Annotated in this window: 122 protein-coding genes (1 of these 122 running past the window's edge); 70 read left to right on the top strand and 52 right to left on the bottom strand. The window is 40.2% G+C overall.

Annotated features, from left to right (window positions below):
- The 4 genes from sstT to plsB form a co-directional block, all read right to left on the bottom strand.
- Positions 1-492: the beginning of a serine/threonine transporter SstT gene (gene sstT, locus HYG89_RS06655; protein WP_167846027.1), read on the bottom strand. 705 nt of this gene lie to the left of the window's left edge; only the first 492 of its 1,197 coding nucleotides appear in the window; its start codon is at positions 490-492; its stop codon lies beyond the left edge, outside the window.
- 212 nt (positions 493-704) lie between these two features.
- On the bottom strand, positions 705-2,429 hold the full coding sequence (locus tag HYG89_RS06650) for a SulP family inorganic anion transporter (protein ID WP_178866767.1): 1,725 nt from the start codon (positions 2,427-2,429) through the stop codon (positions 705-707).
- A gap of 118 nt (positions 2,430-2,547) precedes the next feature.
- The gene (locus HYG89_RS06645; RefSeq protein WP_004973501.1) at positions 2,548-2,859 is read right to left on the bottom strand and encodes a metalloregulator ArsR/SmtB family transcription factor; all 312 of its coding nucleotides are present in this window, start codon (positions 2,857-2,859) and stop codon (positions 2,548-2,550) included.
- Between the two features lie 191 nt (positions 2,860-3,050).
- Positions 3,051-5,555: a glycerol-3-phosphate 1-O-acyltransferase PlsB gene (gene plsB / locus HYG89_RS06640; protein WP_178866765.1), complete on the bottom strand. Its 2,505-nt coding sequence runs from the start codon at positions 5,553-5,555 to the stop codon at positions 3,051-3,053.
- 242 nt (positions 5,556-5,797) lie between these two features.
- Here plsB and cysK point away from each other — a divergent pair, with 242 nt between their 5' ends.
- Positions 5,798-6,796 (top strand): cysteine synthase A, encoded by a 999-nt coding sequence (cysK, locus tag HYG89_RS06635; RefSeq protein ID WP_178866763.1) that lies wholly within the window; start codon positions 5,798-5,800, stop codon positions 6,794-6,796.
- A 180-nt stretch (positions 6,797-6,976) separates the two neighbouring features.
- Here the strand turns inward: cysK and HYG89_RS06630 are convergent, their stop codons facing one another.
- Positions 6,977-7,585: a TetR/AcrR family transcriptional regulator gene (locus HYG89_RS06630; protein ID WP_004973506.1), complete on the bottom strand. Its 609-nt coding sequence runs from the start codon at positions 7,583-7,585 to the stop codon at positions 6,977-6,979.
- A gap of 438 nt (positions 7,586-8,023) precedes the next feature.
- Here HYG89_RS06630 and HYG89_RS06625 point away from each other — a divergent pair, with 438 nt between their 5' ends.
- The gene (locus tag HYG89_RS06625) at positions 8,024-9,193 is read left to right on the top strand and encodes a thiolase family protein (protein WP_178866761.1); all 1,170 of its coding nucleotides are present in this window, start codon (positions 8,024-8,026) and stop codon (positions 9,191-9,193) included.
- A 105-nt stretch (positions 9,194-9,298) separates the two neighbouring features.
- On the opposite strand, the gene pcaD is transcribed toward HYG89_RS06625, so the two are convergent.
- From pcaD to HYG89_RS06565, 12 genes are all read right to left on the bottom strand, one after another.
- Positions 9,299-10,078, bottom strand: coding sequence for a 3-oxoadipate enol-lactonase (gene pcaD, locus HYG89_RS06620; RefSeq protein WP_096901607.1), 780 nt, complete (start codon positions 10,076-10,078; stop codon positions 9,299-9,301).
- A 71-nt stretch (positions 10,079-10,149) separates the two neighbouring features.
- A complete protein-coding gene (pcaF, locus tag HYG89_RS06615; RefSeq protein ID WP_178866759.1) occupies positions 10,150-11,355 on the bottom strand; it encodes a 3-oxoadipyl-CoA thiolase in 1,206 nt (401 codons plus the stop codon).
- A 138-nt stretch (positions 11,356-11,493) separates the two neighbouring features.
- Positions 11,494-12,147, bottom strand: a complete 654-nt coding sequence (locus HYG89_RS06610; protein WP_104851987.1) for a 3-oxoacid CoA-transferase subunit B — start codon at positions 12,145-12,147, stop codon at positions 11,494-11,496.
- A 22-nt stretch (positions 12,148-12,169) separates the two neighbouring features.
- Positions 12,170-12,856, bottom strand: coding sequence for a 3-oxoacid CoA-transferase subunit A (locus HYG89_RS06605; protein WP_104851986.1), 687 nt, complete (start codon positions 12,854-12,856; stop codon positions 12,170-12,172).
- Between the two features lie 27 nt (positions 12,857-12,883).
- Positions 12,884-14,104, bottom strand: a complete 1,221-nt coding sequence (gene benE / locus HYG89_RS06600; RefSeq protein WP_178866757.1) for a benzoate/H(+) symporter BenE — start codon at positions 14,102-14,104, stop codon at positions 12,884-12,886.
- Positions 14,105-14,163: 59 nt separating this feature from the next.
- Positions 14,164-14,949, bottom strand: coding sequence for a benzoate diol dehydrogenase BenD (benD, locus tag HYG89_RS06595; protein WP_178866755.1), 786 nt, complete (start codon positions 14,947-14,949; stop codon positions 14,164-14,166).
- 38 nt (positions 14,950-14,987) lie between these two features.
- Positions 14,988-16,004, bottom strand: a complete 1,017-nt coding sequence (gene benC / locus HYG89_RS06590; RefSeq protein WP_178866754.1) for a benzoate 1,2-dioxygenase electron transfer component BenC — start codon at positions 16,002-16,004, stop codon at positions 14,988-14,990.
- Positions 16,005-16,097: 93 nt separating this feature from the next.
- Complete coding sequence (gene benB, locus HYG89_RS06585) at positions 16,098-16,589, bottom strand: benzoate 1,2-dioxygenase small subunit (RefSeq protein ID WP_096901612.1); 492 nt, start codon at positions 16,587-16,589, stop codon at positions 16,098-16,100.
- On the bottom strand, positions 16,586-17,974 hold the full coding sequence (gene benA / locus HYG89_RS06580) for a benzoate 1,2-dioxygenase large subunit (protein ID WP_096901613.1): 1,389 nt from the start codon (positions 17,972-17,974) through the stop codon (positions 16,586-16,588). The genes benB and benA overlap by 4 nt, the downstream gene beginning before the upstream one ends.
- 73 nt (positions 17,975-18,047) lie before the next feature.
- Positions 18,048-18,968 carry a catechol 1,2-dioxygenase gene (gene catA / locus HYG89_RS06575; protein ID WP_004973528.1) on the bottom strand — a complete coding sequence of 307 codons (921 nt, stop codon included), beginning with the start codon at positions 18,966-18,968 and terminating at the stop codon, positions 18,048-18,050.
- A gap of 147 nt (positions 18,969-19,115) precedes the next feature.
- A complete protein-coding gene (gene catC / locus HYG89_RS06570) occupies positions 19,116-19,406 on the bottom strand; it encodes a muconolactone Delta-isomerase (RefSeq protein ID WP_096901615.1) in 291 nt (96 codons plus the stop codon).
- Between the two features lie 13 nt (positions 19,407-19,419).
- Positions 19,420-20,529, bottom strand: coding sequence for a muconate/chloromuconate family cycloisomerase (locus HYG89_RS06565; protein ID WP_004973532.1), 1,110 nt, complete (start codon positions 20,527-20,529; stop codon positions 19,420-19,422).
- A gap of 116 nt (positions 20,530-20,645) precedes the next feature.
- Between HYG89_RS06565 and HYG89_RS06560 the strand changes: the two genes are divergently transcribed.
- The 3 genes from HYG89_RS06560 (at position 20,646) to HYG89_RS06550 (ending at position 24,655) form a co-directional block, all read left to right on the top strand.
- The gene (locus HYG89_RS06560) at positions 20,646-21,560 is read left to right on the top strand and encodes a LysR family transcriptional regulator (protein ID WP_096901617.1); all 915 of its coding nucleotides are present in this window, start codon (positions 20,646-20,648) and stop codon (positions 21,558-21,560) included.
- Between the two features lie 290 nt (positions 21,561-21,850).
- Positions 21,851-23,224, top strand: a complete 1,374-nt coding sequence (locus HYG89_RS06555) for an MFS transporter (RefSeq protein ID WP_104851979.1) — start codon at positions 21,851-21,853, stop codon at positions 23,222-23,224.
- 108 nt (positions 23,225-23,332) lie between these two features.
- Positions 23,333-24,655 carry a DcaP family trimeric outer membrane transporter gene (locus HYG89_RS06550; protein ID WP_256733950.1) on the top strand — a complete coding sequence of 441 codons (1,323 nt, stop codon included), beginning with the start codon at positions 23,333-23,335 and terminating at the stop codon, positions 24,653-24,655.
- Positions 24,656-24,730: 75 nt separating this feature from the next.
- Here HYG89_RS06550 and HYG89_RS06545 read toward each other — a convergent pair whose 3' ends face one another.
- On the bottom strand, positions 24,731-26,155 hold the full coding sequence (locus HYG89_RS06545) for a PLP-dependent aminotransferase family protein (protein ID WP_178866753.1): 1,425 nt from the start codon (positions 26,153-26,155) through the stop codon (positions 24,731-24,733).
- A 207-nt stretch (positions 26,156-26,362) separates the two neighbouring features.
- On the opposite strand from HYG89_RS06545, the gene HYG89_RS06540 reads away from it, so the two are divergent.
- The 5 genes from HYG89_RS06540 (at position 26,363) to HYG89_RS06520 (ending at position 29,241) form a co-directional block, all read left to right on the top strand.
- Positions 26,363-26,512, top strand: a complete 150-nt coding sequence (locus HYG89_RS06540; protein WP_004973540.1) for a hypothetical protein — start codon at positions 26,363-26,365, stop codon at positions 26,510-26,512.
- 187 nt (positions 26,513-26,699) lie between these two features.
- The gene (locus tag HYG89_RS06535) at positions 26,700-27,587 is read left to right on the top strand and encodes a DMT family transporter (RefSeq protein ID WP_096901623.1); all 888 of its coding nucleotides are present in this window, start codon (positions 26,700-26,702) and stop codon (positions 27,585-27,587) included.
- A 141-nt stretch (positions 27,588-27,728) separates the two neighbouring features.
- Complete coding sequence (locus tag HYG89_RS06530; RefSeq protein WP_096902818.1) at positions 27,729-28,106, top strand: hypothetical protein; 378 nt, start codon at positions 27,729-27,731, stop codon at positions 28,104-28,106.
- On the top strand, positions 28,096-28,554 hold the full coding sequence (locus HYG89_RS06525) for a hypothetical protein (protein WP_026438387.1): 459 nt from the start codon (positions 28,096-28,098) through the stop codon (positions 28,552-28,554). Before HYG89_RS06530 ends, HYG89_RS06525 begins: the two co-directional genes overlap by 11 nt.
- A 198-nt stretch (positions 28,555-28,752) precedes the next feature.
- Positions 28,753-29,241, top strand: a complete 489-nt coding sequence (locus HYG89_RS06520) for a helix-turn-helix domain-containing protein (RefSeq protein WP_004973550.1) — start codon at positions 28,753-28,755, stop codon at positions 29,239-29,241.
- Between the two features lie 31 nt (positions 29,242-29,272).
- On the opposite strand, the gene HYG89_RS06515 is transcribed toward HYG89_RS06520, so the two are convergent.
- The 4 genes from HYG89_RS06515 to tusD all read right to left on the bottom strand — a co-directional run bounded on the left by HYG89_RS06515 (position 29,273) and on the right by tusD (position 30,755).
- Positions 29,273-29,584, bottom strand: coding sequence for a TusE/DsrC/DsvC family sulfur relay protein (locus HYG89_RS06515; RefSeq protein WP_026438386.1), 312 nt, complete (start codon positions 29,582-29,584; stop codon positions 29,273-29,275).
- 58 nt (positions 29,585-29,642) lie between these two features.
- Complete coding sequence (locus HYG89_RS06510) at positions 29,643-29,927, bottom strand: DsrH/TusB family sulfur metabolism protein (protein WP_004973553.1); 285 nt, start codon at positions 29,925-29,927, stop codon at positions 29,643-29,645.
- Positions 29,928-29,992: 65 nt separating this feature from the next.
- Positions 29,993-30,343, bottom strand: coding sequence for a hypothetical protein (locus tag HYG89_RS06505; protein WP_004973555.1), 351 nt, complete (start codon positions 30,341-30,343; stop codon positions 29,993-29,995).
- Positions 30,344-30,386: 43 nt separating this feature from the next.
- Positions 30,387-30,755 carry a sulfurtransferase complex subunit TusD gene (gene tusD / locus HYG89_RS06500; RefSeq protein ID WP_154320742.1) on the bottom strand — a complete coding sequence of 123 codons (369 nt, stop codon included), beginning with the start codon at positions 30,753-30,755 and terminating at the stop codon, positions 30,387-30,389.
- A 60-nt stretch (positions 30,756-30,815) separates the two neighbouring features.
- Here tusD and HYG89_RS06495 point away from each other — a divergent pair, with 60 nt between their 5' ends.
- The 4 genes from HYG89_RS06495 to HYG89_RS06480 all read left to right on the top strand — a co-directional run bounded on the left by HYG89_RS06495 (position 30,816) and on the right by HYG89_RS06480 (position 34,096).
- Positions 30,816-31,820 carry an SDR family NAD(P)-dependent oxidoreductase gene (locus HYG89_RS06495; protein WP_178866752.1) on the top strand — a complete coding sequence of 335 codons (1,005 nt, stop codon included), beginning with the start codon at positions 30,816-30,818 and terminating at the stop codon, positions 31,818-31,820.
- A 174-nt stretch (positions 31,821-31,994) separates the two neighbouring features.
- A complete protein-coding gene (fumC, locus tag HYG89_RS06490) occupies positions 31,995-33,389 on the top strand; it encodes a class II fumarate hydratase (protein ID WP_167846017.1) in 1,395 nt (464 codons plus the stop codon).
- Between the two features lie 132 nt (positions 33,390-33,521).
- Positions 33,522-33,710 (top strand): type II toxin-antitoxin system HicA family toxin, encoded by a 189-nt coding sequence (locus tag HYG89_RS06485; protein ID WP_004973562.1) that lies wholly within the window; start codon positions 33,522-33,524, stop codon positions 33,708-33,710.
- Between the two features lie 2 nt (positions 33,711-33,712).
- Positions 33,713-34,096 carry a type II toxin-antitoxin system HicB family antitoxin gene (locus tag HYG89_RS06480; protein ID WP_178866751.1) on the top strand — a complete coding sequence of 128 codons (384 nt, stop codon included), beginning with the start codon at positions 33,713-33,715 and terminating at the stop codon, positions 34,094-34,096.
- A gap of 569 nt (positions 34,097-34,665) precedes the next feature.
- Here the strand turns inward: HYG89_RS06480 and HYG89_RS06475 are convergent.
- From HYG89_RS06475 to HYG89_RS06415, 13 genes are all read right to left on the bottom strand, one after another.
- On the bottom strand, positions 34,666-35,787 hold the full coding sequence (locus tag HYG89_RS06475; protein WP_178866750.1) for a phage integrase Arm DNA-binding domain-containing protein: 1,122 nt from the start codon (positions 35,785-35,787) through the stop codon (positions 34,666-34,668).
- Between the two features lie 3 nt (positions 35,788-35,790).
- A complete protein-coding gene (locus HYG89_RS06470) occupies positions 35,791-35,994 on the bottom strand; it encodes a hypothetical protein (protein WP_178866749.1) in 204 nt (67 codons plus the stop codon).
- The gene (locus HYG89_RS06465) at positions 35,991-36,209 is read right to left on the bottom strand and encodes a hypothetical protein (RefSeq protein WP_178866748.1); all 219 of its coding nucleotides are present in this window, start codon (positions 36,207-36,209) and stop codon (positions 35,991-35,993) included. Before HYG89_RS06465 ends, HYG89_RS06470 begins: the two co-directional genes overlap by 4 nt.
- Positions 36,209-36,556, bottom strand: coding sequence for a hypothetical protein (locus HYG89_RS06460; protein ID WP_178866747.1), 348 nt, complete (start codon positions 36,554-36,556; stop codon positions 36,209-36,211). The genes HYG89_RS06465 and HYG89_RS06460 overlap by 1 nt, the downstream gene beginning before the upstream one ends.
- The gene (locus tag HYG89_RS06455) at positions 36,556-36,861 is read right to left on the bottom strand and encodes a hypothetical protein (RefSeq protein ID WP_178866746.1); all 306 of its coding nucleotides are present in this window, start codon (positions 36,859-36,861) and stop codon (positions 36,556-36,558) included. Before HYG89_RS06455 ends, HYG89_RS06460 begins: the two co-directional genes overlap by 1 nt.
- Positions 36,858-38,351, bottom strand: a complete 1,494-nt coding sequence (locus HYG89_RS06450; RefSeq protein ID WP_178866744.1) for a UvrD-helicase domain-containing protein — start codon at positions 38,349-38,351, stop codon at positions 36,858-36,860. The genes HYG89_RS06455 and HYG89_RS06450 overlap by 4 nt, the downstream gene beginning before the upstream one ends.
- A 49-nt stretch (positions 38,352-38,400) precedes the next feature.
- Complete coding sequence (locus HYG89_RS06445) at positions 38,401-39,414, bottom strand: RecT family recombinase (RefSeq protein WP_218644925.1); 1,014 nt, start codon at positions 39,412-39,414, stop codon at positions 38,401-38,403.
- A gap of 12 nt (positions 39,415-39,426) precedes the next feature.
- Entirely contained in the window at positions 39,427-40,428 is a 1,002-nt protein-coding gene (locus tag HYG89_RS06440) for a YqaJ viral recombinase family protein (protein ID WP_178866743.1), read from the bottom strand.
- Positions 40,425-40,691 (bottom strand): hypothetical protein, encoded by a 267-nt coding sequence (locus HYG89_RS06435; RefSeq protein ID WP_178866742.1) that lies wholly within the window; start codon positions 40,689-40,691, stop codon positions 40,425-40,427. The genes HYG89_RS06440 and HYG89_RS06435 overlap by 4 nt, the downstream gene beginning before the upstream one ends.
- A 2-nt stretch (positions 40,692-40,693) precedes the next feature.
- A complete protein-coding gene (locus HYG89_RS06430; protein WP_178866741.1) occupies positions 40,694-40,942 on the bottom strand; it encodes a hypothetical protein in 249 nt (82 codons plus the stop codon).
- A complete protein-coding gene (locus tag HYG89_RS06425; protein ID WP_178866740.1) occupies positions 40,939-41,193 on the bottom strand; it encodes a hypothetical protein in 255 nt (84 codons plus the stop codon). The genes HYG89_RS06430 and HYG89_RS06425 overlap by 4 nt, the downstream gene beginning before the upstream one ends.
- Before the next feature lie 67 nt (positions 41,194-41,260).
- The gene (locus tag HYG89_RS06420) at positions 41,261-42,133 is read right to left on the bottom strand and encodes a DUF2303 family protein (RefSeq protein ID WP_178866739.1); all 873 of its coding nucleotides are present in this window, start codon (positions 42,131-42,133) and stop codon (positions 41,261-41,263) included.
- A 46-nt stretch (positions 42,134-42,179) separates the two neighbouring features.
- Positions 42,180-42,554: a hypothetical protein gene (locus tag HYG89_RS06415; protein WP_178866738.1), complete on the bottom strand. Its 375-nt coding sequence runs from the start codon at positions 42,552-42,554 to the stop codon at positions 42,180-42,182.
- Positions 42,555-42,928: 374 nt separating this feature from the next.
- Here HYG89_RS06415 and HYG89_RS16090 point away from each other — a divergent pair, with 374 nt between their 5' ends.
- Positions 42,929-43,060 carry an IS3 family transposase gene (locus tag HYG89_RS16090; protein WP_372595704.1) on the top strand — a complete coding sequence of 44 codons (132 nt, stop codon included), beginning with the start codon at positions 42,929-42,931 and terminating at the stop codon, positions 43,058-43,060.
- On the opposite strand, the gene HYG89_RS06410 is transcribed toward HYG89_RS16090, so the two are convergent.
- Genes HYG89_RS06410 through HYG89_RS06400 form a run of 3 tightly spaced genes read right to left on the bottom strand, consistent with a single transcriptional unit; the run spans position 43,057 to position 45,693 of the window.
- Positions 43,057-43,965: a hypothetical protein gene (locus HYG89_RS06410; RefSeq protein WP_178866737.1), complete on the bottom strand. Its 909-nt coding sequence runs from the start codon at positions 43,963-43,965 to the stop codon at positions 43,057-43,059. The genes HYG89_RS16090 and HYG89_RS06410 overlap by 4 nt on opposite strands.
- A gap of 4 nt (positions 43,966-43,969) precedes the next feature.
- Complete coding sequence (locus HYG89_RS06405; protein ID WP_178866736.1) at positions 43,970-44,908, bottom strand: hypothetical protein; 939 nt, start codon at positions 44,906-44,908, stop codon at positions 43,970-43,972.
- Positions 44,909-44,952: 44 nt separating this feature from the next.
- The gene (locus tag HYG89_RS06400) at positions 44,953-45,693 is read right to left on the bottom strand and encodes a LexA family transcriptional regulator (protein WP_178866735.1); all 741 of its coding nucleotides are present in this window, start codon (positions 45,691-45,693) and stop codon (positions 44,953-44,955) included.
- A gap of 107 nt (positions 45,694-45,800) precedes the next feature.
- Here HYG89_RS06400 and HYG89_RS06395 point away from each other — a divergent pair, with 107 nt between their 5' ends.
- The 34 genes from HYG89_RS06395 to HYG89_RS06230 all read left to right on the top strand — a co-directional run bounded on the left by HYG89_RS06395 (position 45,801) and on the right by HYG89_RS06230 (position 78,818).
- Positions 45,801-46,025 (top strand): Cro/CI family transcriptional regulator, encoded by a 225-nt coding sequence (locus HYG89_RS06395; RefSeq protein ID WP_178866734.1) that lies wholly within the window; start codon positions 45,801-45,803, stop codon positions 46,023-46,025.
- Positions 46,026-46,036: 11 nt separating this feature from the next.
- Positions 46,037-46,321, top strand: coding sequence for a hypothetical protein (locus HYG89_RS06390; protein WP_178866732.1), 285 nt, complete (start codon positions 46,037-46,039; stop codon positions 46,319-46,321).
- A 49-nt stretch (positions 46,322-46,370) separates the two neighbouring features.
- On the top strand, positions 46,371-46,760 hold the full coding sequence (locus HYG89_RS06385; protein ID WP_178866625.1) for a hypothetical protein: 390 nt from the start codon (positions 46,371-46,373) through the stop codon (positions 46,758-46,760).
- A complete protein-coding gene (locus HYG89_RS06380) occupies positions 46,757-47,302 on the top strand; it encodes a hypothetical protein (RefSeq protein WP_178866730.1) in 546 nt (181 codons plus the stop codon). Before HYG89_RS06385 ends, HYG89_RS06380 begins: the two co-directional genes overlap by 4 nt.
- 73 nt (positions 47,303-47,375) lie before the next feature.
- Positions 47,376-48,101: a hypothetical protein gene (locus HYG89_RS06375; RefSeq protein ID WP_178866728.1), complete on the top strand. Its 726-nt coding sequence runs from the start codon at positions 47,376-47,378 to the stop codon at positions 48,099-48,101.
- The gene (locus HYG89_RS06370; RefSeq protein ID WP_178866726.1) at positions 48,098-48,859 is read left to right on the top strand and encodes a site-specific DNA-methyltransferase; all 762 of its coding nucleotides are present in this window, start codon (positions 48,098-48,100) and stop codon (positions 48,857-48,859) included. Before HYG89_RS06375 ends, HYG89_RS06370 begins: the two co-directional genes overlap by 4 nt.
- Positions 48,856-49,764 (top strand): DUF1376 domain-containing protein, encoded by a 909-nt coding sequence (locus tag HYG89_RS06365; RefSeq protein WP_178866724.1) that lies wholly within the window; start codon positions 48,856-48,858, stop codon positions 49,762-49,764. Before HYG89_RS06370 ends, HYG89_RS06365 begins: the two co-directional genes overlap by 4 nt.
- Complete coding sequence (locus tag HYG89_RS06360; RefSeq protein ID WP_178866722.1) at positions 49,761-50,501, top strand: ATP-binding protein; 741 nt, start codon at positions 49,761-49,763, stop codon at positions 50,499-50,501. Before HYG89_RS06365 ends, HYG89_RS06360 begins: the two co-directional genes overlap by 4 nt.
- The gene (locus HYG89_RS06355; protein WP_004761387.1) at positions 50,501-50,686 is read left to right on the top strand and encodes a hypothetical protein; all 186 of its coding nucleotides are present in this window, start codon (positions 50,501-50,503) and stop codon (positions 50,684-50,686) included. The genes HYG89_RS06360 and HYG89_RS06355 overlap by 1 nt, the downstream gene beginning before the upstream one ends.
- The gene (locus HYG89_RS06350) at positions 50,683-51,078 is read left to right on the top strand and encodes a DUF1064 domain-containing protein (protein ID WP_178866720.1); all 396 of its coding nucleotides are present in this window, start codon (positions 50,683-50,685) and stop codon (positions 51,076-51,078) included. Before HYG89_RS06355 ends, HYG89_RS06350 begins: the two co-directional genes overlap by 4 nt.
- A gap of 19 nt (positions 51,079-51,097) precedes the next feature.
- On the top strand, positions 51,098-51,556 hold the full coding sequence (locus HYG89_RS06345; RefSeq protein WP_178866718.1) for a type IV toxin-antitoxin system AbiEi family antitoxin domain-containing protein: 459 nt from the start codon (positions 51,098-51,100) through the stop codon (positions 51,554-51,556).
- Between the two features lie 49 nt (positions 51,557-51,605).
- The gene (locus HYG89_RS06340) at positions 51,606-52,535 is read left to right on the top strand and encodes a DUF2971 domain-containing protein (RefSeq protein WP_178866716.1); all 930 of its coding nucleotides are present in this window, start codon (positions 51,606-51,608) and stop codon (positions 52,533-52,535) included.
- 68 nt (positions 52,536-52,603) lie between these two features.
- The gene (locus HYG89_RS06335) at positions 52,604-53,269 is read left to right on the top strand and encodes a hypothetical protein (RefSeq protein ID WP_178866714.1); all 666 of its coding nucleotides are present in this window, start codon (positions 52,604-52,606) and stop codon (positions 53,267-53,269) included.
- Positions 53,270-53,357: 88 nt separating this feature from the next.
- Positions 53,358-55,025, top strand: a complete 1,668-nt coding sequence (locus HYG89_RS06330) for a terminase (protein WP_178866712.1) — start codon at positions 53,358-53,360, stop codon at positions 55,023-55,025.
- A gap of 11 nt (positions 55,026-55,036) precedes the next feature.
- Positions 55,037-57,322: a hypothetical protein gene (locus HYG89_RS06325; protein ID WP_178866710.1), complete on the top strand. Its 2,286-nt coding sequence runs from the start codon at positions 55,037-55,039 to the stop codon at positions 57,320-57,322.
- 60 nt (positions 57,323-57,382) lie between these two features.
- Positions 57,383-57,955: a hypothetical protein gene (locus HYG89_RS06320; protein ID WP_178866709.1), complete on the top strand. Its 573-nt coding sequence runs from the start codon at positions 57,383-57,385 to the stop codon at positions 57,953-57,955.
- 227 nt (positions 57,956-58,182) lie between these two features.
- Positions 58,183-58,797 carry a hypothetical protein gene (locus HYG89_RS06315; RefSeq protein WP_178866707.1) on the top strand — a complete coding sequence of 205 codons (615 nt, stop codon included), beginning with the start codon at positions 58,183-58,185 and terminating at the stop codon, positions 58,795-58,797.
- Positions 58,798-58,874: 77 nt separating this feature from the next.
- Positions 58,875-59,312, top strand: a complete 438-nt coding sequence (locus tag HYG89_RS06310) for a hypothetical protein (protein ID WP_178866705.1) — start codon at positions 58,875-58,877, stop codon at positions 59,310-59,312.
- Positions 59,313-59,405: 93 nt separating this feature from the next.
- On the top strand, positions 59,406-60,431 hold the full coding sequence (locus HYG89_RS06305; RefSeq protein ID WP_178866703.1) for a hypothetical protein: 1,026 nt from the start codon (positions 59,406-59,408) through the stop codon (positions 60,429-60,431).
- Positions 60,432-60,451: 20 nt separating this feature from the next.
- Positions 60,452-61,741, top strand: a complete 1,290-nt coding sequence (locus HYG89_RS06300; RefSeq protein WP_178866701.1) for a DUF4043 family protein — start codon at positions 60,452-60,454, stop codon at positions 61,739-61,741.
- 63 nt (positions 61,742-61,804) lie between these two features.
- Complete coding sequence (locus tag HYG89_RS06295) at positions 61,805-62,281, top strand: hypothetical protein (protein WP_178866699.1); 477 nt, start codon at positions 61,805-61,807, stop codon at positions 62,279-62,281.
- An 82-nt stretch (positions 62,282-62,363) separates the two neighbouring features.
- A complete protein-coding gene (locus HYG89_RS06290) occupies positions 62,364-63,242 on the top strand; it encodes a RyR domain-containing protein (RefSeq protein ID WP_178866697.1) in 879 nt (292 codons plus the stop codon).
- Entirely contained in the window at positions 63,242-63,913 is a 672-nt protein-coding gene (locus tag HYG89_RS06285; RefSeq protein ID WP_178866695.1) for a hypothetical protein, read from the top strand. The genes HYG89_RS06290 and HYG89_RS06285 overlap by 1 nt, the downstream gene beginning before the upstream one ends.
- 96 nt (positions 63,914-64,009) lie before the next feature.
- Positions 64,010-64,195 (top strand): hypothetical protein, encoded by a 186-nt coding sequence (locus HYG89_RS06280; RefSeq protein ID WP_178866693.1) that lies wholly within the window; start codon positions 64,010-64,012, stop codon positions 64,193-64,195.
- A complete protein-coding gene (locus tag HYG89_RS06275) occupies positions 64,188-64,595 on the top strand; it encodes a hypothetical protein (protein ID WP_178866691.1) in 408 nt (135 codons plus the stop codon). Before HYG89_RS06280 ends, HYG89_RS06275 begins: the two co-directional genes overlap by 8 nt.
- Positions 64,596-64,646: 51 nt before the next feature.
- A complete protein-coding gene (locus HYG89_RS06270) occupies positions 64,647-64,958 on the top strand; it encodes a hypothetical protein (protein WP_178866689.1) in 312 nt (103 codons plus the stop codon).
- Positions 64,955-66,208 (top strand): hypothetical protein, encoded by a 1,254-nt coding sequence (locus HYG89_RS06265; RefSeq protein ID WP_178866687.1) that lies wholly within the window; start codon positions 64,955-64,957, stop codon positions 66,206-66,208. The genes HYG89_RS06270 and HYG89_RS06265 overlap by 4 nt, the downstream gene beginning before the upstream one ends.
- A 263-nt stretch (positions 66,209-66,471) precedes the next feature.
- Entirely contained in the window at positions 66,472-69,369 is a 2,898-nt protein-coding gene (locus HYG89_RS06260) for a hypothetical protein (protein ID WP_178866685.1), read from the top strand.
- Between the two features lie 3 nt (positions 69,370-69,372).
- Positions 69,373-71,940 carry a hypothetical protein gene (locus HYG89_RS06255; protein WP_178866683.1) on the top strand — a complete coding sequence of 856 codons (2,568 nt, stop codon included), beginning with the start codon at positions 69,373-69,375 and terminating at the stop codon, positions 71,938-71,940.
- Positions 71,941-71,948: 8 nt separating this feature from the next.
- Entirely contained in the window at positions 71,949-73,139 is a 1,191-nt protein-coding gene (locus HYG89_RS06250; RefSeq protein WP_178866681.1) for a hypothetical protein, read from the top strand.
- A 27-nt stretch (positions 73,140-73,166) separates the two neighbouring features.
- Positions 73,167-73,751 carry a hypothetical protein gene (locus tag HYG89_RS06245; protein WP_178866679.1) on the top strand — a complete coding sequence of 195 codons (585 nt, stop codon included), beginning with the start codon at positions 73,167-73,169 and terminating at the stop codon, positions 73,749-73,751.
- A 49-nt stretch (positions 73,752-73,800) separates the two neighbouring features.
- A complete protein-coding gene (locus HYG89_RS06240; protein WP_178866677.1) occupies positions 73,801-74,961 on the top strand; it encodes a hypothetical protein in 1,161 nt (386 codons plus the stop codon).
- The gene (locus tag HYG89_RS06235; RefSeq protein ID WP_178866675.1) at positions 74,961-76,871 is read left to right on the top strand and encodes a hypothetical protein; all 1,911 of its coding nucleotides are present in this window, start codon (positions 74,961-74,963) and stop codon (positions 76,869-76,871) included. The genes HYG89_RS06240 and HYG89_RS06235 overlap by 1 nt, the downstream gene beginning before the upstream one ends.
- A 69-nt stretch (positions 76,872-76,940) precedes the next feature.
- Positions 76,941-78,818 (top strand): hypothetical protein, encoded by a 1,878-nt coding sequence (locus HYG89_RS06230; protein WP_178866673.1) that lies wholly within the window; start codon positions 76,941-76,943, stop codon positions 78,816-78,818.
- 60 nt (positions 78,819-78,878) lie between these two features.
- Here the strand turns inward: HYG89_RS06230 and HYG89_RS06225 are convergent, their stop codons facing one another.
- The 4 genes from HYG89_RS06225 to HYG89_RS06210 form a co-directional block, all read right to left on the bottom strand.
- Positions 78,879-79,127, bottom strand: coding sequence for a hypothetical protein (locus HYG89_RS06225; RefSeq protein WP_178866671.1), 249 nt, complete (start codon positions 79,125-79,127; stop codon positions 78,879-78,881).
- A gap of 72 nt (positions 79,128-79,199) precedes the next feature.
- Positions 79,200-79,973 carry a KilA-N domain-containing protein gene (locus tag HYG89_RS06220; RefSeq protein WP_178866669.1) on the bottom strand — a complete coding sequence of 258 codons (774 nt, stop codon included), beginning with the start codon at positions 79,971-79,973 and terminating at the stop codon, positions 79,200-79,202.
- On the bottom strand, positions 79,970-80,260 hold the full coding sequence (locus HYG89_RS06215; RefSeq protein ID WP_178866667.1) for a hypothetical protein: 291 nt from the start codon (positions 80,258-80,260) through the stop codon (positions 79,970-79,972). Before HYG89_RS06215 ends, HYG89_RS06220 begins: the two co-directional genes overlap by 4 nt.
- A gap of 86 nt (positions 80,261-80,346) precedes the next feature.
- Complete coding sequence (locus tag HYG89_RS06210; protein ID WP_178866666.1) at positions 80,347-80,511, bottom strand: Arc family DNA-binding protein; 165 nt, start codon at positions 80,509-80,511, stop codon at positions 80,347-80,349.
- Between the two features lie 107 nt (positions 80,512-80,618).
- Between HYG89_RS06210 and HYG89_RS06205 the strand changes: the two genes are divergently transcribed.
- Complete coding sequence (locus tag HYG89_RS06205; RefSeq protein WP_178866665.1) at positions 80,619-80,948, top strand: Arc family DNA-binding protein; 330 nt, start codon at positions 80,619-80,621, stop codon at positions 80,946-80,948.
- A gap of 32 nt (positions 80,949-80,980) precedes the next feature.
- Here HYG89_RS06205 and HYG89_RS06200 read toward each other — a convergent pair whose 3' ends face one another.
- Entirely contained in the window at positions 80,981-81,610 is a 630-nt protein-coding gene (locus HYG89_RS06200) for a DUF4124 domain-containing protein (protein ID WP_178866664.1), read from the bottom strand.
- Between the two features lie 199 nt (positions 81,611-81,809).
- On the opposite strand from HYG89_RS06200, the gene HYG89_RS06195 reads away from it, so the two are divergent.
- The 5 genes from HYG89_RS06195 (at position 81,810) to HYG89_RS06170 (ending at position 92,599) form a co-directional block, all read left to right on the top strand.
- The gene (locus HYG89_RS06195) at positions 81,810-82,337 is read left to right on the top strand and encodes a Rha family transcriptional regulator (RefSeq protein ID WP_178866663.1); all 528 of its coding nucleotides are present in this window, start codon (positions 81,810-81,812) and stop codon (positions 82,335-82,337) included.
- Between the two features lie 228 nt (positions 82,338-82,565).
- The gene (locus HYG89_RS16005; RefSeq protein WP_256733942.1) at positions 82,566-91,010 is read left to right on the top strand and encodes a PLxRFG domain-containing protein; all 8,445 of its coding nucleotides are present in this window, start codon (positions 82,566-82,568) and stop codon (positions 91,008-91,010) included.
- 133 nt (positions 91,011-91,143) lie between these two features.
- Positions 91,144-91,884 carry a hypothetical protein gene (locus tag HYG89_RS06180; RefSeq protein WP_178866662.1) on the top strand — a complete coding sequence of 247 codons (741 nt, stop codon included), beginning with the start codon at positions 91,144-91,146 and terminating at the stop codon, positions 91,882-91,884.
- A 1-nt stretch (position 91,885) separates the two neighbouring features.
- The gene (locus HYG89_RS06175; RefSeq protein WP_178866661.1) at positions 91,886-92,293 is read left to right on the top strand and encodes a hypothetical protein; all 408 of its coding nucleotides are present in this window, start codon (positions 91,886-91,888) and stop codon (positions 92,291-92,293) included.
- Positions 92,294-92,392: 99 nt separating this feature from the next.
- Positions 92,393-92,599 (top strand): hypothetical protein, encoded by a 207-nt coding sequence (locus HYG89_RS06170; protein WP_178866660.1) that lies wholly within the window; start codon positions 92,393-92,395, stop codon positions 92,597-92,599.
- Between the two features lie 47 nt (positions 92,600-92,646).
- Here HYG89_RS06170 and HYG89_RS06165 read toward each other — a convergent pair whose 3' ends face one another.
- Together HYG89_RS06165 and HYG89_RS06160 are read right to left on the bottom strand one after the other, a co-directional pair.
- Positions 92,647-93,471: a phage antirepressor N-terminal domain-containing protein gene (locus tag HYG89_RS06165; protein WP_256733951.1), complete on the bottom strand. Its 825-nt coding sequence runs from the start codon at positions 93,469-93,471 to the stop codon at positions 92,647-92,649.
- Positions 93,472-93,548: 77 nt separating this feature from the next.
- A complete protein-coding gene (locus HYG89_RS06160; protein WP_171057658.1) occupies positions 93,549-93,704 on the bottom strand; it encodes a hypothetical protein in 156 nt (51 codons plus the stop codon).
- A gap of 110 nt (positions 93,705-93,814) precedes the next feature.
- Between HYG89_RS06160 and HYG89_RS06155 the strand changes: the two genes are divergently transcribed.
- From HYG89_RS06155 to HYG89_RS06140, 4 genes are all read left to right on the top strand, one after another.
- Complete coding sequence (locus HYG89_RS06155; RefSeq protein WP_178866658.1) at positions 93,815-94,054, top strand: Arc family DNA-binding protein; 240 nt, start codon at positions 93,815-93,817, stop codon at positions 94,052-94,054.
- Positions 94,055-94,157: 103 nt separating this feature from the next.
- Complete coding sequence (locus HYG89_RS06150) at positions 94,158-94,538, top strand: hypothetical protein (protein WP_178866657.1); 381 nt, start codon at positions 94,158-94,160, stop codon at positions 94,536-94,538.
- 5 nt (positions 94,539-94,543) lie between these two features.
- A complete protein-coding gene (locus HYG89_RS06145; protein ID WP_178866778.1) occupies positions 94,544-95,119 on the top strand; it encodes a glycoside hydrolase family 19 protein in 576 nt (191 codons plus the stop codon).
- A 284-nt stretch (positions 95,120-95,403) separates the two neighbouring features.
- Entirely contained in the window at positions 95,404-95,895 is a 492-nt protein-coding gene (locus HYG89_RS06140; protein WP_004973565.1) for a hypothetical protein, read from the top strand.
- Between the two features lie 104 nt (positions 95,896-95,999).
- Here HYG89_RS06140 and HYG89_RS06135 read toward each other — a convergent pair whose 3' ends face one another.
- Entirely contained in the window at positions 96,000-96,917 is a 918-nt protein-coding gene (locus HYG89_RS06135) for a LysR family transcriptional regulator (protein WP_178866655.1), read from the bottom strand.
- 93 nt (positions 96,918-97,010) lie between these two features.
- On the opposite strand from HYG89_RS06135, the gene HYG89_RS06130 reads away from it, so the two are divergent.
- The 8 genes from HYG89_RS06130 to HYG89_RS06095 all read left to right on the top strand — a co-directional run bounded on the left by HYG89_RS06130 (position 97,011) and on the right by HYG89_RS06095 (position 103,120).
- A complete protein-coding gene (locus tag HYG89_RS06130; protein WP_178866653.1) occupies positions 97,011-98,252 on the top strand; it encodes an acyl-CoA dehydrogenase family protein in 1,242 nt (413 codons plus the stop codon).
- Positions 98,253-98,380: 128 nt separating this feature from the next.
- The gene (locus HYG89_RS06125) at positions 98,381-99,502 is read left to right on the top strand and encodes a phosphotransferase family protein (RefSeq protein WP_178866651.1); all 1,122 of its coding nucleotides are present in this window, start codon (positions 98,381-98,383) and stop codon (positions 99,500-99,502) included.
- On the top strand, positions 99,499-100,197 hold the full coding sequence (locus tag HYG89_RS06120; RefSeq protein ID WP_178866649.1) for a histidine phosphatase family protein: 699 nt from the start codon (positions 99,499-99,501) through the stop codon (positions 100,195-100,197). Before HYG89_RS06125 ends, HYG89_RS06120 begins: the two co-directional genes overlap by 4 nt.
- Positions 100,198-100,207: 10 nt before the next feature.
- On the top strand, positions 100,208-100,951 hold the full coding sequence (locus HYG89_RS06115) for an SDR family oxidoreductase (RefSeq protein WP_004973576.1): 744 nt from the start codon (positions 100,208-100,210) through the stop codon (positions 100,949-100,951).
- Between the two features lie 162 nt (positions 100,952-101,113).
- Positions 101,114-101,824, top strand: coding sequence for an SGNH/GDSL hydrolase family protein (locus HYG89_RS06110; RefSeq protein ID WP_004973578.1), 711 nt, complete (start codon positions 101,114-101,116; stop codon positions 101,822-101,824).
- A gap of 80 nt (positions 101,825-101,904) precedes the next feature.
- A complete protein-coding gene (locus HYG89_RS06105; protein WP_004973580.1) occupies positions 101,905-102,048 on the top strand; it encodes a hypothetical protein in 144 nt (47 codons plus the stop codon).
- Positions 102,045-102,497 carry an XRE family transcriptional regulator gene (locus HYG89_RS06100; protein WP_154320746.1) on the top strand — a complete coding sequence of 151 codons (453 nt, stop codon included), beginning with the start codon at positions 102,045-102,047 and terminating at the stop codon, positions 102,495-102,497. Before HYG89_RS06105 ends, HYG89_RS06100 begins: the two co-directional genes overlap by 4 nt.
- 32 nt (positions 102,498-102,529) lie before the next feature.
- Positions 102,530-103,120 carry a uracil-DNA glycosylase family protein gene (locus HYG89_RS06095; RefSeq protein ID WP_104851964.1) on the top strand — a complete coding sequence of 197 codons (591 nt, stop codon included), beginning with the start codon at positions 102,530-102,532 and terminating at the stop codon, positions 103,118-103,120.
- A 77-nt stretch (positions 103,121-103,197) separates the two neighbouring features.
- Here the strand turns inward: HYG89_RS06095 and HYG89_RS06090 are convergent, their stop codons facing one another.
- Complete coding sequence (locus tag HYG89_RS06090; protein ID WP_178866777.1) at positions 103,198-104,721, bottom strand: phospholipase D family protein; 1,524 nt, start codon at positions 104,719-104,721, stop codon at positions 103,198-103,200.
- Between the two features lie 237 nt (positions 104,722-104,958).
- Between HYG89_RS06090 and HYG89_RS06085 the strand changes: the two genes are divergently transcribed.
- Together HYG89_RS06085 and HYG89_RS06080 are read left to right on the top strand one after the other, a co-directional pair.
- On the top strand, positions 104,959-106,074 hold the full coding sequence (locus tag HYG89_RS06085) for an S-(hydroxymethyl)glutathione dehydrogenase/class III alcohol dehydrogenase (protein ID WP_178866647.1): 1,116 nt from the start codon (positions 104,959-104,961) through the stop codon (positions 106,072-106,074).
- Positions 106,075-106,590: 516 nt separating this feature from the next.
- Complete coding sequence (locus tag HYG89_RS06080) at positions 106,591-107,649, top strand: 3-deoxy-7-phosphoheptulonate synthase (RefSeq protein WP_104851962.1); 1,059 nt, start codon at positions 106,591-106,593, stop codon at positions 107,647-107,649.
- Between the two features lie 121 nt (positions 107,650-107,770).
- Here the strand turns inward: HYG89_RS06080 and HYG89_RS06075 are convergent, their stop codons facing one another.
- The 4 genes from HYG89_RS06075 to HYG89_RS06060 form a co-directional block, all read right to left on the bottom strand.
- Positions 107,771-108,967: an MFS transporter gene (locus HYG89_RS06075; RefSeq protein WP_178866645.1), complete on the bottom strand. Its 1,197-nt coding sequence runs from the start codon at positions 108,965-108,967 to the stop codon at positions 107,771-107,773.
- Positions 108,968-109,259: 292 nt separating this feature from the next.
- Positions 109,260-109,634 (bottom strand): glycine cleavage system protein GcvH, encoded by a 375-nt coding sequence (gene gcvH / locus HYG89_RS06070; protein ID WP_168418306.1) that lies wholly within the window; start codon positions 109,632-109,634, stop codon positions 109,260-109,262.
- Positions 109,635-109,705: 71 nt separating this feature from the next.
- Complete coding sequence (locus tag HYG89_RS06065) at positions 109,706-110,734, bottom strand: AraC family transcriptional regulator (RefSeq protein WP_178866643.1); 1,029 nt, start codon at positions 110,732-110,734, stop codon at positions 109,706-109,708.
- Between the two features lie 227 nt (positions 110,735-110,961).
- Positions 110,962-112,821 (bottom strand): ABC transporter ATP-binding protein, encoded by a 1,860-nt coding sequence (locus HYG89_RS06060; RefSeq protein WP_178866641.1) that lies wholly within the window; start codon positions 112,819-112,821, stop codon positions 110,962-110,964.
- A 421-nt stretch (positions 112,822-113,242) separates the two neighbouring features.
- Between HYG89_RS06060 and HYG89_RS06055 the strand changes: the two genes are divergently transcribed.
- Entirely contained in the window at positions 113,243-113,701 is a 459-nt protein-coding gene (locus HYG89_RS06055) for a DUF2147 domain-containing protein (RefSeq protein ID WP_178866639.1), read from the top strand.
- Between the two features lie 190 nt (positions 113,702-113,891).
- Here the strand turns inward: HYG89_RS06055 and HYG89_RS06050 are convergent, their stop codons facing one another.
- Positions 113,892-115,214, bottom strand: a complete 1,323-nt coding sequence (locus tag HYG89_RS06050; RefSeq protein ID WP_178866637.1) for an ISNCY family transposase — start codon at positions 115,212-115,214, stop codon at positions 113,892-113,894.
- Positions 115,215-115,343: the final 129 nt, after the last annotated feature.

Raw genomic sequence — 115,343 nt, 5'->3', positions numbered from 1 at the left:
GGTGGACTCTGTAGCATGGCGGAAGGCAATCCCTAAAGCCACAGCCCAAGCCAAAATACCAATAAAGTTGGCTTCGGCAATGGCAACTACAGGGTTAGCAACAAAACTAAGTAAAAGGTTTTTCAAAATTTCAGCAAGACTACCCGGCGGTGTTAAATCTGCCTGTGTCGCAACATCTAAAAATAATGTACTTGGGAAAAGTGAGCTTGCAATGACCGCACTGAGCGCAGCCAAGAACATACCAATCGCATACATCAGCATAATCGGTTTGATATAAGCATTGCTGCTTCCAATTTTAAAATTGGCAATGGATGCCATGACCAAAATAAACACTAAAATTGGCGCAACAGACTTTAGGGCTTTAATAAATAAATCACCCAAAAGGCTTAAATAAGGCGCAGATTCTGGAAATAAAATTGCAACAGCCACACCGAGTACAATTGCAATCATAATTCGGGAGACTAAGCTCAAACGCAAAAAAGCTGAAAACATACGAAAACAAGGTTAAAGAAAAGCGGCTATTTTATACTGAAATATCCATGTGCTTAAAAATAATTTTTATATAAAAATTAAGTCTATATTTTTAAAAGTGATATTTATTAAACTACTTAAATTTCAGCAAGATAAAAGTACTCTTTGATCAAAAAGCATGTGTGTTGAGCATCCAGTTTTAAAGATAAAATTAAAGATCAATTTCTTGATCTTTAAGTCAGTTCAGGCGCAAGCTCTTGCATGGCTAAATAATGTGACAAATAAACTTTTCCATTTAAATGCTGCAAAAGTTTTGAGTGTTGTAATTTGTCCATTACCGGGCCTTTAATTTCAGAAAAATGCAGACAAATATTCAATTTTTTTAGTTCAAGATTTAAATCTTCCAGCATTTCGAGTGCGCTTAAATCAATACTGCTAATACTCGAACAATTCACCACTACATGCTTTAACTGAGGGTTTTGGCTGACTTGATTAATAAAAAAGCCTTTTAAAGTATTGGCATTTAAAAAGGTTAGATTTTCATCAATTCGCATGGATAGCACGTGTGGCGCGGTACGCACTTGATGCCGCTGAATATTACGAAAATGTTGTGTGCCTTCAAGTAAACCAATTACCGCAATATGTGGTCGGCTAATACGCCACAACATTAGAATAAAGGTGGACACAATCCCAATAATTAAACCTGTCGAAATATCAATGAATACAACACCAAAGAACGTCACCCACATGGCCAGACCATCGGCTTTGGAATAACGCCAAGTTTCTTTAAAAGATTGGAACTCGACCAGTTTCCAAATTGAAACAATAATGGTTGCAGCCAAAACAGCCAGTGGTAAGTCTTGGAAAAATCCCGTGAAGTATAAACTGACAATAACAATCACGATGGAGGTAAATACACCTGCCATTGGTGTTTTTGCACCTGCATCGGCATTGACCACGGTACGCGACAAACTGCCTGTGACGGGAAAAGAGGAGCTAACACCTGCGCCAAAATTGGCTAAACCGAGTGCAATCAGTTCCTGATTGCTATTTAAGTGACTACGTTGTTGTAAGGCGGTGGCTTGCGCAATAGACAGAGATTCCACAAAACTGATCATGGCAATCATGGCTGCGCCAGGAAGGAGTTGTAGAACAAGTTGTGCATTCCATTCAGGGAATTGAATAGGCGGAAATCCTGAAGGAATTTCTCCGACTGTTTTAATGCCGATTTGTTGCAAATGCAATGAATAAACCAAAGCAATTGAACCGATCACCAATACCAATGGCAAGGCTTTTAAGATAAAGCCGCTACCTCGAACACGCTCACGAATGGCATTACTGTTGATGATTTTAGGGGCATAAATTAGAAATAAAATGGCAGCAACACCCAAGAGCACGCTATAAAAATGGGTTTGTCCCACATATTTCCAAAAGCTGTATAAGAACTCAGGTAAGTTATTGGCTTTAAGGGGGATGTCTAACACAAATTTAAGCTGTCCAATCGCAATCATTAATGCAGAGGCAATAATGAAGCTTTTAATAACAGGATGGCTAATGAGTTGAATTAAAAAACCGAAGCGAAAAATCCCTAAAAGTAGCGAAATAATGCCGACCATCACAGCAAGTAAACAGGCTGCTTGAATATAAGCTGCCGAGCCGACTTCAAATAATGGATTGAGCGTCGCAAAGGTCATCATGGAAATAATGGCGACTGGGCCAATGGACAAAGTTGGACTGCCACCAACCAAGGCGTACATGATCATGGGGATCACGCTGGCATATAAACCCATGACAGGAGGTAAACCTGCAAGCATGGCATAAGCCATCCCTTGAGGTACAAGCATGGCAATAACGATAAACGCAGACAGCAGATCAGATTTCAATGTTTCTGCATTGTATTTTCGCAGCCATTGCCAAGCAGGCAGTACACGAGCCAAACGTGAATTGAAATCTGACATACTGAAATCTAAATCATAAATTTAGATATATTATGAACAAAAAATGCTAAGAAGTCTTTGAAATAGCAGGAGAGTATTCAAGTTTTATGGTGATGCCTGATAATACAGGCATTATCATTTAGACCTGCGGGCAATAAAGTGCATAGAGGGTATTAAGTACCTGCACCATTTTTTCATCTTTAATTGAATAAAAAATTTGCTTGCCATCACGGCGGGTATTCACCACATCACTTTTACGCAGCATCATTAATTGTTGCGATAAAGTAGGCTGATGAATTTGAGTTATTTCTTCAATTTGCGATACGTTTAATTCTTGTTGAGATAAATGACAAAGAATTAAAAGACGGTCACTATTCGCCAAAGATTTTAAAATTCCAACAACGGTATCCGCAGATTCACGCATTGATGTGATTTCAAGACCATCGTTCATTGTTTTATTCTCTTAATTTACAGCTAACCCAATATATATTAGGCGGGAGTGGAAGATAAATTATATAACATAAATCATTATTTATATATGAGAACAAGTATCATTTAAGAAAAGATATCAGCCAATCATAAATAATGGCCTGATATTCTAATCAAAAAATTGATAAAAAAGTGGCTGAGTTACAATAAAACCTATTTTTTCACCTGTTCAAAACTTTTTAATTCTTTCTCACTAAATTCACTCGATGCAGCTAATAACTCGTGAATTTCTGGGTTATACCAAGCAAAGTATTCAGACATTTTGGCACTAAAAGTATCATCTAGGCTTATCTGCGCAGCATTGTGTTGCAACAAAGCTTGCTGATCTAAACTGCTGATAAAACTTTTTAAGGTGGCACTATCAAAATAATATGCAGACTTAAATTGTGCAGAATCTGCAGCGCGTTGTAATACGGTTTTGGTCATTTTTTCCAAAACTTTCAGATTTAAAGGGATGTGTGCGCTATAACGCTGCAAAAGCCCTTGAATCAATACGAAATTATTTAAACTTGGTTTTGCCAGTTCAGCTAAGGCATAGAGTTCATGCTGTGTAGCTGGGTTCGGCTGTAATTGCAGATTTGCTTCTGTAACCCAATTTTGCTGAATAAAGTACGCCACAATTTTTTCGATTTCTTGAGAAAGTTCTTGCGCCGTCCATGCCAAGAAAAACTCTTGCTTCAAATATGGATAAATCGCCTGCAGTTTTTGCATTAAATCTGCGCATGATAATGCTAAATTTTGTTCATTAAACTGCTGCACAATTAATGCTACACACGCAGGCAAAATAAAGCAGTGCAAAATATTATTGCTAAAATAGCTCAATAAGATTTTTTGGCTTTCTGCGACTCGAATCTGTTCTACACCATCTTGGTTATAACGCTCAACTTGTTTAAGTTTTAGCGCATATTCAATAATTTCTTGTGGATTTAAACCCGTAATAATCATACGTGGGTCGTAGCACAATTGTTTGAGCAAACGTCGATATTGTTCAATTCGGGCGAGCAGCTCATCTTGTTTCAATGCATGCTGATCGGCATTTAATAAAATCAGAGAGATGAGGGCGATTGGGTTAATCACCACCGCTTTATTGATATTTTCCAAGATTGCATGCGCAGTATGATCTACCGTGTGAATCACAGAGGTCGGTAGTTCATCATTTATGTTCAGTTTTACATCGCGTGCTTGGTTGGCAGTTAAAACATCATCTAAAAATACAGGTTCGCCAAAGTTGACATAGACCTGACCAAAGACTTTTTCAATTTTACGGGCAGAGTTTAAAATACCCCATAAAGATTCGGCTTCTTTCGGTTTGCCGTTTAATTCATTTAAATAAGATGTGCCTTCAATCAGTTTTTCATAACCAAAATACGTTGGAATAAATGCAATTGGTTTGGTTGCTCCGCGTAAATGGCTTTGAATGGTCATCGACAACATGCCTTTTTTCGGCGGTAACAATAAACCTGTACGTGAGCGTCCACCTTCAATGAAGTATTCGAGTGGGGTGTTGCGTGACAATAAACTGTGTAAATATTCTTTAAATACCGAGGTGTATAATTCATTGCCGCTGAAAGTACGGCGAATAAAATACGCACCTGCACCACGCATTAATTGACCCACAATTGGTAAATTTAAATTAATACCTGCTGCAATATGCGGCACCATCAAGCCACGATTAAAAATCACATAAGACAGCAACAAATAGTCGATGTGGCTACGATGACAAGGGGTATAGACGATTTCATAGTCTTTGGCGAGTTCGCGTACCGTGTCAAAGTGATGCACTTCAATGCCATCATAGAGCTGTGTCCAAAGCTTGGTCAGTGCCAGTTCAGCAAAACGCAAAGTCGAATAAGAAAAGTCCGATACAATTTCAGTTAAATAGCTTTTAGCACGGTTTTCTGCTTCAAACATACTGACTTTTTGTTCGATACTTTCTTTACGAATAGCTTGTTGTACTGCTTCACTTTTCATCAACGCATGAATCAAATTACGGCGGTCAGATAAGTCTGGGCCTAAAATCGCTTCTTTGTGTTGATTAAAATTGTGTTCCAGATGTTGCTCAATAAAGTGCGCAGGCGATAAGTGTGGTTGTTGTTGTGTGGCTTGTTCAATAAGCTGACGTAAGGAAATTGCTTTATGAAACTCGATGTAGTTATCACGTGAATAGAGCGAAATATTAATGGTTTGTTTAAGCTTGTTTGGCGTAGACCATGCATCGGCAAATAATGCTTTAAACCAAGAGTCTTCGTATTCGGGTGAACGTCCCCAAAGTACAGTTACGGGAACTAACAACACATCATGTTCAGGATGTTGCTCTAAGGTTTCAATGAGTCGAATCAATTTAGCAGAGTAGTGATAAGCACTGTACTGTGGGTTTTTCTCACGCAAGACCAAAATGGAATCGTCTTCCTGGTGCTCGGCAATGTTTAAAGGCGCATACACAGAAGGTAAACCACGAGATTGCGTCTGCTGATCAATCAATACGGTATTACTGAGTGAAGCATCTTGCAGCACGTAACAAAATTGTGTTTTTTCAGAGCTTTGTGCAACACGATGTTCTAATTCTGCAGTCGTGCCTAATACTTGTGGCGTCACAATCTTATCTAAGATTTTTTTAGTGAAATTACGATAAAGCTGACTGTAACGTTTATTAGACATTGCATTCCCTACATTTTGTTATGTGTTGCTATTGTCAAAAAATAAATAGCGAATTTCAAACCCAAGTGCCGAGAAAATCGACAATTAAACTGAGGTTGTCATCTCTTTATTCTAATTCGCATTTTGTTGAAAGCTAATCATATTTTTGTATAAAACAATTTTCGTGAAACATCGGCAAAAATTTTATAACAAGGTATGATAATTTAAATTTTGTTTATACAGATATAACTTAGGGAATAATCATGACCACAGATGCAGCTTTTCCAACACCAGCAAATTTAGGGATTGCCGTATATAGCAATAATGCTGAAGCGATTGGTAACACGCCATTGGTGCGCATTAACCGTTTAATTTCTGGCGGCGCAACGGTTTTAGCCAAAGTGGAAAGCCGTAACCCTGCATTTTCTGTGAAATGCCGTATTGGTGCTGCTTTAATTGCCGATGCTGAAAAACGTGGCGTGTTAAAAGCAGGTATGCATATTGTAGAACCGACCAGTGGTAATACAGGAATCGCGTTGGCATTTGTAGCTGCAGCAAAAGGTTATGAGATCACATTGACTATGCCTGCAAGCATGAGTATCGAGCGCCGTAAGGTTTTGAAAGCTTTAGGTGCAAATTTGGTGCTGACTGAACCTGCAAAAGGCATGAAAGGTGCGGTGGATGAAGCAGAGCGTTTGGCAACCGAACATCCTGAAACTTATTATTTGCCGCAGCAGTTTAATAACCCTGCCAATCCACAAATTCATGAAGAAACCACAGGCCCAGAAATTTGGGCAGCAACAGGCGGCAAGGTCGATATTCTTGTTGCAGGTGTAGGTACAGGCGGTACGATTTCTGGTATTTCGCGTTATTTCAAAAAGGTAAAAGGTCAGGCATTGCATACTGTTGCAGTCGAGCCTGCAGAATCTCCAATTATTGCTCAGGCCAAGCGTGGTGAAGCCATTACGCCTGCACCACATAAAATTCAGGGGATTGGCGCTAACTTTATTCCAAAAAACCTAGATTTAGATTTGGTGGATGAAGTGATTGCGATTGAAAGTGCTGAAGCAATTGACTGGGCGCGTAAAACAGCAACCCAAGAAGGTATTTTAGTCGGTATTTCAAGTGGTGCAGCAATGGCTGCTGCTGCAAAATTGGCGGCACGTCCTGAAAATGCAGGTAAAAATATTGTGGTGATTTTACCTGACAGTGGTGAGCGTTATTTATCTTCAGTATTATTTGAAGATATTAGTGCAGAATGATGTGTCTTTAGACAGTCAAAAGAATTTGAAAAATCCCAAAGTTTGAACTTTGGGATTTTTTATTTAGAGAATAAATTTATGAGGTGAGTTAATACGTTCTGAAAAGCAAATTTCTTTCTACTTAGACGCTAATATTTAGCTGGATCAGCAATGAATCCAACGAAGCTAACTATGTAAAAATCAAACAATCGCAGATACTTTATCTGGCGTCATCAGTGCTTGATTAATATATAGCTTGATTAAGCGTTCACGTGACCCAATAGCTTTTTGATAATGGGTAGAATTGAGTAATAACGACGCACCATAAGTTACTGTCCAAATATAAGACAGATAATCACGGATCGACATCGCGCTGTTAAAGGACTCTAAATAGGCTTGGGTGATGTCCTTAATTTCTAAAATACGCTGCTCACGAATATCGTATAACTGTTCAAACAATTCATTTAGTTTACGTTCATTATTGGTTAAGCGTTCTTCAATCGAGTGCAGCAAAATCGTACGGTTGGAATTAAGCATGTTATACAGCATGTACTGCGAAACATAAGTTTGAAAGTTATGGTGATACTGTTTGGAAATATCCAATAAACGCTGTTCATTTAAAATAATTAACTCTAAATAGAGCTGATTTTTACTTTTGAAATATTTATAAATTGTGCCTTTGGCAATATCTAACTCTGCAGCCAACTCACTTAATGTAATATCATTATGATTTTCCAGTAATAAAACCTCAGCCATTGCCAAAATTTTCTCTTTACGACGTCGGAAATTTTCTTGGCGTAGAGTCGTCATCAATCAATATTCCAATTACAACCAATTAAGCATGTTGGAGTCTAGTGCAGTTTGAGCAACTTGAAAATAGCACCAAGGTCTTGAAAAGGTAAGTTTTAACGTATGTTCATCAGTGAACCAATGAATTTAAAAAATATCATGTGAAAAATAGCACAATCCATAAGCCAAATCGGTTGTCAATAAAACTGAACCAAACAGGTCATTTTAGTGAAATAAAATTGGATTTCTAAAACTTTTATTCTATTTTTCATAAGCAAGGCCTAAAAGTCTAAGATCAATCAAGCATAGCAATTCAGCACTTTGCGAGATTGCAATGCTCATCTTTTGATTTACATTTAACGTGAATTACTTGCTAACTCACAGGGATGTTATTTGTAATTTTAAAAAGCATGGCTTTTACGGTAATCACTTTAAAAAGACGGTAATAAGGGACTAAAAATGATTGTAATTGTAGATGCTGTACGTACCGCAATGGGCGGCTTTCAAGGTTCACTGGCAAGTTGTACAGCACCCGATTTAGGCGCGGTTGCAATTCAACACGCAGTTGCACGTGCAGGTTTAAGTGGGACTGACATTGATGAAGTAATTTTTGGTTGTGTATTGCCTGCAGGTTTGAAGCAAGGCCCTGCACGTCAGGCGATGCGTCAAGCGGGTTTACCCGATAGTACAGGTGCAACCACCATCAATAAAATTTGTGGCTCTGGCATGAAAGCTGTTATGCAGGCAGCCGATGCTATTCAGGCAGGTTCAGCGCAGATTGTGGTCGCTGGCGGTATGGAATCTATGTCGAATGCGCCGTATTTGCTAGATAAAGCACGTGCAGGTTTCCGTATGGGACACGGCAAAGTCACAGACCACATGTTTCAGGAAGGTTTAGAAGATGCTGAAACAGGCTTGTCGATGGGCGTGCTGGCGCAAGACATGGCAGACAAGAAAAACTATACCCGTGAGCAGCAGGATGAATACGCAATTCGCTCTTTAAACCGCGCGGTAGAAGCCATTCAAAACGGTTATTTTAAAGATGAAATCGTGCCTGTCACTGTTCATTCACGTAAAGGTGATGTGATTGTCGATCAGGATGAACAACCGTTAAATGCCAAAGTCGATAAAATTAGCAGTTTGCGTCCCGCATTTAAAAAAGATGGCACGATTACAGCCGCCAATGCCAGCTCTATTTCAGATGGCGCATCTGCTCTGGTGATTACATCAGATGTGGTTGCGGCAGAGCGTGGCTTAAAACCGCTTGCAAAAGTTGTGGCATACGCGACACATTCACAACATCCTTCTGAGTTTACTCTTGCTCCTGTAGGGGCGATTCAAAAAGTGCTAGATAAAGCAGGGTGGTCGGTTGCCGATGTAGATTTGTGGGAAATTAATGAAGCCTTTGCCATGGTAACCATGCTTGCGATAGATGCTTTTGATTTAGACCCTGCCAAAGTGAATATTCAGGGTGGTGCATGTGCTTTGGGGCATCCTCTAGGTTCTTCAGGTTCACGTATTATTGTGACGCTCATTCATGCATTGCAACGTATAGGCGCGAAAAAAGGCGTGGCATCTTTATGTATTGGCGGTGGTGAAGCCACAGCGATTGCGGTGGAGTTAGTTTAAGTCCAGCTCGTCTAACTGCAGATTCATCTATAAAAAATAGAGTTCTCGAAAGAACTCTATTTTTTAACTTTTAACTTTTAACTTATTAACAATAACAATGAAGTTTTATGCTTGGATAAACTGCTTCACTGCTTGGTTAAATTCATTTGGCAATTCTACGTTAGAAATGTGCGATGCATTGATTTCAAACAATTGGCTATTGGCAATACGTTCAACCATAAATTGACCATCGACAACTGTTGTCACAGGGTCTTGCTGACCTGCAACCACTAAAACAGGCACAGTGATGTCTTTAAGTTGTTCACGTACATCCGCTTTAGCCAAAGCTTCGCAACAGCTCGCATAACCTTCGGCGCTGCCAGCTGCCAAGTCGTTTTGAAGATTGTTGACCACTGTCGCGTTGCTTTGGATAAAGGGTTCAGTAAACCAGCGTGATGCTGCAGTCGAAGCAATCGGTTGTAAACCTTGTTCGCGTACCAATGCGGCACGGTCATTCCAAGCCTGTTCTTGACCAATTTTTGCCGCAGTATTACACACCACCACCTGATTAAAACGTTCAGGGCGATGAATCGCTAACCATTGACCTGTTAAACCGCCCATAGAAATACCACAGAATGCCGCTTTTTCAACATTTAAGTGATCGAGTAGATTTACAACATCTTGACCCAATTGATCAATGCTATATGGACCTTGCGGAGCTGATGATGCACCGTGACCACGTGTGTCGTAGCAAATTACAAAAAAGTCTTGCTGGAAAAAATCAATCTGTGCTTGCCACATTTTGAAGTTTGTACCCAGCGAGTTTGAAAAAATCAGTGCAGGTTTTGTAGCATCACCAAAAGTTTGGTAATTGATTTGCGCATCATTTGAGGTAAAAGTTGGCATTTTTTTTTAAATCCTTAATCTTATAAATCCCCCTAAATCCCCCTTTATGAAAGGGGAACTTTTAATGAGGATTAAACACGTTCAATAATCAAAGCAATACCTTGACCAACACCAATACACATTGAACATAAACCGTATTTACCGCCAGTTTGTTCAAGTTGGTTCAGTGCTGTAGTGACTAAACGCGCACCAGATGCACCAAGTGGGTGACCTAAAGCAATTGCACCACCGTTTGGATTGACTTTCTCTGAACCTTCTTCAATGCCTAAGTCACGAGTACATGCTAATGCTTGTGCAGCAAAGGCTTCGTTCAGTTCAATCACGTCCATTTGTTCAATGGTCAAACCTGTTTGTGCCAACAATTTTTTGATTGCAGGCGCAGGACCAAAGCCCATAATACGTGGTTCAACACCAACAACAGTTGAAGCAATGATTTTGGCACGTGGTTTTAAGCCGTGTTGTGCAACCGCTTCTTCAGAAGCAATCAGTAGGGCAGCCGCACCATCGTTAATACCTGACGCGTTACCTGCAGTCACAGTACCGTCTGCTTTTACCACTGGCTTTAATTTTGCCAATGCTTCTGCTGTGGTTGATGCACGTGGATGTTCGTCTGCAGCAACAACGACAGGCTCGCCTTTACGTTGTGGAATTTCCACTGCAATAATTTCTTTGTCAAAGAAACCGCGTGCTTGTGCAGCAGCAGTACGTTGTTGGCTGGTTAGAGCAAACAAGTCTTGATCGGCACGGTTAATATTGAACTGTTCCGCTACATTTTCAGCAGTTTGCGGCATAGTTTCTACGCCGTACATTTCTTTGAGTTTCGGGTTAATGAAACGCCAGCCCATTGTGGTGTCTTCAATTTTTTGACTACGACCATAAGCAGATTCTGATTTACCCATCACAAATGGAGCGCGGCTCATTGATTCAACACCACCTGCAATAATCAGGTTTGCTTCACCTGCTTTAATTGCACGTGCGGCCATTGCAATTGCGTCTAGCGATGAACCACATAAACGGTTTACAGTGGTTGCTGGCACTTGGTACGGTAAACCTGCTAAAAGTGCAGACATACGACCCACGTTACGGTTGTCTTCACCTGCTTGGTTGGCACAGCCGTAAATCACGTCATCAACTTGTTCCCAGTTTACAGATGGATTGCGTTGCATAAGTGCTTTGATCGGTAATGCGCCTAAGTCATCAGCACGGACTGGAGCTAAACCACCTGCATAACGACCAAATGGGGTACGGATGGCATCGACGATATATGCGTTTTTCATATTTTATTTTCCAAATATCTTAATCTCTCCCAACCTCCCTTTAAAAAAGGGAGGAGATTCCCACCTAAAATTACTTGATGGAAGTCCCCCTTTGAAAAAGGGGGATTTAGGGGGATTAAAAATTATATTTAAAGACGATTAAGCCTGAGTCGCATCAATCAGCTTTGCACCAGTCAATGACTGTAATTCTTCAAAGCTCAAGCCTTCAACTTTTTCAAGAACTTTCATACCTTCAGGAGTTACGTCAATCACACATAAGTCAGTGTAAATGCGGTCTACACATTTCAAGCCAGTTGCTGGGTAAGTCAATTCAGCCACGATTTTTGGTTCACCTTTTTTGGTCACGTGGTCAGTCGTAATAAAGACTTTTTTCGCACCAACGGCCAAGTCCATTGCACCGCCTACGGCAGGAATGGCATCAGGCGCGCCAGTGTGCCAGTTTGCTAAGTCGCCATTTTCAGCGACTTGGAATGCACCTAATACTGCGATGTCTAAGTGACCACCACGCATCATGGCAAATGAGTCACCATGATGGAAAAATGAACCACCTGTGAGCATAGTGACGAACTCTTTACCCGCGTTGATCAGTTCAGGGTCTTCTTCGCCTGCAGGCGGTGGTGGACCAAATGCCAATAAACCATTTTCAGAGTGTAAGAACACGTCTTTGTCTGAAGGCAGGTAGTTAGAAATTTTAGTTGGTAAGCCAATGCCAAGGTTGACATAAGCACCGTCTGGAATGTCTTGCGCCACACGTTCAGCAATTTGGTCACGTGTTAATTTGGTATAGCTCATGATGTTCTCCTTCACGTGACAGTTATGCAGATTGTTCAGGTTGTTTTGCGCCAACAGCAACAACGTGCTGAACAAAAATACCTGGGGTGATAATGTGTTCAGGGTCTAACGCACCCAACTCTACCACTTCAGAAACTTGAGCAATGGTCACATCTGCCGCCATAGCCATGATTGGGCCAAAGTTACGTGCAGATTTGCGGTATACCAAGTTGCCCCAACGATCGCCTTGCTGTGCTTTAATTAAAGCAAAGTCTGCGCGGATTGGGTTTTCAAGAACGTAATCTTTACCTTCATAATTTAGGGTTGGTTTGCCTTCTGCAAGCAACGTACCAAAACCTGTAGGGGTATAGATTGGCCCTAAGCCCATACCTGCAGCCTGAATACGGCATGCCAAGTTACCTTGTGGCACAAGTTCAAGTTCGATTTTGCCTGCGCGGTAAAGTTCATCAAATACCCAAGAGTCAGACTGACGTGGGAATGAACAGATGATTTTACGTACTGCACCCGCTTTAAGTAATTTAGCTAAACCATAGTCGCCATTACCTGCGTTGTTGTTCACAATAATTAAATCTTTGATGCCAAGTTCAATCAAACCATCAATGAGTTCCGCTGGTTGACCTGCGGTACCAAAACCACCAATCATGATGGTTGAACCATCTTTAATTTGCGAAAGAACTTCTGTTAAAGAAGTTTGACTTTTATCAATCATAATGTGTCCTAGACAATTGCCTGTCCATTAACTTTTGGAACTTTGAGTTGAAGGTAGGGGCGCTGCTGAGTTGTCACGTTTGGTTAAAACCAAATGAGCGATCAAACCAATACAGATCCCCCAAAATACAGAACTTAGCCCTAAAAACTGCATGCCAGAGGCGGTTGCTAAAAAGGTGATGAGGGCTGCATCACGTTGTGATTCCTGACCCATTGCAACGGAAATATTGGTGGCAATAGCACCTAACAGTGCCAGACCCGCCAAAGCTGCAATCAGTTCTTTGGGCAATAAGCTGAATAGCATGACGATGCTGCCTGCAAATAACCCACCTAAAATATAGAAAATACCGTTTGCAACACCTGCAATATATCGCTTTTCTTTCAGTTCGTGCGCATCTTTACCTAAGCATAATGCTGCAGTAATAGAGGCAAGTACAATGGTAATTCCTCCCACACACGCAACGGCAAGAGAAGCGATACTGGTCGCACTAATAATAGGCTTAGCAGGCATGTCATAACCGCTAATTTTAATAATTGCCATACCCGGTAAAAACTGCCCAGACAAGCTGACTAAAATTAAAGGTAATGCCAAGTTTAAGGTTGAATTCCACGTCCATTCAGGTGCAATAAACTGTGGAATTGCCAAACTAAAATTGGTGGTGACAGGGTTAATTTTACCGAGCATTAAGCTGAGTATAATGCCTGCAGCAAGCACCCAAATCATGGCATAACGTGGACTAAAACGCTTTGCCAATAAAAATACCGCTAGCATCCCAAATACAATGTATGGCAGGGTATCGGTTGCAGTAAATAAGCCTAAGCCAAATTGAACCAAAATACCTGCCATCATGCCTGCTGCGACTTCTTGCGGAATCCAAGACAGGAGTTTGTCAAAATAACCTGTGATTCCAATCAAAAAAATCACCACAGCAGAGGTGATGTAGGCTGCAACTGCTTCATTCAGGGTAATATCGGGAAACAGTGTGACCAGCAATGCGGTACCGGGTGCAGACCAAGCGGTGACCACAGGCACTTTGTATTTAATGGACAAAAAGATACCTGCGACAGCAGCACCAATAGAAATTCCCCAAATCCATGAAATCATCATGTCTGGGGAAACTTGGGCTTGCTGTGCCGCTTGGAAAAAGATGATCAATGGCCCTGAATAGGAGATCAGCACTGCTAAGAATCCTGCAACAGTGGCTGAAATTGACCAGTCATTTTTTAAAGTTTGGAACAGGTGACTCATTGACGATTTGCCTCCTTGCGTCAAGCAATGATCCTGTTGAAGTTGGTCATGATCTTGGCTTAGCCCTGATCACCACCACCTACAGGTACAACGGTACCTGTCATGTACGATGATTCATCAGAAGCAAGGAACAGAATCGCATTCACTTGTTCCTGAATGGTGCCATAGCGACCCAAGAAGGTACGATCAATTGTTTGATCTACTACTTCTTGCATCCACGCTTGTTCTGATTCAGAAAGCGGGTTGGCATTACGTGGTACTTTACGTGGTGGCGCTTCTGTACCGCCAGTTGCAATAGCATTCACACGAATACCATCTTTGGCATGTTCAAAGGCGAGGGAAGCGGTTAAACCGTTTACACCACCTTTAGACGCCGAATATGGCACGCGGTTAATACCACGTGTTGCAATTGAAGATACGTTTACAATGGTACCTTTCTGGTTTTTCACCATTTCAGGCAATACTGCGCGGCAGCACCACATAGTAGGGAACAATGAACGATTCACTTCTTTGATAATTTCTTCTTCAGAAAATTCTTCAAAAGGTTTCATCCAAATTGCACCGCCTACGTTGTTGATGAGCACATCAACACGACCATAGGTTTCAAGTGCTTTAGCAACCACAGATTCTGCACCTACAAAAGTTTCAAGGTTGGCTTTTACGGTTACTGCATCGCCACCGTGTTCTTCAATTTCGGCCAACACTTCTTCTACATAGGGAGAAAGGTCTGCCATAACCACTTGGGCACCTTCACTTGCCACTTGTAAAGCCACACCGCGACCAATGCCTTGAGCGGCACCAGTCACGATTACAACTTTGTTTTCAAATCTTTTTGTGCGATTCATTTTATTCTCCGACTGCGTTTATTGAATGTCTAACAAACTTAGTTGGCAGAGAATTTTTCAAATAGGAAGCTTGCAGGTTTAACACCTTCTGCATCTAACCAGCCACGTACCGCTTCTACCATTGGCACTGGACCACATAGGTAGATGTCTACATCACCACCGTTGAGCCATTCGTTTTCGATATGGCCAGTCACGTAACCTTTACGCTCATGTGCAGATTCTGGATTTGCCACTACAGTGCGATACTCGAACCAAGAGAATTTTTCTTGTAGTTCGTTTAATTTTTCAATTGCGACTAAGTCAAAGTCATTGGTCACACCAAAGACTAAACGTACAGGGTGCTCAGAACCTTTTTCTTCAAGCACTTGCAGCATAGACATAAATGGCGCAATACCTGTACCACCCGCTAACATCACCACAGGGCGTGCTACATTACGTAGGTAGAAGCTACCAAATGGACCAGTAAAGGTCATTTTGTCGCCAGCTTTAGCGTTTTGGCTTAAGAATTCGCTCATTTTTCCGTTTGGTACGTTACGTACCACAAAGCCAGTTAAGCGGTTACCAGGCTTAGAGCTGAAAGAATACGAACGAGTTTCTGTTGTACCAGGAATACCCACATTCACATATTGACCTGCAAGGAAGTGAATGTCTGGTTGACCTTCATCTAACTGAATATCAAAGGTAATAGTCGAGTCAGATAAGTTTTCAACACGTGCCAATGTACCTTCAAATACATGAATTTCAGTTTTACATACATCAGAAGTGGCTTGAATTTGGAATACTGCGTCTGAAGTTGGTTTACATTGGCATGCAAGAATATAGCCTTGTTCAGCTTCTTCTGGTGTCAATGCATCTTCAATATAAGTTTCTTCAGGCATGTCATACGAACCTGATTCACAAAACGCACGGCACGTTCCACATGCACCGTCACGGCAGTCCAAAGGAATATTGATCTTTTGACGGTAAGCTGCGTCTGACAGTGTTTCACCATCTGTAACAGAAATAAAACGTGTAACGCCATCTTCAAATTGAAGTGCAATATTGTGGTTTGACATGGCTGAATATCCTATAGAAATCTTTAAAACTTGACCTTTCAGCCAAAATTCCATCTGGCTGAAAGGTTTACCTAGCTGTAAATCAATACAGTCTTAGAGGTGGTAGATATCGATTACTTGGTTGATGTAATCGTTTTTCAGCACCACGTACTTGCTTAAAATTTGCGGTTTGTCGCCAGAAAAATCAATTTCATAGCGCGACATACCAAAGTAGCTGTAGTTAGTTTTGTAACGGAAACTTAAAGTGTTCCAGTTAAAACGTACAGTGACTTTATCGCCATCACGTTCAACAATTTCAATGTTGCTGATGTTGTGGCTTGTGCGTGTATCTGGCATTGTTGCAGATGAACGCTCAGTTTTGATACGGAACACACGGTCTTCTAAACCTTGACGGTCTGGATAGTAAATCAAAGAGATTTCAGACTGTGGATCTTGAGTTAAACGGTCATCGTCATCCCAAGCTGGCATCCAGAAAGAAGCAGTAGGAGCGTAGCACTGTAACCACTCATCCCATTGCTCATCATCTAAGAAGCGAGCTTCTTGATAAAGGAATTGAGCAATATTTTCTAAAGTAATCGCGCTCATGCGTTTTCTCCTTCAGTAGATGCAGCAATTTCTTTTTCAGTCGCAATACCTTTTTTGATTAGATCTAACCAATGTTGGTGCTGTGAAAGATATAAACCTTCGTCTTCAGTTTTAATACCTGAAAGTTTTGGTTTTAAACCGATTTCGTTTGCAGCATCGTCTGGACCTTGGATCCAATGCTTAGAACCACGGCACATATCGTTCCACTCAAGTGCGATACCTGCGTAGCCAACTTGACATGCACGGAATTCTTCAAGATCGTCTGGTGTAGCCATACCTGATGCGTTAAAGAAGTCTTCGTACTGACGAATACGGCGTGCGCGTGCTTCTGGCTCTTCACCTACAGGTGCGATACAGTAAATCGTCACTTCAGTCTTATCGACAGAAAGAGGACGTAACACACGAATTTGTGAACCGAACTGATCCATGAAGTACACGTTTGGATAGATACACAAGTTACGTGAACGCTCGATCATCCATTTCGCCATTGCTTCACCGAATTGCTCGGTGTATTCATCTTTCTTGGCAAAGTTAGGACGGTCTTCTGGGTTAGCCCATTGAGTCCAAAGGAGCATGTGACCATTTTCAAAGCCGTAAGAACCACCGCCTTGTTTGCCCCATGAACCTGCGCTCATTGCACGGATGTTATCGCCAGCTTCTTTTTCTTTACGTTGCTGAGTTGTTGCAGCGTAGTTCCAGTGTACTGCAGACACGTGGTAACCATCGGCACCGTTTTCAGCAGTTAACTTCCAGTTACCTTCATAGGTGTAAGTCGAAGAACCACGTAAAACTTCAAGACCTTGTTGAGATTGACCCACAATCATGTCAATGATTTTAGTCGCTTCGCCTAGGTATTCTTCTAAAGAAGGAACATCTGGGTTTAAGCTACCAAACAAGAAACCTTTATAGCTTTCAAAGCGGGCAACTTTTTTCAAGTCGTGTGAACCGTCTTTGTTAAAGCAATCTGAATAACCTGCATCTGCTGGGTCTTTTACTTTTAACAACTTACCAGAGTTGTTGAAAGTCCAACCGTGGAATGGGCAAGTATAAGTTGCTTTGTTACCACGCTTGTAACGACATAATTGTGCACCACGGTGTGAACACGAGTTGATCATGGCATTCAATTCGCCATTGCGGTTACGCGCAATGATGATTGGCTGACGACCAATGTAAGTGGTGTAGTAGTCATTGTTGTTTGGAATTTGGCTTTCATGTGCCAAATAAACCCAGTTGCCTTCAAAAATGTATTTCATTTCTAGGTCAAACAGGGCTTGGTCTGTGAATACTGAACGGTGTAATTTAAATTCACCAGATTCAAAATCATCAACCAATAATTCGTCAATACGGTCTAAGTGGCTAGTATTGATAACAGGAATACGAGGCATGTCCTTTCTCCGACTTTCCAAGGAGGGCAGTCATCGGGATGGGGCAACGACCACATCCCGATTCCATTTCAAATTATGCGCTTGCGCGGCGACGTTCAACTTCAGTAGAAGGAACGCCAGCTTGATCTTTCTGAAGAACAATGTTGAACTGGATGTGTTTGAAAGGACCTTTCAGACCACGTTTTGCAATTTCAGCTTCATCAGTCACGTCAACCGCAGTTGCCACCAGACCTTCACGAGTCGCGAATGCAAAGTCATCCCACAGGTATTGGTCGCCTTCAATATTGAATTGAGTAGTCAGCTTGCGGTAACCTGGTGCAGATACGAAGTAATGTACGTGCGATGGACGGTTACCGTGACGGCCTAGCTTGTCCAGTACAAACTGAGTTGTACCTTCTGGAGGGCAGCCATAACCCACTGGCATTGTCGTCAATGCAGTATATTGACCATCGGCAGCGGTAATGATGCTGCGACGCAGGTTAAAGTCAGACTGTGACTTGTCAAAGAATGAGTAGTTGCCCAGGCTGTTGGCATGCCAGATTTCAACTTTAGCACCTTCAACACGGTTGCCGTCAGTATCAGTCACTGTACCTTCAATGATCAGCGTCGGGATTTTGCCTTCTTCAGAACCATCGTCCATACGCGCAAAGCTTACTGTTTCAGGTGCGCCAGAGACATAAAGTGGACCTTCAATCGTACGTGGCGTACCGCCAGTAATGCCTGCTTTAGCATCCGCTTCATCAGCACGTAAGTCTAGGTAGTGTTCCAGACCCAAACCTGCAGCCAATAAACCTAATTCGTTCGCTTGACCGGCATCAGTAAAGTATTCCAGACCTTTCCACAGTTCTGACTGAGAAATATCAAGATCTTCGATCGCTTGGAAAAGGTCACCCAATAAACGCACAACAACTTGTTGTACACGTTCATCTACAGGGCCTGTCGCTGTATCAACGTTCATTTGCTTAACTAATGCATCAATTTCTTGGCGATTCATTTTCATTCTCCTTGGAGGTGTGCTTTGGTGGCGAATATCTCTGGACTAAAAACGAGATAATTGGCTGCCACTTTCCTTGTTTACTTGGTTTGCTAAATGTTTACTTTGGTGCTGGAGTAAGGTGCTTACTCCAGTTTCCGAATTAAATCAGGTGTCATCTTCACGAATTGATGAAGGGTGGCGGTTCAATGCCATCACTTCAATATTCATATAAGGGTAGAGCGGAAGACCTTGCAGAATGTTGTGCAGTTCTTCGTTGCTCTCTACATCAAAAATACTGATGTTTGAATATTGGCCAGTAATACGCCAAATATGACGCCACTTGCCTTGACGCTGTAATTCCTGCGAATATGCTTTTTCAACGGCTTTAATTTCGTTAGCTGTTTCAGCTGGCATATCCAATGGAATGTTTACATCCATACGTACGTGGAAAAGCATGGGTTTCTCCTAATTACTGACGACGCAAGTTGTCAATTTTGTCTTCATCCAACTCAATACCTAAACCTGCACCTGTTGGAAGGTGTAATTCAAAGTCTTGGTACTGAAGTGGAGTTTTTAAAATTTCTTCGGTCAGCAATAACGGACCAAATAATTCTGTGCCATAAGCTAAATTCTGGAAGGTCGAGAACACATGCGCAGATGCAATCGTGCCGACAGGGCCTTCAAGCATTGTGCCGCCATATAGGTCGATGCCTGCCAACTGTGCAATTGTTGCAACTTCACAACCTTCGATTAGACCCGCAGATTGGGCAACTTTAACTGCAAATACAGATGCAGCATTACGTTTTGCCAATTGATAAGCGCTTTGTGGGCCCATCAATGATTCATCTGCCATGATGGCAATATCAAATTTACGTGTTAAACGCTCCATGGCATCAATGTTGTCAATTGCACATGGTTGTTCAATTAAATCGACACCACCATCTTGTAAAAGCTGGATGCCTTTAATTGCTTCAAGTTCTGACCAAGCACGGTTTACGTCTACACGAATAGAAACGTCTTTACCCAATGCTTGTTTGATTGCCAATACGTGTTCTACATCTTGCTCTACTGGGCGTGAACCGATTTTGAGCTTGAATGTGTTGTGGCGTTTAGCCGCAATCATTTTTTGTGCTTCAGCGATGTCTTTTTCTGTATCGCCAGATGCAAGTACCCATAACACAGGAACCGAGTTGCGTAGGCGACCACCTAAAATTTCACTTAAAGGTTGGTTTAAGCGCTGCGCTTGAATATCTAATAAAGCAGTTTGAATGGCACATTTCGCGAAACGGTTGCCATTGATATTCTTTTTAATGACCTGTAAAGTTTGCGCAACATTCAAGCCAGCTAAAGTTTTTAGCAATGATGCGAAATATGTTTCGATATTGGTTTTTACGCTTTCTGGGCTTTCTTCACCATAGCCCAAGCCGCCAATCGTGGTTGCTTCGCCCCAGCCAACAAAACCATCTTCAGTGGTGATTTTGACTAATACAAGGGTTTGGGTTTGCATGGTTGCAACCGCCATCTTGTGTGGACGGATGGTTGGTATTTCCACCAGCAAAGTTTCTACTGACTTATACATGGTATGCCCTTCATATCATTGCTTTATTACAGTTATGTGATATACCTTAAAAGAATAAATTGCATTGGTCGAAGATCAAATATGCATTTTTTTATACTTAAAAGGTATTTTGAGCTATGGAACTCAGACATTTACGTTATTTTGTTGCTGTTGTAGAAGAGCAAAGTTTCACCAAGGCAGCAGAAAAACTCTTTATTGCTCAACCACCTTTGAGCAGACAGATCCAAAATTTAGAACAAGAGCTTGGAATTCAACTGTTTGAGCGTGGAAGTAGACCGCTTAAGACCACCGAAGCAGGCCAATTCTTTTACCAACATGCCGTTAAACTTTTGTCTAATGCGGAAGAAATCAAGTCGATGACAAAACGTGTCGGTATTGCTGGTCGTACTGTGACTATTGGCTTCGTTGGTTCTTTATTGTTCGGATTATTGTCAAGAATTGTGTATTTGTTTAAGCAGCAGCATCCGCATTTAAAAATAGAAATGGTGGAAATGACCACCAATGACCAAATTCAGGCACTTAAAGAAGGGCGTATAGATGTTGGATTTGGACGCTTAAGAATTTCTGATCCTGCAGTTAAACGTATCTTATTACGTGAAGAACGCTTGATGGTTGCAGTACATTCGAGCCACCCATTTGCGGCACAAAAAGAAGGTGTATATTTGGCGGATGTTGTTGATCAACAACTATTTTTATATCCAAATCACAACAAGCCAAACTTCTCTACCCAAATTCGTGGCGTGTTTTCTGAGTATGGTTTAGAACCTCGCAAAATTCGTGAAGTGCGTGAATTACAATTGGCGTTGGGTTTTGTTGCTGCAGGTGAGGGCTTGTGTATCGTGCCAGAAAGCGCACAAAATATTCATTTGGCACATTTGCACTTTATACCTTTATTAGATGACTCGGCTGTAAGTCCTGTGTTTATGGCAATTCGTAATATGGATGAAAGTGAAGACATTCGATCTTTGTTTGACTGCATTTATCAAGTTTATGATTTGGAAGCATTTACTTATGATCGCAATGTATTCTAGTAAAGCCATATAAAACAAATATTTATAACTATATTTTTTATATAAAAGCACAGATATTTTTAACAAAATACTGTTATGTGAATTGCCTGAAAAAACTTTTTTATGCATCACATTACAGTATTTTTTTTCGCCTTGTTATTTTTATCTGTTTTAAAATCAATATCTTATAAAACTATAGACTTTTTAGGTATGTATCCATGCCTATTCAGTTTTGGACAAATTTTAACTTATTATTCATTGTGTGCATCTGAGTTGGAGTAACGGACTTCACAATTAGGAGGTGAAGCAAGATGCAAAGCAATAAAATTAATATTAATACCTTGATTGACGAGGCCAAGTTCACGCCATTCCATTGGGGCGTATTGTTTTGGTGTTTGATGATCATTATTTTTGACGGTTACGACTTGGTCATTTATGGGGTTGCATTACCACTACTGATGCAAGAGTGGGCGCTCAGTGCAGTACAAGCAGGTTTACTGGCCAGTACGGCATTGTTTGGCATGATGTTTGGTGCCATGACCTTCGGTACCTTATCGGACAAGTTAGGTCGTAAAAAGACCATCATGATCTGTGTGGCTATTTTCAGTGGCTTTACATTCTTAGGTGCGTTTGCAAGTAATCCAGTTGAATTTGGTATTTTACGTTTCCTTGCTGGGCTTGGTATTGGCGGTGTAATGCCAAACGTTGTGGCCCTTATGACAGAATATGCGCCAAAGCGTATTCGTAGTACTTTGGTTGCGCTGATGTTTAGTGGTTATGCCATTGGCGGTATGACTTCAGCATTGTTGGGTGCATGGTTAGTGCCAGAGTTTGGTTGGAAAATCATGTTTTACATCGCAATTATTCCATTGGTGGCTTTACCATTAATTTGGAAATTCTTGCCTGAGTCACTCATGTATTTGACCAACAAGAAAGAAATTGAGCAAACCCGTAGTATTGTGCAAAAAATTTCACCAAGCCAACAATTAAATGGTGACACTGAGTTTGTACTGAATGAAGTGACTAAAGGCGATGAAGCACCTGTAAAAGCATTGTTCCAGCAAGGCCGTATGTTCAGTACGTTCATGTTCTGGATCGCATTCTTCATGTGCTTGTTAATGGTTTATGCTTTGGGCAGCTGGTTACCAAAATTAATGATCCAAGCGGGTTATTCATTGGGTGCAAGTATGATCTTCCTATTCGCACTGAATATTGGTGGCATGATTGGCGCAATTGGTGGTGGTGCATTGGCTGACCGCTTCCATATCAAAAAAGTACTCACCATTATGTTTATCTGTGGTGCAGCAGCATTAATTCTGCTTGGCTTTAACAGTCCACAAATTGTGTTGTACACCTTAATTGCAGTTGCTGGGGCAGCAACCATTGGTTCACAAATCTTACTTTATACTTTCGTCGCACAATATTACCCATCTACTGTACGTTCTACAGGTATGGGCTGGGCATCAGGTATTGGTCGTATCGGCGCGATCGTTGGACCTGTCTTAACTGGCGCATTATTGACCATGAATTTACCGCACCAAATGAACTTCTTTGCTATTGCGATTCCAGGTGTAATTGCTGCTTTAGCGATCTTCATGGTGAATTTAAAAGCTTCAGTAGATGCGAAAGCCCTTACAGAGCCTGCGGTAGAAAGCAATCCGATTGCACAAAAAGCAACCCAATAATTTCTATACCTTTCAATTAATCTTTCGTCATCAATGATATAGATCGCCATCGTAAGAGATGGTGATCTGTTGCTAGAATTTGATGGCACAATAACAAGCGAGTTTAGGATGAACGCGAAAATATTAACCCAATCTACACATTTTCAATCTACAACGGTTCGACCAACAATGCAGCGTACGCTCATGATGAGCATGATTGCATTGAGCATGGGCGGTATGAGTGTTGCAGCACAAGCGCAAACTCAACAGCAAAAAGAAATTGAACAACTTAGACAAGAAGTTCAGGCTTTACGTGGTTTGATTGAGCAGCAAAAAGTACAAAATGCGCAAACAGCAAGTGCAATTGCCAATGTACAACGCAGTTCAGCAAGCCCGAGTCCAATTCTGAAAACAGCCAAAGGTGCTGAGTTCAACTTATATGGTAATGTGCGTTTAGATGCGTCTTATCAGGTTGAGGGCAGTAGCCGAGATTTGCCATATAACCACATTAATGCAGTGGCGTTAGGAGGCAATAATGAAAGTAGTGATCGTTTAAGATCAACGCTTTCTGCTACACGTTTAGGTTTGGATTTTAAAAGCCCAGTGGGCGATCGAGACGTAAAAGGTAAAATTGAAGTCGATTTCTTGGGCGGTTCAAATTTTGATAATTTACGTATTCGTCATGCTTACTTAAATTATGGCAACTGGTTAATTGGTCAAACTTGGTCAAACTTTGCCATTCCAGACTATATGCCAGAAACCATTGATGCTTTGGCATTTGTAGGTGGTGCAGTAAAACGTACACCTCAGGTACGTCATACTACAAAATTTAGTCCACAAACTAATTTGGTGGTGGCTGCTGAAGACCCTAAAGATGCCACAATTAGCCAGCGTTTACCTGCATTAACAGCACGTTTAAATCATCAATTTGCAGATAATTTAAATGTTAGTATTCGTGCGATGGGACATGAAAAACGTATCAATTCTGATGAAGAAATGGCTTGGGGCGTCGGTGTCGGTGCAAAATATGATGTTGTACCAGGCACGACTTTAAAAGCCGATTATTACCATGTAAAAGGTGATAGCAGCTTTGTGTCATTCACGAATAAAGGCGTGGTTGCTCAGACAAATGGTAGTCTTATTCAAAGCGAGTTTGACTCAATCATGGTTGGTATTACACAAAAGTTTGGTGACAAAGTGCATGGTACTTTAGGTTATGGTTATATGAATTTTGACAAAGACCCTAACTATATTGCAGCTACACCAGACAAGACTACGATTAACAAAGATTTATGGCAAGCTTGGGCAAACGTATTCTATAGCCCTCGTAAACCGTTAAGCTTTGGTCTTGAATATGTTTATGGTGAGCGTGAAGCATTCGGTGAAGCTGCGAATGGCAGTAAAACAGGTGAAGATAATCGTTTAAATCTCGTGGCGATTTATAACTTCTAAAATTGCACTTTCAACTACAAAAGAGCTGAGTCAAAAACTCAGCTTTTTTATTGTCGGGTGATCGGCTCTGTAATTTTAGGCATGAGTATATTGCGTGATGTGCTGTTGTATCACCTCAGACAAAACATCTAGTGCAGCAGCAATATTACTGTTCCAAGCAAAAGAACAGTTTAAACGCATAAAGTTTTGGCTGACTTGTTCAGAACGGAACAACTGACTTGGCGCAATGCCAATCTTATTTTGAATCAATTGCTGATAAATCGTATAGCCATCTATATATGCAGGCAGTTCAATCCATAAAAAGTAACCACTAGAATAGTAGTGAATTTTACAAGCTGGGTTTAAGCGCTGTTTCAATTGCTGATAAAACACTTTTTTATGTTTTTCCAATTGTTTGCGTAATTGACGCAAATGTTTTTCATAATGATGATGCGAAAGAAAATCCACCAAAGTATTTTGCAGTAAGGGACTTGCAGAAACCGTGCTCATGAGTTGCAAATGCTGAATAGCATTGGAAAATTGTCCTGCATAAACCCAACCAACCCGCACAGCAGAACCCAAAGTTTTAGAAAAAGAAGCGCAGTGCAGTACCCGTTGTTGTCGGTCAAAATACTTCATGGGTAGCGGTTTTTGCGTTCCGTAATACAATTCTTGATAGACATCATCTTCAATTAAATACACTTGATATTCTTCAAGCAAACTCGCAATGCGTTGCTTAATTTCATCTCTGACACTAAAGCCAATAGGGTTATGAATATTCAACATCAACCAGCAGACTTTAATTGGGTATTGTTTTAAGGCTTGTTCAAATGAGTCTAAATCGAAACCTGAAACAGGGTGTTCTGGAATGGTAATCACCTGTAAACCAAGACGTTCAGCCGCTTGCCATGCACCATAAAAAATAGTTTCTTGTAATAGAATAAAATCTCCAGGTTTGGTCAAAGCTTGTAATGACAAATTGAGCGCATCTAATGCGCCAGATGTAATGACAATGTCATTTGCATGGGTGGGTATGCCTTGTAAACAGTAGCGATTTGCAATTATGGTTCTTAATTCATAATTGCCCGGTGGCATGTGGTCGTGGCTAAAATAACTGCTTTTTCGCTTGGCGTGCTGCGCTAAAATTTGCATTAACTTTGGGTTAAACAGTAATTCTGCATTGGGAAAGGCAGAGCCTAAAGGACTGACATCTGCAGACTGAATTGATTTTAAATAGCCAAAGACCAAAGAGTTCATTTGAATATGTGCATTTAAACTCAAACTGCTTGGTACAGGTCGTTCAGTTTGATTGAGACGTTCTGCGACATAAAACCCCGACTTTTGTTTAGCGTAAACCAATCCCTGAGCTTCAAGTTCTTGATAAGCGTTTAGCACGGTCATTAAGCTATAACCACTGATTTGTGATTGTTCTCTTAACGAAGGTAACTTGCTATGTGCTTTCCATGCACCATTTTCAATGAGTTGCCGAATGTTCAACGCCAATTGTTCAGATTTATACATGGTATGACTCAAGCATTTTTTGCAGCTGTTACTTATTTTGATCTATTTTTAGGTTTAAAACATTAAATAATTTCTGTTTTTATAACAGATTGGCATGTATCTAAAATCAACTGTTATAGTTTTTAATGAATATTTTGTATCTACAGCAATGCTTTAGAATTTTACATAATCTGTATATCCCCATAATCTGGCTAGATTGGAGTCGATATGCAAGAAGATAACTCACGCAAACCACAGAAATATGCCGATAGCAGTATTTCAGACAAAGCATTTAAGCACATGATTATTTGGTTTACCGTGTATGTAGCTTTATTTTGTATCGGCGTGGCTGTTGTGGTGAATTTAGATAAGTTCTAAACAGTTTTTAAATAACAGCACACCTATAATCGCTTCAAGATATGAAAAACATTCATTTGAATTTTAATGAATGTTTTTTTTGTTTATAAAAGAGATCGTAAGCGCATAACTCAAAAGCAATAAAGATCGCAAAAATAACGGAATAGGCGTAAATTATAACTTTATCAGTAAAGCATTTGTGGTTGCAATGATTTCGAGTTGGGTGCTCTTTACCTTAATGGCTGCATTTATGCAGGCATGGCGCAATGCCTTTCAAAAACAACTCAGCACAAGTGTAGATGTTTATGGCGTGACTTTGGCACGTTTTATTTTTGCCTTGCCTTTTGCATTGGCGTATTTAAGCATTTTACAATGGCAGCAGCCTGTTCAAGCCAAACTACATTTTAGTTCGGTGTTTTGGCTGTATATCATTATTGCAGCAGTGTGTCAGATTTTAGCCACGGCTTTAATGGTAAAACTGTTTCAACAAAAAAATTACGCAGTAGGTGTCGGGCTTGCCAAAAGTGAAGCAGTTTTAGCCGCAATTGTAGGCGTGATTTTCTTACAAGAACATTTAAGTGCATTGGCTTGGTTCGGCGTTGCGATAGGCGGTATTGCGGTATTTCTACTCAGTAAAGGCAATCAACGCAGTGATTTTTCATTCACGACTTTAGCCATTGGAATCGGTAGTGGACTCAGCTTCGCGGTGACTTCTTTATTGGTGCGTGAAGCCAGTCTAGAACTCGATTTCTTACCGTTTATTCATCGTGCTGCATGGGTTTTGGTGTGGGTTATTGGCTTACAATGTTTTATCTTATTGGCTTTTTTAGGCATATTTAAACGACATACCTTATATGCCATGTGGCAGCGGGTTGGATTAACTTTTAAAGTGAGCGTCTGCAGTTTTTTAGCATCATTGGGCTGGTTTAGTGCCATGAGTATGCAAACTGTGGCGATTGTGAAAACACTCGGACAAATTGAAATATTATTCAGCTTACTTATTTCAGCGTATTTCTTTAAAGAAAAACTTGCTCGTACCGATCATTGGGGATTGGGATTGGTCGTGCTTGCGGCAATGTTGGTTATTTGGGCGTAGCATCATATTTCAAAGCTAAGTAATTTCAAATTCATGTCATATCCGTTGCACTTCATTTGAGCATCTCAGAAATATAAAAATAAAGATTCTCTATCCGTACAATCTCGTTAGAATACTCACAGCTTATCTTAGAGAATTGTCATGTCTAAACCACAGCAAAAGCAAAAAAACTCAGCCTTGGCAGAATTGATAGAAGAACAAAAACTGCTCTGTGAAGAATTTGGTTCAGCCTATATTGCAGTGAGTGGCGATGATGTTGTCGCAGTTGCAGTCCAGACCTTAAATAAAGACCCAATTGTGGGCTTGCGTAAAGCGCCAGAAGGTGAAGAAAAAGTCGCGTGGTACATTTATGGCGGTGAATTGGGTGAAGATGAAGTGAACTTTGAAACCATGCCTGTGCGCGAGTTGCAAGATATTTTGCCTGACGTGCTTCCATATCTGGCTTTAGAACAAGGCTACCGCTTTATGATTGATGCTGATGACTATGAAGATGTCTGGAAAGAAGGCGATGAGTCTTAAGCTTATGCGCATGTCGAACATGGCAAAAATATCGGTGAGCATTATGCTTGGACTGCAAAGTCTGAGCGTAATGGCACAAGGTATTCAAGCGCAGCAGTTGGCACTTGAAGCATCATCTACACCTATTACAATTCCACATACAGCCAATGGGTTGACCCAAACACAATATCAAGATTTGTTAAATCAATACACGCAAATTGTGAATGACAGCAAAAAAATATTGGATGATCCTACGAGCCAAGCAACGGCAGAACAACAAAAACAGGCATTTTGTGCACGCTATCACGCCTATAAAAATATTGCTGAAATTTCCGAGTACAATCCAAACTTGTATCCTGCACCTGTGATGTTAATGGTGGCAAAGCGTTATTTAGAACAGCAGCACAACAGTTTCACGGCTTCAGGTATGACTGAACAAGTTTTTTGTGCAGGAGCTACATCTAAATAGTGTGATCTGCCTTATAAGTGAATAGCAAATTTAAAGATTGAAGATGCAGGCGTATAAAACCCCAAAAACTGGGGATTCCTTTTAAGCAGATTGTGAAGTCATACTTCATTTTTTATCAATTTTCATGCAAAACTAACTTTGCAAAGACTGTAGAATCTTTTAACTTGCAGGTAGTGAACTGAGGGATAGGCGACATAGATGAAATGGGATGAAATTGGCGAGCAGCCTTGTTCGATTGCACGAACCTTGTCGGTGATTGGTGACCGTTGGACGATGCTGATTATTCGTAATGCCTTTATGGGCATGCGTCGCTTTGATGATTTTCAACAACATTTGGGCGTAACGCGGCATGTATTGTCAGATCGTTTAAAGCGTTTGGTGGAACATGAAATTTTAGTCAAAGTGCCTTATGTAGAGCGCCAAGAACGTTTTGAATATAAATTGACAGAGAAGGGCTTGGAGCTTTATCCCTTAATGCTGTCTATGGCAAATTGGGCAGATAAATGGATGGATCAAGGTTTAGGTAAGCCTGTGGAATACATCCATAAAAATTGTGCTAAGACGTTTCAACCTGTCGTGGTATGTTCGGAATGTGGTGAAGAACTGCATGCCAAGCAAGTAAAACCACATTTTACCCCAGTGTATTATCAGTACATCCAAGCACAGCAGAATTTAAAACAAGCCTAAATCAGTGCTGTATTAATCAGCAACAGTTTGTCTATAAGCAGTTGGCTGGTTTAGGAATACCCGCTAAACGACTTAAATGCCGTGCCACCAAACCTGTATTAAATTTTTCCTGCAAAACAGCGTTGTTAATCTCTGGGCTTACAGTTTTCATTAAAAATTTGATTAAAGGACGGGTTGCAGGTGAGTGTCCAAATTGCTGATAAAATTGGCGTACAGCGTGCAAAACTTCAAAATGCCAAGCTGTGAGTTCAAGCTCTAAACTTTGCGCCAATTCTTGCGCCACTTGTTCATTCCAGACAGTGTAATCCAGCAAATGTCCATCTTGATCTAATTCTAGTGTCATCTCTTGTTTCATTCACCCTTAAAAATGCTTTGCATTGGTTTCATATCATTACGGCTTGCTATTTTAAGCTGATACAGCGCTGATGTGCTAAACACAGCGTTGCAAAAGCTGCATAATTAATCGGCTGTACATTTTCCGCCAAATGACCATTCAATATTTCTGCATCATTTTCCAGTACATATATTTTGTCTAGCTGGGCACAGAGTGGATGTTGCTGATGCAATACCGCATCACCCATAAGTACAACGCTGTCTTGCGGAGCATATAAGGCATTTAGCTCTGCTAAAATTGTTGCGGTGCTATCAAAGCTCGCTTGGATTAAATATAAATTTGCGTCAGACATGTTTTTCTCTTTAGATGTTTAGATATGGTCAAATGATCAATCAGATTGTTAAACCACCGATCAGCCTACCAATATAAAACTCGATCAAAGGTTTGAATCAGCTCCCGATTCAGTTCCACCCATTCAATCTCATGTACCGTATTTTTGATAAACGGCGAGTTAGCATGTTTATTTTCAATCAAAATTGGGCTGAGGTCATAAAACTCAAAGCTATCAACCAAGTTGGATGCCACTTTAAAGGCATGTTTTAGTGAATCAAAAGCCAGTTCTGACTGTAATAGGCTTAATGCCGCATCTTGTAATAATACTTTGACTTCACAACCAAAAGTTGCCAGTACCATTGTTGCAGACAAGCTTTCATGCACTTGTAAGCTGTTTAAATTGGCCTGACGTAAAACCACGAGTACAGTTTTCACACAATTTACCTTTTAAATGCAACAGATTTACAAAATGAATCGCTTAAAATTGAATCAGGCGTTCTGTGCTTTGCACTGCATCGGCCAGTTCGCCCAAGCCAACCAATTCAAAGCCTGCGGCTAAATTGTGTTGGCTCAGTTGATGGCGTTTGGCATTGTCTGCATCGCTAATACCACGTGCCAGTGCGGCACTTACACATACGGGTAAACGAATAGACAATTTTTGCCATTCTGTTTTGAGGTTGCGTTGATCATCGGGTACCCATTGCAACTCATTCGCTACAGCAACGCCATCTTGATAAAAAAACACACGAAAAGCCTCATTTTTCTGTTGTAAGGCTTGAGCAAGACCGAGTGCATGCCATGCATGAATAGAGGTTGGTGCGGAGGTTATTAGTAATAAGGTGCTCATCAAAATTCACTAATGCAATGTGCCAAGGCGCATTCAGACTTTATAAAAAAGGTAGTATAAATGATTTTAGTGACTGGTGGTTTAGGCTTTATAGGCTCACACATTGCATTAAGCCTAATGGCTCAAGGGCAAGAGGTTATTATTGTAGATAATTTATCCAATGCAAGTATGCAGACCTTAGAGCGACTTGAATATATTGCAGGGCGTTATGTGCCTTTTGCCAAATTAGATGTAAGAAACACGCCTGCGCTGAACAAAGTCTTTGAACAATATTCGATTACTGCGGTGGTGCATTGTGCAGGGTTTAAATCTTTAGAAGAATCGGTGCTTAAACCACTGGAATATTATAACGATAACGTCAGTTGTATTATGAGTTTATTGCGTTCCATGCAACGTACAGGTGTGCGTCGTTTAGTGCATCTTTCAAGTATAGCGGTCTATGGCAAGTCAGGATTGAATCTGGAAGAAAGCCAGAGTTTTAATTACACCTATGCCAATCCGTATGTGAAATCTCAGCAGATGGTTGAAGAAATCATCCGCGATACTTTTAGAACCGACAATGAATGGAATATCGCTATTTTGCGCTTGAGTAATATTGCTGGCGCGTTTGAACACGGTATTTTAGGCGAAGTCGTTGCTCCATTACCTAAAAATATTATTCCTTTGGCGATGCAAGTCGCAGTACAGCAGCGTGAAGCGATTGAGCTACGTCAGCAAGCCAATACTGCAGATCAAACCGCAGAACGCAGCTTTGTACACGTACTCGATGCCTGTGAAGCCGTAATCGCAAGTCTGCATTGGTTATTTCAGCAAACACATAGCTGTGAAGCCTTTAATATTGCAGGAGAAGTGGTTTCAATTCAGCAATTACTTGCACGTATTAGTGAAGTGACTGACACTGAGATTGCTACAGTTCCTGCAATTCATTATGAATATCCTGAGTTGGATCAGTTGGGTGCAGTCGTAGATAAAGCACAACAGTATTTACACTGGCAGCCAAAACGTAGTCTGGAAAAAATGCTAGAAGATGAATGGCATTTTTATCAAAATACGCTCAAGCATTAAAAGCAGCGCTATAACATTCGTTGAAAGGCGATTCACGAAGCCTCATAGCTGAAACAGATACAATGCAACGGAATTATTGATAATAATTATCATTTACTTGATTGTCTGGTTTTTATAAGATCAATATAAGAATACATGACATCATAACGAAATCACGAGGGAATGAGGCTGAACATGCAAACACGTATTGAACATGACACCATGGGTGAAGTTGAAGTTCCGAATGACGCGCTTTGGGGCGCACAAACTCAGCGTAGCTTACAAAATTTCAAAATTGGCAATGAGCGTTTACCACGCGCCATGATTCGCGCTATGGGTTTGGTTAAAAAAGCTGCGGCAATCACCAATGCAAACTTAGGGCAAATCCCGCAAGAGTTGGCGCAGTACATTGTCGGTGCAGCAGATGAAGTCATTGCAGGGCAGTGGGACAGTCAATTTCCTTTGGTGGTGTGGCAAACAGGTTCGGGTACGCAAAGTAACATGAACTGTAATGAAGTGATTGCCAATATCGCCAATCAAAAACTGGGGAATCCTTTAGGTGCACAAAAGCCTGTACATCCGAATGATCATGTCAACCGCGCCCAATCGACCAATGATTCTTTTCCAACTGCAATTCATGTGGCAGCGAGTTTGCAAATTAATGAACTGCTCATTCCTGCAGTAAAGAGTTTGCGCGATACGTTGCATGCGAAAAGTGAAGAATTTTCTGAAATTGTCAAAATTGGACGTACACATTTACAAGATGCGACACCATTAACTTTAGGGCAGGAATTTAGTGGCTATGTATCTCAATTAGATCATAGTTTAAAGCGTTTGGAACAGGCTTTAACAGGCTTGTATGAGTTGCCGCTTGGTGGTACAGCAGTCGGTACAGGCTTAAATGCACATCCTGATTATGCGGTACAGGCAGCGGAGCAATTGGCACAGCTTACAGGCTTAGCTTTTGTGACTGCACCAAATAAGTTTGAGGCTTTGGCAGGGCGTGATGCTGCAGTATTTGCTTCGGGTGCATTAAAAACTTTGGCGGTGAGTTTAAATAAAATTGCCAATGATATTCGCTGGTTAGCCAGTGGCCCGCGTTGTGGTTTTGGTGAGTTGCGTATTCCAGAAAATGAACCTGGTTCAAGTATTATGCCGGGTAAGGTTAATCCAACACAAAGCGAAGCGATGACCATGGTAGTTGCACAGGTATTGGGCAATGACACCACGATTAACGTGGCAGGTGCATCGGGCAATTTTGAGCTGAATGTATTTATGCCAGTGATCGCATATAACTTATTGCAATCTATTCAACTCTTGGGTGATGCCTGCAATAGCTTTAATGAGCATTGTGCCGTTGGCATTCAAGCAAACCGTGAAAAAATAGATCACTTTTTGCATGATTCACTCATGTTAGTGACCGCTTTGAATCCTGTAATTGGTTATGAGAATGCAGCGAAGGTGGCTAAAACAGCTTATAAGGAAAATAAAACCTTAAAGCAAGTTGCAGTAGAGCTGAATTTGGTCACAGCAGAGCAGTTTGATGAAGTGGTACGTCCTGAACAAATGATTGCACCGAATACCAAGTAATCAGTTTTAAACAAATTCAAGGTCTGTGTTTGTCTGCACATGATGCGAGGTAGACACAGACTTTGTTTATGAAAATCAGGGAAAATTTTGGGCATCCTTCCTTATTAAAATTATGTTGTGTATAATTACACAATGAACAGCAAAGACATTATTAAGCGTCTTGAGCAGGAAGGCTGGTACAAAGTGGGTGGTAAAGGCGACCATGAAAAGTATAAGCATCCTGAAAAGCCTGGACATGTTGTGGTACCACATCCACGTAAAGATATGCCAATAGGAACTCTACGCAATATATATAAACAGGCTGGTTGGGAGTGGAGGTAAAAATGTTATATCCAGTATATGTTCACAAAGATGAAGATAGCGCATACGGTTTAACCTTTCCTGACTTTGATGGATGCTTTAGCGCAGCAGATGAGATGCAAGATATTCAGCGCATGGCACAGGAAGCGGTTGAAGTTCACTTTGATGGTGAAGATATTCCGTTACCAGAACCATCAAGCCCAGAGCAATGGTTAGGTGATGAGCGATTTGGGGGGGGGTTTTGGTTGTTAGTTGATATTGATACAACAAAAGTAAATACAAAGTCTATTCGTATTAATATCAGCATGCCAGAAGCTTTAGTGAAACGTATTGATGCTGTTGCAAAAAAACAACATTTAAGCCGTTCGGCATTCTTAGCTAAAAGCGCGGAAATGGCGTTGCATTAATCAAGTAAAATATACTAAACCCAGCCTAAATGCTGGGTTTTCTATTGCACCTAATTTGAATGTAGAGGGGTAATTCATCCTAATACGATTTTAAATTTATGTGTTGGTGTAAAGACATAATTTGCATAACGGCAGAATAGGCTGCTACAAGGTGCTATCTAAATGTAATAGTTCAAAACCCGTCATTTAGTCGCATTAACCACTTTTAGATGCTTTCTTTTATGTCCGTTCCTTATTCAACTTACATTGATTAAGCTGCCATAATTGCTAGAATACGCAATACTTCAAAATACTGTTTTGCTAAAGTTTTGCATTTATTTTGCAAAATTTAATTTTTTTATAAGCAACTCAATATCTTAACTACGGAAATTTTCAATGCTCTCAATTTATTTATTGTATCGTTCATAATAAATTAACTATTTGATTTTAAAAACAAAAATAGGGTTAAAATTATTGAAAAATATGTCAATTTGGGTGCTTATGTAAACTATGTAAAACAAGGACTTATAATATAGTTTTGCAAGGCTATTTTGTGTCAGCACAGCCAATAAAAAAGCTCCCGAAGGAGCTTAGTTTGAAAACGGTAAATCGATTCCTATATCTGCATCATTCCATATAATTTCATGACCAGATGCATATCTCTCTGTCATTTTTTCTGAGGCATGTCCTGCTAATGTTTGAGCGGATTTTCCTGCTTTTTTATGCAAGTGAATTGCTAATGCTCTGATCTCATGGAAGCTTGGTAACTGTCTACCGCTTAATTCAGGATAGGCATTTGCTTTCTTAACAGCATTAAGAAATTCGCGTGAAACATATTGCGCTTCGAGTTGCGTCCAATGTGCTTTGGTTTGGCTTTTATTTTTGGTTTTACCTTTTGGCACACGATGGATGATAAAAGGACTAACCACATCGTCTTTACATCGATCTAAAACTTTTTGAAGTTCAGCATTAATTTTTATGCGAACGTATCCAGCACCTTCGAGTAATTCGAAATCGTCCTCGGGGTCATCGGTGGTTTTCGCTTGGGCGACATGCAAATATCCATCCCAAATGTCTGACCATTTCATGTTGACAATATCAATACGTCTTTGCGTTGTTAAAAGCGCAAGATCGATTGCATTTTTTAACCATTGCGGTGCTACATTACGAATGGCTTCAAGGCCTTCAAGCGTATGGCGTTTACGCTGCTTAATTCGATAACGTTTAATCGTTTGTGCAGCTGGATTGTCAGGGACCAAACCTTTACTGATTGCTAAATCGAAAATTTGAATAAGCAGGCTACGTGTTTCAATACTTGTTGACGCTGACAAACTATCAAGAAGATTGTTCACCATCAAAAGAGTGATAGAACTTAGTGGTAATTTTTCCCATTCATCACAACGGCTTAGGCTGTGAGTGTATGTTCGCAGAGAATTTGGGGCAAGTGGTCTGCCGTCTTTTCTGCGTTTTTCAGCTAAGAACTTTTTAGAAAATTCACCGAATGTCACTTCACCCATGACAGATGCAACTAAATCGGTAGCAGGGGTTAGCAGATCATTAAGTTTACGTGCCGCAATAATTGCTTTGGACTTATCATCACCCATACCGTGAAATTTACCCGTAATAGGGTGGCGGTATCTCCAAGTGTTGACACCGCTTCTATATAGGTTGGCAGGTAAATCCTTATTGCGCTTGGTGCGAGGACGAGTCATTTCTTAGTTTCCTAAGACCTTATCAACTAAATCATTACCAGTTTGCTTTTGATAAACGTTCCAGTTGATATACCACAGTTTGCCTTTTTGTTCGGCAGGGAGTCTACCTAGTTGACATTGTCGCACAATTGTTTGGCGAGTAGGAGGTGTTCCATCCTCTCCATATACCCGCTTAATAAATTCAGAAACTTTAATTAAACAGGTCATTCGCTTTGCTCCTGTGCCGCCTCAACGCCAATTGCAATAAGCTCTTGCAAGCGATCATGAGTAACAATCTCTTGACCTAGCTTATTTGCCTCATGTTCCTTGGCTGCTTGCCATGCATCAAACATGATATTTTCTTCATAACTGGTTATATCAAGATTATCAGGATGCGTTAAAACCCATCTGCTAAACGCTTCTCTTTCTTTCTGAACATCCATCACGCCACCTCATTCCGTTGAAAACACTTAATTTCAACATCTCTTGGAGCTTCAATTACTAATCTTGGTTGGAATCCATTACGATAATCTTGTGGCTCAATGCGCATCGGCCACTTTGGAAAATCAACATCCTCGCAATCTGGGTCATGGTTGGCGACTCCAATCATCCATGTTCCAGAGTTGTTAGGGCAAAAGTGACCAGTTACTACAATTGCGTATTCACCTGACTTCACTAAATATTCAATAGGCTTCCCAGAAGCACAGTTATCATAATCATCATTAAAGTGATTAGTTTCACCGAACTTATCATCTGAATAACCTTCAAAAATTAATTTCACTGAATCCATCACGCCACCATCAAATAATTAAAATTTTTAGCACGACTGAGTTCTGCATTTGCTTCACGTTCTAAGCGCGTAAAAAAATCAGCTGCTTCATTTAAATAGCATCTACAAAACTGTTTAAATTTGCGCTGGCACGCTTCATTCATTAAATAGTCTTGCTGTGCTTGTCCTTTGTGACAGAAGATTTTCAAAACACTGTCGCCACGACGCATCACCAATGCATCTTTTTTAAGTTGTGGTTTGTAGCCATCGCAGTGCAACCAATATGAAAAAAGGTTGGTAAATTTATGGGGGATTCGGGTCATCATGCCGCCACCTCAGCTTGGGTGCTATAGCCAATACCTTTGAACAATGGATTTAAAGCTGAAATGTCCAATTGTTTTTTAGCTCGTGTAGCAGCGACATAGAGTAGACGGGCTTCATCATCGGTTAAGATTTTTTCACCTGGTTCAACAGCTTCTTTATAAAAGAAGTCACCACCAAGTTTTACTTTGTTGAACTCAAGTCCTTTGGACTTATGTGCCGTTGTAACAATGCAGTCAAAGTCATTAGAGTTACTTTTTAACAATGCCTCGATTAATGCATGCTCACCAACTTTATTGATTAAACTGACCAAAGGCTTTAGGTCATTACCTGTTACTTCTTCTGTGTATTCAGTAACTTCTTCCCAGCTAGAAAAGCCTTCAAATACACTGCCATCGTGGACTTTGATACCAGACTTAATTTTTTTAGCATCCTCAATATTTTTGAGTAAAGAGCCAGTATCTACCTCTAAACGTGGTTCACGTCCAATTTTTACCAGTTCAACCATATTGGAGAGGGCTGCAGCATTTGTTCGGTAGATAAAAGCATCTGCAACCATATCGGTGATTTCACCAACATGAGAATCAATCTGTTCAAAGCCACGTAATGGAATTTCTTCATCTAAAACATTGAACAAAATTTTATTAGCTAAATCGGCAATGTTTTCCCCAAAACGGAATGATTGGCTTAAACGTGTTTCCGTAATATTCAGTGACTGCATAGCATTAACAGCCCCACGGAAAGCATAGATTTGTTGGTGACGATCCCCAACATATATTACCTGTGCACGTTGATTGTTGAGTACATTCAACATGATTGGGTCCGCATCCTGCGCTTCATCAAATAAAATAAAGTCCGCATTGATGACTGGATTGCTTAATGCCCAATATTTTAAATAGTGGTCATGCTCCAATCGGTTAATACCCGTAGGATTAAGAATGTCATTCCAATAGTCGTAAGCTTTAGGTAGTAGGGTATTCGCTAATTCAGCACGATAAGTGTCATCCATCCAATCAGGCAAGGCAGCGTAGACGTGCGATATTTGAATTTCAGCATAATTTGAACGGCAGAAATATCCGACTGCATTCATCATTGCTGTGGCCATTCGTTTAGAGTTGAACAATCGTGTTTTATCATCTTCGCCACGTTGTTTAACCAGTGCTACAGGTACCTGATAATTTTCGAGATCATGGCGCGATGCTAATTGATTCGCCATTAAGCGACGATTTTTTAATTTGTTGGTAAGCCAACGGGGTACTGAGTTATAAGCAAGACTATGGAAGGTTTTGCATTTAACATTATGGTTAAATTTAGACTGTGCTTCAGTTGCGATGGCTTTATTAAAAGCCAGGTACATACCGTGCTGGCCTTTCTTTGCATTGCCAATTAGTTTTAGGGTAGAGGTCTTACCAGCTCCTGCGTATGCAGTAACTTTGCAAGATTGTCCTTGTAACGCCATATCAATGGCATGTTGTTGTTCAATAGTTGGATTCATGTCTAATCTCACTATTGGTACCCTCATTGCTGAGGGCACCATGCCAAAGTTAAGGAGTCAATTCAGCTGCTTTGCGTTCGTAAATTGCGTTGATCTTGTCGATTTGAATATCAGTTAAGCCTGATGTATTAGGTTCAAAACGCTCACCCATAATCTTATTGATAGTTTCAACATCAGCTGCTTCTTCAAGATCAACAATCAGCTGCAGGTAGAACTTTTGCCAGCCATGAGCATTTTTAATATCCGTTTGAGCAGGTTCACCTAAATCGGTAGGTACGGTACTGCTGACTACTTTTAACTGTTCTAGTGTTTCGGTTGCATTGATTTGCATTATTAATGCATTGACATCAAATGCAGGACCAGAATCCATTTCAATCACAGTTTCTACTTCTTCGCGTGATTTAAGCTGCTCTTTCATACCACTAACACCTGCATGCTTTTTAACAGGCTGCACTTGAGGAGTAATATCTATTTCTTCACGTTCAATGACTTCATCAGGTGTATAAACACCAAGAATCACATCAGGGCAGTACAGGCGTGCCCAACGTTTAGTTGCTAAATATGCGATTTGTTGACGTGGATCAGCTGACCATAGTGGTGAGTTGCGCACAGACCCTACTTGAGCCATAGAAATATCAAGTACACGCGGTTCGTTTTCTCCACGTAGTGTTGCTGAAACACGTACACCAAGATTAGATGATTTATCATCTTTACCATTTACTTTTGACCAATCGCCATACCATTCAAAGTGTAAGCGTTCCTTTACTGGTGCACGTGAAGTGATGACAGCGTTCACCAATTGAGCTTCATAACCCAAGACATTGTTGACCATGTGAGTTTTCTGCGCGACTGCATACGGGTTCATTTGCCATTGTGCTGCTTGCATGATGATAGCCATACAGTCACCCACATTACCTTGTAAGTGTTTTGGAACTGTCATGCGTGAGCCTGCCATAATTTCAGCAGTACGCTCAAAGCGTGCCATGACAGTTTCATCCATCATTAAATCGAATGCAGAGAAACCAACTTGATTTGTTTTTTGGGTAGCTAATTGAGTAGTCATAATTAAAATTCCTTAAACTGTTTCTTTAAATTTGTTGGAAATACGGAAAACACGGGTACTAGTTGTTCTGCTGTATTTCGCAAATAAATCTGGTTCTTCTTTCTTCAGTAGCGTGCTATCGATACGTGTAGAAGATTGTTCTTTGTAGGTGAAAAGGGTTTTACCTTGGCTGATCATCATTTCAGCATCTTGTATTGAAGATACGAGTTCTAGCTTGATCTCATCTTCACGTGCCTTATCTGCTTTTTGGCGGTTTTGCACAGTCACAAGTTCTTCACCAAGTTTGATTTGGTTAAAAGTCGCTTCGACTTGTTTACCTACAACATGCTTAGACCAACGATGTAACACATCGTCAAAACAAGTTGGGTCAGGTGGTACATCGGCAATAACGTGGTTGAACCAAAAAGCTTTAACTTGTCTAAAAATAGATTCAATTAGCTCTTCATCACGCTCAATGCGATACATACGAAATTTGTTACCACCAATCAGCACAGCTAAATAGCAAACTTTTGTACCTGTAATCTTTAGGTACCAAAGGCATTGTGTTAGGTAATAATCAGGAATTTGGTCTGTACCTTCTTCACCAAATAATTTTGATAAATATTCAGAAGCCGTTTTGCACTCCAGAATCATATCGGTGGTCAGGCGATATATGCCTTCATCATTCTTTTTATAGCGAACGTTCCCAGCAATCTCAGGATTTATAACAGCCCGGTCAATGTTGCCAATTGCCCAAGGTTCTCCTTGATCTGCTAATGAAAGTTGCTGGGTAATGCGTTGAACTTTCATGCCTGAGCGACGTGAAAACTCTTTAGCGACAACATCTTCAAGTAAATTGCCAAAATGAGCTGATTCATTTTGTGATTCTTTACGTTCACTACGACCAGTTTTGTCTAACCACAATTGGTATGGTGATTTATATGGGCTAAAACCAAGGATTGCAGCAACGTCTGAACCACCGATACCTTTTTTACGACCTGCAAGGAATTGGTCACGATCAACTTGTGTGTTCATGGGTGAAACTCCTTGGTGATAGTATGCGTACGAGTTAATTGAAAAATTAAAAGCTCATCGCTCGCTTTTATGCTTTCTTGTGCTTTATAAAAAGCTTTAATGCGATTAATAGCTTTTTCAGCATGTTCAATTGTTTCAAAGCATTGAGCATCAGGAAGAACTTTTGTAAAAGCTGGAATCGTGTGCGTGTGCTGACTTGAGTTAAAAACAAAACGTCCAGTAGTTAAGTTTTTAATCACAAAAAATTGTTCTTCAATTTTCATGATCAATCTCCCTGATATTCGCCAGAAACGTGTTTACGAGGATAAATTTCAGAACGCACATAACCACGACTTACTTGTGTAGGCGCTTGATTGATAGGGGCTAACCATGTTGGAAAAAATTTGCTTTCCAAATTAACCCATCGGCCATTGGTAAATTTTTGATTGGTTTTAGAGCAGTAGTACTCTAGCGTTTCACCATTTATGAGAGCATGATGAGTAGTTCCTACTGGTACAGTTTGAGTGGCATTCATTTCATTACACTCCCAATTTGAACCATGCGCTCAACCTGCTTGGCAGACTCGCGTTCAGCGGCAAGAATAAACATGCATGCAGTTCCGAAGAACAAACCAAACAACAATGCGAAAGCAAAAAAATCACTCAAAAAATTTGATGGCTTACCGTAAATATCCTCATGTGTAGGATGTTGATAAAGACATTCGGATGTTTGACTTTTGTTAGCGTCAAACTGTGGCGTATTGCTATGCGAAGGGTATTGACTCATAATTGATCTCGCTTTAGAGCAGGCCCCGCGGTTGTCCAGACAGTCGGGGCTTTTTAGTTTCCAAAATTTAGATTGCACAACCTTCAAGCACCGTCACGAACGAATGCACACCAGGTAAAATCTCAACAGGTTCATCATCTGCAAAAGGATTCGCTTTACCGTTTTTGATATAATCCACGGTATCTTCCATTGATTTTTCAATCGCTTTTTCAAGCTGATCAATGTCGTACCACAGGGTTAAGTTGCCGTGGTTAATGCGGTAACGGAAACGAGCAGGGATTGCATAATGCTCACCACCACGGTGCGCCTTCACGCCAAATACAATTCGCTCAGGGATTGTTAAATTACCTGCTACACCTGCACGCGCTTCGATGGTTTCGTTGTAAGTCAGTGATACTTGACCGTTGTCAGTGCGAATACCTGATTTGAAGTCGACGCCAGTTTTTGCAGACAAGGTTTGTACAATTTCATAAAGTTCAGCAGCTACAGGCTCACTGATGTACGGCATTACGTCTTCAAGAAATAATGCGAATTCCGTTTGGGTAAATTTGCGACCTGAAGCTTCACGGATTTTGATAAATTCAGGTGTTTGCTCAACATTAAAATTCGCAATGTGCTTGCAGTGTCGAGGCTGATTTTTTGCCTGATCTGACGTTACTGCATCGTCTTGGTATGCTTCGTGATAATCCAGAATGGCTTGGATTTTTCCGCCTAAAATATTCACGAAAATGAATGAGTTTTGATCTGCAAAACGATTCACATACGCAATAAAGTCTTTAGCAGTATGCAAATTTACGTTTTGGACAAGTCGTAAAGGACGTTCCAAAACTTCAGGAAAAGCTTTGACTTGCCCACCTTCTGGTACAACAACAAACGGCATACCATTTGCGCGTTGAAGTGATTGCATTCCAATATCATGTGCTTGTTTATAGTCGCTCATTGTTTTTTCACCGATAGTTAATTGAGTTGTTATAAAAGCTAAGCAATTAGCTCAATGTTTTAAATTTTGGTGCTGGGGTTTCAGGAAGTGCTTTAACAACTGCAGGACCCGAATCTGCGATCTGTTCAAGTTTTAGTTTTTGTTGGCGTGGGTCTTCACGAACAAGCTGCTGATCACCATCGGTAAACAAAATTGTTGGCTCACGCTCAAACTTAGGTAGGGTGGCTTTAATGTCATCAACAATTTTGTAGGTGCCTTTACCATTAGGTTTAATTGTTAATGTCACAGTGACTTTAGAAACTTTCCCTGTGTCTTCTGATGCCTGAAGAGCATCTGTAAGAAGTTCATCAATTTCGGAAAGTGTTTCTCCGTGACGTAGGTTGCCTAGCGTCTGAGAAAATGATGTGGTTTTGACTGGCATATCATTCACCATGTTTGTTGTTGGTGAATCAAATATTAGGCAAACCTAATTATTTAGTCAATAGGTATTCCTAATTATTTTAGGTTTACCTAATTTTTTTGGCAAAAGAAAACCCACCAGGATAGGCATTGGTGGGTTAGTTTTGCGCTGCTACGTTATTACAGGTCAGGAATGCATTGACCTTGGCTAGATAATAATCAGTAGATATGACAGTAGTTTTACTTCAACGATTACAGTTGATCCCATATTTTTCTTTGTAATAGTCTTTGCAAAGGATTTGGTTGCGTACATCTTGTGAAGTATCTGTATTTTCCAATAAATCAAAATAACCATTAATTTTTTCATCCGATTCTTCAAACTGCTTTGTTATAACCATGCGAATCAAGGTTAAATTAAAAAGACTGAGTCCTGTACAATACAGAAATCAGTCCTTAAAAGCTGCTTTATCAAACCGTCTAATATTGGGGCTAATCAGATGGATGGCTTGTTGTAGACGATTTACTTAATTAAATAAGTCTGGGGTTGGGATAGTCTTGTGCGCCCATACTAGAATTTCGTTTGAAATATCAGACTCTTCAAAATATTTCTGATGTGCTATTTCGTTCATTTCTAGTTTCCATTCAAATTCTTTTAAGAAATTAAATCTTTTTTCTTGCTCTTGCTCTGGCAATAAACTTAATAAAGTGTCATTGGGCAATAATGTAAATAATACAGCATCGTCCCCAAGACCACATTTTTTTGCTAATTGAAGATCAGTTAATGCTGCTAGACAGCTAATCTCAAATTTGTCATATGTTTTGTAGATTGTGGAGTTTATATTTCCAACTTGTTTAGTTCCTTTAGGGCGAATTGGCACATCTATCTGATGAGTTTTTTGCCCAATTTTGACATCTAGCCAAGACTTTTCTGGAAAAATATCATATACATTCTCTTTAATTTGATTATAAATATTTGACTTAACATTGTTTATTAAATTGGATGTTCTATAGGTAGGAAAACGATTTACTGGTTCATTTAGTGAATTATGCGGTTTACCGAAAGGGACTGCTCGATCAAATAATTTCTCTAAAATAGCTTGTATAGAGTCACCACGAGCAAAGCCTCGTTGGTCAAACACTAATTGAGGAGAGACAGATTTTTTCCAGTCACGTTTAAGTAAATATTCTATTAAATCAATCGCTAACTCAAGGTTGTTGGAAATGTCATTTCCATAGACACACTGTAGACGACCATAATCTTCAATAAATTTGGTGTGAATGAATCCATTTTCTTCAAAAAAGATGCCAATAGATATTTGTTCATTAGTAACTAGATCAGGTGTCCAACGGATTTGTGCCCAATGCCCCTCAATTGTATTTTTTTGAGGTAAGTTTTGCTTAAATTTTTCTTCTAGCCCTTTGAAATTATTCATAACATTAACTCAGTGGACGAACAATCGAATGAGATGAAAGAAATGTATCACATCTTTCGCTAAATTTTGTTAGACCTTCTGCCCGATACTTAAGAAAGTTTAAAACAGTTTCTAAGGCTAAATATGATGGTATTTCTTCGATACCTGTTTCAATGACTTCATCACCGATTAAATCATGCAAGTGAAGTCTTATTTCAGCTTCTGCTTGCAGAAATGCATTTTTATGTTCAAGTTTGGCTTTTTCGAGTTCTTGCATAGTGTTTTCGTATTGGAACAATCCAGAAGCCTCATGTTTCTCATGAAGTAGCCTTAAATGAAGATTATGTGCGAAGCCCATGTGAGGACAATTAAAGTCAATTAATTGAGCTTCTTTCCAATTTCCTCCATGCATACATTCACCATGATCAATAAGACTAAAAGTCTTATCAGGTAAATGAATAGAATTTCCCATATTTCTATCTGTATTTAATATCCAATCATCAAATGCAATCAAATTTGATAAATGGCTCCAATCTTTCATACATGAGCTAAAATATTCAAGCATCACCTTCATAGCATTTGGGTTGTTTTCTATCTCAATCCTAAGGTTCTTACCTTTAACATCTTCCGACACCCAAGCAAAAGTAAATCCTCTGTAGCGATCTACTTCACTAAGTACATTTACAAACGATGGATTTAGCATTTTATTTTCTAATAAAAGGAAACCAGCTCTAGGCGGCATTGGTAAATTAAGTGCTCTCCCTAAAAGGTATCCAATCATTTCATTAATTAGACTTCTAGGTTTATTACCAGCGTAAATTTTTACCCATGAATCTCGCTCTACATCATCTTCCCATTTGATAGTTGCTAGATGAGTGGCTCCTGAAACACCATCAGTTGAACCACGAAGATACTCAACATAATTTGAAGAGGGTAGATATTGAATAATTTGTGATGTGGTCATCTATTGTATCCCTATAGCTAAAAGCTAGGTTTGCAAAAGTACTATTAACTTCTTCTTACACGTTTTGGACGTGAACCACCCAATGGTCTAAATGCATCAATTACCAACCCAACCAACTGCATTCCTTCTTCAAACTCAATAATATTGGGCTGGAAATTTGGATTAAGTGCTTGCAAATATTTACGCTCATCACTTTCTATGACAAATTTCTTAAACGTTGCATCTGAATTATGGCGTACAACAATCAGGTCTTCAGAAATCAGGTCAGAAGTTTGGAAGTTTGGATTCACTAAAATATAGTCACCTTCCATGTAGGTCGGAAAATTACTAATACCAACAACTCTTAAATAAAAACAGCCGTTTGGATCATCCGCACTTAAAGGGGGGAGCCATTCGTTAATTTCTGATGGATTGATTGCTTCTATAGACGTCATTGTTCCAGCTTGCACCCATGAAAGAACAGGTAATAATTTTGCAGTCACAGGGGCAACGTTGTTATCAAGAGCACCTAAATCACTTAATGATTTAGCATCTATGCGCCCTGAGCTATTTTTTTGATCTAACTTTATCTCACCATTGCCAGTAGCTAACCATACTGGGTTAACGTTCAAATACTTTGCTGCACGCAAAAGATTTTCACCTTCCATGGTTTTTGATTTACCAGAGAGCCAATCACTCACAGATGGAGGTTTTACTCCAACAGCGCGGGCGAGTTCTACACCTTTAACTTTTTTAATAGGCAGAACTTCCATTGCATACTTCAGTCTTTCAGCAAGTGTTTTCATAAGCAACTCTCAAATCGTTAGGAAATCCTAACATGAATAAAATTAGGTGTGCCTATTGATTATTTATAAGGAATGCCTAATAATTTGTTTTGTTATAGGAGAGCAACATGAATGACAACCAACTGATTGAAGCCTTGGGTGGGTGTAATGCAGTTGCACGGCTTTTAGGTATCACTGGTCCTTCTGTAAGTGGGTGGAAGGCTATTCCAACTGATAGAAAGATTCGCCTAGCTGTGATTGCAGAGGACCGTGGAATCTGCACACGCAAAGACTTATTCCCAGAGGATTACCAAAACATTTGGATTGAGCTACGTGAGTCAGCTTGTACATAAAAGGAAACGCTATGCAAAAAATAACTTTTCCAATTTTTTCATTTAGCCGAAAACTTTTGGCACCTATGTCAACTCGTGTGCCACTGGAAGTACAGGAATTGGTAGATGACTTGGCGATGAGCCAGGGTAGTGACCGAGCTAAATGGTTAAGAGAAGCCATAGATTTAAAGATTGAAATGGAAACAGGTCAATCATCATCTGTGCATGTACAAAAATCAAAGAATACAACGTCTACAAGCGTATTCAAGAGTGTATTCAAAAGTCTAAATATATTCTCAAGCACAAAAAAAGCCTGATTTCGTGGATCAGGCTTTTGTGTTCATTGATTGGAGAACCAAATTGAACATGAACAATTTAACAGAACATCAGTGTAAGGGCAAATGCCCAGAGTTTAAGGAAGAGCAGTGTAATCACTGTTTAGTACCAGATTCCAACTATTCGGAAATTCCGAATAGCTCGGATTATGCCGTAGGTGATTTGGTTGTGCTTAGTAATCATGGTGCATACGAGCATTATCACGGCATCTATGAGGTCAAAGATGTTGATGGTGATCATGTCGTTATACCTTTGTTTGGTCTTGTATCAATTCAAAAAAGTTGTGTTCGTTATCCCACTTCTGCAGAAATTAAAGCAAAAAAGCGATTATCACCTCCAGCTGCCTTGCTCGTATCTGGATTAAACGATGTAGAGAAATACCACCAACGAGCGATTGCAGCACAGGGGGAAGTGTCGTGAGTCATATTTTTAACCATCTACCCAATCAAATTGCTGCTGTCAGAATTGGTAAAGATGTTACCTATGCGGAAATTGAAGCTAAGCGCTCTTCGAGAGAGCAACTGGAGCGCGAACTTGAGATTTATTTAGCCGATGGTGGTGAAGTTACAGTTTTGGAGCCTGGATTTACACACTTTAAAAATGGCCTTTTACCTACACTTTCGGCTCGCTTAGTTAAAAGTGATGAAGAAAAGCTGGCACAAGAAAAAACCATTGAAGCAAAAAATATTGAGATACGAAAACAACGCGCTGCACTAAAAGAGCAACGACGCCAACAAAGTCAACTACAACATCAACTACAAATTAAAGAGCAATGCATGGTGTTATCGGCCTTTGTTGCTAAGTACCCAAGACCTAATGACTTTAAGCGCCTTGCTGAATTATGTGGGTACCAAGTACGCCATTTACGCGACGCCGCTAAAGGGCACACAAGAATTGGGGCGAAACGGTGGGATTCAGTTAAGCAAGCGGCAAAAACCTACAAAGTGGAGAATGAAGCATGAAAGAACATAACAAGGTTTTGATGTTTATCTTCATGTTGATTGGTTCAGTCGCAATCAAATTTTGGGGGCTGTAATGAAAAAGAAACGCTCGAAAAAATATAACCCGAAAAAGTTGAGTCCAAAAGCTGTTCAGCAGCTTCAAAAAATGGCCCTCATTAGACAGGATGTTAAACACACCTATGAAATGAGTATGCAATTCGTATCTGCCCATGTACGTGATTACATCGAAGACAAAAAGCGACAGGAAAGTGAGTTATTGGAACGTTTTCCAAATGCAGATACTTTGCCGTATCACTTTACCATCGGTGCTTATGATTATCAGGATTTGGCCATAGCTTTAATTTTAGGTCATGTTGAACAACCTGAAGCATGGCAATTATCAGCTGATATTCACATGATGAATATTGATGATTTGAGCAAACCAATGGTTACAGTTGAATTTCGTCGTGATTTGCCAAGCATGAGCCATATTGAATTATTACGTGGTAAGAAAGATTGCAAAATTGATCTTGGTCATGGATTGAAAAAGGTTGGTTGGCTTGGTTTGGATCAGGAAATAATTAAAGAAATCGAATCTCAGAAAAATATTCCTGACGATTTTGGCATTGAACAAATTCAGGTCCTTATCGAAGCTGATATTAAATTTATCAATACCAAGTGCTATCAGGAATTTTTAGCAGTTGCTGAGTGGGTAAATTCGGGTCATGAAATTGCTGAGGACCGTTTACGAAAATTGTGGATAGCTGACCAGGTATTAGGTGGTAGCGGGAAAACCATTGGATATGAGGGGGCAGCATGAATTCTCCTTATGAATTATTTCATGGTGATTGCTTAGAGCGAATGAAAGAAATTGCAAGCGGTACCGTTGACATGATCCTATGTGATTTGCCTTACGGTACAACTTGCTGCAGCTGGGATGCTGTTATTCCATTTGAGCCACTTTGGGCTGAGTATGAGCGTGTAATAAAGCCGAATGGAGCAATTGCATTATTTAGTGCGCAACCATTTACAGCAGTACTCGCTTGTTCAAATTTAAAATTATTTCGCTACGAGTGGATTTGGGAAAAGCCAAATGCAACAGGATTTTTAAATGCAAAGAAACAGCCTTTAAGAGCTCATGAAAGCATTTTGATTTTTTATAAATCACAACCAATATATAACCCTCAAAAAACATTTGGTCATGAACGTAAAACAGCAAAAAAGAAAGTTATAGGTTCTGAACACTACGGAAAACAACTTAGTGTTAAAGATTATGACTCTACTGAACGATACCCACGTTCAGTACAAGTATTTAGTTCCGACAAGCAAAAGCAAGCACTTCATCCTACACAAAAACCTGTTTCACTTTGTGAGTATTTAATCCGCACATATACCAATGCTGGTGAATTAGTGCTGGATAGCACAATGGGGAGTGGGACAACAGGAGTGGCTTGTATCAACACTGGGCGACGATTCATCGGTATTGAAAAAGATACAAGCTATTTTGAGACTGCCAAAACTCGCCTTGATGAAGCCGTGATATTCCATCAACAAAAGCTATTCAGTGAGGCAGTATGAGCAACCAAGACGTAGAAATATGGATGCCTGTCTACATTGGTGACATGCTTGCGAAAACCACACGCATGACCACTGAGCAAATTGGTGCATCCTTTTTATTGCTAATGGATTATTGGCGCAATGGTGCCATTCCAGATGACAACAATATTATTGCGAGCATTACGCGAATTTCTTCATCAAAAGTGAAGACATTAAAAGCCGTTTTGATCAGCTCAAATTTATTGAATGTTCAGGATGGGGAAATCCATTCGGAATACTTAGATAATTTAAAGACTCAGGCAGAAAGTAATAAGTCTGCAAAAGCAGAGCGGGCAAAGAAAGCAGCTGAAGCACGTTGGAATAAATCACAAGATAATGCATCAACCAAGCATGAGAATAGCAATACTTATGCAGATAACATGCATAACACAAGCAATGCTCATGCATATACACAAGCAATGCATGAGCAATGCTTAGATGATGCTAAAAACATGCTTGAGGAATGCCCGTCATCGTCACCTTCATCTATTAATAATATCTCTATATCGCACGACCAAAATTTGTCCGACTCTGAAACGGCAGAAGACGAGCGTTTTTCATTTGATTTAATCACTGTGAACACTCGTATCAAACTGCGTGGTCTGAAGGAAATTACTCAAGACGATCTGAATAAACTCCAAGAGGATTTACAGGCTGAGTACGGGCATAAAAACCAAATGGTGAAAAACCAAGTACTTGGGAAATTGGTTCAATGGGTTGAGCGACGGCAACAAACACCATTGGCTGCACCTGATAAACCTAACGTGAAACCAAAACAGGCTGCCACTCGATCTACGGGTTTGAACGTTAACGATGCCTGGAAAGATCAACCCATGAACAACCAGCCATTTTTCGGCAAGGTTGAATTACCTGAGGGCATGGAATGAACGCACATTTTCAATTCAATGGTCACGTGATGTCACAGGAAGTTTGTGAAAAACATGGACTGAAAAAAATCTCAACTGGTAAAAATTTAACTTGCCCTGAATGTGCTCGTGAATTTTTGTTGGCTGAAAAAACAAAGCATCAGGCTGAAACGGATAGAGCTGTATTTGAAAAACATATTGCGAGTGCAATGCTTCCTGATCGACACATGCATTCAGCATTTTCAAATTATCAGACGCATACACAAGGGCAAGCACATGCATTGAGTCAATGCGCAGGCTATGCACAACGTATTGCAGAAAAGCGAATTTCAAATTTCATCATGGTGGGTTCAACAGGAACAGGTAAAACACATCTTGCTTGTGCAACGGCAAAACACTTGCTGAAAAAAGGACTGAAAGCACGTTACATCACCAGTGAAGAAATTGCGCAGCGAATCATGAATGCATGGGATAAGGATACAAAAGATCAATCTGAAGAAGCCGTGATTTATCAGTTCGCGCAATACGATTTATTAATCGTGGATGAGTATGGGTTGCATGATCGTGATAAGCGTATGGAGTTGGTCCACAAGGTTTTGACAAAGCGATATGACAGCAAAAAACCAACCATGCTTATTTCCAATTTTACCTTGAAAAAACTTCGTGATGATTTAGGTGATCGGCTATGGTCCCGCTTTCAGCATGATGGCCTGACTATGGTGGAGTGTAATTGGCAGGATTTAAGGATTGATAGCTAATGAAAAGAAAAATGAAACAGCGCATCACACAGCAACGACGTCAACAGAGAAGCAATGCTTCCATGTTGAAAAAAACAAATTGCCCACATGGTTTTGATATTGCCTGTTTATTTTGTGGTTTTGGCGAGAAAGATGGGAAACGTGTTTGGCACGATTGGACGAATAAAGAAAAGGATGTGGCATGACAAGTTATTTATCACCAGCGCAAATCAAGAGACTTGCACACAAACGTGAGGCCAAACCTAAAAAGCCAAAATATGGCAATCATAAAGTGATTGTCGATGGTGAAAAAGTTGCTGATTCACAGCATGAATATCGTCGTTTAAATGATTTAAAGGTTTTACAGCGTGCAGGTGAAATTAAAGAGTTGCACACACAAGTTCGTTACAACCTGATACCACCGCAAGTGATTGATGGTAAGCGTGAGCGAGGTACCGATTATATTGCCGATTTTGTTTATTGGACTAAGGATGGCCAATTCATCTGTGAAGATGCCAAAGGTCATAAAACCGATGCATACATCATCAAACGTAAGCTGATGAAGCTTATTCACAATATTGACGTAGTAGAAGTTTAAAGCAAAGGGGCATAGGACGATGAAATCAAACGCTGAAACAATATTAGAAGCCATTGAAGACTTGCATAATCAAGAACAAATTGTCACCCGTGAAACGCTGTCACAGCTGACTGGCTTGAAGCTATCCATTATTGATGACCGTTTAAGTTATTTAGTGGATAGCGGGCAAATCATTCGCGTACAGCGTGGTGTGTTCATTCCTGCTCCTAAGCATCGTCCAAGTCGCATTATGTCGAAAATGGTTTTACCTGATGGCACTGTAAAAATTGAAATTGGAGATGATGAAGTTTTAACGCTTACGCCACGTGAAGCACGTAACTTGGGTAATTTGATGGTGGCTGAAGCCATGCAATATGCAAATATTGAAATGGGCCATCATATGGCAATTTTACAAAGCGAGGTTTCTGGTCAGGTTCGTAAACTTTCAAAGCAAGTAAGTGATTTATTGGATGTTGGAAAGCAGGGTGAATTGTTATGAATAACTCTATAATATATTGGATTAATTAAATTAATCGAGAGTTAATGTTATGGAGCTATTAAGAGATTTGGAAAATAATAATCCATTATGGCGCTATATGGATACGTCTAAATTTCTTGATTTGTTACTGCATAAAAATTTAGTGTTTCCTCGTTTTGACAGATTTGAAGATCCGTATGAAGGACATGCGAATCACTTTTCAGAATTAGTTAAAAAAGAACTTGCTAAACATTTTGGTATTGATAGTAGTCATACTTATGGTGGGAGTATATTTTCTGATTATGTGAATATTAGCAATTTTTATGCATATGTTAGTTGTTGGCATCATAATAAAAATGAGTCTGCTGGGATGTGGAAATTGTATTGTTCAACACCAGAATCATTAGTTATTAAAACAGATGTTGGTGCCTTAAAAGAATCTTTATCTTCAAGTGAAGAATTCCATTTGATTTTTAGTAAGGTGTCTTATGATTCAGGTCTAGAAGGTGTAAAGATAAAAAATTTGAAGGATGTTAATGTATTTAATTCACTTTTAATGAAAAGAGAATCTTTTGAACATGAGAAAGAGTATCGTATTTTATTGATTGATAATGAAGATAGAGTTGAGGTCCTAGAAAATTATCAAAAAGACTTTGAACGTGAAATGAATAATTGGTATAACCAAATAGATTTGGAATTACAAGAAATTAGAGAAAATGTAAGTAAAATACCTAAAGATATACTGAAAGAAAAAGTAAGAAATTTACAGCAGAGTCAAGTATATATACCTTCAAATACAAGTCTTTTAGAAGTTGTAACTAAGTTAAAAAAAGAACGTCCTGTAATTAGAACAATAGAAATAGATTTAAGTATTTTAATTAAAGAAATAGTTATTTCACCTTATGCTCCAGGATGGTTTGTTAAAACTATTGAAAAGCTAATTCAGGATCTGGGTTATGATTTTAAAGTTTCACAATCAAAGTTGTATGAACTTGAATAACCCCCCTATAAGGTTAGACCCCTGCACCTATAAACACGATCATTAAACCAATATGAGGTTTGGTGATCATGACTGAAAAAAAAGTAATTGATTGGGAAAAGATCGAACTCGATTATCGGGCCAATGTAAAAACATTGCGGCAGATTGCTGATGAGCATGGGATTACTCACGGTTCAATTAATAAACGTGCCAAGCGAGATGGTTGGGTGCGTGATTTGTCTGCCAAAATTAAAGCTAAGACCGATGAGTTGGTATCCAAAAGTTTGGTATCCAGTGAAGTATCCAAAGAAAAGCGTCTGACAGAAAAACAAATTATTGATGAAGGTGCGACAGCTTTAACCAACATTCGTCTTGGCCAGCGCAAGGATATTCAACGCTCCCGATCTATTGCTATGAGTCTTTTTGATGAGCTTGAGCATCAAGTAGGTATAGAGAATGCCCAGAATCTTGAAAGATTGGGTGAGTTATTGCGTTGCGAGGATGATAAAGGTCGGGATGCATTAAACGATCTGTACATGAAGATCATCTCAATGCCTGGTCGCGTGAAGTCTATGAAGGATTTAAGCGACACACTCAAAACATTGATTGCTTTAGAACGTCAAGCATTCGGACTTGATGATGAGAACAATAAACCTGTTGATGCGCTGACAGCATTACTTGAACGAGTGAGCACTGGTAATAGCTCTGCGTTCAAACCAATTGCAGATGATCCTGAATATGGAGCATCTACATGAATATAACGACTAACCACCCACATCAATTTCATTTCATTCACGTACGTGCGCCAAAAGTGCACCATTGTTGTGCATAATGAGGTGAAAATTGATTTATAACACTAACTTACAGCCACTACCGACAAATGCCGATGAGCTTGAACGCTGCTTGGCAGACCCTATTTGGCGTATTTTTAGTGGCTGTTTGTATAAGATCAAAATTAAAGGTGATGACTTTGTAAATGAGCTTGGTCAAATTGAAGAAGCACCAACTTACGAATTGCCTTTTAAGCCTAATGACGCACAGAAGAAATTCTTAAATCGTTTGTGGTACCGCAATATTATTTTAAAAGCACGTCAGTTAGGTTTCACCACATTGACTTGTATTTTATGGCTTGATCATGCTTTGTTTAATGCGAATCAGCACTGTGGTGTTATTGCACAGAACCTTGAAACTGTCGGAGATATTTTCAGTGACAAGATTAAATTTGCCTACGACAACTTACCACCTGAAATATTAGAACGCTTTCCACTAAAAACAAACAATGGTACCGAGATGGAGTTCGCACACAACGGCTCTAAAATCTCTGTGGCCACATCATTCCGTGGCGGTACTATGCACCGTTTACTTATTTCTGAATACGGTAAAATTTGCGCACAGTCACCAGGTAAAGCAAAAGAAGTACGTACGGGTTCATTGCCTGCGGTTCCGACCACTGGTATCTGTGTCATTGAATCAACAGCAGAAGGTCGAGGTGGTGATTTCTTTGAGAAAGTACAGATTGCTCAAAAGAACTTTGCATCACGTAAAAAACTGACACCAAAAGATTTTAGGCTTCATTTTTATGGTTGGTGGGAAGAACCAAAGTACCGTATTGACGCATCAGAAGTTATTATTACTCAAAAAGATCACAATATTTTTGATCATATTGAAATTGTTGTTTCTAAAAACTTAGGCAAGCAGATCAAGATTGACCCTGATCAGCGCGCTTGGTACGTGTCTACACGTGATAACGACTTATCAGGCGATCAAGCTTTGATGTGGCAAGAGTACCCATCGTTTCCAGATGAAGCTTTTCAGGTCAGTACAGAAGGGAATTACTACGCAAGCGACATGCTAGAACTGCGTAAACGTGGTGGTATTGCTCAGATAGAAGTGCTAGACGTTCCAACAAACTCATTTTGGGATATTGGCAATCACGATGGTTGTGCAATTTGGCATCATCAGATGATGAATCAGCAAGACCGTTTCATTGATTATGATGAGGCTCATGGCCAAGATTTAAGATATTACGCAAAACTGATCAAAGATAAGCCGTACTTGTATCACACCCATTTCTTACCTCACGATGCAGCACATCAAAGGCTTGGCGATTACAACAAGTCAGTATTAGAAATGCTTGAGGAATTATTACCTGGTCATAATTTTGTGGTTATTCCACGTATTACTTTGCTTACAACAGGTATTCAGCAAACCCGTAGACATTTAAAAAATGCTTGGTTTGATGAGGAACGCTGCAAACTAGGTATTGAGCGTATCGAAGGCTATAAGAAAAAGTTTAATCAGCAAGCCAATATGTTCATAGATCAACCTGACAAATCAAATGGCTGTTCAGAAGGTGCTGACGCGCTCAGACAATGGGCACAAGCCAAGGATGCAGGTCTACTTGGTGATTACGTCTATACGGCTAGTCGTACCAGTGATAATTCAAGTACAAATGTGTACGGACAAAGGTCTAGTTATAACGAAGCACCACCAACAGATTGGCGACTTTAGGGATTTAAAATATGTTTACTCAACAAAATAGCAAACTTGAGCAAGCTGATGTTGATGATGATGTGCTGAGTCTTGATGAATTGACTGAGATTATGCATGAAATTGAGGAGCAACCTCACTGGCGTGCAACAGCAGACAAAGAAATGGACTATGCCGATGGCAACCAATTGGACTCTGATTTGTTGAAAAGGATGCAAGCGATTGGTATTCCACCTGCAGTAGAGGACATGATTGGTCCTGCTTTACTTTCTGTTGAAGGCTTTGAATTACAGACGCGTACTGATTGGCGAGTAAAAGCAAATGGTGAAACGGGTAGTGATGATGTTGCTGATGCATTGAATTATAAGTTGAATCAGGCTGAGCGTTTATCTAAGGCAGATAAGGCTTGTAGCATGGCATTTCGTCCACAAATTGGTTGTGGTCTTGGTTGGGTTGAAGTTAAACGCGAACAAGACCCTTTTAAATATCCGTATCGTTGTGTTGCTGTGCATCGTAATGAAATCCATTGGGATATGAAGTCCACTGAAAACGATTTAAGCGATGCTCGTTGGTTGCGTCGTACCCGTTGGATACACCCTAAACGATTGGTGAGTGCTTTTCCGCAGCATGAAGAGTTGATTACAACCATCGGGCGTCATGGTGGTTCTTGGTGGCTGGAAGCTGACGTTATAGATGGTGGTTCGAGCACTGGATTACATAACGCATGGTTAGATGCTCGTTCATATACGATTAATGAGCAGTATTGGTATAACCCAACATCCCAAGAGCTTAATTTGGCAGAAGTCTGGTATAGACGTTGGAAGCGTGTGCCTGTATTAAAGTTTACTGATGGTCGTGTCGTTGAATATGACAGCAGCAATATGGCACATGATATTGCCATTTTTCAGGGTGTTGCCCGTGTAGAACAAGCCAATATTTCTACAGTACGCCGTTCATATTGGTTAGGTCCTCATTGTTTATATGATGGACCTTCACCGTATTCGCATCATTATTTCCCATACGTGCCGTTTTGGGGATTTAGAGAAGACAATACTAATATTCCATATGGCTTTGTACGACGTATGAAATTCCCACAAGACAGTATTAACAGTGGTATTTCTAAATTACGTTGGGGAATGAGTGTTACACGTGTTGAACGTACAAAAGGTGCAGTAGACATGACTGACGAGCAATTGCGTCGTCAAGTTGCACGTCCTGATGCTGACATTATTTTGAATCAAACACACATGGCAAAGCCTGGTTCAAAATTTGAAGTAAAGCGTGATTTTGAATTATCGCAGCAACATTTTACTTTGATTAATGATGGCCGGGCAGCGATTGAGCGTGTCAGTAATATCACCAGTGGCTTTCAGGGCAAAAAGGGTAATGCTACATCGGGCAGACAAGAACAGTTGCAGATTGAGCAATCCAATCAAACATTAATGAAAATGATGGATAACTTCCGTGAAGCCCGTACTTTAATGGGTGAAATCTTGTTGTCTATGATTGTTGAAGATTTGGGTACACAACAGCACGTGATTGTAATTCAAGGTGATGCTGTGCGTGAAGATCGTACCGTTGTCATTAATAAGCCTGAAACAGATGAACATGGGTATCCGTATGTTTCTAATGATGTGCAGCGCACAAGATTGAAGGTTGTATTGGATGATGTACCGAGTTCTACGACATTCAGAGAGCAGCAATTGAATGCACTGTCTGAAATTACCAAATCATTGCCTGCAGAAATTCAAACTGCAGTATTACCGTATGTTATGGCACTGACTGATATTCCATTCAAGAAAGATATTATTGAGTCGATCCGCCAAGCGACACAGGCTCAAACACCAGAACAGATTGAGCTGCAGATTCAGGATGCTGTTAAACAGGCATTGGCACAAGCAGGTAACGATATTAAATTGCGTGAACTTGAGCTTAAAGAACGTAAATTAGGCAGTGAAATTAAAGAGATTGATGCGCGTTCAGTGCAAATTGGGGTTCAGGCAGCTTACTCTGCAATGCAAGCTGGTGCTCAGGTTGCCCAAATGCCACAGATTGCACCAATTGCCGATGTTGTGATGCAAGGTGCAGGCTATCAGCGGCCGAATCCGATAGGTGATGATCCTAATTTCCCAACAGCAGAGCAGACTGCAGCACGTAATATCCGTAGCCCATATATCGAAGGTGAAGGAGCGCAGGCGGGAAGTGAACAATTGCCAATGGTGCAACAAAATACAAGCCCGATGAATCCACCTGTGCCGCAGCAAGGTGGTACAGGGATGCAGGGGATTGAGACTGAAAGCGTGAGTGATAATCTTTAAATCGATTTGAGTGGCTGAAAATGCATTACAATCTATATAGGTAGGTTAGCGGTGTAATCAATGGAAATAAAATACGATAAAGAAAATTTAAATTTTTTATATGAATATCAGATAAAGCAGTATGAGTATGTGAAGGCACAAACTATAAGATTAGATGATAAAGCTATTAAATACTTGACCTTTATAACTTTGGTCATGGCAATTGTAAGTATACTTTTTAAATATTATTTTTTTGATATGGAAAATTATGACTTGTTTTCATTTTCAACTGTGCCTATATTTATTCTAGTTCTTTTATTTATTTCAATATTTTGCATCATTAGATGGCTTTTACTTAGTCTTAAAGTTACAGATGTATTAAAGCTGTCTGCGGGGATGGGTATGCAAGAATACATAACAACAAACTCAATGGAGAAAGTCTATGAAGGGCTCTCTGATGATTTGTCTAAAATTATTGCCTCTTATGAGGCAAGCATAAAGAATAAAAAAAAGTTGCTGGAAAAAGCCTTTAATGAAACTTCTACTTTAGGTATTCTTTTGTTAGTTCTTGGTTTTTCAATTTTATTAGATTTCGGAATTAAACATGGTACAGAAACCACCATCGCCTCAACCTGCACCGAAGCCACCCGTTGAGCAAGATTGGATTGTTGGTTTCCCCAATCCACCTAAAAAGAAAATAGGAAATTAAATGACAGCTAAATCCACACCGAAACCGACTCCCAAACCACCATTAATTATTATTGGGGATTCTCGTCCACAAAAAAAATAATACCCTTGAAAGAGCGTTTATCTAGTTGATGCATTATTATCTGTATGTAATATTGAAAGTCCACATAAGTGGGCTTTTTTATTGATGAAATATGCAGACACCAGGGCGATACACGCTAATACCAAAGCACTATCTAGTTACACATTATTTTGTAATCTATAAAACCCTTGAGGGTGAAAATACAATACTTATGCCGAACAGATTTAGGCAGGAACTTGATGGACATGCAATAAGAAAACTAGCAATAAAAAAGCTACAGGAAGAACTTGGGGGAATAGACTTCCGAATAGTTAGAATAGAAAAGCATGGTGACTGTGTTTATTGCGGCAACTTTGGAAAGTTAGAAAGATCGCATGTGATCGGAAACACTGTCTTTAGTAAAATTTTAAAAGACAGTGAAAACGGGCACGCTATTAAAATTTCTTTGTCTGCTGAACAAAAAATTGGAAAAAGCAATGATTCATGGGCAAAGGAAATGCTATGTAATACTTGCGAATCTAAATTTAATTCGGAATTTGAAAATTATTCAATCTACCTATTAAGAGAAAAACAACCAGGTGTCATAGTTTCTAAATTTTCTTCAGGCGTTAGCTTTCAAAAAGTTGATACCAAGAAAATATTTCTCTACGTGTTGTCCATTTTATGGAGAGCAGCATACTCAGATCATAAAGCGTATGCAAATGGGCTTTGTTGCATAAATATGTAAGCATCTGATTTAAATAAATTTAATTTTGGATCAAAAAATAATCAAAACTTTTAAAATCATATAGTTATGAAATCTTTGTGCAACAAAGCCATGCAAATGTAATCATTAATTATGGCATGGACTCATATTTAAGATGGTGCTTCCAAAATAATAGAAAAACACATTCACTGACATACAGTATAAAAATTAGTAAATTAGTTGATAAAACAAATTATTTTAACGAGAAAAAGTTAAGAAATTTTATTTTCAATCCTTTTGTGAGAAAAATTGATAATAAAAATGCAAGTTATTGCATGCTATATGAGGGATATTTTTTTGAAGTTTTTTTAAAGGCATTACCTTTTAAACAGAGAAATGGACAGGGGTTTATTGATTTTAAGAAAAATATATTGTTTGTCCCTTATATAGATGTTTTTGATATTCCCGAAGTATATGAGTATTTCGGAAGAGCTGTTGCATATCATCATGCAACGAATCCCCCCTGTAAGGCTAACCCCACCATTCGTAAATCCTAGACACTTTCCTCATGTTGAGCAATCAGCAGCTAAACGCTAGAGCACTCTAGCCATTCAGACCTAAGCGGCTACAGCGAAAAGTAGTAGGAAAGTATGGATATTACAGAGCAACAACAAGAGTTGATTGAAAACAATGGTGGGAAATTACCACCTGATCTTGCATCGCAACTGTTAGAGCAGGCGATGAATGGCGATACCGATCTAAATGGATCGGACAATGGTGGTGAGCCAAACACTGCCCAAGAAAAGGAACAAGCTCCACCTGCAGATGAAACAAAAGTAGAGCCAACTCAGACACAGCAAATTGATGAAGATCAATTGAATGCTGAAAATGCAGTGGTTCTAGCTAAAGACGGAAAACACACCATTCCTTTTGAGCGTTTATCTGAAGCGCGAAAAAGTGAACAAGAATGGAAGCAGAAGTTTGAAGAAACGCAGCAGCAACTTGCTGAACTTCAAGCCCAAGCACAGCAACGTAAAGAGGCTGGGGAAGCGCCAACCACACAAGACAATCAAGTCAATATCGCTCAACAAGCCATTGATCAGGGTGTAGACCCTGCAATTTTTGGTGACTTTAGTGAAAAGGATTTGGCTGCTGGTATTCAGAAGCTTGTGAATGCACAGGTTTCAACATTGGTTCAACAGCAGTTACAAACTGCTTTAGCACCATTGCAACAGCAGCAACAGTTAAGTGCGGAACAAGCTCATTTCCAAGAAATCTTTACAACACATCCTGATGCTGAATCAATTGTTGAATCAAAAGAATTTGGTGATTGGATGTCTGCTCAACCAGGCATTGTTCAAGGTGCGTATCAATCCGTTTTGGAAAAGGGAACGGCCACACAAGTCGTAGAACTTTTAAGTTTGTATAAATCTGCTAATCAAACGACTCAACCAGCTGCACAACCTGAAGAAGATAAGGTCAAAGCAGCAGCGAAAAAAGCTGTAACAGAAGCTCAAACACAAGTACCACACAGCCTTAGTGATTTGCCTGCGGGCAGTCCTGCCAATGTTTCCCGTGATGAGCGCATCGCAAGTATGACGCCTGCGCAATTGATTGAGGAAATGTCTACATGGACTGAAGAACAACGCCAGCAATACCTTGATCGCCGTGTGTAAAACAAACGTGGAGAGTAAACATGACAACTAAAACCAATGCCGCTTATGGTGATAAAACAAATATGGTGACTCAAGCCGTTGGCTTGTTCGCTACACACATGAACCGTAACAGTACCTTAAACCTTTTAGCAGGCAAAATGCCGAAAGGTGAAGCAGGTGCAGAAGCAACCTTGCGGAAGCAGACCACACAACACATGCCGATTGTACGTGTACAGGACTTGGGTAAAGGACGTGGCGATGAGGTGACATTCCACCTGCTTAACCCTGTTGGTGCATATCCAATTATGGGTAGTGCTTATGCCGAAGGCCGTGGTGTGGGCATGTCTTTGAATGAAGACCGTTTGCGTGTTAACCAAGCGCGTTTCCCTGTGGATTTGGGGAATGTGATGTCGCAAATTCGTAGTCCTGCAGATTTACGAAAATTAGGTCGTCCAGTCGCGCAAAACCTCATGGATCGTTATAGCGATCAGTCATTATTAGTGCACATGGCTGGTGCACGTGGTTCACATGACAATATTGAATGGGTGGTACCAAAAGCATCACACAGTGAATTCAATGAAATTATGGTGAACCGTGTTAAAGCGCCAACTAAAAACCGTCACTTTTTAGTGGATGGTTCAGGTGTTCAGTCATTCAAACAAACTTCAGATGAAGTGGAAATTGATACAACTGACTTATTTACGATGGATGCAGTGGATTCAATGAAGTCTGTTTTAGATCAGATTGCATTACCACCACCAATTTGTAAGTTTGAAGGTGATGTTGCTGCAGAAGATTCACCATTACGTGTATGGCTAGTATCTCCAGCACAGTACAACAAGTTTGCTTCACAACCTGGATTCCGACAATTCCAATCGGCAGCAATGGCACGAGCAGGGCAAGCAAAACAGCATCCGTTGTTCTTAGGTGATGTTGGCTTATGGAATGGATTCATTATTCGTAAGATGCCTCGCCCAATTCGTTTCTACGCAGGTGACACAATTAATTATTGTGCAGCTTATGACTCTGAAGCTGAGTCTAGTGCAGTGGTACCTGCAAGCTTTGGTGAAAACTTTGCTGTGGATCGTTCAATTATTTTGGGTGGTCAAGCAATTGCTGAAGCTATGGCTGCGTCTGAACATTCTGGTGCTCCATTCTTCTGGTCTGAAAAAGAGCTCGATCATGGAGATAAGTGGGAGCTATTGATTGGTTCTGTACGTGGTACTTCAAAAATCCGTTTTGCAGTAGATACAGGCGAACGTACAGAGTTCACTGATTATGGTGTAACGGTGGTAGATACGGCTGTACCAATCATTGGTCGTGGTCAATAAAAACTTTGGGTATGTCTTTTGCGACATACCCATTTAATTACCTGAATAATTGGAGTTAAAAACATGGCAACGATTAAACGTACAGCAGCTCGTTATGGTCAATTTGGTGGGTTTAGTCCCTACGGCAATATGACTGTACTGACGTATGCTTTAGCCACAAATGCAATTGGTGCGGTCATTGATTCGGATTCTGTCGCTGCTATTGCAGCAGGTGATGTAATTGATTTGGGTGAATTGCCACAAGGCATGCGTCTTGATGATGCCCAGATCATTGTAAGTACAGGCATGTCTGCATCCATTACAGGCAAATTAGGTTTTAAATATTCAGATGGTACCGATCACTCAGACGTACCTGAAGATGATGCTTACTTTCTGAATGCAGGTGATTTGGCCACAGCTGGTCGAATCCGTGCAGCGGGTTCTAAATTGTTGACTTTGCCAAAGTCGGCACGGCTGATTTTAACCATTGCGGGTGCTGCGAATGCCAAAGTCAGTGATTTGAATGTTGTGGTAACTGGTGAATTAAAAGGTCCTCGTTAATTCTTAGTTTTAGCGTTTGGCGGTGTAGGTTAGTTTGGTGGCTTACATCGCCTTTTTTCTATAAAGATTTAAGGAACAGAAAATGAAAACACTTGCTATCGCTATGCTTTGCCATTCAATCAATGCTGCCTATTGCCGTTCACTTGGTGATGATACACAACCGAGTTGGGATGATGCGCCCGATTGGCAACGTAACAGTGCAATTGCTGGTGTAGAAATGCACTTGGCAAACCCTGATGCTACACCTGAGCAATCGCATGAGTCATGGTATGCACAGAAACAAGCTGAAGGTTGGAAGTATGGGGATGTGAAGGATGTTGAAAACAAGTTACATCCATGCTTCTTGCCTTATGATGAATTGCCTCAAGAACAAAAAGCGAAAGACTATTTATTTCGTGAAACAGTTCATCTAATGAAACATTTGCCTGATATTGAAGAATATTTGGCATTAGTAGATGAAGTTAAAAACCTACGTCAGAAACAGCAATCCAATGTAAGCATTATGGCATCTCAGCCTTCGTTGGGTAAGGCAACTGGTATTCCTGTCCAATATGTTGGGAAAAAATCGCAGTATACTGATCGTTTGTATGGTTCAAACTTAGTATTTGGTCGTGGTCAGGTGCGTAACGTACCGAGTGACATTGCAAGCAAGTTATTAAATCATCCTGAGTTTCAGCACTATGAGCAGCATTTAGTTGATACACCTGTGAATGACTGGGCTGAAATACTCCACAAAGATGATACTCAGACAATTTTAGATCAGGCTCAAATTGAGCAAAATGAAAAATTGGATGAAGAAAATCGCACCATGGATGAAATTGAAATTGTAAATCGCATGGATAAAAAAAGCCTGCTTGATTATGCCCAGACAAAGTATGACCAAAAGCTAGATGGACGTAACAATGTTGGTGCTTTGCGTGAGCATGTGGTTGGCTTAATCAATCAGTTTGGAGTTGTGTAATGCAATTAAGCGATTTGATTAAACGCTTTCGCATAGATGCCAATGACAAGGTTGAACCGTACTTTAATGATGATGAAAGTGTAACGAGTTGGCTCAATGAAGCTGTAAATGAAGCCTGTATTCGTGGGCGTTTATTGCATGAAAGTGAGAATACTGAGGTATGCAAAATTCCTGTTATCAAAGATATGGCCCATTACAAGCTACATGATGCCTTATATGAAATTAGCCGTATCTGGTTTGAACCCGCCAATGGTGTGGCGGGTTCATACATTGCCCTGACATCTGCCGAAGATTTAGATCGGACTTATTATGAAAATTGGAAAACCTTAACAGGCTTTCCTCGGTTTGCGATTCAACATGACACAGGCCTTCGCTTAGTGCCAACTCCTAATTTAGAAGGGGAGCTGCAATTAGAAGGTTATCGTGTCAGCATTCAGCCTATGGTTTTAGATACGGATGTGCCTGAGATTAATCCAATACACCATATTTCTTTAATTCAATGGGCGTTACATAAGGCATTTAGTGTGCCTGATGCAGAATTTTTTGACCCTAATCGTGCAGCAATAGCAGAGCAGGCTTTCACAGATTATTTCGGTATTCGCCCTGATAGTGACCTACGTCGTATGACCCGTGAAGATGTTCCGCATGTGGTACAGCCTTTTATGCCATAACTTTTAATCCGATATAAACCAACCCCTGTAAGGCTAAAGCTTTTCAGGGGTTTTTTACATAATGATCTTACCTATTTTATTTAATCATGCACAAATATGGGCAAACGTATTATTGATTTAAAGACTGAAGATACGCTTTACATTGGCGATGCTAAGGTGCAATTGATCAAAAAATCAGGACAATTGGCTCGAATTTGTGTTGAAGCGGATAATCACATTGAAATTAAACATGAGCGCATGAGTGCTTGCGATTCAACTATGGAGACTCAAGCACATGGCTAATACCCTCTACGATTCAGCGCGTAAAGGCTACCTGGAAGGCCAGTTCAACTGGTTATCTGACACAGTTAAAGTTCTACTGGTAAGTACAAGTGCCTATACCGTCAATGCTGGTACGCATAAATTTCTGTCTGACATTTCCGGTTCTGCGCGTATTGCCGGTCCAGTCACTTTAACAGGTAAGTCCACTGATGGCGGTGCAGCCGATGCCAACGATGCAACATTCACAGCGGTTTCTGGTGGTGCGATTGGTGCCATCGTAATCTATGTAGATTCTGGTCAAGAAGCTACAAGCCCATTATTGGCCTATCTTGATACTGCAACCGGCTTACCGATCACGCCTAACGGTGGTGACATTATTATCACGTGGGACAACGGTACTAATAAGATCTACAAGGTGTAAGCACCATTATCGCAAGCGCCTACATTTCGTGTGGGCTTTTGGAGTATCTAAATGTCCGAAAATAAACCTAAGCCGATCATCGTCCAAATGGAATCCATAGCACCTGAGCCGATCACCATGGGCGGTGATGTGGTTTTTAAGCATGATTGGTATCGTCTAATTAATACTGCGCCTTTTCAAATGTACTGCCGTGAAATATATGGTGATGAAACTCGTGGTACCCACAACATCGAAGAATGGATACGTGAAGCTATCGAAGAACACGTACTGGAAGATGAGGATAAATTCTTTAAAGCATTTGGTGAGTGGCATAGCGCGAAAGGCTATTGGAAGAATGAAACCGTGTACGGTGAACCATTATGAATAAATGGTTTAGCTTTTCAAATTTCGGTGCACCGCAATTCACCAATAGCTTTGGTGCGCTGATTAATGTATTAGATGCTTGCCTGGTGGATGGATATGGCAATCAGGATGTGACCAGTATTGAAGTCGCTGACGGTATGGCTATTGCAAAATTTGAAAACTCGCACCTTTTAAAGCAATTCCAGGTTGTTGAAATTTCAGGCGCAGCAGATTCGAGCCTGAATGGTGAATATCGGATTCTCGGTTTAACTGCAGACACAATAGAATTTTCCGTCAATGCAGCCGATCAAATTGCCACTGGTAGCATTTCGTGCAAGGTTGCTTCACTTGGTTGGACTAAGGTTTTTAGTGGTGATCAAAAGGCAGTATATCGTGCAAAAGATATAGCCGCTAACCCTTATTATCTTCGTGTCGATAACAGCCGTGATCCAGTTTACAACGAAAATTATGCGAAATTTGCAAAAGTCGGGATACTGGAAGGCTGTTCTCACATCGACGACTTTAGTGCAAATCAGGTGCCTTACGATGTTTCCAACCAAAATAAGAACTGGGTTGGCACCGGCTCCGGAACATCAGCAGTTAATGGTTGGGCGAAATGGTATCACGCAATAAGTGAATATGGGGGAAGCAGCCAGATCAATGAAACCTCAGCACCATCATCGACTGAGAATGGCGAATGGACCATTGTGGGATCCGATGACTCTTTCTATTTGATGAGTATGCCCATCCGCAATGGGGCCATAGAAAGTAATAAAATCACTGCCACTTATACTTATGGTTTTGGTGTTACTGAGAAGAAGGGTTTTCGGGTGCCTTTCTTGTTGGCCCATCTGCGTAATGTTGCGGTCAACTCATCTGAGTTCTTTTTTAACAGCAATCCCTTGCGTTATGGTTGGGCGCAATCCACTGTTACGATGACAACAAACAACGGTGCATATAGTCAAGACCTTGCCGCATGGCCGCAATACTATTTGCCAACTCGAAATACAAGCATTACCACAATGTTATCCGGTACTGGTGCAGGTGTTTTTGCCAATCCTGAGCCTGGAATTTACTTTAGCAAGGTGATGTTGCATTCAAATAGTAATGCATACCTGGGGGCTTTCCCGATTTTATATAGTATGCAAACTTCCTATTTAAACCATCCAGATAATCACACTTTCACCGAGGATGGTGAATGTTATCTGATTAAACGTGTGGCACAGGCTAATTCGGTAGGTGCATTTATCTTTAGTTTGGGTGAGCTATGAGAATTGATAGAAAATTCACCCTAGCCAAAGCAGAAAGGGCAGAACTTTTAATCCAGGGTAAGACCACTAGGGAAGGTCTGCCAGTTTCCTGTGCGGTGCGTGTATATAATCGCTCTAGCGGCGAACTGATTAACTATTGCCGTTCCGATAGCAATGGCAATTATAAGTTGCTCGGAATACGCAATGGTCAAAATTATGTCATTGCGATCCCCGATGATACTGGCTACAACCTGAGCCGACATGATCGGATTGGATAAGGTGATATGACGGACTATCTCCCTCCGAAACGCAGCAGCATCTATCTTGATTTTGAAGATGGCGATTACATTCAGCCATCCCGGTCAAAAGTCAACCTGAATTTTGAATCTTCCGCACCTAAAGAAGATATAACTATTTATGTTAGCGGTGCTGACCAGACCTTGTTCGGTGTCACTGCTATCGGGAATAAGAACAATCCGGTATATCCTCAAGGTGCTTATTTTTCTGCGTTTGGTACGTCCAGTTTAAAGCTGTTTCATATTTTTGTTAGAGTACGTGGCGATGTGATGACGCGCTACGGTGCGCCATCGATCCAGAATAAAAATAAAGTTATCAAACCTTCGGGGCGAACTTACACCGCTTTTGGTATTACCCATGTCGCCAATGGGACAAACTATATTCGTCCTGGTGGTATGGACTTCTTTGATCCAGGTAAGCCAAAAATTGAGAGCCTTCGCGCTTATGTTAAAGCCGGTGCTTATGACTTCTTTAGCCCTGGTAAACCACGGATTAGCTATAAAGAGCAGCACGTTCAGACCAAACAGGCCAATGCCCATACGGTTTTCGGTGCCACCCAAATAGCACATGGTGTGCGATATATTGAGCAGCGTAGCCCACAACCTTTGACGCGATATGGTACGGCATGGCTTTCGTTCTCCCCACGCTACATTGAGCCACGCGGTATTTTTCAGCAATTCCCTTCGTATCATCGTATTGGCGGATCACAGACGGTCAAAATGGAAGGTTTTGACTTCCTTCGTTTCGGTATCAGGATTATTCCAGAAAACCAAACGATTCGACCAGAAGGGTTTAGTACCCTATTCGGTAATACCGAGATCCGAAACAATTTACATCCAATTAATCCAAAAGGGTTTCTGACTGTAGGTGAGCATATTGGATTGCGCTTTGGCCATGTTACGGTATTTAATTCAACGCAATACTTATTGCCATTCCATGACAACACAAGTAAAGCGGCTGGACCATTATTTCCGGATACAAAGCTGCATGATATTGCCAACCGTAACCGTACCATTCAAACACACGGCAGATTAAGCACTGTATTTGGCTATTCCGACCTGACCAACAAAGCACGTGTGATTTATCCAGTTGGTATGGCTTCACCTATAGAAGTAGAACCCACAAAAACGCTTGTCGCAGATGCTATACGCTTTATCAAGCCTGAATCAATTGAAGCACCGCGTATTAGCACTTGGCACAATATTTGGTTGGGTGCTCAGAATAAACGTATGCAAGGTCCTGTGCTCACATTGTATGGTGTGCCATATATCGAGAATACCCGACGGATCTATCGCTTTATTAGCCTGGGTGAGCAGACATTATTCGGTAAAGGGATGATTTCTCATGCTGTGCGTCACGTTCATATTCAGGAGTGGCACAGCATTGCACCTCCAACTATTCCAATGCCAGAGGTTAAGCTAGGTTTGCGCTATGTTGAGCCTATATCGATCGATAGTGTACGTTATGGTTGGTCTTACGTCACAGAGCGATTTACCAAGATTGCACCGCACTGGGTGCATATTAATCGAGTTGGCGAACCAAGTGTTCGCAATGTCACCCCACAAGTAAAACCATGGCAATTTGAATCCACTGAGTACGGTACTGCTTATATCGGCTTATATACACGCCATATCAAACCTAGTGGACTAAATGCTCAAGGATTTGGGCGCTTCCGTATCAGTGACCGAAAGCAAGGTATTGACTTACGCAGTTACGGTATTCAACCACCAACCATTACAAAGCTACATAAAATTGAAAACGTTGGAGCCGGACAGTTACTGCCGCATGTGATCTATCCCATACCGATCACCACAATAAACTTTGAAAACCGGTCGGACAAGCTGCATAAAGTCCGTCAGAACGTGCTTCGTCCAGAAAGCAAAGAACCGATGACTTCATTTGGTAACAATAGGATTCATGCCAATTCGATTCGTGTCGAGCCTGGCTATTGGGAAATCCTGATGGGTACGCCAGTGGTGGAGCATAAGAACCGCACGATTTTTGTTGATTCTAAAAACTGTGATTTCCTTACCATCGGTAATCCACGTATGTCACCGCATACCATTTGGGCCGTAGTCGAAGCACCAAACCAAGCTAGAGAGAACCATGTGCGCCCAATTCTACCGCTACATTATGTGGATGGGCGTACCGAATCCGGTAATACGAAGTATCCAGGTATCGAAATTGGTACACCACGCATCGGTCACAAAAACCGTCGTCTTAATCCGTCTGGTCATCTGGCTTTCGGTATAGGCAAGCCGACCATATATAACGTCATCACCAAGATTGGGCCGAAAGGATGGAGCAGCTTGCGCATGGGTGTGCTCGGTCCGATTGGTGATCAACACATTTACTTCCGACCTAAAGATCCGATGACACAATGGGGGTTGCCTAACGTAGTAAGTTTCATTAGGTATGATGGGAAATTAAAACCTGCAGGTCTAGTCCTGACTGAAATTGGCGAACCTGTTATTGATTTCTTTCACCGGAGCATTAGGCCGCATGGTCTGAGTTCACAAGCTATGGGCTCCAGTAAATCAGGCGACAATCCGTATATGTGGCAGGGGCTTCGTGTAGGTGAACACGTTCCGACTAGGGTTGGCGGATTGAGCTTTGTTCAGTTCGGAATAGCATGGATTAGCTACAAGGTACGTGAAGCCGTCGTGCAAGGAGATGATTTTGCCGTGGTAAGTGAATACGAACCAGGTAAATTTAATCTGAAAATGACTATTAGAAACGCGATACAGCCAGAATATCCAAGAACACAACAGATCATTACAAAGGGCTTTATCGATCAACAGTTTGGATCTAGCGATGTTAAGCTGAAACTTCATTTCATTCGGCCAGATGGAAACTCGGATAACTTCCGCAAAGGAGGGCTTTAATTCATGCACGATCCTCGTCCATACGGACTGTTTAGTCGTGGTGCGGAACTTACCGCAGACGATGTTTCATTTATTGATCAGTGCTGCAAGAAAGTAAGTAACTTTAAGCAGCTGTCAAATTTGGAATCAATCAAATATACCCGGGATTTACCCAACGGTGGTTTTGTGATTGTCCAGGATGCTGGTGGGGTATTTCGTGCACTCGCCTATAAACCTATAGCCATAGAAGATAGCCAGATGGGTACTGGTGTAGTTCAATTTACTATGCCTATGCTGTTCTCAGGAGCAATTGATCAAGCTATTGCGCGAAATGGGAATGGTCTTGAAGTTCATTTAACCTCCATGTGCACACGACGGTTGAGTGGTTACACTGGTACTCCGGTGGCTGCAACGCAGGTTTTACAGCGATTCCGGTGTCCATACAGTGAAGAAAATAAAGCGATTCTAGTACCACAATTTGCACAAGGCTTAAATCCGGCTAATGCGTTATACACGCAATATCATGCCCTGGTATCAACCTGGTTTTCAGGAGCTATGGCAGAAGCAGTGCAGATTGTAGGCGGCTTTGGACGACAGAAACTAGATGAATTACCCGACGATCCGGTGGAACGTGCGGTGTTCACTATACCGCCTAAATATATGGAACGGATCAAGGCTGAAATTGGCGAGAATGTTCGCTTGCCTGGTTATGTAGGATTGCCAGATGAAGAAGGCAAAATCCCCTTTAGTTTTACTTTTCACAAGACAGATATTATTAGTTTTGATAACCAGAATAATCCCTGGCTTGTCCGTGTACAGCCAAGCGGTGTATGGGCTATGCCGTTACCAATCATCCCCATGAGCACCACAGAAGCCTTTCGTGAATATATCGTAGAAGTAGGTGATACTGAGCTTGAGATGATCTTGGACCGGTTTGGTGGTATTCCATCTGGTGAAGGCTTCCCCTTAAGTGAAAGCGATTTTGTGCGGTGGTGGAGTGCAGGTGTCATCATTAAAGTCTGTGATACGTCTGACTTTTATAGTCATTCTGCTTACAGCACCGTATGCGGTTGGTCCACCAATCTCAATGGCACAAACCTGATTAACACCTGTTACGACTATAAAGACAAGTATTGTTTCGGATTCACCTACCAGATCAATCTACAGCTTTCAGCTGCTCAGGATAGAGGATGGGTAAAGGGTCGCGCATTTAATGATGATCCTCCTAACGATCCGCAGAAAGTCGCACAGTATCTCTCAGAACTGTTCAATGAGATCAGTGAGGAAGGGCATAAGTCAGCCAGTATCCGTTATAAGCTGCGCCGTGTCCCTATGTCGGAAATCGAAAGTCGGGCCAGTCGTTCTGGTGCATCCGATGTGGAGTATTGGGATAACTACCGCTGTGAACCGATTGCGTCACATACAGGCCGGGTAAGCTGTACTAATCAGGGGTTTCTTTACAGCGGTATGCGTTTCAAATTACCTGAGCCGTTTTTTTGGGGCTGTGTGCACATGGACTTCACACCGCAAGAATATAAAGATTCCTATCCTAAAATAGATACCATCATCTTCGCCTACTATATTGGGGATGATCTGAAAGTGGTTAAAAACTTCCTGGATGAACGTAAGGTGATTAAGGAAACCGAAGGGAATTTTGAAGATGAAGCCAACATGGTGGTGGGAAGTTGGGAGCAAACAGAATACCAGGGCTTAACCGGGTTGGCCGGCAATTACTATTCCACCGACTTCGATAATCGACAAGAGATAGCACCGACAGAAGTGTACAGTACATTGTTGGGTAAAGACCTGGGTTATGGTAAACCTCTTGCTATATATCATTTCTACTTCTGGACAGATGGTGTATTGGCACGATACAGGTACTTCACCCATCAAAAGTTACAACACACCAAATATGGCAAACAGGCACGTGAATGCTTTGTGGTACCGTTTTTATGCCGTAACGCTGTAATGTACGCTTATGAAGAAAGTACCAATAGTGAACGCATTAAGGAATCATTAAAACGGTATAGTGCACGTGATCCGAATGACTATGAAATGTGGACCTATGATTTTTCCTGGCATTGGTCAGATGGTGGCTTAAAGAAAACCGGAAAACCATTCCCACAAAATTCCAATCCAGTATGGGCCGAAGTCCACCGCTACCAAAATAACGGATCAGCCATCAGTGATTTCGCTGACGAAGGTGACTGGATCGGTCCGATGCCTGCTGACATCACCCAATATGTCAATCCTCCTTCTGGTGGGATCACTCTGATTGAATACGGCGGTGATCCACCTATTGTGGATGAGTGGGAGGAAGATCGAGTAATTGAGCCTGAAAAGAAATACATGCTCAAGGTATCAATCAAGGATATACCCATTACGATTCATACCCAGGAGCATAACGATAGGTATTACAGCGCATCACCCGATAGTTATGGAAATGTGCTTTATGAAGATGCCTGTAAGGTTATGTTTGGCTCAGTAAACTATGCCAATATTTCAGAAGGGTTTAAACGGCATCGTTATGGCTACAGTCGCCTGGCAAATAATGAACATGCACATACCTTCATTGGTGTGATTAACGAATAGGGGGCCGTATGGCTGTCAAAAAAATACCAGCATTCCTTGGAATCAATAACATCAAGGAAGATGCAGCACTCGAAGTTGGTGGCGATGCTGCAGGGCTGTTTGTGCGTGATGCGGTGAATATCAATTTTAGTGATACTGGTCGCGCAGAACTAGCCAAAACTATGCAACTACAAAGCAGCAAGGCTATCCGTGATTTATGGCAATCACCATTACATAAGGAATGTTTTGCGGCATTAGATACTCAGTGGGTTAAGGTCAATCCTGACACATGGGAAACAGAGCCATTGGTCGAATGTGGTCAAGGTCCCTTGTTTCATATTGTTTTGAATAACCTGGTATGTATGGCCTGTGATAATGGGATTTTCACTTACGATGGTCAAACTGCAAAACGCCTAACCATTGATACACCAGCCAGACCACAAGCCAATGTGAAATCTGGGTATAGCCTAGATCAAGGTGATTATAGTTTTGCGATTTCTTGGTTGGCCAATGGGCTTGAATCAGCATTATCAGAAATTGAAAAAATGCAGTTATCGGATAAAAGTGGTGTGCAACTGCAATTGCCGATGTGCCTGGACAGTAGTGTGACGCATGTACGGATCTATATGACTGATCCTGGTGGTGGCGAACTGCGACAGGCGTTTGAATTGCCTATTGACACCATGAGTGTTGATATTCCAGCTTTACCTGAATTGGGTCGGGCTGCGACTTTCCAGTACCTATCCCCAATGAAAAGCGGTAATTTCCTACGTTTATGGCGTGGTCGTTTATGGGTAGTGCGTTCCAATGTGCTGTATTTTTCCGAAGCCATGACTTACCACTTAACAGACGATAGATATAACTTTATCCAGTTTCCGCAGCGAATCCGTTTTATTGAACCGGTGGATGGTGGTATCTGGGTGGGTCAAGCCGATCATGTGGTTTTCTTGCGTGGTCAGGATGTGCGCAACATGGCGATAGAGCAAAAGGCATCACGTGCGCCAATCTATGCAAGTAGTGTTGTGCTGCATAGTGATATGGTTAAGTCACTTTCTCAGGGCGGTACATGGTGTGCAGTGTGGCTGGCTGAGAATGGTTTTGTATTAGGAACATCAGAAGGACAGTTGGTGGAAATACAATCTGATGCGATTTATGGAATTACTGCAAATTCTTGTAGGCTTGTAGGGTTTGATAACCGATTAGTGGCAGTTGTAAATTAGGTTTTATTTACAACATAGGCCATAGCTATGGATGCAAAACTACAGCGCGTTTTAATGAAAGACGCACTCAATGAAAATTTCGATGAAACTGAAGAAGGTATTTTCTTCCCGAAGCATGGTTTTATGCTTTCAGGTGAATACATGGATCGGGTCAATGGTGGCGAAGCGACATTTACAAAAAACCTGATTCCGAAAGAAGCATTAATCCATGTGCTAAACGTGGCCATTGGATCTAAAGCAAAGCCAGCAGGTTCATATTTGGCATTGTTTAACGGTGCTACTGCGCCTGCAGATAACTGGACAGCCGCCAACTTTGCTGCAACAGCCGGTGAAATTGTTTCACTGACTGAGGGCTATACCAATGCAACACGCCCTCAATTTGTCCCTTCAGATTCTACCGATCAAAAATATATCGATAACTTTGGGAATGTGGCCAGTGTAACTATTGCAACAACCTCACAGGTCAATGTGACCGGTGTTGCTTTACTGACCAATAACCAGCGTGGCGGTACTACCGGTGTGCTGCTTTCAGCCACCAAGTATCCGTCAGCGCGTGTATTCCAGAACGGTGATGTGTTTGAAATCGGTTATCGCATTACTGCAACCTCATAAGATCTAAAGCACTGGTGTATTGCCACCAGTGCTTTTTATGGAGCACAGCATGGCGATATATCGTGACGATGCACTAGAAAACATCTTCTTATCTGATAGCACTTGGCTACGCTCAAAGGTTATCGCAGAAGATCGAATTGTTTTTGCGGATATTGCCGCAACGACACTCAAAGTTTTTTCAGAAGATTCCTTTAGTCTGGCCGATGAACTTAGCCAATCTGGTGCCATTTCAATTGCTGTAGATGGTTTTAGCTTATCTAATCAGATCACAGGGCAACGTATTGCGCGTACCCTTGTATCTGATCAAGTGAAGCTATTTGATGCAGCCTATCATTTTACGGCTGAGAATACCCAAGATCAGTTCACACTAGATGATTTTACGCTATCTACAACGCTAACTTTGAGTACCGATTCTATTCATTTTGTGGAATCCATCTCTAGCCAGCGATATTCAAGAATCCTGAGCAATGACCAATTTAAACTGGTGGATCAGGCAAATACGGTTGTATCTGAACAGCTTATTGATAGCATTCTTTTAGGTGACTTCACACAGGATAAGTTGCGCGTACAAAGTTATTTAATCGATTCGATTAGCTTTGGTGATCAGGATTTATCTAGTGTGCAGCTATACAGTCATGCGATTGACACACTAAGACTTGGCGACAGTACACAATCCAAACTGATTGGTCGGACTAATAGCCATGATTACTTATCGCTATACGATGAAATCAAGGATAGTAAAATCTATGGCCAAGCATGGACAGCTAATACAGATACTTGGGCCATGAGCCGCTACATGCCATTTTCTTTTGATGGCTTGACTGTCATTAACGACAAGCTATATGGATGGAATGACAAAGGTGTGTTCTTGATGGGCAAGCCTGATCATTTAATTCATGGCTTAATCGAAACTGGCAAGTTAGATTTTGGTGATAGTCTGGTACATCCTACAGCAGCTTATCTTGAATATGAAATGAATGGTCAGGACAAGCAGTTGAGTATTGCTGTTACTTCTACCCAAAGCGGAAAACCTACAACCTATACCTATATGCTGCCAAATGAGGAAGCTGATCACTTGACCAATGGTCGGGTACTGTTTGGCCGTGGCTTAAGGGGTCGCCATTTCTCCTTTGCTATTTCTATTGCTGCAACTTCTGCGCAGATTAATGCTCTATCCATGGACTTCACCAAAACGACTAGGAGAATATAATGAGTACAACTTCAAGAGTTGAGCCGGATGGAGTGATGGATGCTGCCATTACTACAGTAATGGATCAGATGGATAAGCTAGATAGTGTGGCCGGACGCTATCGCCATGAGCTTTCGCAATCTTTAGCAGGCATCAAAGATATTACGGTCACTCAGGTAGATCCACCGACACGAATGTCAGTACCAGAAACACCGGTACCATCAATTGATTTGTCTGGAGCACCGACTTTTCAGGCTGTGCAATTTGATAAGCCTAATCTGCCAGAATTTCAAAGCATTGAAAACTTACTCAGTGAATTAAGTTTAGATGACTTGCAAATGCCAGATGCGCCAGTCATGCCAACAATGGAATTGCCAAGTGCGCCAGGTATGGCTGCAATTCAGATACCTGTTCGTCCTCAGATAGACACAGATATTCAACTACCAGAATCACCAACCTTAGAACTCCCACAAATGGATGATCTCAAGGAAATTGATATTCCAGTTTTTGAATTTCCTGAATTACCAGACTTTAATGGTGAGCCACCAAGCATTAGTGATGTTACGGTACCAGAAGTATTTATCGAATGGGGTGAGCCAGAATATAAGTCCGAGATCTTGGATGAATTAGCGAAATATATTAAGGATGGAATTACTGAAGGCGGTATCGGTTTACCTGCTCCAATAGAAGAAGCCTTATTTAATCGTGCACGTTCACGTGAGAGTAAAGAAACTTCACGTGCAGTTCAGGAAGCCGTCAACGACTGGTCTACACGTAATTTTTCTATGCCGCCTGGTATGTTAGTCAAGCAGGTCGCAACAATTCGGGAGCAGGGACAGTTAAGAGCGAGTGAATTAAACCGCGATATTCTGATTGAAGCCTCAAAAATGGAAATCGATCAGCTGCGCTTCTTGGTACAGCAAGGCATGTCACTGGAGCAGCTGACCACCAATATTTTCAACAACGTCACCAATCGGCTATTTGAGATTGCGCGGTACAACGCTGAAAGCCAAATCAATGTATTCAATGCACAGATTTCTTTTTTTAATGCACAGAATGAAGCATTTAACGTGTTGTCTGGCGTGTATAAGACCAAGCTAGATGGCGCACTAGCCAAGTTGAGTGCGTATAAAACTGCAGTTGATGCACAGGTGGCGATTGGTCAGGTTAATGAGCAGTACGTGCAGGTCTACAAGGCCAAGATGGATGCGGTATTGTCCAACGTAGAAGTGTATAAGGCATTGGTGCAAGGCGCATCGGTACGTGCTGACGTGATCAAAAATCAGTTTGATTCCTATCGTGCCGATGTTCAAGCCTATAGTGAACAAATCAATGCTGAAAAGGTCAAGGTCGAGGCTTATGAAGCGCAGCTTCGGGGAGAGTCAACCAAGGCTACTTTATTTGATACCCAAGCACGTGCTTATGCGTCCACAATTCAGGGCGTACAAGCAAAAGCCGATGTAAAAGGCAAACAGATCCAATTAAAAATGGAAGCTGCCCGTGTATGGATTGGTAAATATCAGGCCGATCTCGAAGCATACAAGGCTGAACTGCAAGCCAACCTTTCCGAAGTGCAGCAAAATACAGCAGCCTTTTCTGCAGAAGTGGAAGCATGGCGTGCATCAGCTAGCATGGAAGTCGGTCAAGCAGAAATGCAATCACGTTATGCCGACATGAACACTCGGACCAATATTGCTTATGCTGAAATGCAACTCAAGGAGTATGAAGCCAAGATGCAGAAGGCGATTCAAGAAGCCAATATTGCACTGGAATCTGCTAAAGCTATGGGGCAGTACACGGCACAATTGGCAGCAGGTGCCATGAGTGCAGCACACGTATCCGCTAGTATTAGTGGTAGTGGTTCTGCAAGCACATCAAGCTCACGCAGTAAAAGCGAGAGTTTCAGCGAAAGCCACAACTACAACTACTAACCCTGTAAGGCTAACGCAAGTAGCTTAGATTGATTAACCATACATGATATTTATATTGGAATAAGTGTCATGTACGGCTTAAAAAAACGTTCAAAGCAAGATGAAAATGGACTAATTCAAGGTGCAGGTACTGGCACTTCTGATGATATTAAAAAAAATGTTCCAGCAGGCAGTTATATTATGCCTGCCGACTCTACCCAGAAAATTGGTGTAAATAATTTAAAAAATCTTGGTAAACCCTCTACTGAAGTGAATGTATCCAATGGCGAATATTTGCTTCCACCAGAGCAGTTACAAGAAATAGGCGGGCAGTTTCTACAACGCTTAAAGCAAGCAACTCATACACCAACGGAAAAACCACAACTGGGATTTAAACCTGGGAAAAAAACTCCAGAATTGTTTTTTGCAAATGGAACTGATGAAAATGGTGTTCCTGAGCTTTTAAAACGCCGTGAGCAAAACCCTATGATGAATCAAGGGATTGGAAATACTTTAAGTAATGGATTTGGAAAAGCATCTCCTCCACCTGATTCACTGCCAAACACTCAAGCTCAAACAGCCGCACCTCCAAAATCTAATGCCAATTTTGGACTTGGTGAGTTTGACTTGGGTCTTGAAATGCCTAAAGTCAATTTGGGGCAGATGAATCCTGCCAATACTTTTAGAGCTGCTTTTTCTACAGCAAATGAAGGCAAGCCAGCATCATTGGAACAACCTGCATCGGGTTTTGATTTGCTTAAACGCCGTGAGCCAAGTCAAAACCCGATGATGAACAATGGTATAAAAGATACTTTAAGTTCGGGATTCCCATCTAGTGCAGCACCAAAATCTCAAGCCTCATTAGTACCATCAACAACCAATACAAAGCCTGCGGTTACCACAGATGCACCTGTGGCCACCAATACTGAGAGCAATAATCAGGAGCAGCCAAAAGTAGATATGTTTGACTTAAATCAAGCATCGGTTAATCCAACACAAACCCAAGAAAACCCTTATGCCATTCAGCAAAAAGGCAATGCTTTTAGTTATGCAAACCCAAGTGCGGCTGCTCAAGCTCGTGCAAATGGTGTACCTGAAACACTTGGTCTAGGTTTCAAAGTCAATTCAGCTGGTGATCCTGCAGGGGTGAAAAACTTATTAGCAAATACCCGTGAAATGGGTGCAAGCAATGAGCAAATAAACCGAGCTTTGGCACAACGTGAACTAAATATGGGCATGCAAGGATATGCAGGCATTGCTAAGCAGCCAGAGCGCCCCGTAATGTCGGATGAAGAGAAAGCAAATCGTGCATATCTAGCAAATCAGATTAAGTCAGCAATTGACCCGAAATTTGGGCCTACAGCTAAACAAGCTGAAGCGTTACTTCGTTTGTCTAGTAACGACCCTGATGCAGCAGATTTATATAAAACTGATGCCAATAATGCTGCAGCATTACAGCGTGAAGCAATGGGGCAAACTGGTCAAAACTACCGTGCTGAATTAGGTGAGCAAGGGGAAAATAACCGCTTTAACTCTAACCTAAACTTTGAAGCACAGAAATTTAATGCGACTAATAACTTGGCGAATCGTCAGTTTAGTGAAGAACAGTTGAATAATATGCCCGCAAGAATGAAGCAGGCTTATGAACTCAATTTACTTAAAGCCTATGAAGCCGCTAAAACTCCAGAAGAAAAACAATCTATTGCTGAGAAATATAATTTTGCGACTGGACGTGCTGAGCAGCAACAGAAACGAAGTTTAAAAGCTGTGTATGGTGGTCAAACACTGACAGATCAGGGCGCAATTCGTAATCCTGATATTCTTATAGATGAAGGCACAGGACAGAGAATTGATTATGATTCACCGTCGCAACGGCAGCAAAACACACCTCAAGTTGGGGCAGTCGTTAATGGATACAAGTATAAAGGTGGAGATATAAATAAGCCTGAATCGTGGGAGAAAGCTTAATATGCCAATGAAAAAAATGGAAACAACAAGCCACCCTAGATAGGGTGGCTTTTTTAATCCTTACTCCAATTCGGATTCATATTTTTTACTTTTAACTTGATGATCTTCAGCAAATAATCCTGAAAGATATTGAGCGATTTCTAGCAATTCAGCATTATGCCATTCTTTACCTAGTTCCTTATTCTGCTTTACAGTAGAAACCAGTGCACCAATCCACGATAATTGAGATTGTGCCAAAGCATGGGCATCTAATAAATCGCCTGCGTCATAAAATTTGACTTGTTTATCGAGCTGTACCATACTGTTCATAGTTAATATTCCTGTGTTAACAACACTAAAGCTCCGACTTTGCTAAGATTCAGGAGCTTTTTTGTTATCTGATTAAATATTTTGAAAGCCTTTTTCTTTATTTACTAATCCTGTGATCCGAGTCAAACCAAATGCCGTAACACGCATATGCAGATGAATTAACTCTTCGCCAGTGTTTTTATTTTTTACAATAGGTGAAGGCCTGTTGATGAAAATCCCTTGGTCTTGCCTAATTGAATAAGGCTGCAATCGTCCATTACTCTCTCTATATATCCATTTTTTCAGTAATAACAGGGCGATTAAGTCCTTTTGCTTAATACCTATTGTTTTTGCAACTTCACGCAGGCAGTAAGTATTGTCAGTATCAGCAATGGTATCAAGTGCTTGCGCTTTGGGTTCAAGCTTTTCAACTTTCTGGGTCAGTTCAATGTTCTGCTTTGCCTGTGTTTCAATTGCTTGTAACAAGTGATACGGATTTGAAATATCAAACACTGGTTGATTTTGACTTGTAGCAACAGAGTCAAATGTACGAATAACTTTTAGATTAAAAGATGGGCTGATCCACATAGCATACGAATACACCAGCTCTTTTACAACGTATGTACCTTGTTCTAAGCCACCACGAGTCACGCTAACTGGTTGAATTTGTTGCGAGGAAGGAATTCCTCCCTCGGTTAATTCTTGAACAAGTGCTTGTGTTTGCTTATTTTCAAGAAAAAATTTTGGTTTGTTTTTCTCAAGTGAGCCACTTGCTTTGTGTAAGTCATTCAAACAAAAACGACCTTGCGCGTCAGTGCGGATTTCAATTCCATCTATAGCAATATGAGGTTGTACTAATGCATTCATGCTGCCAACTCCTCTGTAAAAAACTTCACCAATTCAGGAGAGCTTTTTTTAAAGTCATCTAGCACTTCAATACAAATATCTTGAAAGTTATTTGCGATTGATGTGGCTAAATGCGCCAGCGTTTTAACAGTTGGAGATAGTTCTGATTTTTCAGCAATTACAGTTGTTAATGCTGAAATTTCATCAAAACGATTGTTTGCGATTCGTACAAATTCAAGCAAACTCCGTAATTGTTGTTCACTGACTTGAACTTGCTTGTCATGGGTGAAATAGGTTATATTCGACATAAGAATTCTCTCTTATTTGACGTAGTTGAGACATTCGAAACCTTGTGATCTTGGCGGAGAGCAAGGTTTTTTTGTGCCTATTGGTTTCATGCTTTCGCACCCTCTTGTTGTTTCTGCTCTCTTAGCCAGTCCTCAACAATTTTATTGAGTTGAGCAGTCAAAGATCGGCGATTCTTGATAGCTTGGATTTTCAATTCTTCTACTATCTCTTGTGGCATACGCACATTTACTTGTTGATCATTTCTAGCCATTAGTTTTCCCATTTATGTTAGCGTTTTAATAACATAGCAAAACAATAACATTGATGTCAATACATTTTGTTAGCATAATGCTAATTTTGCTCAATAGAGATAAACTGATGACTGAAGATACGCAGTTTAATTTACGTTTACTTAAGTCGATAAAAGATGACATTGCTAAAGCAGCAAAGAAAAATGGGCGATCTATAAATAGTGAAGCTGCATTTAGATTACAAAAAACACTAGAGCAAGATGAATTTATGTCTTCTTCGAATGGTTGTGCTGAAATTATTGATGCTGTACTTGAAGCGGAATCGAATTCAAATGAATTGCAAACAAGATTAGATAATATTGGAGTTTCAGAATCTGTTGATAGCTCGATATTTACTTCCCGCATACTGAAGAAGTTAGAAGCGATTGAAAAAAAATTAGATGAAAAAGATAAATAAAGCCGACTCGTGTCGGCTTTATCTTGATTGCTTTAATTACACTGCATTTGCCCACCAATGCTTTGGCACGAACCACCAGTGGTTGGGAAATATGTATCACCTGCACCACGGTTGTATCGTGTGCCATCAGACCCCCAGCAACCAGCCCCATCACAGTTTGTAATTATTGATGGTGGACGTTGTGTCATTGGGGCAGAGTAAGAGCTATTGGAATTGTTAGCAGGGGCATCTAAACCATACATTTTTGCAAGCGTATTCATTTGATTCACTGTAAGTTGTCCATTCTCTGAGCCTGCGTAAGGCGTACTAGCTTCTTTAATGATCTTCTGGCGCAAAGCTTCTTCTTCAGCAGAGCGTGTAGGCTGACGAGGCACAGTATAAGTATTTTGACGAGTGCCCTGATAGTGATTTACATACGTGTCAGGAATGGATGAATTAGAGCGATAAGTTTGTTTAGGTGCTGGTGTACTGGTTGTACCCAACGATCGTAAAGTTTCTATATTCTGTTGTTTAGCACCCTTAGGTGGTGGTTGTCTTGAATAAGTAACACTGCCATTCTTATCGACCCATTTGTAAATTTTTTGTGCAGATGCTGTATTGATAGATAAACCGTAACCACATAAGAAAGCTAAAAAAAGTAATTTTGTGTTTGATAAAAACATAACCCTACCAAAAATTTAATAATTATCTGAAATTAAAATAATTTAAATCCCCTACAAAGTCCACCCCCCTGTAAGGCTAACGCCATTTTATCACTGCTTTTTAAGATAGATTTGCAGGCTAGACCGTACATCGAAAGGGAAATGTATAGCACCGTCCATTTTCTTGCCTGTCATCTTTTTTGACGGTCAGGTGCAGAAAATGAATATGATGACCAATTTAACCATGCGTGGCATGGTGTCAAATGAAAATGGAAAACCTACGACAACCAGTTATGCTATTGCTGAAGCTTTCAATAAAACACACAGTCATGTAATGCGTGATATTAAAAAGATTGTTAAGCAGTGCGGTGAAGAATTTGCTAAATCCAATTTTGGATTAACCTTTGAAAACAAGAAGATAGGTAACACAACAAGAACCACACCGTTTTATCGAATTTCTAAAGATGGGTTTATGTTGCTTGTCATGGGGTTCACTGGTGAAAAAGCAATGAAAACCAAAATAGACTTTATTAATGCATTTAACTGGATGACAGAACAATTAACTCAAGTTGTTCAATCAAAATGGGCGAGATATAACCAAGTTAGTCTCGATCATAAAACAAGAAAGCAGCAAGTCAGTTGTTCAGCTCGTGATATGCGAGCTTGGCAGGATGATAAAGTGGTATTGGAAAATGAACTTGCACAATTGGAAATGGAACTACAACCACAGTTGCAATATTTGAATTAAGTTTAGTTGACTGCCATATAGGCAGCTTAGAAAGGGAATAAGCATTCCTCAAAATTTTGCATAATGTTCACTGCCATATAGGCAGCTTAGAAAAGAGGGGGTATGCAGATTGTGCATACCCTTTTGTTCACTGCCATATAGGCAGCTTAAAAGTATAAAAACCCTGTAAGGCTAACGCCTGTAGCCTAGATTGATTAACCATACATGACATACTTATGGGAGTGCGTCATGTCTGAGAAAAAGCCGTGGGAAATGGATTGGGGTAATACTAAACAAGAACAAAACCCTGCCAGCAATTCTAGTGTAAAGCCGTGGGAGATGAATTGGGGTAAACAAGAACCTCAAAAACAAGACAACCCACTGGTACGCGGCTGGAATAAAGCAAAAAACAGCATGGCTATTTCTACTGATCTTGCTACTGGTGATACAGCATCAGCAGCGCAAAAGGTCAAAGAAGCAGATGATTATGCAAAAGCTAATCCAGGCTCCAAAGAGGGTCAGGTTCTCATGAATGCATGGGAGCGAGGAGATGGGATTACTGGAGGTATTTCAGAAGTTGTAGGGCAGATTAAAAAAAATGCTGAAAATTCTGACGGGTTTATTGGAGGTGTTCGTTCTGTAGCTAAAGATGTTAAAGCGATGGGTTCTGGTCTACTTGAACAAACACCCAATATGATTGCACCCATGACAGGTATGGCAGCGGGTGCAAAAGGTGGTGCGCTTGCGGGTGGGGCAATTGGAGCTGCTTTTGGCGGTGCGGGTGCAGCACCTGGTGCTGCAATTGGTGGTGTAGTCGGGATGATTGGCGGTGGAGCTGCAGGCAACACAGCGATTGAGGGTGGCTATCATTTACTTGATTCGATACAAAAAGCTGGAATTAATCCTCAGGATACAAAAGCAGTTCAGGCATTTATTGAAAAGAATGGCGATCAACTTTTTGATGAAGCTGCGGTCAAGGGTCTTGTTTTGGGTGCGGTTGATGCTGCAACTTGGAAGATTGGACGTTTTCTTTTAGATGCACCCGCAAAGGCTGCGACTACTCGAGCTTTGGCTGACATGGGAGTAGATACAGCAGACAATGCTGCGGTGAAAGCAGCAATGAATAGCAATGATTTTGCTAAACGTATTGCAGCAGACACAACATATCAATCATCATTGAAAGGCATAGGTAACGCAGCACGAAATACGGCAGCCTTTGCAACAGAACCTTTAGGGGAGTTTACAGGGGAGTATGTTGGCTCAGGGGTTGCGTATGGCGATTGGGACACAAAAAACGCAGCATTAGAAGCGATTAGCTCACTCGGTCAATCGGGTGTGATGTACACTGGGCAAAAAGCTTTTCAGTATTTAAGTCGCCCAAAGAGTTTTGATGAAGAGCAACAAAAAGCACTTGCCCAAGAACAGCAAAGCTTAGTTGATGCAAATCAAGCACAGGAACAACAATTAACTGAGCAACCAAGTCAAATTGAACCAGAAATTGATAATTACAACGCACAAGAAACTTTTTCAAATGGTGTTAGTGACCTTATTGAACGGCACGACTTACATGAAGCACGTAGTCGGATCGAAAATGCGCATACTGAAGGCTTAGACGCCACAGATGTAACTACCCAGTTTAATGATTTAATTTCTAAAGAATATCAGCCTATTCAACTCCAACCCACACAACAATCGGATCAACCATTATCACAGCAGATGGGCATTAATCCTAATGATGGCCCTATGTCATCTGCAGCGGCTTTGGCTGTGGATTCTGGAGTATCACAAGCTGCAGCAACTTCAACTAAAAAATTTATTTCAGAGCAAGACTGGTATAGAAAGGAAAATGAATGGAATAACTCAATTTTAAGTCAGTTAGAAAACCATGATTTTGCTGAAGCACGGAGACGAATTGAAACAGCACAATCACAGGGTTTTGATGTAAATCATGCAATTATGCGTTTGAATGATTTACTGGCCACTGACTATCAACCAATTAAAAATATCAATGAAAATAATTTAGATAAGCCCGAAAATCAAATTACAGGCAATAAATCTGATGTGTTGGGTGATCTTACAGATTTATCGCTTCTTACAAAAGATGAGGGCAGCTTCAGCCCTCAGCAACAGTTAATGCAAAGTGATCTAAATAATGCACAACAGGAAAACATTTCAGCAGATATTGCAGCAACACCAGAAACAACAAGCCAAAATACTCAAGGAATTGAGCCAACAAAGGGAACAGAAACGCAGAGAGTATTTAAAAATGATGAGTCGGATACACCAATCATTCCTATAAGTACTCAAATTTCCCAACTTGAACAAAATTTTGCAGCAGCTGAGACTGCTCCACAAAAAGCAAAACTACGGAATCAAATTGATCAACTGAAAATGCAACAACAGGGTAAAGATGCTACTCAGTTGCAAGAAGCACGATCATTTCAGGGTGACACACAGGATTTCTATCAAAACGAACTGCAGCACATTGGAGAGCAAGTCAAAGGCTTTATTGATCCCGAAACAGGTAAGCGACGGAAAGCTTTTAAGTTGTTATCTGAAAATCTGCAGGGGGATTATGTTGTTGTGCCTGAAGCCTTGGGACGTAAATCTAAAAATGGTGAATACCGATCTAAAAATGTATATACGGCTAATGGTGAGTTTGTTGATACTTTCCACGGTTCTGTACAGGATATGGTACAAGCATTAAATGCAGATGAAGCCGCAAAGCGATTAAATACCGAACATAGAATTACGCCTATGGCGGAGTTATACAAACAACAACAAGCAGCTTATCACGCAAAAAACCAAAATATTAAAGGGGAGCTTGATAGTAGCGCCAATGAAGCTGCAACAAGCCCTTTAAATAATGTACCAGAACCAACCCAAGCACAAATTGAAGCGGGCAATTATAAAAAAGGTCATATCAAGGTTCATGGCCTAGATATTGCCATAGAAAACCCACGCGGTTCGGAGCGCCGTGGCACTGATCCTGATGGAAAGGATTGGGCACACACAATGAGTGATCATTATGGTTATATCAAGCGCACGAACGGTGCAGATGGTGAGCACATTGACACTTATATTGGGAGTAATCCTGAGTCGGATCAGGTTTATATTGTTGATCAAATTGACCAGCAATCGGGTAGATTTGATGAGCATAAAGTGATGATGGGTTACAACTCGCAAGAAGAAGCAGTTGCAGCCTATCAGTCGAATTTTAATGCAGGATGGAAAGTTGGTCCTATTCGGGCAATGAATACAACTGAGTTTAAAGACTGGCTTAAAAGCGGGGATACTTCTAAACCTGCTAGTGAGAGTGAAAATGTTAGTAAAAAATCAAAACAGTTAAGAGCGGATATACGTGCTGTACTTGACCATAATGATAAGCAGGGTGAGCATGGTAATGATGCTGATGAGTTGCATGTATTTGCTACTCGTGTGGCACAGAATATTCAAATGGAGAGGGTTAAAAATCCAGATACGCCTGTTACTCGTGAGCTTGTAGAAAGTGTACTTGATGATGCGCTGGCTGATGCCAATGTACTTGGTTATGAATTTCCAGATGTTTTTTCAAAATTTATAGATGATGTGCTGGGTGTTGTGAATAAGCAAGGTCATTCTCAGTCTGTATTAAAAGATAAATTTGAACAGGAATTAAATCATAAACCAGAATTTGAATCTAAAAGTCAGGACAAAACCAATGCCGATGAACAAACAGAGTCGGGAACCAAGCTTTATAACCGTAACAAGCTAAAGCCAGATGATGAGCGTACAGGCACATCACCAATGGATACCACATTCAAACCATTATCTGTGGTCACTGGTACCCGACGTGTCCTTTCTATTCTTCATCATCTCAAATTGTCCGCTACACAAGATGCGTCTACGGGGCGGCTCTTTGTCTGGAATCGGCAAGGGGTCGGGGTCGATAAAGTCAAAGGTTTGGATAGCCATAGCTTTACGATTCAGGTTGTCCAGTCGTTTGATGGCTTGCCGTCTGCGATACAACAAGATGCAACCTACCAAGATGAGAATGGCAATACACAAAATTATGATGTAAGCGGTGTTTGGCATAATGGCACGCTCTATGTAGTTGCCGATCAAGTGTATGGAGATAGCGGAAAACAGCTTACTACATTTGATGCGTATGAGGAATTGTTAGTACACGAAATCATCGGCCATTTTGGTATTCAGCAGATATTCGGAAAACAATATAAGACAAAGTTGCAGCAGCTTTACAATGCTATAGGTAAGCTGGATGGCATTCGTAAAATTGCTAAAGATAATGGCGTGGATATGCAGCAATTTGAAGGTGCCTATATTCAACCTTATACCCAAGCCGCCAAAGAGGAAATTTATACTGAATCCGATGTGCAGCAAGCTTTAGTTGGTGAGTTATTTGCTTTTATTGCTCAAAATGCAAAGTCTCAACCTTTTTTGAGACAAAAATTAAAAGAAGTCGTTGGCTATATACGTCAATGGTTCCGTGAACGTGGCTTTAATAATTTCCTTTCACGCTATAACGATAGCGATTTGATGATGTTTCTTGCTGAAGTACGTAAAGCCGTTGTTGATAAACGATATTTTGGTAAGTATGAAAGCAGCACAATATCGAAAAATAACAACGATAAGTTATTTAGCCGTGGGCAATCTACCAATCGTACCGATACATCGGTAAAACAGGTGCGAGATAAGCTTATTGAGCGTTTTGGTGCCAGTACAATAAATCAATTAGAAAAGCAGGGAAAATTAAATATCCTGGATACTTATTCCGAAGCAGGTATCGAAGGGTTTTACGAGAAAGGCCAAGTCACCTTAATTGCCGATGCTTTAACGGATGAAACTATTGTCCCAACATTCCTGCATGAGTTGGGTGGTCATGGTGGTTTTCAGAATATGATGACACCAAAACAGTATCAGGATTTAATGCGTCAGTTTGATCGACTAATTGCCCAGAATAATCCAATTGCTTTAGAGGCAAAACGTCTTGCAGAACGTGAAACGAACTTTGATATTCAGCAACTAGAAATGCTGCCATACCTTTTAACTTTGGCATCTAATACACAAGTTAAAAATGCAATTCACAAAGGGAATGTTAAACGTCTGATTGATGAGCTTATCTCTCAAGTTAAAGCTTGGCTTTATGACCGTTTAGGGGTGAATTTAAACCTTAACCCAAATGATATGGTTGCTTTGGCTAAGCGAATGATTGAGAAGGCTACTCAAGGCAGTTATCTGGAAAAGTCGGATAACTCCGCTCAATATTCATTGAATGAAAATAGCCATGCACCGTTTCAGAAAGCGATTGATGATGTAGTGGCTGGGAATGCAGTTAATCGTTATATCAATATGGGAAAAACGCCTAACGTATTAAAAATGATAGGCTTGCCTGATACAAAAATGTCTATTCATGGAAAAACCATTGAAAAGGTGATGGCGCAATATTTAGGATTACCAAAAGGTCGGCATAGTAATATCCATAATTTGAGTCCTGAAACTTTACGCCAGTTACCAAAGCAGATTAATAATCCAGTGGCGGTGTTTAAATCTGGCAATTATGCAACTAAGCAAGGCTATGTTGTATTAACGGAATTAAAAGAACCACACCAGAAAACAGGAAAAAATAACCCTATTATTGTAGCTCTACACTTACGTCAATCCAGAGATGGTCTTGAGTTAATAAATGTAGCGAGTGTTTATGGTAAGGAAAGCCGAAGTGCGTTACAGGATTTTCTTAATAATGACCTATTATATTGGCATAAAGAAAAAGGCTCACAATTTTTGAATGAGGAGCAGCTCCAATTGCCGCTCGAAGCTCATTCATATGTAAGCCTTTCTAATACCAATATTAAAACAAATGACGATTTAGTCAAGTATGAAGATCAAAAACTATACAGTCTAAACGCAGACTACAACAATATTGCCAACCGTATTGCGGGTGGTTTAAAGCAATTACCAAAGGTTGAGAGTTTGATTAACAACAAGAAGGTAGATTGGTTGCCACTTGGTTTGCAATTCTTAAGTCGTAGACATTTAACTGAAATTTATCACAAAATTTTACCACCATTAACTAAGTACAATGAATTAGCAGCTCAAATGGATGCTGATAAAAATGATATTGCTGCTGAGGCGGATAATATTGTACGTGAGTGGTCTAAATTAAAGGATGAAGAAGCTTTAGCAAATGTAATGCATGATGCAACTTTAGCTCAAATTGACCCTGCTAAACCATACCAACAGGGCGATAATAAAGTTAAATATCAACAATTACTTCATGCGTATAATAATTTATCCCCTGAAGCTCAAGCAATGTATAAAAAGGCTCGAAATGCCTATAGTGGGCATTATGCCAAAGTTCGTGAAGCGATTAGAGAACGCATTTTACGCTCAAGTTTAAGTAATCAGAAAAAAACTGATCTGTTAAAGAAAATTGAAGGTTCCTTTGGTCAAATTAAAGGTGTGTATTTCCCGCTGTCACGTTTTGGGCGTTATGTGATTGTAGTGCGAAATAAAAATGGTGATGCGGTAAGTGTGAGTCGGGCTGAAACGATGGGAGAAGCAAATTCTGTACGTGCTGATTTAATAAAACAATACCCATTGTTTAAAGTTGAAGATGTGAAGCTAGACAAAGAATTCAATGCTGCAGAAGATGGCGTTAGCCGTGGCTTTATGTCTAGTTTATTTGAGGAGGTTGGTAACTTAGGTTTAGATACCAAGGCACAAGCTGATTTTGAAGACACGTTGAGTCAATTGTATTTAAGCTCTTTACCTGACTTATCTTGGGCAAAACATGGCATTCACCGTAAAGGTACAGCGGGATTTAGTAATGATGCTAGACGTGCTTTTGCGCAAAATATGTTTAGTGGTGCAAATTATCTTGGCAAATTGCGCTATGGTGATCAATTGGCTGAGCAACTTAGTGAAATGCAGAAACATGCTGATGAACAGTTTAAAAATGTTGCTGGATATGATCAGCGATCAGCCCAAAGTGTTATCGAAGAAATGAAGAAGCGCCACGAAAATTTGATGAATCCTAAAGGGCATCCATTATCAAGTTTTCTTACTAGCGTTGGCTTTATGTATTACTTGGGTTTATCACCTGCAGCTGCAATTGTGAACTTGTCACAAACTGCATTAATTGCATATCCATTAATGGGTGCTAAATGGAATTACGATAAAGCAGGCAAAGAGTTACTGAAAGCATCACGAGATTTTGCCAAGGGTGTTGAGTTTAAGGTTCCTGATTTTTCTAGCCTAGCGAGTTTTAAAGATAGTATTGGCGATGTTTATAGTCCCAATATTGACAAAATTATCAAAGGACTAGAGCTAGATGCTTACAATGAAGCCGTAAAGCGTGGTGTTATTGATGTTACGCAGGCTCATGACTTAGCAGGTATTGCTCAAGGTGAAGACAGTAAAGTGATGTGGTATTTCCGACCAGCAATGCGCTTAGCAAGTGGTATGTTTCACCATGCTGAAAGATTTAACCGTGAAGTGACTTTCATCGCTGCCTATCGTTTAGCTAGCCAATCTGGAGCCAGTCACGCTGAAGCATTCGAGCAAGCTATGGATATGGTTTACAGAGGGCATTTTGATTACTCAGCAGGGAACAGAGCACGTTTTATGCAGGGTAATGTTGCTAAGGTACTTCTTTTGTTTAAGCAGTATGCACAAAATATGCTGTATACCTTAGTTCGCAATGCTCACCAGTCTCTATATGCACTTGATCCTGCGGATAGAAAAGAAGCGCAACGTGCTTTGGCTGGTATTTTAGGGATGCACGCACTAGCTGCAGGTGCAATTGGTCTGCCGATTACAGGCATGTTAGCTACAGCATCTATATTGATTGCTAAGAAAAGCAAGCTTGGTGCTGCCGCCTTTGGAGCAGCGGCACTTGCTGCATTCTTTGGAGCTGCTGATGGTGATGACGAAGATCCTTATGAGCTGGAAAATGTGATTCGTAACTGGTTGGCAGATATTCACCCTACATTTGCCGATTTGGTGTTTGGTGGGGCGCCACGAGTACTTACACCTGTAGACTTATCAGGTCGTGTGGGCTTAAATAACCTAATTATTCCTGACGTACAGGAAGGACTTGAAGGTGCAGATTGGGCAACTGCAATGCAGTCTGCATTACTTGGGCCAGTCGTTGGAATTAGCACAAGCACAGTAAAAGGTTTGCAGCAAATTCAAGATGGTGACTATGGTCGTGGCATAGAAACCATGTTACCTGTTGTGTTGAAAAATGCGATGAAGTCTTATCGTTATGGTAGCGAAGGTGTACTTACTAAGAACAATGATGTGATTCACCCCGAGGATGTGACAGGGGTTGAGTTGTTTTCTCAAGCAATTGGTTTTTCACCTGCATCTGTCCGCACTTCCTATGAGGGGCGGTCTGCTATTTTCCAATACAGAACCAAGCTGGAAGATCATCGTCGCGGACTTATGCGCAAATGGGTTGTTGCTCGGCAGAATGATGATAGTGATGGCATGAATAAAGCATGGGCTGAAATTCAGGAATTCAACGAAAAAGTCAGTGCGAAAAATCCAAGAATGCGTATTAATCGTATGAACTTAATGCAGAGCTATAAGTCCACTGAGCGAAGAGCGAAAGATACAGGTGATGGTGGGGTTTATCTCACCAAACGGCAGCAAGTGGCTGAGGAGCAAGGTGGGTTTGCTTTTAATCGGTAATAGGAAAAGCCACCTTTGTCGGGTGGCTTGATATCTTTGAAAAGTTTATTTGTTGCAGTATATGAAATAGTTTTGCATATGCTGCAAAAACGATTAAAATATTAAAACAAGCGAATTTTAGACAGGTAGTCTGATGGTAGCTCCAATCCCAAAGACTAAAGCAACTGAATTACTCGAAGAACTCTCTAGATTTGATGAGTTGCACTTAGTTATGTCTGAATTTCGTAAGAATAAATATTTAATTGATATAAGAAAATTATTAGAAACCAATGTTGATGTCGCTCAACTGTGGATTTGCAAGGGATTTGTTCATTCTCGAGCTGGTGAGCCGAAAGAAATGTACGATGCTTTTCAAAATGCTCAAAAGTTAGGGGCGATAGACCCGGACTCTATGTTTAATCAAGCCACACAATACGTGCTCTATGGTCTTTTTGATGAAGCAATTCGTGCAATCAGCTTAACTAAAAACACAATAGCGCAAGAACAACTTGAGAGAATTGCATTATCAACATTTGCTTATGATAAAATTGAAAAGCAAGAGTTGATGGCTGAAACTCGTGAAAAACTTCAAATAAGAAAAAACAGACTAAATGATTTAAGCATTGATATTAATCAAGCTGCTCAATTTGTTGACATTTTTTTTAACTTTTTACGTGAACAAAATATTAGATTCGGATTGGTACGTCATACTATTTTTGATGATGAAGAGTACTATCTTCACTTTGAAGCTGTAGCTGATCTTGAGTTAACTCAAGATATTTTAAATAAATTTGATCAGTATATTGCTGAGCATCCAGAGTTTTATGATATTAATTCAAAAATTAATATTATCTTAACTCCAGTTTCTTCTATTTGGCATAATTTTGCGGCTTAAAATGAGTTTTAAACCACTTCAAAGACTAAATTATGCACAAGATTTAAATGCATCTGGAATGACGGACGAATTACATTTTAGATGTGTTGTTCATCAAGCCTATTATGCTGCTTTGAATCAACTGCAATATGAAATAGATAACAGATTATTTTTTCCAGTAGATGGTGATGATCGTATTAGGCATTCGCATAAAGCGCTTATTGATGCTTGCGATAACCAAACTCGAAATTTATGTACAGGTGATGGTCGGAAAAAATTACTGATGACTGTCGTAAATAATATGCGCAGAGCCAAAAGAATGCGCGAAGTTGCAGATTATAATATTGCAACCAATGTTGATAATGTGAGTGCGCAAACCACCCTAAGATTTGTTCAAGAAATTTTTAATTGTCTCGAGCAATATGAGTAACAGTAAGCCACATTGCAGTTATTAGTGAGCTTGTTGGTGGTGGTTACAAATGGTCGAATAATTTAAATTCATCTGCTGAAAAGACTACAGGCATTACGAATGAATAAACTTGAGCAACGAATTCAAAAAATGGCATCTGGTGATAGAGCTTGGATTGGGCATGGCTATGATGTAAACGAAATGCAAAGTATTCATCATTTTTTACTTTGTCTTGAAAGTAATGAGGTGATACAAATTTTAAGTGTTCACCGGGAATCTACATCTGCTCATAGGTTAGTGGATGCCGTTAGAATTGAGAAATTGTAGAAATTTTTTCTTCTAAAAAGCCACCCTTAGTTGGGTGGCTTCTTCAATTATCTGTTTGCTAAATATCGACCTGTAGTAAGTAGTTCATTTCCATAAACAAACTCTAACAACCCATCAAATTTTTTAGCAAATTCTGCAAGATTGATAGGATAGTAGCCTTTGAGCAGCGGCATTGCTGACAGTTGCCCATCGTCACGAACATGCACAAACCAAGAATGATAATGACCACCACCATATTCATTGTTAATTTGCTGAGCAACTTGAATTACTTCTTGAGGATACGGCAGGGCTTTAATTTCCTGTTTTTCAGGTTTAGCCTTTAACTGAATTGTTTCAAGATAATGAACCGCTTCAGGGAAATGGATCGCCAGTAACTCCGCATAGCGTGGAATTTTGAAATGCCTATTATGGCGACTCCACATTTCTGCATAGATTTTTCGTTCACCACCAGAACGACGCGCCACAATTTCATGTAGTAAAGCTTGCTGTTCTGGTGAGATAGCCTTGCGTTGGTTAATTGCCTGCCCTTTGGTCCAGTAGTCCCACAAAACATCATCACATTCATTTTGGTACGTAATGACCGTTTCACGAAGTTCGGGTTTTACTTTGTTTGGGCTGATAGTCATCAACCAACCGAAAAGTTTTTTGAGTGGCAAGCACAGCATTTTATACTGTTTGCCGTCTTTACCAGTTGTGGTGATTTCCCCCACAACTGAATTAAAGCGCTGTTTGATTTTAACCAGTTGCGCTTTCCAGTCTAAACCCATATTTTCAACAATTGGACGCATTGCTGTATATGGTTGCCCATTAAACTCAACTAAATATAGTTCAGCATTATGGAAAGGTACTGTGATTTGAGTTAAACTATTCATAGTTAATTCCTCTCTGTTATTGACTACATCAAAGCCCTTGCCGTCCAAAGTTCGGGCTTTTTTGTTGTCTGTGGTTTTCATGCTTTCGCACTCTTTCTATTTTCAATTAATAATTTAACTGCTTCATTCAATAGAAATACCATTGAGCGTTTTTCTGAATTAGCAATAACCTTAAGTTCTTTGTGAAGTTCTTCTTCTAAGCGAACTTTCACATAAACAAATTCATTCTCCACTATCTTCTCCTAGTCCCCATTATGGGGTGTTGATTTATAGTACCCATTTTGGGGTTATTGGTCAAGACCCATTTTGGGGGTAATATTCGTTTTATTTGGGTTAATTTTTCATGAGTGAAGATCAGAACAGCGTTGTGACGCTCAAAGTTCGAGTATCACCTGAATTTAGAGAGAAAATTGTAAATACAGCAAAAGCTAATAATCGTTCAATGAACCAAGAAATTGTTGCCCGCCTAGAGCAAAGTTTTGCTAATGATGAAAAACCATCAAATCAATATGTCGATATTTCAAAAGCATTGGCTTTAATTTTTGATGAGATTCAAGACTTAAAAAATAATTCGAAAAAGTGAGTTATCTTTATTTTAAATCCCGATAGCCCCCTGTAAGCCTATGGAAATTGTTCTATTTAATAAAAACTCTACGCAGTGCGTGGAGTTTTTTTTGGAGTGGGGGATGCAAGAGAATACATGGCCTTGGGTGATTAAAGTTGTACCTGCGGTAGTCGGTGCAATTTTAGCGCTAGTGCTCAGTGGTGACATAGACAAAGACGGAAAAATCCAAGTGTCTTTGAGCGTTATAGGTAAGTTTTTAGCAAGTGTTACAGTAAGTTTATACGGAGGCTCAGCCTTTATTGAGCACTTCGAGTTATTAGCAAAATCTACGATGTATCAGGGTTTTGTTATGCTCATTTTTGCAGTATTTGGGTTGCTTGCAATCGGTATTATTTATCAATCATTTGCTTTATTACACGGTAAACCTTTATCTGAAGTAATTGCAGAAGTTAAGTCTGCATTTATTGCGATTATTAGTGCAGGCAAGGGTGGTGGAAAATGAATAAGATGCAAATCAAAAAACTGCAAAAGTCAGTCGGTGTGCATGATGACGGCATCATTGGTCGTGGCACCTTAACTGCAGTATTTAGAAAACTGGGGGCTTCACAAAGCCGTGCTGAAGAACTCGGTCTTGCTGCTAATGTTCATCTACGCAACTTTGGCATCTTAGATAACTCACTTCGCTTTACACACTTCTTTGCACAGTTATCACATGAATCTGGCAACTTCCGATACATGGAAGAAATAGCTTCAGGTTCTGCTTATGAAGGCCGCGCAGATTTAGGTAATACACAGCGAGGTGATGGCAAGCGATTTAAAGGACGCGGACCGATTCAGCTCACTGGCCGCGCAAACTATCGTAAGTATGGACAACAACTAGGCATCGACTTTGAAAATAATCCTGAAATTGTAGCAATCCCAAGCATCGGGTTGATGGTCGCTTGCAAGTTCTGGGCTGACAATGGACTTAATTTGTTGGCAGATCAAGATGATGTAAGGGCTGTGACACGTCGTATCAATGGTGGTTATAACGGTTTTGAAGATCGTAAATCACACTTAGCAAAGCTGAAAAGTTGGGTGTGATAAAAAGCCATCAAGTGATGGCTTTTTGTTGTGATTGGCCAATCAATATTGACATCGTAGAGGTCTAAAAACATCAATGAAAGCCGACGCATAAAAGTCGGCTTTTTTTATTTGCATTTTTTAAATACAACCAGTTTTTAAAAACAGACTTGGCATTGATTAAAATGTCAGAATTGCTAGTATATTCAACGCTTTCAAACATAGTTTTGCATTTATTTTGCATTTATTTTGCAAGGCAAAAAATAAGTTTATTTAATTCAATAGTTTACGCTCGGAAATTTTCAATGCTCTCAATTTATTTAACAGATGTTCAGCAACACGTGCAATTTAAAGATTACCCGGGTGAGCAGCCTGTTAAATTTATCTTGAATTTTAAAAAGATTTTTCCAAGTGTAATGGAGCTTTTACTACCTGTATTGCCTGAAAATGAAAATCTGGAAGAAATGACGTGGGAATCAACCACTGCAGATTTAGAGTTATTTAAATTGCTGCTCAGTGGGTGGGGCGTGATTGAATTACGTTTAAATGCGCTCAGTCAGTTCAAGGGCAAGACATTTGCAGATCAGTTAGTGAAACAAGCCCAACAAAAACGTAAAGATTTCGCCAAAGCACAACAACAATTACAAACTGTGGAGCTAGATTACTTATTTATGCATGAAACACATGCCTTAATTGATGCTGAATTGGTAGAAGTAGGTGAAAAGTTCTATTTGCCAATTTTGCGTGATTTATGGAAAGGCAAAGTATCTACAAAAGTATTGGAAGCGAAGTTTTAAGAACAAACCCATATTAAAAAGCTGTCTCGGCGGCTTTTATTTTTTATAGAATCATACAAGACGATTAGCAACCACTTGCAAATTCAAGATTAATTCAAAATAGCCTAAGCAAAGATTTTAGAAATTTCCTCTCTTAAGAAATAATGCCTTGAATTTTCCTGTAAATCTTTATGCCAATACATCCCCATATTAATTACAGGCAAGTCTACAGGCACATCAAAAATATTCAATTTTTGGCTCATATTCAAATGCTTTAAAATCATTTTAGGAATAGTTAGTATGGCTTGAGGATGCTGCTGTAAAATCTGTAACGCCGTAGAATAGTGCTGACAACGTAAAAAAACCTGCCGTGATAATTGCTTTTGATGCAAATAAATATCTTCTAGCAACATACCAGTACGCCGTGATGAAACCCCAATATGTGCAGAAGATAAATAAAGTGCAGTATTCATTTCTTGTTGTGAACTACAGACCACAAATTGGTCTTGAACTAAGGATTGAAACTGAATTTTATCGCCAAAGTTTTGTTCTAAATCAATTACAAAATCAATTTGTTGTGTTGCTAAATCTGCCAAAACCGTTTTGCGGTCTAATTTGTGGCTCAGAAATTGAATATCCAAGTTCAACTTTTGAAAATGCGCCACCAATTTAGGAAAAATAATCGGTTCAATTTCATCATGTATAGCAATTTTGAGCGATTGCAACATATTCGGCTCAAATTGCTGTTTCTGTATTGCAATACTTTGAATCGCCAACAAGGCATTTTTAATAGTCGGATAAATTTGCTCGGCAAAAGGCGTAGGCAGCATTTTATTGCCACTTCGCACCAGTAAATCATCTTGTAAATGTTGTCTTAAACGCTGCAAAGCATGACTGGCGGCAGATTGGCTAATACACAAAATTTGTGCAGCTTTGGAAATACTGCGCTGCTCATAAATTGCAACAAACATCGGGTATAAATTGATGTCTAAACGATGAAAAACGGCAAGATCAACTTTTGCATTATTATGAACATGATTCATAGTATTTTATTGAATTAAATCATTTTGTTCATATTAGTTTTCAAGTTAAGGTGTTGTAAAGCAATGAATACAATATTTTAAGGGATTTGAACCATGTTTGAGCTATCTGCACGCGCCAAAGACTATATAGAACGTACCAAAGCCTTTATTGCCAAAGAAATTGAGCCGATTGAAGCTGAATTCTGGGCAGAAGTTCACGAATTAAATCAGGGTGGTGACTGGACTAAATGGCAATGGCCAGCACAATTAGAACAATTAAAAGCCAAAGCCAAAGCTGCAGGTTTATGGAATATGTTTTTACCTTGTCCAGAATTAGGACAAGGTTTGTCGGTACAAGAATATGCACACATTGCAGAGTTGAGTGGACGCAGTTTGATTGCGCCAACCGTATTTAACTGTAATGCACCCGACAGCGGCAACATGGAAGTTTTATGGCGCTATGGTTCTGAAGCACAAAAGGCAGAATGGCTGACACCGCTGCTTGAAGGTAAAATTCGTTCTGTGTTTTGTATGACTGAACCTGCAGTGGCTTCAAGTGATGCGACCAATATGCAGGCAACAGCAGTCGTAGATGGCGATGAAATTGTCTTGAATGGTCGTAAATGGTGGTCTTCAGGTTTGGGCGATCCAAATGCCAAAATTATTATTTTTATGGCGCATACGCCCGATGAAACTAAAGACCGTCATCATCAACACTCTATGGTTTTAGTACCTGTAGATACTGCGGGCGTTAAAATTGAACGTATGTTACCTGTATTTGGTGATTACGATGCGCCACACGGTCATGGCGAAGTTAGTTTTGATAACGTGCGTGTGCCTGTTGCCAACTTTATTGGCGGTGCAGGACAAGGTTTTGAAATTGCACAAGGTCGTTTAGGGCCGGGGCGTATTCACCATTGTATGCGTTGTATTGGCGCAGCAGAAAAATCTTTGGAATTGATGATTGACCGTGGCATGAGCCGTACCGCATTTGGCAAGGAAATTCTGAAACTCGGTGGCAATTTGGAGCGCGTAGCGGAAGCGCGTGTGGCGATTGATCAAGCACGTTTATTGACGCTTTATGCAGCTTATAAAATGGATACTTTAGGCAATATGGCAGCACTTACCGAAATTTCTGCCATTAAAGTAGTTGCACCCAGTGTTTTAGAAAAAGTGGTTGATATGGCGATGCAGATTCATGGCGGCGCAGGCGTGTCTAGAGATACACCGCTGACAGCCTTCTTTGCTCAAGCCCGAAGTTTACGGCTTGCTGATGGGCCAGACGAAGTACACAAAGGCATGATCGCCAAACTTGAGTTGGCTAAACGTGGTTATCGTAGCAGCCACAAAAAATAAGTCAGTTGCGAATTTTTTATTGTGTCGCTCGATAGTTTATTGGCAATATTTTCTATATTGCCGATACATCACAAGTGAACACCGAAAATCTATGTTAGATTAAAAAAATGGGAAATTAGGGAAAAATAATGTCAGTTATTGATGTAGGCGGCACAGTACGCAAAGGTGAAGAACTCGATATTCAGGCAGTGACAGCATGGTTAAAACAACAAAATGTCGATGTCTTAGAACCTGTAGAAGTCACACAATATTCAGGCGGTGCATCTAACTGGACATATCGCCTCAAGTACAGCAATGCTGATTTAATTTTGCGTCGTCCGCCTAAAGGTACTAAAGCTAAATCCGCACACGACATGGCGCGTGAATATCATGTACAAAAGAACTTAGCCCCGTTTTATCCTGTTTTACCTGAAATGGTAGCACTATGTCAGGACGAATCTGTCATTGGCTGCGATTTTTACGTGATGCAACGTATTGAAGGCATTATTCCTCGTGCAAAACTGCCACCTGAGCTTGATTTTAGCGAAGCCCAAGTGCATGAACTTTGTGTGAATGTTATTGATAAACTCATTGAGCTGCATCAAGTACCTTATGCAGGAACTGAGCTAGAAATATTAGGGAAGGGTGATGGCTATTGCCGACGTCAGGTGGAAGGTTGGGATGCACGCTATGCCAAAGCACATACCATCAACGTGCCATCTTTTAAATATGTGCGTAAATGGTTGTTAGACCATATTCCTGCAGATTCAAAAACCTGCATTATTCATAACGACTGGCGTTTTGATAATGTGATTTTAGACCCGAAACATCCGACTCAAGTGATTGGCGTTTTGGACTGGGAAATGGCAACACTGGGCGATCCACTCATGGATTTAGGCTCGGCTTTGGCATATTGGGTTGAAGATACCGATAATCAAATTTTTAAAGCCACCCGTCGTCAACCAACGCACTTAAAAGGCATGTTCACACGTCAGCAAGTGGTGGACTATTATTTGCAAAAAACAGGCTTGAGCACCGATAACTGGACATTCTATGAAGTGTTTGGAATTTTCCGTTTAGCGGTGATCGCCCAGCAAATTTATTATCGTTATTTCCACAAGCAAACCAATAATCCTGCATTTAAGGATTTCTGGATTGTCATTCATGCTTTGCATATTCGTGCCTTAAAGTTAATTGGTTTACAAAAACTGGAAGCAAATGAACTAGCACAAAAATATATCGCCAAATTTAAGGAATTGATGCCGAAATGACCACCATTTATTTAATTCGTCATGGGCAAGCATCTTTTGGGGCAGAAAGTTATGATCAACTTTCGCCTAATGGTGAGTTACAAGCCAAATTGCTCGGACGTTATTTTGATCGCATTTTAAAAGAAGCACCCTATGTGGTGGCTGGTTCAATGCAGCGCCATCAGCAAACTGCACAACTGGCTTTGGCAGAATGTTTTCCTGAGGTCGAAATTCATACCGACAGGGCATGGAACGAGTTTAATCATCAACAGGTTTTCGCGCAGTATGAACCGCGTTTTAATCAACCTGAATTGATGAAAGAAGATGTCGCCAAAGAGGTCAATCCTCGTGCATATTTAGCAAAAATTTTTGAAGGTGCGATAGAACGCTGGACGGGCGGTGAATATCACCATGAATATGAAGAATCTTGGCCGCATTTTAAACAGCGTGTCGAAGATGCATTGCAGCATTTATGTGATGACTTAGCCCAAAAACAACCACGATATGCTGTGGTATTTACTTCTGGTGGTGTGATTTCTGTGGCTGCAGGTAAAATTTTAGGCTTAACGCCCAATAAAACCTTTGCATTGAACTGGGCAATTACTAACTCAAGTATCACCACTTTACGTTTGGTCGGCAGTGAACCACAACTGTTAAGCTTGAATGAACATCATTTTATTAAAGCTGAAAACTCAAATTTATTGACTTGGATTTAAGGATCAAACCATGACAAAAACAATTCTAATTACAGGTGCAAGTTCAGGTATTGGTGCGGGTATGGCACGTGAATTTGCTCAAATGGGTTATAACCTTGCAATTTGCGCCCGACGTTTAGAGCGTTTGGAAACGCTGAAACAAGAACTGGAAAGCCAGTTTGGTATTCGTGTTATTGCAAAAACGCTGGATGTCACCAATTATGATCAGGTGTTTCAGGTGTTTCGTGAATTTAAACAAGATTTTGGACAAATTGACCGCATTATTGTCAATGCAGGCGTGGGCGAAGGACGTCGCATTGGTAAAGGTAATTTTGCCATCAACAAAGCCACAGTAGAAACCAACTTTATTTCAGCTTTGGCGCAGTGTGAAGCCGCGGTTGAAATTTTCCGTGAGCAAAACTCAGGGCATTTGGTGATGATTTCATCTATGAGTGCCATTCGTGGTATGCCAAAACATCTTACTGCTTACGGTGCAAGTAAAGCTGCAGTAGCACATTTAGCAGAAGGAATTCGTGCAGAATTAATTGATACACCTATTCAAGTTACGACTATTTTCCCTGGTTATATTCGTACCGAAATCAACGAAGGTGCAAAAAAACTGCCTTTTGAAGTTGATGAAAAAACAGGTTCACGCTTACTTGCTGCAGAAATTGAAAAAGCGCCAATTAAAGCCTATGTACCTAAATGGCCATGGTTGCCATTGGGCTTAGCTATGAAAGTTTTACCATTAAAATTGGTCAATAAACTCGGCTAAATAGCAGCGATATCATAGTATTTGAATAGCATCCTGAAATTTAAAGCTGATGATGAATGCAATCACTTTAAATGACACGATGCTATTTTTATATTTGAGTCTCTACTTTTGTTTGGGTTTAAAATTTGTATTTTCGGTTTTCGTATTTAAGAGTGAAATGTGATGTGGCTTAGAACAGCAACCCTTGCCTTAATTCCCGCTTTGGTGATTCAGGGAAGTCGTGTTAAAAAGAACACGATCCGATTGCCTGAAGCCGAAGGCGCACGAGAAGGTATTACAGGGCAAGGGCAAACGCTGTCATTATTGATTTTAGGCGATTCTGCCGCTGCAGGCGTTGGGGTAGCACATCAAAATGATGCGCTTTTAGGTGCGGTGATTTCTGCTTTGCAGCATCAGTACCAAGTACATTGGCGTTTAGAGGCGCAGTCTGGAGATACTACCTCACAAGTCATTCAAAAAACGAAAAAACTGGTAAATCAAAAATATGATGTTGTGGTTACTTCTGTTGGTGTCAACGATGTAACACGCTTAATGTCGGCACAGACTTGGATTAAACAACAGCAACATTTTTATCAACTTATTCAAGCGAAATTCCAACCTGAATTAATCATTGCTACGGGGGTTCCACCAATGCATTTATTTCCCGCATTGCCCAATCCATTATCTTGGCTATTTGGACAATACGCAAAACAAATGAACTTACAATTAGAAAAAATGATTGCACAACAAGAAGATATGCAGTGGATTGAATATGATATTCGAAAATATCAATCCATGAATTTAGAAATGGCAAAAGATGGTTTTCATCCAAGTAAAGAAATTTACCAGATTTGGGGGAAAGAAGTCTCGGATAGGATTTTGGAGTGGTTTTAGGTAAATTAACTTAAATAATGGTATAGTGTTAACAATCGTCAACACTAAATTATAATTAAATCATCAAGCAGAATGAAAATATGAAGAAACATCCCAATAAACATATTCGCGAAGCAATTGAATATGCGATTGAAAACGGCTGGGATGTTGTCGATTCAGGTAAATCAGCACATGCAAAACAAATCTTGCGTAAAGTAAAGCAATGTCATGGAGATGAACTATGAATAACTATCACTTTACTGTTGTGGTACGTGACGCACGTTCTGATCTGTCTGTGCTAGAAGATAAGTTCTTTGAAGCGGGTTGTGATGATGCATTAGTTTGCAGTTATAACGATACAATTTATCTTGAGTTTGACCGTGAAGCTGAAAATGCAGAACAAGCGATTCACTCAGCATTAGACAATATTCGCTCATTAGGATTTCATGATCTGATAGTAGAAGAGCAAGGTTATTCAACTTTGGCAGTAATGGCTGAACGTGCTGGAATGACTCGTCAAGCATTATCTTTATATGCGCAAAATAAACGTGGTGACGGAAACTTTCCACGTCCGATGTATGGACTTGCATCTAGATCTGCAATGTATTTTTGGCCAGAAGTTGCGACATGGTTATTCAATCAAGGGAAGTTACATAAAAATCATTATGAAGTTGCTCGTACTGCAATGTCTTAGCTTAATTTAAAGACCAAAGGTTCAATCTATAAATGTCTGATTCTAAAATAGAAACCCATCCACTAGAACCCTTTTTACCAGCCAATGCCAAGCTGTTAATGCTTGGGAGTTTTCCACCGCCTAAAAGCCGTTGGAAAATGGATTTTTATTATCCGAATTATCAAAATGATATGTGGCGAATTTTGGGCTTATGCTTTTTTCAAGATAAAAACTACTTTTTAGATTTAGAAGCTAAAAATTTTCATCTTCATAAAATTATTGATTTTTTAAACACCACTGGCATTGCTATTTCAGATACGGCGCAGCAGGTGATTCGCTTAAAAGGCAATGCATCAGACAAATTTTTACAGATTGAAAAACCAATGGATATTGCAGCACTTTTAAGCAAGATACCTTTATGTCAAAGCATTATGACCACAGGCGATAAAGCGACTGATACACTCATGTTATCTATGCCTGAATCTGCCGAAAAACCTCAAATTGGGCAGGCGACACATTGCTATTTTGCCAAGCGTGAGCTGCATTTATATCGGATGCCTTCATCTTCACGAGCCTATCCTTTAGCTTTAGAGAAAAAGGCAGAAGCGTATTTTAACTTATTTAAAGAAATAGGCTTACTATAAGTAACTTTAAATAATTGTAGACAGTGATGGCAGAGAAAGAAAAATACGCTTCCATAATTAATGTCTATCTATTGTCATTACATCATCCATTCAATAGGGAATAATGAAACTGTTTTCATCATAAAACGCTGAAACTGTGTGGTTTCAGGATCATGATGATACGTTTGAATACTGCCATCTGCCTGATGATCTAACCAAATAATTTGACCGTTTTCGTCTAATTGCAGTTCATACGCAATTTGTGGCAAATAGCGGTCTAAAGATTGAGAAACATCGTTTTGCAATTGTTCAGACTCTAACACCAAGCCAACTTCGGTATTTAATTTTGCAGAACGAGGATCAAGGTTAAAAGAACCTACAAAGACCATGCCATCTATATCAAAGAATTTGGCATGTAAACTCGAGGCGTTTTTGCCTTTGGCAGGAATTACGTTACCCGTTGCAACTTCATACCAAGTACGCTTTTTTCGTTCAATATAAGGCTTAAATTCATATAAACGAATACCTGATTTAAGTAAATCTACGCGATACTGCTGATAAAATGCATGTACCAAAGGCACATCATTGGCTAAAAATGAATTGGTCAATACACGTATCTGTATTCCTTTTTCAGCCAGTTGAGTGAGTGTTTTAAGACCATCTTCTGTTGGGACAAAATAGGCAGAAACCAGTTCTAAATGTTGTTTGGGCTCACCCATTAACTTTAACATTTGTTTGTAAATCAGTTGCTCGCCTTGAGCTGTACCCCGAATTTTATTCGGAGAATCTGCCACAAAATGCGCACGTACCCACTGTATAGGATGTTGTTCTAATTTGATGCTGACTTCTTCTTGCGCGTTAGCCACACGTTCACGAATTTTATCTTTATATTTGGCATTTAATTCATAGCGATTACGCAATTCTCTCAATTGCAACGCGTTGCCTGTGCCTAATAATTGCTTTACTGAATAGCTTAGTTCGTCATTCCAAAACTCTAAAAACACGGCATTGGCTTGGGGGACAGCACTGCCATAGAATAGAATATCCATATCAGTAAATTGAAAATTTTCACTGGCATCAAAATATTCACGGCTAATATTACGCCCACCTGTCACGGCAATCGCCCCATCGGCAATAATTAGTTTATTGTGCATACGGCGATTGATTTGTTTAAAACGAAACAAATAATCCATCACACGAAAATGCCGATATTTGTACGGATTGAAAATTTTTATTTCAAAATTAGGATGCTGAGCAAGCCGTTTTAAGGTTGGATCAAGTTGCGTACCATTTTGATCATCAATTAATAAACGAACTTTTACACCACGATCTGCTGCTTTGAGCAGTTCAGCCAACATCAACTGACCAATTAAATCATCTTCCCAAATGTAATATTGTAAATCTAAATGGTGCTGTGCTTTTTGAATCAAATATAAACGCGAGGCGATGCTACTAAAGGCATCATTTAGAGAAAGATACGCTGTTAAATTTTGGGATAAATGTGCATCAATTTCCTGACCATTCAGCCAATGATCTACATAATGCTCAACAGGGCTATCTTTGCTCGCTTGATTCATCGGTAAACTGCATCCTGTCAGTAAAATAGCGAAAAAAGCCAACATTCCAAGCCAGTAACAAGGTCTTTGGATCTTCATGATTATTCTTAAGTCATTCTGTATTTATACATGGAGATTATCCTCATGTTAATGCTTGAAACTCTGAATAGAAAGAGGGTATTGTGAGAGTCTGTTGATATTTTATAAATAGCTTGCGAGATATCTCTCTCACATCGCAAACATAGACGAATTGTCAGCAGCCCCTTATCATCTGTTAATGTATTTTTTAGGGATAATTTGCTCATGAAATCACGTGCAGCCGTCGCATTCGGCCCAGGTCAGCCGCTTGAAATTGTTGAAATTGAAGTTGCACCGCCGCAGGCTGGAGAAGTCTTGGTCAAAATTACCCACACAGGGGTATGCCATACCGATGCATTTACCTTATCGGGTGAAGATCCTGAAGGTGTTTTCCCTGCAGTTCTTGGCCATGAAGGTGCAGGTATTGTTGTTGAAGTTGGTGAGGGCGTGACCAGTGTTCAACCAGGCGATCATGTGATTCCGCTTTACACAGCAGAATGTGGCGAATGTTTATTCTGTAAATCTGGTAAAACCAACCTATGCGTTTCCGTACGTGCGACACAAGGTAAAGGTTTAATGCCTGATGGCACGACACGTTTTTCTTATAATGGACAACCGATTTATCACTACATGGGCTGTTCAACCTTTAGTGAATATACGGTAGTTGCTGAAGTATCTTTAGCAAAAATTAATCCTGAAGCCAATCATGAGCAAGTTTGCTTATTAGGTTGCGGTGTTACAACTGGTTTAGGTGCAGTTAAAAATACTGCAAAAGTCCAAGAAGGCGATACCGTTGCGGTATTTGGCTTAGGTGGTATTGGTTTAGCAGTTGTGCAAGGTGCGCATAAAGCCAAAGCCAGCCGTATTATCGCCATTGATACCAACCCAGAGAAATTCAAATTGGCAGAACAATTTGGTGCAACCGAATTCTTAAATCCAAAAGATTATGACCGCCCAATTCAGGAAGTCATTGTGGAAAAAACAGGTTGGGGCGTAGATCATTCTTTTGAATGTATTGGAAATACCAATGTGATGCGTTCCGCTTTGGAATGTGCACATCGTGGTTGGGGACAATCCATTATTATTGGTGTTGCAGGTGCAGGTCAGGAAATTTCAACTCGTCCATTCCAATTGGTGACAGGTCGTACTTGGAAAGGAACTGCGTTTGGTGGTGTAAAAGGTCGTTCGCAATTGCCAGGCATGGTTGAAGAAGCCATGAAGGGTGATATTCAACTCGAACCATTTGTAACGCACACCATGGGGCTAGACCAAATTAATGAAGCCTTTGATTTAATGCATGAGGGTAAATCTATTCGTAGTGTGATTCATTTTGATCAATGATGAGTAACGCGCTTAAATAAAGACCCAACAAAAACCAAGCTTCGGCTTGGTTTTTTTAACCCCTGGATTCGCTAAAACAGCAGCTTAATTTTAATAAATACATCCAATAAAAATTATTTTACAAAAAGGATTGCCAAACGGAACAATACAGCGTATTTTAATTTTAACAGCTCATTTTTTGATGAAAACAAGATGTTAAAGCAACCTTTAATCGCAAACGCTTACTATTACTTTTGGCAGTTTCAATGATTGCCTGAGTCGCGTTCGGGCAAAGGTTGCCCACCAGTTGATACCTGATCGGCAACCCTGATCAGGTTTTTTTATGTCTGGTGTTTTGAATTTTATAGGTTTTTCGGAGATTTAATCATGTACAACGTTAATTATTCATACTTTAGCAACTTTTATTGGTTTTACTTTAGTCAATCTATGACTCAAACCTTGCAATCCATTAGACCCATAACGCTGAAATAAATGATCGGACTGTAAAAAAGAGAAACAGTCCAAAGGAACAGACCAATGAATGCTTTAAATACTGCTTTACAACAACAGACCAACAATACTGAAATTAGTTTAAGTTTACCGCATCAACTCAAAGCGCAACTCCCACTTTCATCTGCGCTAAAACAACAAATCGCACAACATCGACAGATTATTCAGAACATTTTAGCGGGCACAGACCCTCGCTTATTGGTCATTACAGGACCTTGTTCAATTCATGATCCGCAAGCAGCACTCGAATACGCAGAAAAATTAAAACAATTACAAAGCCAAGTTTCAGATCAAATTTTCTTGGTGATGCGCGCCTATATCGAAAAGCCACGTACTACGGTAGGCTGGAAAGGCTTTTTGTATGACCCAGACTTAGATGGCTCTGCAAACATGCAATTAGGCTTAGAAAAATCACGTGAACTGTATCTACAAATTATAGAAATGGGTTTACCAATTGCTTCTGAAATTTTAAGCCCAATGGCAACGGGATATTTTGATGATGTACTGGCTTGGGGTGCAATTGGCGCACGTACCAGTGAATCACAAATTCACCGTGAAATTTCTAGCGCCATGCCGTATAGCATTGGTTTCAAAAACGGAACTGATGGCTCAATTCAAATTGCATTAGATGCAATTCAATCGGCAAGTCATCCACATCAATTCATGGGAATGAGCCAGTCGGGTTTACCTGCTATTTTGTCATCACAAGGTAATCCACACGCGCATTTAATTTTACGTGGCGCAAATTCAGGGCCAAATTATCAATTGGCAGAAATTGAGAAAATTCAGCACAAAGCCAAAGGGCAGTTGCCTGCATTGATTATTGACTGTAGTCACGGTAACAGCCATAAAGACCCACAACAACAACCGCAAGTCTTGCGTACCATTGTGGCAGAACGTGAACAGACGCAAGTCCGTGGCATTATGTTAGAAAGTCATTTAGTGGATGGGAATCAAAAGATTTCTTGCGAGATGACCTATGGTCAATCTGTTACCGATGGCTGCTTAGGTTGGGATAAGACTGAGCAACTGCTCATTGAGGTCGCTGAAAGCTTAAATCGTCAGGTTTTGGCTAAAACTGCATAAAAATAAAACTCCATAAACCAAAAAACCTGAAATTTCAGGTTTTTTGGGTGGGAGAGTATTTAAAAATCTAATCTTCTTAGATTAGTTTTTAAAATAACAATACTTTTGCTGCCATTAAAAACTAAGCCTGAATGTCTGCATTAGGTTGTTTAGCTACAACAAATTTATAGAAAATTAAACTAATAAACGTCAAAACAGCACAGAGCAAATACGCTGCGGTATAGTCATAACCCGCAATAATCCAACCTAGAATTAACGCGCCTAAGGCGATACCAATATCGTAACAACAAAAATACGTAGATGTGGCATGACCAATGCGATCTTTTGGTGAGCGCTGAATTGAAATGGTTTGTAAACATGGTTGTGCTGAGCCAAAACCGACACCAATCAATACTGCTGCGAACATAAAACCAATCACACTTTGTACTTGGCTCAAGACTATTAATCCTAAAGCAAATAGGGCAATTGCAGGATAAATCACCACGCTTGGGCCATGACGATCATAAATTTTGCCTGTAATCGGGCGTAAACTCATCATCGAAATTGCAAAAACCACGAAGAATAAACTGGCATAAGACAGCATGTGACGCGATTCTGCAAAGGTAGAAATAAACGACATAATGCTGGCGTACGCAAAGGACACCATCATTGCCATTAGTGAAACTGGCAGTGCTTTTTTCTCTACAAAATCATGCAGTCCTAATTTACGCTTTGGTATCGATTCAACTTGTGCTTTATTGGCATTTGCCACAAGCGGAATCATCAAACAAAAAGCAAAACCAACCCAAACACTTAAAGACAATAAAGTTGAAATGGCTGAATAGGAAATGGTTTGAATTAAGCCTAAACCAATTAACGGCCCCAGTACGATGCCTAAATTCAACGATACTAAGAAATAACCCATGCCTTCGCCTTTACGGCTATCTGGAATAAAGTTATTGGCAATAGGTACGGTGACTGTGGTGACAATACTGAACCAAATACCGTGTAAAAAGCGTAACACTAAAAGAAACATTAAGTTATCGGCAAAGATATACGCCACGCTACATAAGCAAAACATGATTTCAGAAACGTATAAGGTCTTTTTATAACCAAATTTTTCAATAATCAGACCGTTAAATGGGCGAATCGCGATTGCAGATAACATAAACAACGTCATGGCTAAACCTGCTTGTGACAGGCTACCACCCAGTTCATTCACAATATAAATAGGCAAAATTGTTGTTTGTGCATAATAAAAAATGAATAAGAACAAGTTATTGAATAAGCAGAGAATAAACGACTTATTCCATAAATGTTCGGCATTTACGGAGGGCATGGGAATAACCTATAGCTTGTGAATGGGAGCGATCACGCTGTGCGTACATTGTTATGCAGATGATTTGTTATTGAAGACAGAGTACAGCGCTATCATGCAAGATAGAATAAAACAACTTATGTGAAAAGTACAGTTATTTAATAATATGATTGAAAAACTTTAATTTTATTGAATTTTATATAGGTAAATTATCACAATAAGATAAATATATGATAATTAAGATTGTGTGAATAAAAAAATCAGCCCTAAGGCTGATTTTTCAATTATGTATCCGTTACGAGTAACTGAAATTTTATAAACCAGCTTCGTATTCAGCGCTAGAAAGTAGTTTTTCAACATCTGCAATGTTGTCTGGTTTGATTTTATAAATCCAGCCTTTGCCATAGGGTTCATCATTCACAAAATCAGGATCATCTTCCAAATTGCTATTCACTTCAACCACTTCACCAGAAACAGGCGCATGAATATCTGAAGCTGTTTTAACAGATTCTACTACGCCAGCTTGATCACCCGCAGTAACGTGTTGGCCAACTTCTGGGGCTTCTACATAAACTAAATCGCCCAAAGCATCTTGTGCATGGTCTGAAATTCCTGTGACGACCAAATCACCTTCAATACGTACCCATTCGTGGGTGCTTGCATATTTTAAGTCTGCAGGGTGATTCATTTGATAACTCCTTAAATTGTATCGAATCTTTTTGCCATGTTTTATACATGCTTTTTGCTAAAAACAAAAGTTTATAAATATGGATCTTTACGCCAATTGCTCGGACTGCGTCCACTCCAGCGTTTAAAGGCACGACTAAAATTTGCCACGTCGCTATAGCCTAACTCATCGGCAATTTGCTCTAGGGTATAGTCTGTACGTGACAAGAGCGAAGTCGCATGCCGATAGCGCACTTCATCCACCAAATTTGAAAAAGAGGTGCCTTCGGCAGCCAGTTGTCGCTTTAGAGTGCGATCTGACATGTGTAGATGGTCAGCCACATGCTCAATACTTAAATAATGTTGTTCCGCATGAGTCAAAATATCACGTACACGCATGGAAATACGCCGACGTTCGCCCAAGGCAGAAAGTTCTGCTTCACATTGATTAATGGCAATTTGACTGGCAATTGGATCTGCATTAATCATTTTTAAGCCAAGATATTGCTTATCAAAACTGAGTGCTAAATAAGGTTGATCAAAACGAAATTGATGATAGGGAAATTTAGCCATGTATTGGTCAAAGCCTTCTGGCTTTGGAAAGTCAAAATCGACTTCACCTGTAAAATCTTGCATGCCTGTCATGGCTTTACTCATGGTGATCATGCCAATAATTAAAGCGATGGCGATTTCTGTGCGTAAAGGTTCCATGTGAATATCACACTGCAATTGCAGACTGGCTTTTTCGCCAAAAGTCGAGAAAAACAATTGTAAAAAGGGCATACGCAGTTGAATAAAACGATTGGCTAAAATCAACGCATCACTAATTTCATGCGCAGTCATAATCGCATAGCCAATAAAGCCATGAATGGAAATGCGCATTTGCGTACCAAGATGATAACCGAGCGTCGATTCGCCTGTAAGTTTTAAAGCATGTTTAACCAACTCATTGGCAATAGGTGTAGGAATACGACATTCTGGGTCTGCCAACATTTCGCTATTGAGTTGAAATGGTGCAAATAAGGTATCTGCGTTATAACCCCAACGGGATACAACATCCAAAACCAATAAGCCATAAACCCCTGGAACACCTTGTTCCTGACGTGCTGATATTGTTTTCATGCATGTTCCATTGCATTTGCTAATTTTATTTTAATTTGCCTTAGCGACTGTCATCTATGCATATCTTAGTTTGCCAAACGGCGACATAAGAACGTAGATGACATATTGCATCTTGGCATGAAAATTAAAGAAATTCTATGGAAATTGTTAGACAAAACAGGCTTTGACTATATGCGATAAATCTGCATTTCATCAAAGCCTGAGTTACAGCAAAGTTGCTGGAGATGCTAATTTTTATCAGTCGATGGTTTTACGATTTTATCTTGTTCAATTAAAAAACCACCTGTTTGACGCTGCCAAAGTTGTGCATAAATTCCGTTCATAGCCACCAGTTCATCATGCGTACCTTGTTCTGCAATACGTCCTTGATCGAGCACAATTAAACGATCCATTTGTGCAATGGTAGATAGTCTGTGTGCAATCGCGATTACAGTTTTACCTTGCATGAGTTCATCGAGGCTCGATTGAATTGCCGCTTCAACCTCAGAGTCGAGCGCACTGGTGGCTTCATCTAAAATTAAAATAGGTGCATCTTTTAAGAAAACACGGGCAATGGCAATACGTTGACGTTGTCCGCCTGAAAGTTTAACACCTCGTTCTCCCACGTAGGCTTCATAGCCTTTTTTGCCACGTAAATCGTTCAATTGTGGAATAAATTCCTCGGCTTTAGCTTTGCGTACTGCTTCAAACATTTCTGCATCAGTGGCGTCAGGTCGCCCATATTTAATATTTTCAGCCACAGTACGATGTAATAATGAAGTATCTTGAGTCACAAGTGCAATATTTTTACGCAAACTGTCTTGGGTCACATCCTCAATATTTTGCCCATCAATCATAATTGAGCCGTGTTTGAGTTCATAAAAATGCAAGAGCATTTGAATTAAGGTCGATTTACCTGCACCTGAGCGTCCCACAATACCAATTTTTTCGCCTGCACCAATATGCAGATTAAACTGGTCAATCACGTTTTTACTGTTATAAGCAAAACTTACATCTTTAAACTGAATTTCGCCTTGAGTAACTTGTAATGGCTTCGCATCGGCTTTATCTTGTATCGCAATTGGACGTCCAAGAGTTTTCATACCGTCTTGAATGGTGCCGACATTTTCAAACAGGGCAGAGGTCTGCCACATCATAAACTCGGCAATACTGTTGAGTTTAAGAATCATGGCTGTGGTGGCTGCAATAATCCCCAATTCTGCACGACCATTTAACCACAGCCAAATTGCAGTACCTAAAACGCCTACATACAACACCACGCTCAGTAAATTGATGCTGATTTCATATTGAGCGCCCAAACGCATTTGTTTATAAACCGTCACCATAAATTCTTGCATAGATGCTTTGGCGTATTGGCTTTCACGACCTGCATGCGCAAACAATTTTACGGTTTGGATATTGGTATAAGCATCGGTCACACGTCCTGTCATCACTGCACGTGCATCGGCTTGTTCATTAGATACTTTGCTCAAACGCGGAATAAAATAAGCTGCTGCAAGAATAAATAAAGCCAACCATAGCAATAACGGCAAAATGAGCATTGGAGAAATTGCGCCCAATACCAGACTAATCGTAATAAAGTAAATGAATACATAGGCAAGCATATCGCCCAAAATGACCCAAAACTCACGTACTGCTAAGGCGGTTTGCATGACTTTGGCAGAGAGTCTTCCTGCAAAATCATTATGGAAAAAATCCAGACTTTGTTGCAACATTAAATTGTGGAAACGCCAACGCAAACGCATTGGAAAACCACTGTATAACATTTGATGCTTCACAATTGACTGCGCACTGGCAAAAAAGATATTGGCCAATAAAATACAAAACAGCAAAGTAAGGTTCTGCTGATGTTGCGCAAGGAAAGTATCTGGCTGACTTTGACTAAGCCATGTGACTAAATCGCCAATTTTTGCATATAGCAAAGCTTCAAAGCTGGCAGCGCCTGCAGTACATAAAACCAATAACAATAAATATGGACGTACACCTGAAGCTGCTTGCCAAACAAAGGCAAAAAACGTAGTTGGTAAGGGTTCGGTCAAACCTTTATTTGGATAAGGGTCTATAAGTTTCTCGAACCACTTGAGCATACGATGTTACCTTGATGACTAAACTTAAATTTAAAGACAGATAGATTTAAAACTGTAAAAACAAAAACTTGGGATAAAGCTAAGACTATTTCTATAAATATTTCTTAACTTATAGTGATACAGCTTGTAGGTCTAGTTTACGCCATAACACAGCAAATGTTGAAAGAAGAAATATAGATGATTAATTGGCATACAAAACCACGTTATACATTCACTTTTATGCATAAAGCTGCAACGCATCAAAATTCATCTACCCATAAAAAGCGTATTGGTTCACATTTTTAATGATATTTCATCGAACCAATAGCATATAAACATTTAATTTTAATGAAAAAATTAATTTAAATTCAACATTGATTGCTATAATCACGCCCATTTTTAGCACAACCGTGCTGTAAATTGGTTTTAAGTTGATATTTTTATGATGCGTAACTTTTTAGGTGCAATTGCACTATATTTGGGATTTATTTTTCCTGCTCAAGCCATGCCATTTGATCCATTGATTGGTACATGGAAAGTAATTGATGATCATACAGGGCATTATGTTGCGGAAATTGTGATTCGTAAGAACTCTAAAACTTCGGAATATAGTGCTGTAATTACTCGAAATTTATTGTCGGTAGGCACAACTCAATTAGAGGTATGTAGCAAATGCCAAGGTAACTTAAAGAATCAGCCCATAAAAGGCATGCAGGCATTAGAAGGCTTGGTAGCAAATTCAAATCCAAAACAATTTTCGCAAGGACAATGGATTAACCCGAAAGATGGTTATGTCTATAAAATTGATGCTCAATTAAATGCGGCGAATAATCAAATGAAAGTATATGGCAAAGCCAAGAACGCGAATGCGATTAGCACGATGACTTGGAAAAAACTTTAACAGATTGTACGGCGTATTTTTGAAGCTACTTGATTGAAAGATTGAGTAGCTTTTTATCTTTTTGTGAATGATAAGATAAATTGAGACACCGAACACTCAAAATAAACCCATATATATCAATTGCTTAATATATTCATGTTATTCACCAATTAAAATGTCTATGCGATAAACCATTTAAAATGTCCTGTTTTTAACTGCAAGAGTCAAGAACAGGATTTAAATTTCTTTGTTCAATAACAACTTTCTGAGCTTTATGACTCGGCATACTTTTCTTGGAACGGGAACGTTTATTTTGTTTTTCCAACTCTTCATGTTGTTGCTGGATATGGGCCAGAACCGCACCTAATCTTTTATTCTCAACTACTTCATTCTGCTGCAGTCTAGCCAGTTTATTGAAAATACTGTAGCTGATCTTCCGTCCTTCGTGCATGATGGCCACAGTACCATCTGGATACTCTAAAAATGTTATGTATTGCCCAACAAGTTTGTGGTTCAGTGGTGTTGGCTCAAGCATATAAATACACTTGTCATACGTGATAGTCAGATTCTTCGTGACCTTACGCGGTTCCTGCCAGGTAAAAATATCCTCTAGCTCAGCATCAGATTCCGTTAAAGGTCGATGCAAGTTCTTCGAGTTTCTCGCACACTTGGCAAACTTCTGATTGAATTGCTCAATGAACCAGGGCAGCCAAGCATTGGCCTCGGTAATTGAACAGATGCCTTCCAGACGCATTTCCTTGATCAGGCGATCCTGCAGAGTTCTGTTGGCTCGTTCCACACGACCTTTAGCCTGTGGCGAGTTGGCGAAAATAATATCAATAGTGAGACTACTGAGTACGCGTCCAAATTGCGTAATCTTGGTGTCTTTCTTGCTGCTTTGATTGACTCTAAAAACTGAGTGCTTATCACTGTAAAATGCTAAAGGTTTACCATGCTGTTCGACATACAGGCGTGTTGAAATCATATAGTCAAAGGCTGATTCTGATTCACAGAAGCGTAAATGCTGCAATTTACCAGTTGCATCATCGATAAATACCAGCAAACAGCACTTAGGTGCTCGTCCTTCAAACCAGTCATGATGTGAGCCATCGATTTGGACCAATTCACCATAACAGTCTCGATTATAACGAGGCTGATACGGGCGTTTCAGACTTTTATGACGAGGAATCCATAAATTGGCTGCAATCATCCAAGAACGCAGGGTTTCTACCGAAATATCAAATCCATGAATGGTAGTCAGCTTTTCATGTGCTAAAGTGGGACCGAAACAATGAAATTGCTCAGCAACTAGATTGAGACACTTAAGTCTAAGTTCTTCAGGAAGCTTGGCATTGCTGGTTTGACCACGAGCAGCATGTGCTAATGCAGCAGGACCTTGAGCTTTATATTTTTGCAATAAGCGTCTGATCTGACGTTCTGAGATATGTAATAACTGAGCAGCCTGGGACTGGGTTATGCGTTGATCACAGATTTCCTGCAAGACCGACAATCTTTTAAGTTCTTTATCCGACATAGATACCAACATAACAAACCGTCCGCTAAGAAAATCGCAAAAGTGCGTATTCTAAAAGCGGACATTTTTACTTTGGAGAAACCGGACATTTCTATTTTGGAGTTAAAATTCAATTACGTATAATGTATA

Origin of the sequence: Acinetobacter sp. SwsAc5 (assembly GCF_013391485.1) — a bacterium.
Taxonomy (GTDB): domain Bacteria; phylum Pseudomonadota; class Gammaproteobacteria; order Pseudomonadales; family Moraxellaceae; genus Acinetobacter; species Acinetobacter towneri.
This window is presented reverse-complemented; position numbering and strand designations above follow the sequence as displayed.

What these genes read in the sequence shown, in the direction of transcription:
- HYG89_RS06650 (WP_178866767.1), bottom strand. Translation starts at nt 2,429, where the DNA reads ATGTCAGATTTCAATTCACGTTTGGCTCGTGTACTGCCTGCTTGGCAA.
- HYG89_RS06645 (WP_004973501.1), bottom strand. Translation starts at nt 2,859, where the DNA reads ATGAACGATGGTCTTGAAATCACATCAATGCGTGAATCTGCGGATACC.
- plsB (WP_178866765.1), bottom strand. Translation starts at nt 5,555, where the DNA reads ATGTCTAATAAACGTTACAGTCAGCTTTATCGTAATTTCACTAAAAAA.
- cysK (WP_178866763.1), top strand. Translation starts at nt 5,798, where the DNA reads ATGACCACAGATGCAGCTTTTCCAACACCAGCAAATTTAGGGATTGCC.
- HYG89_RS06630 (WP_004973506.1), bottom strand. Translation starts at nt 7,585, where the DNA reads ATGACGACTCTACGCCAAGAAAATTTCCGACGTCGTAAAGAGAAAATT.
- HYG89_RS06625 (WP_178866761.1), top strand. Translation starts at nt 8,024, where the DNA reads ATGATTGTAATTGTAGATGCTGTACGTACCGCAATGGGCGGCTTTCAA.
- pcaD (WP_096901607.1), bottom strand. Translation starts at nt 10,078, where the DNA reads ATGCCAACTTTTACCTCAAATGATGCGCAAATCAATTACCAAACTTTT.
- pcaF (WP_178866759.1), bottom strand. Translation starts at nt 11,355, where the DNA reads ATGAAAAACGCATATATCGTCGATGCCATCCGTACCCCATTTGGTCGT.
- HYG89_RS06610 (WP_104851987.1), bottom strand. Translation starts at nt 12,147, where the DNA reads ATGAGCTATACCAAATTAACACGTGACCAAATTGCTGAACGTGTGGCG.
- HYG89_RS06605 (WP_104851986.1), bottom strand. Translation starts at nt 12,856, where the DNA reads ATGATTGATAAAAGTCAAACTTCTTTAACAGAAGTTCTTTCGCAAATT.
- benE (WP_178866757.1), bottom strand. Translation starts at nt 14,104, where the DNA reads ATGAGTCACCTGTTCCAAACTTTAAAAAATGACTGGTCAATTTCAGCC.
- benD (WP_178866755.1), bottom strand. Translation starts at nt 14,949, where the DNA reads ATGAATCGCACAAAAAGATTTGAAAACAAAGTTGTAATCGTGACTGGT.
- benC (WP_178866754.1), bottom strand. Translation starts at nt 16,004, where the DNA reads ATGTCAAACCACAATATTGCACTTCAATTTGAAGATGGCGTTACACGT.
- benB (WP_096901612.1), bottom strand. Translation starts at nt 16,589, where the DNA reads ATGAGCGCGATTACTTTAGAAAATATTGCTCAATTCCTTTATCAAGAA.
- benA (WP_096901613.1), bottom strand. Translation starts at nt 17,974, where the DNA reads ATGCCTCGTATTCCTGTTATCAATACTAGCCACTTAGACCGTATTGAC.
- catA (WP_004973528.1), bottom strand. Translation starts at nt 18,968, where the DNA reads ATGAATCGCCAAGAAATTGATGCATTAGTTAAGCAAATGAACGTTGAT.
- catC (WP_096901615.1), bottom strand. Translation starts at nt 19,406, where the DNA reads ATGCTTTTCCACGTACGTATGGATGTAAACATTCCATTGGATATGCCA.
- HYG89_RS06565 (WP_004973532.1), bottom strand. Translation starts at nt 20,529, where the DNA reads ATGTATAAGTCAGTAGAAACTTTGCTGGTGGAAATACCAACCATCCGT.
- HYG89_RS06560 (WP_096901617.1), top strand. Translation starts at nt 20,646, where the DNA reads ATGGAACTCAGACATTTACGTTATTTTGTTGCTGTTGTAGAAGAGCAA.
- HYG89_RS06555 (WP_104851979.1), top strand. Translation starts at nt 21,851, where the DNA reads ATGCAAAGCAATAAAATTAATATTAATACCTTGATTGACGAGGCCAAG.
- HYG89_RS06550 (WP_256733950.1), top strand. Translation starts at nt 23,333, where the DNA reads ATGAACGCGAAAATATTAACCCAATCTACACATTTTCAATCTACAACG.
- HYG89_RS06545 (WP_178866753.1), bottom strand. Translation starts at nt 26,155, where the DNA reads ATGTATAAATCTGAACAATTGGCGTTGAACATTCGGCAACTCATTGAA.
- HYG89_RS06540 (WP_004973540.1), top strand. Translation starts at nt 26,363, where the DNA reads ATGCAAGAAGATAACTCACGCAAACCACAGAAATATGCCGATAGCAGT.
- HYG89_RS06535 (WP_096901623.1), top strand. Translation starts at nt 26,700, where the DNA reads ATGATTTCGAGTTGGGTGCTCTTTACCTTAATGGCTGCATTTATGCAG.
- HYG89_RS06530 (WP_096902818.1), top strand. Translation starts at nt 27,729, where the DNA reads ATGTCTAAACCACAGCAAAAGCAAAAAAACTCAGCCTTGGCAGAATTG.
- HYG89_RS06525 (WP_026438387.1), top strand. Translation starts at nt 28,096, where the DNA reads ATGAGTCTTAAGCTTATGCGCATGTCGAACATGGCAAAAATATCGGTG.
- HYG89_RS06520 (WP_004973550.1), top strand. Translation starts at nt 28,753, where the DNA reads ATGAAATGGGATGAAATTGGCGAGCAGCCTTGTTCGATTGCACGAACC.
- HYG89_RS06515 (WP_026438386.1), bottom strand. Translation starts at nt 29,584, where the DNA reads ATGACACTAGAATTAGATCAAGATGGACATTTGCTGGATTACACTGTC.
- HYG89_RS06510 (WP_004973553.1), bottom strand. Translation starts at nt 29,927, where the DNA reads ATGTCTGACGCAAATTTATATTTAATCCAAGCGAGCTTTGATAGCACC.
- tusD (WP_154320742.1), bottom strand. Translation starts at nt 30,755, where the DNA reads ATGAGCACCTTATTACTAATAACCTCCGCACCAACCTCTATTCATGCA.
- HYG89_RS06495 (WP_178866752.1), top strand. Translation starts at nt 30,816, where the DNA reads ATGATTTTAGTGACTGGTGGTTTAGGCTTTATAGGCTCACACATTGCA.
- fumC (WP_167846017.1), top strand. Translation starts at nt 31,995, where the DNA reads ATGCAAACACGTATTGAACATGACACCATGGGTGAAGTTGAAGTTCCG.
- HYG89_RS06485 (WP_004973562.1), top strand. Translation starts at nt 33,522, where the DNA reads ATGAACAGCAAAGACATTATTAAGCGTCTTGAGCAGGAAGGCTGGTAC.
- HYG89_RS06480 (WP_178866751.1), top strand. Translation starts at nt 33,713, where the DNA reads ATGTTATATCCAGTATATGTTCACAAAGATGAAGATAGCGCATACGGT.
- HYG89_RS06475 (WP_178866750.1), bottom strand. Translation starts at nt 35,787, where the DNA reads ATGACTCGTCCTCGCACCAAGCGCAATAAGGATTTACCTGCCAACCTA.
- HYG89_RS06470 (WP_178866749.1), bottom strand. Translation starts at nt 35,994, where the DNA reads ATGACCTGTTTAATTAAAGTTTCTGAATTTATTAAGCGGGTATATGGA.
- HYG89_RS06465 (WP_178866748.1), bottom strand. Translation starts at nt 36,209, where the DNA reads ATGGATGTTCAGAAAGAAAGAGAAGCGTTTAGCAGATGGGTTTTAACG.
- HYG89_RS06460 (WP_178866747.1), bottom strand. Translation starts at nt 36,556, where the DNA reads ATGGATTCAGTGAAATTAATTTTTGAAGGTTATTCAGATGATAAGTTC.
- HYG89_RS06455 (WP_178866746.1), bottom strand. Translation starts at nt 36,861, where the DNA reads ATGATGACCCGAATCCCCCATAAATTTACCAACCTTTTTTCATATTGG.
- HYG89_RS06450 (WP_178866744.1), bottom strand. Translation starts at nt 38,351, where the DNA reads ATGAATCCAACTATTGAACAACAACATGCCATTGATATGGCGTTACAA.
- HYG89_RS06445 (WP_218644925.1), bottom strand. Translation starts at nt 39,414, where the DNA reads ATGACTACTCAATTAGCTACCCAAAAAACAAATCAAGTTGGTTTCTCT.
- HYG89_RS06440 (WP_178866743.1), bottom strand. Translation starts at nt 40,428, where the DNA reads ATGAACACACAAGTTGATCGTGACCAATTCCTTGCAGGTCGTAAAAAA.
- HYG89_RS06435 (WP_178866742.1), bottom strand. Translation starts at nt 40,691, where the DNA reads ATGAAAATTGAAGAACAATTTTTTGTGATTAAAAACTTAACTACTGGA.
- HYG89_RS06430 (WP_178866741.1), bottom strand. Translation starts at nt 40,942, where the DNA reads ATGAATGCCACTCAAACTGTACCAGTAGGAACTACTCATCATGCTCTC.
- HYG89_RS06425 (WP_178866740.1), bottom strand. Translation starts at nt 41,193, where the DNA reads ATGAGTCAATACCCTTCGCATAGCAATACGCCACAGTTTGACGCTAAC.
- HYG89_RS06420 (WP_178866739.1), bottom strand. Translation starts at nt 42,133, where the DNA reads ATGAGCGACTATAAACAAGCACATGATATTGGAATGCAATCACTTCAA.
- HYG89_RS06415 (WP_178866738.1), bottom strand. Translation starts at nt 42,554, where the DNA reads ATGCCAGTCAAAACCACATCATTTTCTCAGACGCTAGGCAACCTACGT.
- HYG89_RS16090 (WP_372595704.1), top strand. Translation starts at nt 42,929, where the DNA reads ATGCGAATCAAGGTTAAATTAAAAAGACTGAGTCCTGTACAATACAGA.
- HYG89_RS06410 (WP_178866737.1), bottom strand. Translation starts at nt 43,965, where the DNA reads ATGAATAATTTCAAAGGGCTAGAAGAAAAATTTAAGCAAAACTTACCT.
- HYG89_RS06405 (WP_178866736.1), bottom strand. Translation starts at nt 44,908, where the DNA reads ATGACCACATCACAAATTATTCAATATCTACCCTCTTCAAATTATGTT.
- HYG89_RS06400 (WP_178866735.1), bottom strand. Translation starts at nt 45,693, where the DNA reads ATGAAAACACTTGCTGAAAGACTGAAGTATGCAATGGAAGTTCTGCCT.
- HYG89_RS06395 (WP_178866734.1), top strand. Translation starts at nt 45,801, where the DNA reads ATGAATGACAACCAACTGATTGAAGCCTTGGGTGGGTGTAATGCAGTT.
- HYG89_RS06390 (WP_178866732.1), top strand. Translation starts at nt 46,037, where the DNA reads ATGCAAAAAATAACTTTTCCAATTTTTTCATTTAGCCGAAAACTTTTG.
- HYG89_RS06385 (WP_178866625.1), top strand. Translation starts at nt 46,371, where the DNA reads ATGAACAATTTAACAGAACATCAGTGTAAGGGCAAATGCCCAGAGTTT.
- HYG89_RS06375 (WP_178866728.1), top strand. Translation starts at nt 47,376, where the DNA reads ATGAAAAAGAAACGCTCGAAAAAATATAACCCGAAAAAGTTGAGTCCA.
- HYG89_RS06370 (WP_178866726.1), top strand. Translation starts at nt 48,098, where the DNA reads ATGAATTCTCCTTATGAATTATTTCATGGTGATTGCTTAGAGCGAATG.
- HYG89_RS06365 (WP_178866724.1), top strand. Translation starts at nt 48,856, where the DNA reads ATGAGCAACCAAGACGTAGAAATATGGATGCCTGTCTACATTGGTGAC.
- HYG89_RS06360 (WP_178866722.1), top strand. Translation starts at nt 49,761, where the DNA reads ATGAACGCACATTTTCAATTCAATGGTCACGTGATGTCACAGGAAGTT.
- HYG89_RS06355 (WP_004761387.1), top strand. Translation starts at nt 50,501, where the DNA reads ATGAAAAGAAAAATGAAACAGCGCATCACACAGCAACGACGTCAACAG.
- HYG89_RS06350 (WP_178866720.1), top strand. Translation starts at nt 50,683, where the DNA reads ATGACAAGTTATTTATCACCAGCGCAAATCAAGAGACTTGCACACAAA.
- HYG89_RS06345 (WP_178866718.1), top strand. Translation starts at nt 51,098, where the DNA reads ATGAAATCAAACGCTGAAACAATATTAGAAGCCATTGAAGACTTGCAT.
- HYG89_RS06340 (WP_178866716.1), top strand. Translation starts at nt 51,606, where the DNA reads ATGGAGCTATTAAGAGATTTGGAAAATAATAATCCATTATGGCGCTAT.
- HYG89_RS06335 (WP_178866714.1), top strand. Translation starts at nt 52,604, where the DNA reads ATGACTGAAAAAAAAGTAATTGATTGGGAAAAGATCGAACTCGATTAT.
- HYG89_RS06325 (WP_178866710.1), top strand. Translation starts at nt 55,037, where the DNA reads ATGTTTACTCAACAAAATAGCAAACTTGAGCAAGCTGATGTTGATGAT.
- HYG89_RS06320 (WP_178866709.1), top strand. Translation starts at nt 57,383, where the DNA reads ATGGAAATAAAATACGATAAAGAAAATTTAAATTTTTTATATGAATAT.
- HYG89_RS06315 (WP_178866707.1), top strand. Translation starts at nt 58,183, where the DNA reads ATGCAGACACCAGGGCGATACACGCTAATACCAAAGCACTATCTAGTT.
- HYG89_RS06305 (WP_178866703.1), top strand. Translation starts at nt 59,406, where the DNA reads ATGGATATTACAGAGCAACAACAAGAGTTGATTGAAAACAATGGTGGG.
- HYG89_RS06300 (WP_178866701.1), top strand. Translation starts at nt 60,452, where the DNA reads ATGACAACTAAAACCAATGCCGCTTATGGTGATAAAACAAATATGGTG.
- HYG89_RS06295 (WP_178866699.1), top strand. Translation starts at nt 61,805, where the DNA reads ATGGCAACGATTAAACGTACAGCAGCTCGTTATGGTCAATTTGGTGGG.
- HYG89_RS06290 (WP_178866697.1), top strand. Translation starts at nt 62,364, where the DNA reads ATGAAAACACTTGCTATCGCTATGCTTTGCCATTCAATCAATGCTGCC.
- HYG89_RS06285 (WP_178866695.1), top strand. Translation starts at nt 63,242, where the DNA reads ATGCAATTAAGCGATTTGATTAAACGCTTTCGCATAGATGCCAATGAC.
- HYG89_RS06280 (WP_178866693.1), top strand. Translation starts at nt 64,010, where the DNA reads ATGGGCAAACGTATTATTGATTTAAAGACTGAAGATACGCTTTACATT.
- HYG89_RS06275 (WP_178866691.1), top strand. Translation starts at nt 64,188, where the DNA reads ATGGCTAATACCCTCTACGATTCAGCGCGTAAAGGCTACCTGGAAGGC.
- HYG89_RS06270 (WP_178866689.1), top strand. Translation starts at nt 64,647, where the DNA reads ATGTCCGAAAATAAACCTAAGCCGATCATCGTCCAAATGGAATCCATA.
- HYG89_RS06265 (WP_178866687.1), top strand. Translation starts at nt 64,955, where the DNA reads ATGAATAAATGGTTTAGCTTTTCAAATTTCGGTGCACCGCAATTCACC.
- HYG89_RS06260 (WP_178866685.1), top strand. Translation starts at nt 66,472, where the DNA reads ATGACGGACTATCTCCCTCCGAAACGCAGCAGCATCTATCTTGATTTT.
- HYG89_RS06255 (WP_178866683.1), top strand. Translation starts at nt 69,373, where the DNA reads ATGCACGATCCTCGTCCATACGGACTGTTTAGTCGTGGTGCGGAACTT.
- HYG89_RS06250 (WP_178866681.1), top strand. Translation starts at nt 71,949, where the DNA reads ATGGCTGTCAAAAAAATACCAGCATTCCTTGGAATCAATAACATCAAG.
- HYG89_RS06245 (WP_178866679.1), top strand. Translation starts at nt 73,167, where the DNA reads ATGGATGCAAAACTACAGCGCGTTTTAATGAAAGACGCACTCAATGAA.
- HYG89_RS06240 (WP_178866677.1), top strand. Translation starts at nt 73,801, where the DNA reads ATGGCGATATATCGTGACGATGCACTAGAAAACATCTTCTTATCTGAT.
- HYG89_RS06235 (WP_178866675.1), top strand. Translation starts at nt 74,961, where the DNA reads ATGAGTACAACTTCAAGAGTTGAGCCGGATGGAGTGATGGATGCTGCC.
- HYG89_RS06230 (WP_178866673.1), top strand. Translation starts at nt 76,941, where the DNA reads ATGTACGGCTTAAAAAAACGTTCAAAGCAAGATGAAAATGGACTAATT.
- HYG89_RS06225 (WP_178866671.1), bottom strand. Translation starts at nt 79,127, where the DNA reads ATGAACAGTATGGTACAGCTCGATAAACAAGTCAAATTTTATGACGCA.
- HYG89_RS06220 (WP_178866669.1), bottom strand. Translation starts at nt 79,973, where the DNA reads ATGAATGCATTAGTACAACCTCATATTGCTATAGATGGAATTGAAATC.
- HYG89_RS06215 (WP_178866667.1), bottom strand. Translation starts at nt 80,260, where the DNA reads ATGTCGAATATAACCTATTTCACCCATGACAAGCAAGTTCAAGTCAGT.
- HYG89_RS06210 (WP_178866666.1), bottom strand. Translation starts at nt 80,511, where the DNA reads ATGGCTAGAAATGATCAACAAGTAAATGTGCGTATGCCACAAGAGATA.
- HYG89_RS06205 (WP_178866665.1), top strand. Translation starts at nt 80,619, where the DNA reads ATGACTGAAGATACGCAGTTTAATTTACGTTTACTTAAGTCGATAAAA.
- HYG89_RS06200 (WP_178866664.1), bottom strand. Translation starts at nt 81,610, where the DNA reads ATGTTTTTATCAAACACAAAATTACTTTTTTTAGCTTTCTTATGTGGT.
- HYG89_RS06195 (WP_178866663.1), top strand. Translation starts at nt 81,810, where the DNA reads ATGAATATGATGACCAATTTAACCATGCGTGGCATGGTGTCAAATGAA.
- HYG89_RS16005 (WP_256733942.1), top strand. Translation starts at nt 82,566, where the DNA reads ATGTCTGAGAAAAAGCCGTGGGAAATGGATTGGGGTAATACTAAACAA.
- HYG89_RS06180 (WP_178866662.1), top strand. Translation starts at nt 91,144, where the DNA reads ATGGTAGCTCCAATCCCAAAGACTAAAGCAACTGAATTACTCGAAGAA.
- HYG89_RS06175 (WP_178866661.1), top strand. Translation starts at nt 91,886, where the DNA reads ATGAGTTTTAAACCACTTCAAAGACTAAATTATGCACAAGATTTAAAT.
- HYG89_RS06170 (WP_178866660.1), top strand. Translation starts at nt 92,393, where the DNA reads ATGAATAAACTTGAGCAACGAATTCAAAAAATGGCATCTGGTGATAGA.
- HYG89_RS06165 (WP_256733951.1), bottom strand. Translation starts at nt 93,471, where the DNA reads ATGAATAGTTTAACTCAAATCACAGTACCTTTCCATAATGCTGAACTA.
- HYG89_RS06155 (WP_178866658.1), top strand. Translation starts at nt 93,815, where the DNA reads ATGAGTGAAGATCAGAACAGCGTTGTGACGCTCAAAGTTCGAGTATCA.
- HYG89_RS06150 (WP_178866657.1), top strand. Translation starts at nt 94,158, where the DNA reads ATGCAAGAGAATACATGGCCTTGGGTGATTAAAGTTGTACCTGCGGTA.
- HYG89_RS06145 (WP_178866778.1), top strand. Translation starts at nt 94,544, where the DNA reads ATGCAAATCAAAAAACTGCAAAAGTCAGTCGGTGTGCATGATGACGGC.
- HYG89_RS06140 (WP_004973565.1), top strand. Translation starts at nt 95,404, where the DNA reads ATGCTCTCAATTTATTTAACAGATGTTCAGCAACACGTGCAATTTAAA.
- HYG89_RS06135 (WP_178866655.1), bottom strand. Translation starts at nt 96,917, where the DNA reads ATGAATCATGTTCATAATAATGCAAAAGTTGATCTTGCCGTTTTTCAT.
- HYG89_RS06130 (WP_178866653.1), top strand. Translation starts at nt 97,011, where the DNA reads ATGTTTGAGCTATCTGCACGCGCCAAAGACTATATAGAACGTACCAAA.
- HYG89_RS06125 (WP_178866651.1), top strand. Translation starts at nt 98,381, where the DNA reads ATGTCAGTTATTGATGTAGGCGGCACAGTACGCAAAGGTGAAGAACTC.
- HYG89_RS06120 (WP_178866649.1), top strand. Translation starts at nt 99,499, where the DNA reads ATGACCACCATTTATTTAATTCGTCATGGGCAAGCATCTTTTGGGGCA.
- HYG89_RS06115 (WP_004973576.1), top strand. Translation starts at nt 100,208, where the DNA reads ATGACAAAAACAATTCTAATTACAGGTGCAAGTTCAGGTATTGGTGCG.
- HYG89_RS06110 (WP_004973578.1), top strand. Translation starts at nt 101,114, where the DNA reads ATGTGGCTTAGAACAGCAACCCTTGCCTTAATTCCCGCTTTGGTGATT.
- HYG89_RS06105 (WP_004973580.1), top strand. Translation starts at nt 101,905, where the DNA reads ATGAAGAAACATCCCAATAAACATATTCGCGAAGCAATTGAATATGCG.
- HYG89_RS06100 (WP_154320746.1), top strand. Translation starts at nt 102,045, where the DNA reads ATGAATAACTATCACTTTACTGTTGTGGTACGTGACGCACGTTCTGAT.
- HYG89_RS06095 (WP_104851964.1), top strand. Translation starts at nt 102,530, where the DNA reads ATGTCTGATTCTAAAATAGAAACCCATCCACTAGAACCCTTTTTACCA.
- HYG89_RS06090 (WP_178866777.1), bottom strand. Translation starts at nt 104,721, where the DNA reads ATGTTGGCTTTTTTCGCTATTTTACTGACAGGATGCAGTTTACCGATG.
- HYG89_RS06085 (WP_178866647.1), top strand. Translation starts at nt 104,959, where the DNA reads ATGAAATCACGTGCAGCCGTCGCATTCGGCCCAGGTCAGCCGCTTGAA.
- HYG89_RS06080 (WP_104851962.1), top strand. Translation starts at nt 106,591, where the DNA reads ATGAATGCTTTAAATACTGCTTTACAACAACAGACCAACAATACTGAA.
- HYG89_RS06075 (WP_178866645.1), bottom strand. Translation starts at nt 108,967, where the DNA reads ATGCCCTCCGTAAATGCCGAACATTTATGGAATAAGTCGTTTATTCTC.
- gcvH (WP_168418306.1), bottom strand. Translation starts at nt 109,634, where the DNA reads ATGAATCACCCTGCAGACTTAAAATATGCAAGCACCCACGAATGGGTA.
- HYG89_RS06065 (WP_178866643.1), bottom strand. Translation starts at nt 110,734, where the DNA reads ATGAAAACAATATCAGCACGTCAGGAACAAGGTGTTCCAGGGGTTTAT.
- HYG89_RS06060 (WP_178866641.1), bottom strand. Translation starts at nt 112,821, where the DNA reads ATGCTCAAGTGGTTCGAGAAACTTATAGACCCTTATCCAAATAAAGGT.
- HYG89_RS06055 (WP_178866639.1), top strand. Translation starts at nt 113,243, where the DNA reads ATGATGCGTAACTTTTTAGGTGCAATTGCACTATATTTGGGATTTATT.
- HYG89_RS06050 (WP_178866637.1), bottom strand. Translation starts at nt 115,214, where the DNA reads ATGTCGGATAAAGAACTTAAAAGATTGTCGGTCTTGCAGGAAATCTGT.